Origin of the sequence: Frigoribacterium sp. ACAM 257, assembly GCF_007954365.1 — a bacterium.
In the GTDB taxonomy this organism is placed as follows: domain Bacteria; phylum Actinomycetota; class Actinomycetes; order Actinomycetales; family Microbacteriaceae; genus Frigoribacterium.
Map to the genome: position 1 here is coordinate 170297 of NZ_VOLO01000002.1, position 114239 is coordinate 284535.

The window sequence follows — 114239 nt, forward strand, 5'->3', positions numbered from 1 at the left end:
TGAGCGACTCCGACATGGACGCCCTCGAGAATGCTGACGGAACCGACGCGGCGCGGCTGTTCCTGGAACAGATGACGACACACCACGAGGGGGCTGTCGAGATGGCGCAGACCGAGATCGAGGGTGGGCAGAACCCGGACGCGGTCCAGCTGGCGACAGCGATCGTCTCCTCTCAGACTGACCAGATCGACACGATGGAAGACCTCCTCGCGGTAATCAAGTAGCCGTCCTCGTCGCAGGCCAGCGTGCCCCAAGACGGTCACCAGAATCTCGGTCTTGGTAATGCAGTCCCGGGATGGCTCGGGGAGCCACAAGCAGCGGAATTTTGGTCGCCACCTGGGGTGGCAGCGATACCGGTCGCCGGCCTCGTGGTCGACGTCGCTCCCGCAGTCCTGCTGGTGAGGATGTGACCCGTGCTGAAAACGTCCGCCTAGCAATCGGTCACCGGTTGAGGCAGCCCCAGGCATCATGAGGGGCATGAGAGCGGGGACAGCGACCTACGGGAAGACCCTCGCTGGTGTCTTGGCTGTTCTCAGCGATGTCGATCCGTATGGTCTCGAGCCTGGTCAGCCGGACGGTGCTCCGTCAGATGAGTGCGAGATGGAGGCGGTCGACCTGGTTCGCATTCTCCTCAGGGCCGATGCCGTCACGATCCTTGATGTCGAGGCGGTGTGGATGCGCTGGTTCTCGGAGTCGCTCGTCCTTCGACTCGGACCGCCCCGAATGGCGCAACTGGTTGATCGCTTGAACGCACTCGTGGACGGTGCCCGATAGAGGATCGCCCACTGGATCACTTGCTGTGGGGCGAGTGCACTCGGAGCGGACGCCGTCTTGGTCGTTCCGCGTCGTCGGTGAGCGTGGGCGGAAATGGTCCTCGACGTCGTAGCGTCTAGGGATGCAGCAGCCGAGGGGCCTCGATCAGCTCGTGTCGGAATGGCGGAGCTCCGGACCAGACCGTGCGCGCTTCGTGCCGGGCTTCGACCCATCAGGTGGAGGAGCAGCGGCGAAAGTCCTCGTGCTGATGGAATCACCCGGTCCTGCCACGATCAAGCAGGGCGAGGACGCGATCAGCAGTGAGGACAACCCGGGGCCGACGGCGTCTGCGTTCAAGCGAGCACGAATCGAGTCGGGTCTGGGCAGGAACGTCTACCTGCGATGGAACATCGTCCCGTGGGCCCTGGGCCGGGCGCCGACCGTCACCGATCTCGACGACGCACGCCCCGCCCTCGCTCAGCTGCTCGATTCTCTGCCGCAGCTGCGGGCGATCGTGACCTTCGGCACTCCGGCCCTGACGGGCGTGATGAGGTACTTCACCCTGGAACCGCGTGCCAGGGTCGTGCCCGTGCTCGCAGCACCCCATCTGTCGCCGGCGAACGCCACCCGCGCCGGCGAGAAGCACCTGCGGGCCGTCACGGCCCTACGGCACGCTTCGCTCCTCTGATCATCTCGGCGCCGAGTCGGGGCTGTGCTGCAACGCGGCGATCACGGCCAGGAGATCCTGCGCCCCGGCGCTCAGACCGGCCGACCACACAGCGCGAAACGGGCGCCTCAGGTCGACGGCTGCCGGGACGGTGACGAGGCGCCCGGCACGGAGGTCGTCCTCGACCAGCAACGAGCTGATGACTCCCGGACCCACACCGCCGGCGATGGCCGCCCGGATGGCCCCCGTCGACGACAACTGCGCAGCGGGTTCTGCCATCAGGGCAGGGTCGATCCCCAGGGCGAGCTCGAGGGTCCGGCGGGTGCCCGAGCCCGACTCCCGAGACACGAGCGGTGTGGATGCGAGATCCGCTGCCGTCACGGGTTCGGACTTCGATGCCCATGCGTGCCTCGGCGAGACGACGACGAGCAGTTCGTCGACACCCAGGACGGTCGTGGCGAGCCCGTCGGTCTCATCAGGGGTCTCCGTGAACCCGAGGTGCGCGCGCCCCGAACGGACCTCGTCGACGACCCAGTCGCTGTTGCCCGATTCCAGGCGCACCCGGACACGATCCGCTGCCGCTGTCATCCAGCGGGGCATCAGCGCCTCTGACACCGTCTGGCTCGCCGCGACGAGGAGAGCGTCGGAGGCGCCGGCCATCAGGGTGTGCAGCGATCGTTCGAAGGTGGTCGCCGCCTCGAGCACAGGTCGGCCCCACTCGCACACCAGGAGTCCGTGCTCGGTCAGCGCCGAGCCCGCCCGAGAGCGGACGAGCAACGTGCGACCCAGCCGCCGCTCGGCGCCCGTGATGCGAGACGACGCCGCCTGCTGGCTGATGCCCACCGATGTCGCGGCACGGCCCAGACTGCCCGATCTCGAGATCGCCTCCAGCAGTCGGAGCGTCTCGAGATCAACAGGGAGTCCGGTCACAAGGATCGATTGTGACACCACAAGCATCCGCCCGTATCGGCAGCCGGACGCACGTACGAAGATCGAGGCATGCCTGCCGCGATCACACCGACTGTCGCCCCTCCCCGCACGCGCGGTCTGTTCCGCCAGCTCGAGCACCGCGGGCAGATCGTGTCGAACCTGACCCCGAACTGGTTCGCGTCGATCATGGGGACCGGCATCGTCGCCAACGCCGCGGCGACCCTGCCGTTGCAGTTCCCGGGGCTGCGCCCGGCCGCGACCATCGTCTGGGCACTGGCCAGCGTGTTGTTGGTCGCTCTCAGCACAGCGACCGTCATGCACTGGGTGCGTTACCGAGCCACCGCGCGGGGGCATCATCTCAATCCGGTGATGGCGCACTTCTACGGGGCACCGCCCATGGCGCTGCTGACCGTCGGCGCGGGCACCCTCCTCTTGGGCAAAGACGTCCTCGGTACGCCCCTGGCGGTCGGCATCGACTGGGTGTTGTGGACCATCGGCACGGTGCTCGGCCTCGTCAGCGCGATCGCGGTCCCGTACCTGACGTTCACCCGGCACGACACGGCCCCCGACAGTGCGTTCGGCGGCTGGCTCATGCCCGTGGTTCCCCCGATGGTGTCTGCCTCGACCGGTGCGCTGCTGCTGCCCTTCCTGCCCGCGGGGCAGGCCAGGCAGAACATGCTCTGGGGGTGCTACGCGATGTTCGGCTTGTCGTTGCTGGCGTCGATCGTGATCATCACGCTGATCTGGTCACGCCTGGCCCAGCACAAGATCGGCCCGGCCGGCATGGTCCCGACCCTCTGGATCGTCCTCGGCCCCCTGGGGCAGTCGATCACCGCAGCCAACCTGCTCGGTGGCAACGCCCACCTCGCCGTCGACCAGGGAACCTCGCACGCCCTGTTCGTCTTCGGGCTCGTCTACGGTGTGCCCACTCTGGGATTCGCCCTGATGTGGGCGGCACTGGCATCGGCCATCACCCTCCGCACCATCCGCCAGGGGCTCCCTTTCTCACTCACCTGGTGGTCGTTCACCTTCCCCGTCGGCACCTGCGTGACAGGCCTGAACGGTCTGGCCCTGCACACGGGACTCGTCGCGCTGCAGGTACTGGCGGTCGTGTTCTACGTCGGGCTCGTCGGGGCCTGGATCACGGTCGCCGTGCGCACCTCCCACGGCAGCGTCATCCGCGGAACGCTCCTCGCGCCTCCCCGTCCTCTGCCCTGACCGCGGACGACGAGGGGGGCGTGGGGGAGCGGCTCAGATCGAACAGGCGTCGTTCCAGTCACGATGGGGGGCCTCGGGGTCACTGACGTCGACTATGGCCGAGGCGGCGCCCTTGGGCTCGTCACGCGACCGGTAGCTCTCGAACGCCACCGCACTGCGGTCGTTGCTCGCCGGATCACGCACCCCGGAGGCCTCCACCCACAGAGTCCAGTTCCACCGCGTCCGGACGCCAGGCTGCAACGCGCCTTCGCCGACGACCAACACCACGTCCGTGTCGGCGGGCAAGGACTCGAAGTCCTTGCCCGTGAATGCTCGGACGGACGACGTGAGGCCTCTCGCGCTGATCTCTAGAGCCAACTGACTGCCCATGTCCGAGACTTGCTCGCCAGCATCGCCATCCACAGCCACGACGCCTCCACCGGACGGAAGCCGACTCAGCATCTCGGAAACCAAGTCATGGATGACGGTGTTGCTCATGATGCTCTCTCCTGCTCACTCGTTCGTCGAAACGGAAAAGGGAGTCGGCGGCCGCCGACTGAGGTGGTGATCGTCTCACGGACGGAGAAGGAAGGCTCCGGCTGTGACCAGGTCGTCCTGGGCGGTTCCGGGGTGACGCCTGGTCAGTCGTCGCCCCGGAAGTCAGAAGGGTGTCATGACCTGCCGATGATGAGGCCGACGAGCCCGGCAGCGACGGCGAGCAGCAGCATGCCCGCGCCGCTGGCGATCCCAGCGACCCGTTTCTTCTCGGCTACGAGGCGCACGGTCTCGACGCTCGCGGTGCTGAACGTGGTGTAGCCGCCCATGAGCCCGCCGCCCGCGACGAGCAGCCACTCTCGGGGCAGCCCCGCGTGGTCGGCAAGACCGGTGAGCAAGCCGAGCACCAACGACCCGCTGACGTTGATGACCAGGGTCGCCAGCGGAATGGGGGCCGACCACGTGCTGCGTACGGCGCCGTCGACGACGAGGCGCAGGGCCGCGCCCACACCACCGGCGACCGCGGTCGCGACGAAGAGCCATGGGGCGATCACGACGCCGCCTCAGAACGGCGGTGGAGGGCGGCACCGACGGTGATGCCGGCCCAGGAAGCCACGGCGCCGAGCACGACCGATCCCACACCGTAGGCGATGGCGATCGGCAGCGCGTCACCGAGCAGGGTCGCGGTGTCGACCGCAAGAGCGCTGTAGGTGGTGAATCCGCCGAGAACGCCTGTTCCGATGAGCAGCCGCAGGTCGCGTCGGCGACCCGCGTCCGGCCCTCGTCGCACCAACGACTCGAGGAGCAGCCCGAGCGCGAACGCACCGACGACATTGATCAGCAGGATCGTCAGCGGGATGCTGCCCGGGGCTGCGGGGAAGTTCAACGCCAGGCCTTCGCGCAGGCCCGTGCCGATCGTGCCGCCGAGGGTGACGAGTCCGATGAACCGCCACCGCAGGTGCACGGGCCGTTCGGTGCCCGTGGAGTCGTCGACATCGAGGTCGGGGTTCTGGCCCAGCCCGTCGAACTCGTCGCCTCTGCTCGAGGGCAGCGGCGGAAACGGTGTGTCAGGTGAAGGTGAGGTCATGCATCGTCCTTCGTGCTGAGGCCGTAGGAAAGTCCGGGCTGATCGGCTTCGATGTCGGTCAGGCGGTTGTACTTGCAGACCCGTTCCCCGCGTGCGGGGGCACCGGATTTGATCTGGCCGACCCCGGTGCCGACGACGAGGTCGGCGATGAACGTGTCGGTGGTCTCCCCGGAGCGGTGCGACACCATGCAGGCCATGCCGTGGGACCGGGCCGTCGCGATCGCGTCGAGGGTCTGGCTGACAGAACCGATCTGGTTCGGCTTGATGAGAACGGCGTCCGACCAGCCCTGCTCCGCGCCTTCGGCGATCCTTCTGGGGTCAGTCACGTAGAGGTCATCGCCGACGAGCTGAACCCGTCCGCCGAACCGCGACGCCATCAGCGCCCACCCGTCGTGGTCGTCCTCGTGGAACGCGTCTTCGATGCTCCTGATCGGGTACGCCTCGAGCAGGGCCCCGTACCGGTCCGCGAGACTTCCACGATCGAGGTCTTGCCCGGCGACTCGGTATCGGCCGTCTCCGTCGCCGAATCCGTTCGCGGCAGGGTCGAGGGCGATGGCGACGTCGTCCAGCGCTGCCCGGTGGCCAGCGTCGGTGATCGCCTGGACGATGAGGTCGAGGGCCTCCTCGGGGTTGCTGATCGCCGGGGCGAAGCCGCCCTCGTCGCCGAGGCCTGCGGTGCCGTAGCGGGTCTGTACGAGCGTCTTCAGGGCGTGGTAGACCTCGGCGCCGGTCTGTACCGCCTCCTCCTCGCTGGTCGCTCCGACGGGAGCGATCATGAATTCCTGGAAGTCGAGGTCGTTAGCTGCGTGGGCGCCTCCGTTCAGGACGTTGAAGTGCGGGACGGGGAGCGTTTCGTTCGTCCCCGACAGCAGGGCGATCCACCGGTGCAGGGGCAGGCCGGCTTCGCGGGCCAGCGCCCGGGACGCCGCGATCGAGGTCGCGACGACGGCGTTGGCGCCTAGCCTCGACCAGTTCGAAGTGCCGTCGAGGTCGGCGAGGGCACGATCGATCTCGCTGATCCCGGCCCAGGGGCGTGAGGTGAGGAGGTCGCCGATCTCGGTGGTGACCATCTGCGCGGCCTGTCGAACACCTTTGCCGCCGAACGCTGCGCCACCGTCTCGGAGTTCTACAGCTTCATGGGCACCGGTTGACGCTCCGGCAGGGGCGGAGCCTGACACGACGGACCCATCGGCGAGTTCGAGGTCGACTTGGACGGTGGGGAAGCCGCGGGAGTCCAAGATCGACCGCCCGAGAGCGGACACGATCTGGACGGGGTGTGCACCTCCGTGGGTGACGTAGGTGCCGACGTCGTGGGTGTGGATGGTGCGGTTGCTGATGTAGTCGTTCATGTCAGGTTCCTCCTTCGTGGGTGATGACCGTGGCGGCGAGGGCCGCTGCGGCCGGGTCGAGATACGTGCCGCCCCGCGTCAGCGGATGCCCATCGGAGGCGAGGTCGTACATCAGGGGGTGTCCGGTCGGGATGTTGAGCGCGGCGACCTCGAGCGGGGTCAACGCGTCGAGCAGCAGGCAGAGTGCGCGGAGGCTGTTGCCATGGCCCACCACGAGCACGGTGCCGCCGGCGGTCCCGGCCTGGACCGCCTCGGTGACGGGGCGGACCCGGGCGATGACGTCGAGCAGGCTCTCGGCCCTGGTCCGGTTCTCGGGTTCCACATGACGGAGGGCATCCTGAGCCCACAGCTTCGCGAACAGCGCGTCAGAGGACGGCGGGGGCGGGGTTTCCAGGGAGCGCCGCCACAGGGTGAAGTCCTCCTCGCCGTCTGAGCGGCGAACATCCGCCTTGGTCCGTCCGGTCAGGTCGCCGTAATCGCGTTCCCGGAGTCGCACGTCGACGGTGACGGGCACGGGCCACTTGTTCTCGGCCACCATGACGCGGGCAGTCTCAGTTGCACGGGCCAGCGGTGAGCACAGGATCGATGCCGGGCGGAAACCCGCCTCGTCGAGCAGGTGTGCAGCACGGCGGGCCTCTTCCCGGCCTCCGGTCGTGAGGGGTGAGTCGGTGATACCGGTGAACAGCCCGTCGGCATTGGCCTGGCTTTCGCCATGTCGCACGAGGACGATCCGGGTCGTCACGGCCATGCCTTCGAGACCGGCACCACGAGTACCGGCACGGGTTGATGGTGCATGAGGAACGATGCCGTGGACCCGTGCAGTGCAGCCTTCAGGCCCGCGGCCGGACCGTTCGAGGATCCGACGACGATCATCACGGCGTGCGTGTCGGCGGCGACGCGGGCCAACGCCTTTGCGGGGTCACCGGCGAGGACACGGACGTCGACCGTGATCTGCACGTCGGTGCGGAGCCGGGCTGCCGTCGCCTCGAGGGCAGATCTGTCGACGGCGTCGTCGTCGTACTCGTCTGGGTCGAGGGGAACGGTCGCCCCTCGGCCGCTGGCGTCGTCGGGGTCGGCGGGGACGCGGGAGTCGTCGACCTGCACGACGACGAGTTGTGCCGACAACCGGGCCGCGAACCGGGCGGCGGTCGAGAGAACGGTGTTGGCCGTCCGGGTATGGGCTCCGACGACGATGGTGTCGGTGGTCATCTGGTCTCCTATCTCGGTATCTGGGCACGCCAGTGGATGAGATAGGGACTGTTGTCGACCTGAGTCGAGGTTGGTGACGGCGAGCCCCACCGCCGTGGCGTCTCCGCCACGCTCAGTAAAGCACTGATCCGACCAAGCTGCACCTGCTGATACAACATTCGTTCCGACCAAGAAAAGGGTGTGTTGGCCAGTCCCGATAGGGGATCGTTCACCGAGATCAGTTTCGGACTGATCTATCGAGACAGCCTGCGCCCCGTAGCTGCGGGGGAGTGGCTAGCGTCCGCCGCTGGTCGGTGACCGATCGTTCACCGAGATCAGTTTCGGACTGATCTATCGAGACAGCCTGCGCCCCGTAGCTGCGGGGGAGTGGCTAGCGTCCGCCGCTGGTCGGTGACCGATCGTCTAATGAGACGAACGGGGAGGGGTGGCGCATGCTCCTCGGTCTCAGATCGCGGGTGTTCCTCAGCTCGCCAAAAATCGGCTGGAATTGATATCATCGGCGCGTGCCGATTATTAAAGAGTTAAGTGCAGCGGTTTCGCTGTTCCATTCGCTGGCAGACCCGAGCCGTCTGCTCATCCTGCGCCGACTCAGCCAAAGCGAAGCGCGTGTACGGGATCTCACTGACGAACTTGGTTTAGCCCAGTCCACTGTTTCTGAGCATGTCGCCTGCCTTCGAGACTGCGGCCTTGTCACCGCTCGCGCCGAGGGGCGGCAGAACTTTTACTCAGTGGCCACACCGGAAGTCCTTGACGTCCTCGAATCCGCCGAGCAGCTGCTTGCCTCTACCGGGCACAAGGTCGACTTGTGCACGACTTACGGAAGCCAGACCCGATGATCGGCACCATCGTCGCCGCGGTCGGTCTTTTCGCGGCCACCAACATCGACGACCTCGTCGTCCTGACCGTTCTTTTCGTTGCGTCAGCACGAGGCGCTCTGCCCGGGTGGAAGGTTGTTGCCGGTCAGTACGCCGGGTTCGTGACCCTCGTCGCCATCAGCGTCGTGGCCGCTGCGGGGCTCACAATCGTGCCGGATAAGTGGGTTGGATTCCTCGGCCTCATTCCGCTTGCCATCGGCATCTACGGTCTCGTTCGCACCCTTCGGCGCCGAGGCGATGACGACGACGATGACGATGACGACGCAATTTCCGCAGTTGGTCTCCTAGGAGTTGCCGGCATCACAATCGCCAACGGTGCCGACAACATCTCGCTCTACACGCCCGTGTTCCGGACAAACCCCGTGCAGGACACCGTCGTCACAATCATCGTGTTCCTTGTCCTGGTGGCGGTGTGGTGCCTCACCGCTCGCTTCATCGGAACGAGCAAAACCGTCAGTGAGCTGCTCGAAAGAGTCGAGCACTGGCTCGTGCCCGCAGTGTTTATCGGCCTCGGGCTCTACATCCTGATCGAGTCCGGTGTCCTCATTCGGCTCGTCGAGGCCCTCTCATGACGGCCGGAGGGCGGGTCGCCGGTGCAGTCGTGATCACTGCGGCTGCGTTCGTTCTTGATCAGGTGTCGAAGGCATGGGCGCTGTCATTTCTCGGCGCAGAGCGTCAAATCGATTTAGGACTCGGCGCAAGTCTCCGGCTCGTGTTCAACCCCGGTGTCGCGTTTGGTCTCGGGGCCGAGTTCGGCCCAGCCCTGACCGTCGGCATCATAGCGATCGTTGCGGCCCTCGCCGCCTGGGTCCTTGTTCGGGCACTGAAGGAAAGGAGGACGTTTGCGACATTCCTTCTCGCGGTCGTTCTCGGCGGAGCCACGGGCAACGTTTGGGACCGCATCTCGCGAGCGGACAAAGGCCCCCTGTCTGGTGAGGTCGTCGACTTCATCGCGATCGACTGGTTTGCCATCTTCAATGTCGCCGACATCTTCACCACAGTCGGTCTCATCAGCTTCGCGGTTGTATCCGTGGCGTGCGATTCGAAGCCCACCCGACGTCACCCGGCTGACACTCCACCGACAACGTAGAAAATCGGCGACTTACCGCTCAGTCCCGCTTCCGGTCGAGCAGGCCCCAGAAGATTTGTCTCCATCCGCAAGCTCTTCCTGCTACCCCCTAGTCGAGGGTCTTTATTGGTGTGCGGGCCGGGGGGTGTTCATCGACGGTTTACCGAGTCGGGGTCTGCTGGTTCCTGCGCTGTAGCGGCTTCCGCATGGCGCTCACGGATCACGATCACCTGGAGCAGACACGTGTCACTGATGACTTCCGGCCGCGCAGCGGCCACGACGTTCGGAGCGGTGGCGCTTGCTGCCTCCGTCGCCCTCGTCCCGACCGCAGCCGTCGCCGCAACTCCCGCAGACGTTGCCCAGAACGGTGGTGCCGCCCGTAGCATCGACGACAGCACCCAGGCGATCCTCGACTCCGTCCAGGGCGGCCCGGCGAAGAACGTCATCCTGCTAATCGGTGACGGCATGGGCGACTCCGAAATCACCTCGGCCCGCAACTACGAGTACGGCGCGGGCGGTGTCCTGCCTGGCATCGACGCCCTGCCCCTGACGGGTCAGTACACGACGTACTCGCTCACGAGAGACGGCAAGGCCGACTACGTACCCGACTCCGCCGCGACCGGCTCCGCGTGGGCCACCGGCACGAAGACGTACGATAACGCCGTCTCGGTCGACATCGCCGGCACCCCGCAGGACACCCTGCTCGAGATCGCCAAGGCCAACGGCCTGAAGACCGGCAACGTCACCACCTCCGAGGTCCAGGACGCGACCCCCGCAGTCCAGGCCGCGCACGTCGCCGCGCGCAGCTGCTACGGCCCCGACAGCGTCACCCAGTGCGGTGCCGACGCTCTCGACCAGGGTGGTCGCGGCTCGATCAGCGAGCAGATCATCGGCACGCGCGCCGACCTCACCCTCGGTGGCGGCTCGGCCTCGTTCCGCCAGGCGGCCCGTGCCGGCCAGTACCAGGGCGACACGCTCTTCGACCAGGCCGGCGACCGCGGCTACCAGGTCATCGGTGACGCGGCGGGCCTGAGCGGCCTTGCCGCGGCCGACCAGACCGCGCCCGTGCTGGGCACGTTCACGGACGGCAACTTCCCCACGCGCTTCGCGCCCTCGACGGCCACCGTTGGTGGCGGCGACCTCGCCCCGCAGCGCTGCACGCCGAACCCTGCCCGCCTCTCGACGGACCTCTCGCTTCAGGCGATGACTGAGAAGTCGATCGACCTGCTCGACAACGAGGACGGCTTCTTCCTCCAGGTCGAGGGCGCCTCGATCGACAAGCGCGACCACAGCGCGGACGCTTGTGGCCAGATCGGTGAGGTCCTCGACCTTGACGAGGCCGTCCAGGCCGCGCTCGACTTCGCCAAGGCTGACGGAAACACGATGGTCATCGTCACCGCCGACCACGCCCACACCAGCCAGATCGTCGACGGAACCCCTCCTACCTCGCTCAGCACGTCGCTGCTGACCAACGAGGGCAGCACCATGAAGATCGCCTACGGCACCGCCGCGGCTGGTGGCTCGCAGCAGCACACCGGCAGCCAACTCCGCGTTGCCGGCTACGGTCCCGGCGCTGCCAACGTCGTCGGCCTGATCGACCAGACCGATAACTTCTTCACCATCGTCAACGCGCTCGAGCTCGACCGGAACCTCGACGGACTCAGCAATGACGCCACGATCTCCGCCCCGGCCGAGGTCGCTCCCGGAACAGACTTCACCGTGACCGCCTCCGGGATCGAGGGCGACCGTCAGGTCTCGGGCGTGTTCACCCCTGCCACCGGTGACCCCGTCGACCTTGGCTACGTCGACGTCATCGACGGAATCGCGACCTTCACGGTCACGGCTCCGACCGCACTGGGCGCTGGAACGGTCACCCTGACCGGGGTTCAGTCGGGTGTGGAGCTCACCGCCGCGGTGAACGTCATCGCCGGCGCCGTCACCCCGGCCCCGTCCGCCACCCCGACCCCTGGTGCTGTGCCCGCTGACGGCGGCAACACCGCCGGTGGTGTCGGGACCGCCGGGTCCGGCAACGGTCCTCTCGCCTTCACTGGCTCCGAGGTCCTGCCGGCGTTGCTGCTCGCCCTCATGCTGACTGGTGCCGGTGCGGTGCTCGTCGTGCGCCGCCGCCGCCGCGCAGGCATGATCGATCACTCTGGTGTGCAGATGTAACGCACGGACAGAGTTCGTGTGAATCAGGAGGAGGCGTGGCGCCGGTTGGTGCCACGCCTCCTCTGTGCGTCGTCCGCCGTCTACCGCTCCGCGCCTCTTCTCCGGGAGAGGACGCCGGCACCGAGCAGGACACTCAGACCAGTGATGCTGATGATCTTTTCGATCTGGCCGCCCCACATCGCCGCCGGCGTCAGATTCGTGGACAACGGAACGTCTTCCACCAACACCCCAGGACTGAACCAGGGCAGCTCAGCTGTCACGGAGCCGTCTGGCGCGATTACGGCGCTGCGGCCGACGGTCGAGATGTTGACGACACTCCGCCCCAGCTCGATCGCCCGAATCTGGGTGATCGCGAGCTGTTGGGCGCTCTGGTCGGAGCGTCCGAAATCGGCGTTGTTGGACGACGAGAACAGCACCTGGGCGCCTTCGGTGACGGACTGACGGAGTACGTCATCGTCGACGATGTCGAAGCAAATGCTGATGCCGACCGAAACCCCGGAGATGTCGAAGATGGGGTCGGTTGTCCCTGGGGTGTAGTCGCGAGCGACCATGTCGACCAGGTCAGGCGCGAGGGATCGCCAGAACGCCCGGTCGGGGACATACTCCCCGAACGGGACGGGGTGCTTCTTGTCGTAGAAATCGACAGGGCCACGGCCTGGCTCCCACTGGATTTCCGTGTTGTAGGTCCGTCCGTCCCGTTCCGTGATGGCCCACCCGATCAGCGGCGCCGCCGTCGCCTGGGCGATCGCATCGAACGTTGCAGCCGTGTCGTCGTCATCGAGGGCGCTTCGGTCCGTGGCGCCTTCGGGCCAGAGAACAGCATCAAGACGTTCATCGAGAAGGGGTGTGGTGGCGTCTACTTGGGCCTGGGTGAGGTCCCCGGGGTTCCTTTCGTCGAAGTAGCCCGCTGGACCATTCCCCTGCACAGCGCCCACCCGCATCGTCCCCGTCTGCGCGATGGGCCACGCCGGCAGACCCACGAGTATGGCCGCCGCGGCCACCGGTGCAATCCACCGGCCGGAGTGTCGAAGTGTTCTGGTGCTGACGATCTGCAGAATCATCGCGACAACGAGGACCATGACGAACCCCACACCCGATATTCCTAGCCACGCGAAGGCTTCTCGGAGAGGGCTGGTGGATTGTGACATCGCGGCTCGGCCCCAGGAGAACCCGCCATACGGCCAGGTGCTCGACACCGCCTCACGGGCACACCACACTGCCGCCACCACGGCCGGGACCCCAAGGCAGGCTCCACACGGGCCTGGCCACAGCTGGGGGAGCCACCGATACGCCAGGGTGATCGCCACGCATCCCGCCGCGAACAGCAACGCCTGCAAGAGAACTAGCGCTGCGATCGGGACGGGCCCGAGGAAGAGCGCTACCCACTGAATGTGGAAACCGTAGAACGAAACGCCCGCGACAAGCCCGACAGCGAACGCTGCCCCTGCGCGTCGTCCGGGGAGGGCCGCCAAGATCAACCCGATCCCCAGGAAGGCTAGAGGCCACCAGTTCTTGTCGGGAAAGGCGCCATCGAGAATGGCTCCACCTGCTGCCGCGGCCGCGAAAGCAGCAGGCAGCGGCATGACCGCGGGAGCCTTCGATATCTCGGCTGGCGGCCTCATGTGCCGTCGAGATTTTCTGGCGTGTCGCCAAGTTGGTGGGCGGCCCGCTCGCGCTCTTCCTTGTCGATCGCAGCGTAGGCCTGCCGTTCGTTGCGGTCGGCGCGCACGAGTGCCCGGACGACGAACCAGAAGATGAGCCCCACAACCAGGCTCGGGACGACGGAGAAGATGGCTGAGCCCCAGAACGATTCAGGCATGGGTGGCGTCCTTCGTTGTGACGGGTGGCTGAGGGAGACCTGTGGCCCGTGCCGGTGGCCGACGTGTCCTAGTCATTTCGGCCGCCATGGTTGATGTTCCTGAGGTAGGCGTTGTAGTCGTCGAGTTCGGTGTCGCCTTCGACGTCGGCACGCCTCGCCGCTCTTGCGGCTTTTCGGGTGTCCTGTCGCTGCCAGCGGGCGAGGCTGACGAGGAGGATCACCACGACGGGGAGTTCCCCGTACGTCCACACCAGGGCACCGGCGAGCTGCTGATCGCGGAGGGCATCGATGCCAAGGCGGGGTGAAGGGGAGCTGAAGGCTGCTACGAGGGGGGCGCTGCTGAAGATCAGGGTGAGGCCGAAGGCGGCGTGGATCTGCATCTCGAGGAACGCGTCGAAGACTCGAATGACGTAGGACGTCTGTCGAGGCAGCGGGTCTGTGGACACCAGGGGCACCATGACCACCACCCCGACAGCGACGAAGCCGATTTGCAGGGCCGCTCGTCCTGTTTCGGTGGCGAGGAGCGCGTCGATGGCGCCGGTCAGGTAGAGCCCGAACAGCGGAACCAGCAGCAGAGGGAACACGGCGATCGGGTTCACGACTGCACGGGCGAAGCTCGATCTGAGCGCCCCGACAGCTGCCCGAAGTGCGATAAGTCCTACGCCGTGCCGGGGCAGACCCCGCAGCAGCACCGTTCCTGGTCGTCCGAGGATGAGCAGCGGCGGCACGATCATCAGCAGCGTCAGCTGCTGGAACATGAACGCCGAGAACAGCTCCCGGCTGTACGTCTGCACCCCCGTTGCCGTGACCAGGACGATGAGTACGCAACCCAGAACGAACACCGCTGCCTGTCCGACACCAGGGCCACGCCGGCCAGGAGTAAGGGCCCGGTCCCGGCGTCGCGCCCGGCGAAACAGGAGCACGTAGCCGGCTGCCAACAGGGCGGCGCCGATCGCGACAGGGGACACCGGTCCCTGGGCCCAGCCCAGCAGAACGGCGAGGTCAAGTGCCGGCATCTCAGGCGCCCTCGTTCGAGCGGGTCACCGTGGCCAGGGCCGCCGCGAGTTCGTCGGGGTGCCGGGTGGACACGAGCCAGTACGGTGCCGGGTCTGTCTCGTCGAGAAGCTCGATCTTCACCACGGGATGCACCCACCCCCGGAACAGCGTCCACGCCCGGGCGTCCAAGCGGGGCCCGCGTTGCTGTGTGGCGTCTCCGCCGGTGTAGGTGGTGACTGTCCCGATCTCGTCAGGTGTGAGCCGGGCGGCACCGGCGAAGAACCCATCTGGGGTGACCTGGACGACGGGCGAGGTGCCGATGAAGGCTGCGACAGAGCCGAGGTAGAGCACGGCCGCGACGATGATCCCGGCGGTGACGTTGATGGGCAGGAACACCAAGAAGGTGGCGGGGATCACGAGCACGATCGCGAGGTAGAACGCCGGCGAGGGGGTGAGTCGTTCGCGGTGCAGAGGGAGGGAAGTCATGGGTTCCTGGTCGGTCAGAGGGGGAGGACGAAGCCGTTGATGAGGCCTTGAAGTTGGTAGATCAGGGCCGTCCAGATGCCGGTGGCCATGGCGATGCCGACGGCGATGAGGACGGCGCCGCCGGCGAGGTTGATGGCGCGGATGTGGCGTTTGACGAACGCCACAGATCCGGTCACCCAGGACAGGCCCAGGGCGACCAGCACGAAGGGCAGCCCGAGACCTATGCAGTACGCCAACCCGAGGAGGGCCCCGCGTCCTGCGGAGCCGCTGCTGAGGCTGAGAGCTGAGATCGCGGCAAGGGTCGGCCCGAAGCAGGGGGTCCATCCCAGGCCGAAGACGACTCCGAGAAGCGGTGCGCCGGCAAGGCCGGTGACTGGCCGCCACCGCGGTGTCAAGGAGCGTTGCAGGAAGCTGACCTGCCCGATGAATACCAGCCCCATCAGGATCACGACGATTCCGAGGATGCGGGTGACGAGGCCCTGCCACTGGATCAGCCACACGCTCAGCGCCCCGAAGAGGGCCCCGTAAGCGATGAACACCGCAGCGAACCCCGCCACGAACAAGCCCACTCCGATCAGGAGACGTCTTTTGCCTGTCTTCGCGGTGGGGTCGGCAAGACCCCCGACGTAACCGAGGTAGCCGGGGACGAGGGGCAGAACGCAGGGGCTCACGAAAGAGACCAGCCCGGCGAGGAGGGCGATCGGGACGGCAAGGAGGAGCTGGCCGTCGAAGACGGTGTCGGCGAGGTTCATGGGGTCTCGGCGAGAACGGTGGTGATGAGGGAGTTGAGGATGGATTTCTCGGCTCGGCCGGTGATCCGGGCTGCTGCTCGGCCCTCTCGGTCGACGACGATCGTGGTGGGAACGGCGTTCGGGGACACCTGGCCGGCGAAGGCCAGCTGTACGGCGCTGTCGGTGATGTCGATGACGGAGGGGTAGGTGACGTTGAACCGTTCAGCGAAGGCGACCGCGGTGCTCGCCTGGTCGCGGACGTTCACTCCGATGAAGGACACGCCCTGGTCTTGGTACTGCTGGTGGAGGGCTTCGAGGTCAGGAGCTTCGGCTCGGCACGGGGGGCAGGCGGCGTACCAGAAGTTGACCACCATCACGTCGCCGTCGTAGTCGGCTGAGTCCAGCGGTTCGCCGAGGTCTGTGGTGCTGGTGAAGGAGATCGGTTCACCCCTGTTGGCCGGAGGAATCTCGACCACGGTGCCGTCGCCGCCGATGTAGTTCTTCGTGGACCCGTCCGCGTACTGTTCCGCGACAGAACTGCTCGAGCCGCAACCCGACGTGACGATGGCCATCGCGGCGACCAGGGCAGCGGCGACAAGGGTTCGGATGGTGGGGCGTGTCATGAACGTGAGTCCTCCGAGGTAAGGGACGGGGTGGCGGTGCGGGGCCCGGTGAGCGCACGGAGGGCCAGGACTGTTGCGGTGAGAGCTGTGGCGGCGGCGCTGATGAGGAGGATGACGCTCCCGAGGCGCTGATCGGCGTCGGCGGCGGGGTGTCCGCCGGGGTTCATCGTCTTGAACCAGTCGAGCATCACGGTCGGCCCCAAAAGGGTTACTGCGGTACCCGCGAGAGCACAGGCGGCGAGGCCGCCGATCAGGGCGATGTCGCCAGCTTTGTGGCCGGTCAGTGCCCGTCGGAGAGCGGACCCCAGCACGGCGCCGGCGACAACGACAGCGGTGAGGACGACGACACGTCCGAGGGGCTCGGTCACTGCCCAGCGCATGCCCGCCGGGATCATGGCCAGCACCACGGTCACCAGCACGATCAAGCCGACGCCGAGCGGGCTGTCGTCGAACAGGCCCAGGGGCCGGCGAAGGAGAGACGTCGCCCACTCCCGGGGGCCTCTCGTCCCGTCTTCTCTGAGTCTGAGGGTCGCTCGAGCAAGGGCGCCCGGGCGTCCCTGAGCGATGCAGGCCCCCGCGAGCAGAAGCGTCACGATCGTCAGCACGTAGGAGCTGAGGAGGTACGTGGCGTAGATCGCCAGTGGACCACACGTCACCCACAGGACGACGAGCAGGCCTGCCAAGAAGGCCGCACTGCGATGCCACGGCCAGGGCGTCCCGGGCCGGTGCTGCGCACGGGTGGCGAGGAGGTAGGTCGCTGCGGAGAAGAGGATGAGGAGGAGCCAGAAGGGATCTGGTTGACCTTGGAACACGGTGGCCCAGCTCGGTGGTGCAGGGAAGACCGACCCGGTGAGGGATTCAGCCGCGGTCACTGGACCCGTTTCGTAGATCTCTTGCTCAGCGCCAGGAGGCGCGGTGCGGGCGAGCACGCCGGCAAGACCGGACGCGACACCCATGAACGTGACCTCCACGGCAGCTAAAGCCCAGAAGAGACGCGTTCGGCCGGTGTGGATGTGCGGCAGCAGCCACGTGCGGAAGACGGCAGCGAGGACGCCGACGAGGACCAACACAACGACCTTGCCGAGGACGATGAGGCCGTAGGAGGTGGTGGTGAGCGTTGCGGGGTCGGTGATGCGGATGGTGGCACTGACGAGGCCCGAGAGTGCCACGGCGACGAAGGCCGCGAACGCGATTGCCGAGTAGCGGCGGAGGACGACGGGGAACAGGTGCCCGGGGAGGGTTCGTCTGAGCCAGACGAGGGCGACGAGGCCGCCGACCCAGATCGAGGCGAACAGGACGTGCATCAGGATCGACACAACCGCGAGGTTGTGGGACGCCGAACCCGCCGCATGCCCTTGCTGAGCCAGGGGTATCAGGGCCAAGGCGCTCACCCCCGCGAGGGCTGCTGCGTGTCCGGGGGAGTGGGTGAGTGACGCCCACACGGTGACGAGGACTGCTGCGGCAATGGTGGTCGTCCACGCCTGGCCGAGCTCAATGCCGGTGCTGTAGAAGGCGAACTGCGACCAGAAAGCGGCAGTCCCTGCCTCGTCGAGGGGAACGCCGCTGATGTTGGCGAACGTGAACACGCTGGCAACGAAGCCCGCGATGGCCCAGACAGCAGCTGAGCTGCGCAGCAGGTGGAACAGGCTTCGCTGTGAGGGCTGGTGAACGGGGACGGCGGCGGCCAGGAGGAAAGAGGTACCGAGGGTGATCGCGGCTGCACTGTTGCTGATGGTCTTGCTGACCGTGTACCCAGACCTCACGATTTCTCCGGGGTCCACGATCAGCACAATTTCGCTTGATTTCACCGCCACCAGCAGAACCGCGACGGTCGCCAGGGCCGCGATCGCGGCCACAACCAGGGTGATTCGTGGTCGGGGATTGCTCGTGATGCGGCGAGCATGAAGTGGCGTGCTCACTCCTCAGTGCCACCTGTCTCCGGGGCCGCCATCTCGGCCTTCTTCCGGCGGCGGGCTCGAAGGAGGCGGACCACGATCAAGGGAATCAACATCAACGCAGCGAATGTCGTCACCCCAATGATGAGTGGAATGCTGTTGGTCGAGGCGGGCCCAGCGGCCGTCTGAGTCGGATCTGGTGCCGTCGGTTCTGCCGTGGCGGAGGGCGAAGCGGCGGGTGTGCTCGCGGCGGGGGCCGGTGTCGTAGGGGCAGCTGCGGCGACGGGGCCGGCGTAGGTAAAGGTGTAGGTGCCGGAGATGGTGTGTCCGTCACTCGACACGCTCTGCCACGTCACGGTGTGCAGACCTGCCTCGCTGACCTCGACGGGAACAGAGAGGGTTGTTCCTTCCGCCACGGGGGCGCCTGTGGTGACGGAGGCCCCGGTGGGGTCGGTGACGTTCAACGCGATGGCGTTGGCGAACTCCGCCAACGGTGTCTCCGAGAACGTCAGGGTCACCGAGGACAGTTCGGTCGTCACGGTCTCATCAGCCGCGGGAACTGCTCGGGCGAGGGCGTCATGGGCGGCGGCAGGGCGAGCGTCCAGGACAGCGAGGCCAGCAGCGAGGGCGAGCATGACGAACAGTGCCGTCACGAGGTTTCGAAGAGGGGGGAAGGTCATGGGCTTTCTCAGTTCTCGGGGCAGGTGAAGGTGCCGAAGGCGCCGTCGTGGTCGCCGGGGCCGAGCTCGGCGCAGACACCGGTCTGGCCGGCGAAGACGGCTTGGAAGTAGATGACCCCGGCGACGAACGCCGCAGTCGTGGCGAGGCCGACGATCATCCCGACCAAAGCGACCGTGTTCTTTTCACCTGCTCGACGTGAGCGGATGAACGCGAGAAGGCTGACGACGAAACCGACCGGGCCGGCCATGCAGGCCAGCAGCAGCCCGAGGACGGCCAGTGTGCGGAGGTTCGGCGGGGGAGCAGCGACGGGTTGCGCTTTCCGGGCGCGCCCGCGGTTCCTAGCCACCGGCGACTGCGCTTTCCACGGCCTTGTCGAGGTCGTCGACGGCGGTGAGTTCGATCATCTGACCGTCGACGAAGAACGTCGGGGTGCCGGTGACGCCGAGGGCGGTGCCCTCCGCCCGGTCGGCGACCACGCGCTCGAGGGTCGCCGGGTCGGCCACCGCCTCGTCGAACGCTGTCATGTCGAGCCCGAGGTCTTCAGCGAACGTGCGGAACAGGGCTGCTTCGGACTCCTGCTTCTCGCCCCACTCGGCCTGGGTCTCGTACATGCGCGCGTACATCGCCTCGAGCTGGCCCTGCTGGGCAGCCGCCTCGACGGCGACGGCCGCGTTCTCGGAGTTCCGGTGCGACGGGATCGGGAAGTAGCGGACCGCGAGGTTGATCTGCCCGGCGTACTTCTCCCGGACCTGCTCGACGTACGGGTACATGGCCGCGCACGACTCGCACTCGAAGTCGAGGAACTCCACGACGGTGACGGCGTCGCCCTCGACCTGGTCGAGGTAGCGGGTGTCGTCACGAACGACTTCCGCACTGGCCGGTGCGACGGTGGGGTCGGCGGCGAGGGGCTGGGCGGTGTCGGTGCGCGTGCCGTTGTAGATGATGACCGCGACGACGACGGCAGCGGTGACGATGAGTGCGATGACGGCGACGATGAATTGGTTCTTGACCATGGTCAGACTCCTTTGGTTCTGAGGTAGGCGATGGGGTCGGTGGCAGCTCCGCCCTGGCGGAGCTCGAAGTGGAGGTGGCAGCCCGTCGAGAGGCCGGCGTTGCCGACCTGGGCGATCTGCTGACCGGCGGTGACCTGCTGGCCGACACGGACTTGAACGCCAGAGGAATACATGTGGCCATAGTTGGTGGAAACCCCGCCGGCAGACGTAACCGTAATGAGGTTCCCGAATCCGCCGTAGGCGCCGGCATAGGTGACGGTGCCGGCGGTGGCGGCGTAGATCGCGTTTCCGCAGGAGGCCCCGAAGTCCGCCCCAGCATGCAGTTTCGGGTAGCCCAGGACTGGGTGGATGCGCATGCCGTAGGCCTGGTAGCTCGAGTACGCCGTGATCGGCATCGTCCATCCCGAAGGCGACACGGCGGAGGATGTGGGGGCTGCAGGAGCCGAGGTCGCCGCGGCTGCTGCGCGGGCGGCTGCGGCGCGAGCTGCCGCCTCGGCGGCCGCCTTGGCTCGCGCGGCTTCGGCCGCTGCGTACCCTTGTTCGGCGGTGGCAGTCTCTTGCTTCAACACGGCCAACTGAGCCTCGAGCTCGATGCTCCGTGTCTCTTGTTCCGCGACGGCGGCTTGCGCGGTGGTCGCCGCGGCAAGCGCGTCGTCGCGGGCTGTCTGCGCGAGACCCTGGAGTCGGTCCCGTTCGGTCGTTGCGACTTGAGCTTGATCGCGAAGGCTGCTGACGGTGTTCGCTTTCGCGGTCGCGTTTTCTAGCATCCGGTTCGAGGTTTTCGTCAGCTGCGAGGCCGTTCCGAGCCGGGAAAGCAGGTCATCGGCGTCGCCGCCGGCGACGGCGATGTTCATCGACACATCGGTCCCGCCGGCACGGCTCAGCGACGCAGCCCACTGGCTGATCTGCCGTTCTGCATTGTCGGCGTCCTGCTCGGCGCGGGCGACGTCGTCAGAAAGGGAACGAAGGGCTTCCGTTGCAGCGTCAGCGGCATCCTGAGCCTCTTGAAGCTCAAGGCCACGCTGATCGGCTGCAGTGGTCAGCGTCTCGGCTTGTTGCCGGAGGCCATCCAGTAGGCCGGTCAATTCGGTGATCTTGTCGGCGGTCGCCGCCTCGTTTGAGCGGGCGGCGATGACGTCATCCCAGGTTGGATAGGCCGCAGCGCGAGAAGGGGTGGCGGTAAGAAAGGTGGCGGCGAGAACGGCTACAAGGGCCGGCGCAGTCACCCTGACGATGCGAAGCATGTAAGGGGTGTCCTCGGTCTCGAAGGAGCACGCCGAACGCCTGATGACTGATCGTCATCGTCCGCCGACGCGCAGGTCGCGATCGGGGAGTGTCTAGATTCGGGAGATGCCCAGCACGGTAAGGCTCACGATCGCCGGGCGTCGCGCATCCGGGACGGAGGGCACTGTTGAGTCGGGGCCGGCGAGTGGATCGAGCGTTCGGGCGGCTGCGCCCCGCATCCGCACCAGGGCAACAGCGAGAGTCACCACGCAGAGGAGGGCCAGGAGGGTACAGGCCAGAACTCCACCGCTGTCAGTGAGCCCGGTCATGGCCTCGTCGCCGACTGACAGTGGAGGGAGGGAAGAGTCTCGAGGGGCCGGGTCGTCGACCGACACGGCCTGCGTCACGCTCGACGCGGCTTGCACCCCGCCGGAGAAGGCGTTGTCGCCGAGGGTGTGGATGCCCAGAACTGCTGCGAGGGTCGCGGCTGTGATGGACAGCAACAGTGCCCAGACCCCGACGGACCACCGTGAACGGGAGGCGCCGGACGTAGTTCTGAACATCACGCCTCCTTCCAGGTCCAGGTCTGACCAAAGGCTAATCAACAACAGGGGTACGTCGCTGCAGAACTGCCCCAAGACTCTAGACATCGAGGCAACGTCGTGTGACCATCTTCGCATGCACGAAGATACGCATCAAGAGGAACTCCACCCGGATGACGCGTTCGTGGAACTCGCCGTCGAAGTGTTCTCCATGCTTGCCGACGCAACCCGTGTCCGGATGATCCTTGCTCTCCGCGACGAAGAGCTATCGGTAAATCATCTGGCCGACATCGTTGACAAATCTCCCACTGCGGTCTCGCAACACCTCGCCAAGCTCCGTATGGCCCGGATGGTCTCGACGCGCCAGGCCGGCAACCGTGTCTTCTACAGGCTCGTCAACGATCACGCCAGCAAGCTCGTGCAAGACGCCATCTTCCAAGCCGAGCACTCCGTCGGCGCCGCTTACCGTCACCACCACGAAGGACACTGACATGGGCGCAGGCCACGATCACGCGGCACCCGGCGGCACCGACCACCGCCGCCGCCTCGCCATCGCCTTCGGGATCACCACCTCGATCCTGATCGTCGAAGTCATCGGCTCGGTCATCACGGGAAGCCTGTCGCTCCTGGTCGACGCAGCCCACATGCTCACCGACGCCGGCGGCCTCTTCATGGCGCTTCTCGCAGCCACCCTCATGAAGCGAGCCGCAACCTCAAAACGAACGTGGGGCTTCCAGCGAGCGGAAGTGCTCGCCGCCACAGCCCAAGCGACGGTGCTTCTTGCGGTTGGCCTCTTCGCTCTCGTCGAAGGCATCCGGCGCCTGTTCGAGCCTCCTGCTGTGCCCTCTTCTGAGCTGCTCATCTTCGGCATCATCGGACTCGTGGGCAACATCGTGTCCATCACTGTTCTCGCTGCCGGCCGCTCGGCCAACATGAACATGCGGGCAGCGTTCCTCGAAGTCGTCAACGACGCCCTCGGCTCAGTGGCCGTTATCGCCAGCGCCCTGATCATCATGACCACCGGATGGGGCCAAGCCGACGCACTCGCCGGAATGCTCATCGCCGTGCTCATCATCCCCCGCACCATCAAGCTGCTCCGCGAGACAACAGGGGTGCTGATGGAATCGACCCCCACCGGCCTTGACCTCGACGACGTTCGGGCTCACATGCTCGAGCTGCCACACGTCACCGAGGTCCACGACCTGCACGCTTCGCTCGTGGCCACGGGGCTGCCGATCCTGAGTGCGCACGTCACCGTCGAGGATTCCTGTTTCCAAGACGGGCACGCACCTCAGATCCTCGACGACCTCCAGAAGTGCGTCGCTGAACACTTCTCGATCAAGGTCGAGCACTCGACCTTCCAGATCGAGCCCGCCCAGCACGCTCAGCACGAGCACCACACCCACGTCTGAGCTTCCCCGGGGTCAGCAGCAATCGCAGGCCTCGACCTGGCGCTCGCCCGTCAGGGCCGACACGGGCGTCTTGCAGGCGTCGCCGCGCCAGGCCTCGAGGCCCTCCCTAACGGCGAAGACGACGATGACGAGCCCGGCCACGGGGTCGGCCCATGCCCACCCGAACGCGAGGTTGAGCACGAGTCCGACGAGGACCGCGGCCGAGAGGTATGAGCAGATCAGCGTTTGCTTCGAGTCGGCCACCGCGGACGCCGAGCCCAGCTCGATGCCGGTGCGGCGCTCGACCAGGCTGAGGAACGGCATGATCGCGAGACTGACCGCGGCGAGAACGATGCCGACGGGGGAGTGGTCGGGCTCGCGGATGCCGGTCAGGGCGAGTACTGCATCCACGGACACGTAGGCGGCTAGGCCGAAGAACGACACGGCGATGACGCGCAGCGCGAGCCGTTCGCGCTTCTCCGGGTCGGGGGCGGCGAACTGCCACGCGATCGCGGCGGCCGAGAGAACCTCCACGATCGAGTCCAGGCCGAAGCCGACCAGGGCCGTCGAGGAGGCGACGGTGCCGGCGGCGATCGCAACGATCGCCTCGATCACGTTGTAAGTGATCGTGATCGCGACGATGATCCGGATCCGACGCTGCAGGAGTAGCCGGCGTGCGGGCTTGAGCAGGGCAGGCAGCGTGGTCGTGCTCATGCGCCGGTTCCGCAGCAAAGGGGGACGTCGCATGCGTCGTCGGTGCAGGGCTCTCCGTCGTCGACGGCGAGCACGACGTCGACAAGGGCAGTGAGTGCCTTCGTGAGGTGAGCGTCAGCGATCTCGTAGCGGGTCGACCGACCCTCGGGAACGGCAACGACGATGCCGCAGCCGCGGAGGCACGAGAGGTGGTTCGACACGTTGGACCGCGTGAGATCGAGCTGCTCTGCCAGAGCGCCGGGGTAGCCGGGCTGGTTCAGGAGGTGCAGCAGGATGCGCGATCGTGTCGGATCGGCCATGGCGCGCCCGAGGCGGTTCATGACGTCGACGCGCGATGAAAGAGTCAGCATGCACTGACTCTACAGTCGACGCTGACTTGACGCGACTGGCTAATTGGGCTCGGGTCTAGATGCCGCCGGTTCGATTCGCCCGGCCGAGCTCGGGACAAGACGAGGGACGAGTCGGACGAAGATCACCATGCCGATGAGCTCGACGAGCGTCTGGGTCACGACGACGACTGGAGTGAGCGACAGGGACGCCGGCAGGGCCAGCGCCAGCGGGAGGACCACGAGGGAGTTCCTGGTCGCGCCGCTGAACACCAGAGCACGGGTCGCTGGCACGTCAAGGCGGAAGATGCGGCCGGCGCCGATGCCGAGCGCTGCCATGGCGACGAGGAACGCGGCGTAGATCGGCACCAGCACCAGCAGCTGGCCCAGGGCGTCTCCGATGGCGCCGGCTTGTGAGGCCACGACGGTGAACAGGGTCGCCATCATCAGCAGGACCATCAGGCCCAGCATCGTCCGCTCGATCCCGACACCGGAGCGGTGTCGCCGGGCGAGGGCCTGCGCGAGGGCGGCCGCGGTGAGCGGGACGACGATCAGGAGGAGGAAGGCCCGGGCAAAGGGACCGACCTCGACCACGGCGACGCCCTTGAGGCCGATGAACAACAGCAGGTACAGCGGCAGGAGCAGGATCTGCGCCAGCATCAGCAGCGGTGCCGCAGCGAGGAGCCGTTCTGACGCGCCGCCGGCCAGGCCGGCGAACACGATCACGTAGTCGATGCACGGGGTCAGCAGCACCAGCAGCACCCCGAACAGCAGCGCCGGCTCGACCGCGACGAACCGGGACAGCCCGTACGCGACGAGCGGGACGACGACGAAGTTCAGCACCCCGACCGCGGCGAGGAACCGCCCGTCTCGGAGGGACTTCCCGATCGCGGCGAACGGCACCCCGAGGAACGTCGCGAACAGCAGCAGCGCGAGCACAGGCTCGATCGCTCCCTCCAGGTGGTGCGCCCCCGGCACGGTGATACCGACGACGCCGGCAGCCAGGATCGCCGCCAGGTAGAGGCCGATCTGCCGGTGTTCGAGCCAGGAGACGACCGCGTTCACGGCAGGACTGGTGTGGAGGAGGAGGGCACGTCAGTGACCGTAGAGGTTCGAGCCACTTGAAGGTCAAGCGGCGCCGGCGGCTCTAGGGTCGCGGTATGCGAATCTCCGAGGTCAGCAAGCGCAGCGGCGTCCCCGCCACGGCGCTCCGCTATTACGAGTCCATCGGGCTCTTGACTGCTGCCAGGACCTCGAACGGGTACCGGGATTACAGCCCGGACGTTCTCAGTCGGCTCGACCTGATCGAGGCCAGCAAAGAACTCGGGCTGCCTCTTGATCAGATAGGCGCGCACCTCAGCACCATGGAGTCGACGTCCTGCACCGATGTACGCGAAGCCCTGCGGCCGCTCCTGGGCGAGCAGGTGCGGCAGATCGAGGAGAAGCAGGCCCGCCTCGACCGGCTCCGGTCGCGTCTCTCGCGCGCCGAGCACGACCTAGCCGAGTGCCCTGACCGGTCTGAGCGATGCTCCACCGAATGCGTTCTCCGCGGTAGCAGGTGATCGGGGGCTCCCGCAGTGGTGTGTGGGCGCAAGACGAATGCGGAGGTGGCCCCTTGGCGACAGGCAGATGTCAGTCGCGCAAGGAGGTCGAGCTTAGGAGCCCTGCAAGGGAGTCGAGCGCGCCAGGAATCAAAGAGAAGTACGCCCAGGTGCCGCGCTTCTCACGATGGAGCATGCCCGCGTCGACAAGAACCTTGAGATGGTGCGAGACGGTGGGTTGGGAAAGGCCGAGTGGCTCCGTCAAGTCGCACACGCACGCTTCCGCGCCGGGTTGAGATGCCACCATCGAGAGCAGTCTGAGCCGCGCCGGGTCAGCGACAGCTTTCAGGGCCTTCGCCAGTACTGCCGCGCTTTCTGTATCCATGGCGCCGCCCGTCACGGGAGTGCAGCAGGCAGTCATGTCCGTGAGGGTCGAGGGCTCGGCGATGGTCATGTGAACAGTCTGCCACGCGCATTGACATGCGTCGATGTCTCAGACCACAGTGGCGACATGACTCATCTCCTCGCGATCGGCGGGAGCGACGCCGGCATCGCCGCAGCGCTCCGCGCCCGCGAACTGGACCCCTCGGCCGATGTGACGGTCATGCTCGCCGACTCCTACCCGAACTACTCCATCTGCGGCATCCCCTACTGGATCTCCGGAGACGTCGCTGCCGAGAGCGACCTGGCCCATCGCACCGGGAGTGATCTCGAGGCCGCGGGGATCCGACTCCTTACCGACACTCGAGCCGTTGCCATCGACGTCGACGGACGCCGGGTGGAGACCGTTCACGCGGCATCTGGCGCAAGCAGTCACGTCAGCTACGACGAGGTGCTCATCGGAACAGGGGCGCATCCGGTCCGGCCCGACGGCATCCCAGTCGGCGAGCCCGGCGTCTTGCCCCTCCACACGATGGCCGACGCCGAAGCCGTCCACGAGGCTGTTGCAGCACTGGCTGCTGGGGCACGGGTCGCCGTCATCGGGGCCGGGTACATCGGCCTGGAGATGTGCGAGGCACTCATCGCCCGAGGCCTCGACGTCACACTCGTCCAGCGTGGACCCGAGGTGCTCAGCACCCTCGACCCCGAGCTCGGCGCCCTCATCACTGGTGAGGCCCGCGCCCACGGGGTGGCGGTCGCAACGGGAACGACCGTCACCAGCCTCACGCCCGACCGAGGAGGCACCTGGCTCGTCCACGCGTCCGGCCCTGACTCATCCACGAACCTCCTGGACGCGCCCTTCTCGCTCGTCATCGTGTGCCTCGGCGTCGCACCGAGCACCGAGCTGGCGGTGAGCGCGGGGGCCGAGCTCGGCAGCCACGGTGCGGTCGCGGTCGATGACCGGATGCGCACCGGCGTGCCGCATGTCTGGGCTGCGGGCGACTGCGTCGTCACGCACCATCGTCTCCTGGGTCTCACGTGGCTGCCCCTTGGTACGACCGCCCACAAACAGGGCCGAGTCGCCGGCGAGAACATGCTCGGAGGTGACCGCCGCTACGCCGGCTCCGTCGGTACGCAAGTCGTCAAGGTCTTCGACCTCGTCGCCGCCCGGACAGGCCTTCGCGACCGCGACGCCGCCGACCTGCCCGGCACCACGCCCCTGTCGAGCATCACCATCGCTGACGACCACAAGGCCTACTACCCCGGTGCGGTGCCGCTCAGCATCGGCGTCACGGGCGACACCGCGACCGGACGTCTGCTCGGAGCCCAGATCGTCGGGCACCGGAGCGCAGAAGTCGCGAAACGCATCGACGTCTTCGCCGCCGCGCTGCACGCCGGTTCCACCCTCGACGAGGTCAGCGACCTCGACCTCAGCTACACGCCACCGCTCGGATCGCCGTGGGACGCCGTCCAGGTCGCTGCCCAGGCATGGGAGCGAGAGCGACGAGAGCGCGCGTGACCGACCCCGACGTGGTGATCGTCGGGGCAGGGCAGTCCGGCCTCGCGCTCGGCCACTTCCTCGCGCGCCTGCGAGGCGACGTCGATCGGGGTCGGCGCCAGAGCGCCCCGACGTTCGCCCTGCTCGATGAGCGGGACGAGCCAGGAGGCGCATGGCCCGACGGCTGGGACAGCCTCCGCCTGTTCTCACCAGCCTCGATGAGCTCCTTGCCCGGATGGCCCATGCCGCCCTCGACGGACCAGGGAACCCCCTCCGCTTCACACGTCGCCGCATACCTGGCTGCCTACGAGGCACGCTACGACCTGCCCGTCCACCGACCTGAGCACGTGCTGACCGTCGCGCGGAGCGGAGAGGGGTTCCTCGTCACCACTGACCTCCGCCAGCTGACGTCTCGCATCGTCGTGATGGCGGGCGGGACGTGGGGGCGCCCCTTCGTGCCCGTGCTGCCTGGGATCGAGGCGTTTGCAGGGCGTCAGCTGCACGCGTCCGGCTACCGCAACCCGGATGATCTCGTCGGGCAGAAGGTCCTGGTCGTCGGAGCCGGCAACAGCGCAGCCCAGATCGCGGCCGATCTCGCCCCCACGACTGACACGACCTGGGTGACCAGAGAGCCGCCTCGGTACCTGCCCGACGACGTCGACGGTCGGGCGCTCTTCCAGCTCGCCACCCAGCACGTCGCCGGCGCCGGCCGCGGAGTCGGAGCTCTCGGAGACATCGTCGTCACCCCACCGGTGCACGCCACCCGCGCCGCAGGACTACTCAAGGCCCGACGCCTCTTCGAGCAGTTCACGGAAGACGGCGTCATCTGGTCTGGCGGAGACGCCGAGCACTTCGATGCCGTCATCTGGTGCACCGGCTTCCACCCGGACCTCCGACCCGTCCTCGGCCTGACAGCAGGCCACGAAGCAGAAGCCCCAGCGACGACCGACGAGCTGCCCACCGAGTCGGCCGACGTCCCGGGACTGTTCTTCCTCGGCTACGGGGACTGGTGCGGCACAGCATCGGCGACCCTTGTCGGAGTCGGTGCACCAGCACGGGCGACTGCTCGTCGCATCGACGAATTGCTACATCGACACGCATCAATGTAGCGTCGATCATTGACGCTGATCTATCTGATGCGTCTTCCCGCACCCCGCCTGCCCGAGGAGCCCCCCCTGCCATGACCGTGGTCGCCATCTTGATCTTCCTCGCCACACTCACCTTGGTGATCTGGCAACCGAAGGGGCTCGGCATCGGCTGGTCCGCCCTCGGCGGCGCGGTCCTCGCGCTCGTGACCACCGTCGTCAGCATCTCGGACATCCCGACGGTGTGGAGCATCGTCTGGAACGCCACCTTCGCCTTCGTGGCGATCGTGATCATCTCCCTGATCCTCGACGAGTCCGGCTTCTTCGAATGGGCAGCGCTCCACGTAGCCCGATGGGGCCGAGGCAACGGACGTCTGCTCTTCACCCTGATCGTCTTGCTCGGCGCCGTCATCGCTGCGGTCTTCGCCAACGACGGAGCCGCCCTCATCCTGACGCCGATCGTCATCCAGATGCTGCTGGCCTTGAAGTTCCCCGCCAAGGCCTCACTGGCGTTCGTCATCGCCTGCGGGTTCATCGCTGACGCGGGGAGCCTTCCCTTGGTGGTGTCGAACCTCGTCAACATCGTCACGGCCGACTTCTTCGACATCGGCTTCGCGCGGTACGCCGCCGTCATGGTGCCGGTCGGCATCGTCTCCGTCGCCGCGAGCCTCGGCGTCCTGCTGCTGTTCTTCCGCAAAGCCATCCCGCGCCGCTACGACGTCTCCGTCCTCGCCGCACCGCGCTCGGCCGTGCGCGACCGAGTCACGTTCAAGACCGGTTGGATCGTCCTCGCAGTCCTCCTCGTCGGCTACTTCGCAGCCGAGCCCCTCCACATCCCCCTCTCCGCCGTGGCAGGGCTCGGCGCGGTCGTGCTCATGCTCGTCGCCTCACGACAGCCCGCGTTCCTGTTCCGCTCCACGCGCGAAGTCGCCGTGCCGGTCGGTGCTCGCGTCGGCGGTAGCGGGATGGACGTCGCGGCAGCTGGCGACGAAGGCTCGCCCCGTGACACCAGCTCCGCGGGAGATGCGCGTCCGCAGCGCATCTCCGTGCCGAAGATCCTCAAGGAAGCCCCCTGGCAGATCGTATTGTTCTCGATCGGCATGTACCTCGTCGTCTACGGCCTGCGAAACCAGGGGCTCACAGACCAGCTCGCCGGCGTCTTCTCCGGCATCAGCGACAACGGAGTCCTCGTCACGGCCCTCGGCGTCGGAGTCATCGTTGCGGTCCTCGCATCCCTGATGAACAACATGCCCACGGTGCTCATCGCCGCCCTCGCGATCGGCTCCGCCGGAGCGACCGGCCTCACCCAGGAGGCCATGATCTACGCCAACGTCATCGGCTCTGACCTCGGCCCGAAGATCACCCCCATCGGCTCCCTCGCGACCTTGCTCTGGCTGCACGTCCTCGACCGCAAGGGCATCCACATCGGTTGGGGCCAGTACTTCCGCACCGGCATCGTCCTGACGATCCCCGTCCTCCTCATCACGCTGGTGGCGCTGGCCGGCTGGCTCATGGTCATCGGCTGACCGCCAGGGACATTGACAGGCGTCGATACGCCTGCCACCATCAAGACATCGACAAGCATCGATAGAGGAGACACATGACTGCGACCCCGTCCACCGCCGGGATGCCAGGTCTGGCTTACCCGGAAGAGTCCCTGCGTCGAGATGCTCGGGTCCTCACGACCCGATTTGACGGCATCTTCGCGGCCGAGACGGTCGAACGGTACGTCCTCGAGTCGTACACGGCGCTCCTGCGGACAGCGACCGTTAAGGCGCACCTGACGCAGAACGCAGTCCGCTTCGCCACCTCCCGGTTGACGGCCCTCGCCGAGGCGAAGGGCGCCCTCCCGGCGACCCGCCCCTCCGTGCTGTTCGTCTGTGAGCAGAACGCCGGCCGGTCCCAGATGGCCGCCGTCTTCGCCGAGATGCTCTCGGACGGCGCCGTGACCGTCCGCTCCGCAGGTTCTGCTCCGTCGAAGGAGCTCCACCCGATCGTTTTCGAAGCGATGGCAGAAACTGGCCTCGACCTCTCCGGCGCGTTCCCGAAGCCCCTCACCGATGACGTCGTGCAGGCCGCCGACGTCGTCGTCACGATGGGCTGCGGCGACGCATGCCCCGTCTACCCCGGCAAGCGCTACCAGGACTGGTCCCTGGCCGACCCCGCAGACCTCCCGCTCGAAGGCGTCCGACAGGTCCGCGACGACATCCGCAACCGGGTCGAGGCGCTCCTGTCCGACCTCGGCGTCACCACGAAGGACATCAACTCATGACCACCGCAGTCGAAAACGTCGTCGTCGTCGGTTCAGGGCCGGCCGGGTACACAGCGGCCATCTACCTCGCCCGTGCGGGACTGTCGCCTGTCGTGCTGACCAGCTCCGTCGAGGCAGGAGGCGCCCTGGTGAACACCACCGAGGTCGAGAACTTCCCCGGCTTCCCCGACGGGATCATGGGCCCCGACCTCATGGAGAACATGCGGGCCCAGGCGGAGCGCTTCGGGGCACGAATCGTCTACGACGACGCCACGGCCCTCGAGCTCACCACCGACGTCAAGACCATCGAGACCGGCTCCGGAACGACATACCGGGCCCACGCTGTCGTGCTCGCGATGGGTTCCGCCTACCGCCAGCTCGACGTCGACGGGGAACAGCGCCTCACCGGGCACGGCGTCAGCTGGTGCGCGACCTGCGACGGCTTCTTCTTCCGAGGCAAGGACGTGGTCGTGGTCGGCGGAGGTGACAGCGCCCTCGAGGAGGCCATGTTCCTGACGCGCTTCGCCTCCTCCGTCACCCTCGTCCACCGACGCGACGCCCTCCGGGCATCGAAGATCATGCAAGACCGCGCCCTGGCCAACGGGAAAATCACCGTGCGCTGGAGCAGCGACATCGCCGAAGTGCTCGGCGACACGACGATGACCGGAGTCACGCTCCGCGACACCCGCACCGGTGAGACGTCCACCCTCGAAGCGCAGGGTCTCTTCATCGCTATCGGACACGATCCCCGAAGCCAGCTCGTGACGGGCCAGGTCGGGGTCGACCCGAACGGCTACGTCCTCGTCGAGCACCCCACCACTCACACCGGCGTCGCCGGTGTCTTCGCCGCCGGCGACCTCGTCGACGACCGGTACCGGCAGGCCATCACTGCCGCGGGCCGTGGCTGCTCCGCCGCCGAAGACGCCGAGCACTACCTCGCCTCACACGGCCTCGCGACCTACGCGCAGGCCGAGACGGCGGCCCTCGACGCCGAGGCCGCCACCGCACTGGAAGGAGCGCACGCATGAGCATCGCCACCTTGACCGTCCCCCCGCGCCGCAACGAGGCACGCCTCGACGGACTCCCCGTCGCCGTCATCGGCGCCGGTCCCGTGGGCCTGGCCGCTGCCGCCGAGCTCCTCGAACGGGGCCTCGACGTCGTCGTCCTCGAAGCCGGTGCCAGCGCCGCGACCTCCGTGCGCGCCTGGGGACACACACGACTGTTCTCCCCGTGGGAGTGGATCACCGACCCCGCAGCGGAGCGCCTCCTGACGAAGACCGGATGGGCCGCCCCTGACGCTGACATCCTCCCCACGGGCCACGACCTCGTCGAGCAGTACCTTGCACCCCTCGCCGCCACCCCCGAGCTGTCTGCTCTGATCCGGTACGGCCACCGCGTGGAAGCCGTGAGCCGCCAGGGCATGGACCGCACCCGCTCCACCGGCCGTGCCGCGACTCCCTTCGTGCTGCGCCTCTCGACGGGGGACGAACTCCTCGCCCGCGCCGTCATCGACACGTCCGGCACGTACGACTCGCCCAACGGACTCATCGCCAGCGGCCTGAAGCCTCGTGACGCCGACGCTGTCGCGCCGTTCCTCAGCCACGCGTTGCCCGACGTCCTCGGCGCAGAGCGCGAACGATTCGCTGGCAGGCACACCCTCGTCGTCGGTGCGGGCCACTCGGCTGCGAACACCCTCCTGCGCCTGGCGGACCTCGCTCGTGACGAGCCCGGGACGACGATTAGCTGGGCGATCCGCTCCGACAGCCCCGTCCGGGTCTTCGGCTCCGACGCCGACGAACTCGAAGGACGCGCCGAGCTCGGCTCCGGCGTCCACGACCTCGTTCGCCAGGGCACGATCGCGCTCATCGACACCTTCGAGATCGACGATGTCGCTCTCGCCCCGGGCGGTGCCGGTGTGCGCGTCTCCGGACGGCGAGCAGGCACGCCCAGCATCGTCGACGCGGACATCGTCGTGCAGGCGACCGGGTTCCGGCCCGACCTCGATCCCCTTCGAGAGATCCGCCTCTCCCTGGACGAGATCGTCGAGGCGCCCCGCCTGCTCGCCCCGCTGATCGACCCGAATGTGCACAGCTGCGGCACTGTCGAGCCGCACGGCATCGCCGAGCTGACCCACCCGGAGCCTGCGTTCTACGTCGCCGGGATGAAGAGCTACGGGCGGGCGCCGACGTTCCTGCTCCGCACCGGCTACGAACAGGTCCGCTCCATCGCCGCAGAACTTGCCGGCGACCACGAAGCGGCCCGCCGCATCGAGCTCGTCCTGCCCGCCACCGGCGTGTGCTCCACGAGCGACCTCGGAACCGGCGGCAGCTGCTGCAGCTGAACCGAGAACTGCTCCGGGTGGTACCTCCCAGGGCCATCCCGGGGCCGGGCAGCAACGCCCACCGCTGTGGGCGCTTCCTTCGCCCGCAGCCGGGGTCGTGACCGGACACTGACCGGCCACGACCCCGACCGCCACGTCCCGATACGATCAGGTCCATGACTGCCGACGCCGAGGCGCACCCCGACGCACAGCGCGTGTCGCTGGCTCGCGCCGACGCCGAGACGCTCGCCAAGACCTTGCGTGCCGTCGCGGACCCGACTCGGCTGCAGCTGCTCAGCATGATCGTCGGCAGCACGGCAGGCGAAGCGTCGGTCGGGGACATGGCGGCCCAGCTGGGCCTGACCCAACCGACGGTCAGTCATCACCTGAAGATCATGCTCGACGACGAACTGCTCGTGAAGGACCAGAGGGGACGGCACGCGTGGTACTCGGTGACCGAAGCCCGCAAGACGGCGATCGTCGACCTGCTGCGCTGACGACCGCACCTCGCGCTGTGGGTGTTCCTCTGGATGATGCCCACGCTCGATCGAGGACACAGCAGATCGCTGTCCTCACCGACCCTGACCGGCTACGGCTGCTCAGCGAGCTCGCCGTCGATGCGACCCAGCCCCTCGATGATCTCGCCGCCACGTCGGGCCTTGACATCGACATCGTGCACGAACACCTCGACGTCCTCTCCCGCAGCGGCCTGATCGAACCGGTCCCGTCGACTGCCGGGCCGCGGTGGAGACTCACCCCTGAGGCGATCGTGCGGTTCGGTCGCCTCCTCGTCGACACCGGGCCGAGGAACGAGCCGGTCCGGGCCCGGTCGGACCATGAGCCTCGGGAGGAGACGTCGCCCGCGGTCCTCCCTGCGGCGATCCTCCGGGTCGTCGACCAGCTCGCGTACCGTCACGACGGGTCGTTCTCCCGTGAGACCGTCGCCGCGTACGTCGCCGAGAGCTACGCCCTGCTCGCCGAGCAGGCACACATCACCCGGCACCTGCCTTCCCTCACGTCTCGCTTCGCTCAGCAACGCCTCGAGGCTCTGGCCACGACGACCGGTCTGGTGCTGCGGGGCACGCCGGAGGTGCTGTTCGTCTGCGTGCAGAACGCCGGCCGGTCACAGATGGCCGCGGCGTTGCTCCGATCGCTCGCAGGGGGCGCGGTACATGTACGGACGGCCGGGTCGAGTCCCGCCTCGTCCATCGACCCGGACGTCGTCGATGCCCTCGATGAGATCGGGGTCCCCGTTGCGGCGGAGTTCCCGAAGCCCCTGACGGACGAGGTCGTCCAGGCGGCCGACGTCGTGATCACGATGGGCTGCGGTGATGCGTGCCCCATCTACCCGGGAAGGCGGTACCTGGACTGGCCGGTCGAGGACCCGGTGGGTCTCGGTGTCGAGGGCGTGCGTGCCGTGCGGGACGACATCGCCGGCCGCGTCACCGCTCTCGTCGAGGAGCTGGGCGTGCTCAGCCGCTGACTCGGTAGCCGACCCCTCGGACGGTCTCGACGGTGGCGTGAGCGGCACCGGACACCGCGTCAAGCTTGTGGCGCACCTTCCCGACCATGACCCGCATCCGGCTGGCGTACTGCTGCTCGCCGGACTCGAAGACGGACAGCAACTCCTCGAGGGGCACGACGCGCGGGGATTGCGCGACCAGGTGGTGCAGGATCGCGAACTCTTTCGGGCTCAGCGCGACGGGGGTGTCCCCGACGGCAGCGACGTGGGCTGCGGCGTCGATGCAGAGGGCACCGCAGCACACCGATCCGAGGGTGGCGTCGACCTTCCACGGCATCGACGAGACAGCTCGAGCGAGGGGCTGTGGTGCTGCGGGGAGGGCCATGATCGAGCGGGCGCCGAGGTCGAGAGGGCTGACGGCTTCCCCGGTGTCCGGGGAGGCGGTGGGCAGCCCGACGATGACCGGCGCAGACGTCAGCGCGGAGGCGAGTTCGACGAGACGTGCCAGGGTCATGCCGTGCAGATCGACGGGTGCGAGGATCACCGCTCCGGGGGAGCGGCTGGCGACGAGGAGCGCGTCGAGCGGATCGATGCAGCTGATCGCGTCGACTCCGCTGGTGCGGTGTTCCTCGGGTGTGCCCGAGAGGACCGGGCCTGATGCGGAGTCGATGACGACGACTGTCCGGGCGGACGTCGCCGGCGCCAGGGGAGGAGCCATGCGGTGGCGCCAGTCGGTGGTCACCCGAACCTGCCGGAGATGTAGCCCTCGGTCCGGTCGTCTCTCGGGTCTCCGAAGATCTGAGCGGTCTTGCCGTACTCCACGAGCACCCCGGTCCGGTCACCCGACCCCTCGGCTGCCTGCGCGGTGAAGAACGCCGTCCTGTCAGCGACACGGGCCGCTTGCTGCATGTTGTGGGTCACGATCACGATCGTGTAGTCGTTCTTGAGGTCCTGCATGAGGTCCTCGATGCGGACTGTCGCGATCGGGTCGAGGGCCGAGCAGGGTTCGTCCATCAGGATCACGTCGGGGCGGACCGCAATGGTGCGTGCGATGCAGAGCCTCTGCTGCTGCCCGCCGGAGAGCCCGTTTGCGGACTGCTTCAGCTTGTCCTTGACCTCGTCCCAGAGCGCCGCTTTGGTCAGGGCCTCCTCGACGAGGTCGTCCATCGACGCGACCTTCATGCCCGTGACTCTCGGACCGTAGGCGATGTTGTCGTAGATGGACTTGGGGAACGGGTTCGGTTTCTGGAACACCATGCCGATGCGCCGGCGGACCTCGATCGGGTCGACGCCGCGGCTGTAGATGTCCTCGCCGTCGAAGGTGACCGCGCCGGAGACGCGGGCGCCGTCGACGAGGTCGTTCATGCGGTTGATCGAGCGCAGCAGGGTCGACTTGCCGCAGCCTGAGGGGCCGATGAGTGCTGTGATCTCGTTCTTGCCGAAGTCGAGGGAGACGTCGGTGACGGCGCGGAAGTCGCCGTAGAAGACGCTGACGTCGTCGAGTCGGATGAGGGTGTCGGGCACGTCGGGGACCGTCGAGGGGGAGTGCGTGGCGTGCAGTTCCATCGGTGCGGCCGTGCGGCGCTGCGAGGAGGAGGACGGGTTCATCGTGGTCTGGGCCATTTCGTCGGGCTACCAGCGGCTCTGGAAGCGGTTGCGGATGAAGATCGCGAGGGCGTTCATGGTCACCAGCAGTACGAGCAGCACGATCGATGTCGCAGCTGCCAGGTCGTGGAACTCGGCCTGGGGCCTGCCGGTCCAGTTGAAGATCTGGATGGGGAGGGTCGTGAACCCGCTGAGGAGGCCGTTGGGGTCGAAGCTGACGAACACGAGGGCACCGAGCAGCAGCAGTGGGGCTGCCTCGCCGAGAGCGCGTGAGAGGGCGAGGATCGATCCGGTGGCGATGCCGGGAACGGCGGAGGGCAGTACCTGACGCCAGGTCGTCTGCCACTGGCTGGCACCAAGGGCGAGGGAACCCTGGCGGATCTCTTGCGGGACAGCTCTGAGAGCTTCCCGGGTGGAGATGATGATGACGGGCAGGATCAGCAGGCTCAGGGCCAGGGCGCCACCGATGACGATGTTCTTGTCCTGGACGCCGAGGAGGCTGAGGAAGCTGAGCGCCAGGAGGCCGTAGACGATGGAGGGCACCGAGGCGAGGTTCTGCACGTTGACCTCGACGAGTCTGTTGAACCAGTTCGAGCGGTCCGCGAACTCCTCGAGGTGCACCGCGGCGGCGACGCCGAGGGGAATTGTGAACACGGCGGTGGTGGCGATGACCCAGATGGACCCGAGGATCGCGGGCCGGGCTCCTGCTCGTTCCGGAGATGATGACGGGTACTCCGTCAGCAGTGTTGCAGTGAGGCGCGGGGCGCCTTGGATGGCGACCGTGGCCACCAGGGTGATGAGGAACACCACCGCGACCGCGAGGCACAGCCACAACGCGACCAGGAAGATCATGGGGCGAAGTCCCCGCTCGCCGTTGCGTGACGATGACGCCAGGGGCGCCGGCCGGGTCGAGGGAGCGACGCTCTCGGACAGGGTCTTCATCAGTAGATCTCCCGGAAGCGGCGGACGATTCGGATGCTGATCGCGTTGACCAGCAAGGTGACGGCGAACAGGAGCAGTCCGACGGCGAAGAGCGTGTCGTACTCGAGGGAGCCGACCCGGGAGTCTCCGAGGGCTGCGTTGGCGATGAAGCCGGTCATCGTCTGACCCTGCTCGAGGGGGCCGCCGACGAGACGCGCCTGGTTGCCGGCGGCGATGGCGACGATCATGGTCTCTCCGACGGCGCGACTGATGCCGAGGACGACGGCGGCCACGATGCCTGACGTCGCGGCGGGGAAGACGACGCGGAGAGTCGTCTGCATGCGGTTGGCGCCGAGAGCTGCTGACCCCTGGCGAAGCGCGAGCGGCACCGCCGACAGGGAGTCCTCGGAGATGGACGCGATGGTGGGGACGATCATCACGCCCATCACGAGCCCTGCGGCGAGGACGCTGAAGGCCCCGGTCTGGAGCGCGAGGACGTCGCGGAGCACGACCGTCTGGACGAACTGGAGGGCGAAGAGGCCGTAGACGACGGTGGGGATGCCCGCCAAGATCTCGAGGATCGGCTTGAGGACGCGGCGTACTCGGGGTCGGGCGTACTCGGCGAGGTACACGGCTGCGCCCAGGCCGAGCGGGACGGCGACGACGAGGGCGATGACCGTCGTCCACAGAGTCGCGGTGACCAGGGGGAGCACGCCGAAGGAGGCGTCAGCGAAGCGAGGTGCCCAGCGGGTCCCGAAGAGGAACTCGAGCACGGGGACCTCGCGGAAGAACCCCCACGCAGGGACGACGAGGGCGATGAGGATGCCGAGGGCAGTGATGACAGTCACCGACGCGGCGATGCGCAGAACGACGCGGATGACTGCCTCCACGGGCCGGGCGCGACCGGTGAAGTGCGATGTGCCTGCTCGTGCCGGTGCGCCGGAGCGGGCGGGCTCGGTCATGGTGGTCATGTGCGCGGGGTGCTCCTCGGGTGGGGATCGGTGCGCAGGAGGCGCGCCCTGGGCCGGCGCGCCTCCTGCGTCATGGTCAGGAAGCGAGGCTTGCGAGCTCGTCCTGTGCGGTGGTCAGCTGCTCGTCGGTGAGGCCGATGAACAGGGCGTCCTCCGCGACCTGGGAGGCGTTCTCGACGTAGTAGTCCACGAACGACTTCACCTGGGGCTTGTCGGTGTACGAGGCGTTGGCGACGTAGACGTAGAGTCCGCGCCCGAGCGGGGCGTAGGTGCCGTCCTGGACGGTCTCGGCGGTCGGCGAGACGCAGCCGGAACCGTTGTCGACTGCGACGGCCTTGACGGAGTCGCTGTTCTGCTCGACGTAGGAGAGGCCGAAGAACCCGACGGCACCGGTGTCGCCGGAGACTCCCTGCACGGTGATGTTGTCGTCTTCGCTGGGCGAGTAGTCCGTGCGGATCGCGCCCTCTTCGCCGTTGATGGCGTCGGTGAAGTAGTCGAAGGTGCCCGAGTCGGTGCCTGCTCCGAAGAGCGACAGCTCCTGGTCGGGGAAGGACGGGTCGATCTGGTTCCAGTTGGTGATGGTGCCTTCGGCGTCCGGCCCCCACATCGTCGCGAGCTGCTCGGTGGTGAGGCACTCGGCCCAGTCGTTCTCGGGGTTCACCACGACCGAGAGGCCGTCGTTGGCGATGATGATCTCGGTGTAGTCGATGCCCGCTGCCTCGCACGCAGCGATCTCGTCGTCCTCGATGGGACGGGAAGCGTCCTGCAGGTCGGTCTCGCCGGCGCAGAACTTCGCGAAGCCACCTCCGGTGCCAGAGGTGGCGACGGTGACGTTGACGTCGGACTGCTCGGAGCGGAAGAGGTCGGCTGCGGCCTCGCTGAGGGGGGCCACCGTCGAGGACCCGTCGACGGTGACGGTTCCTGACGTCCCGTCCTCAGAGCCCTCGGACGACTGGCCACCGCAGCCGGTCAGGAGGAGGCCGGCAGATGCGACTACGGCCAAGAGGCTGATGATCTTCGGAGAACGTGTGCGCACGATTGTCCTTCTTCTCCCCGGTGCGGGGCGTGGGGCTGTGAGGTGCGGCGGACGCCGCACAACCGATAGAAGATCGTCTATGTGAACGTAGGGTGAACTGGGTCGGAACGCAAAGAAAAGATAGACGGCCCTCTATCGATGTCGGGCAGAATGGTCATGCCCGCCGTCCCGCCTCGGACGGCCGAACACCGAGAACGGAACAACCCCATGTCTGACAAGCCCACTGTCCTGTTCGTCTGCGTGCACAACGCTGGCCGCTCCCAGATGGCTGCCGGTTACCTGCAGGCCATGGCTGGAGACCGAGTAGAAGTTGTGTCCGCGGGTAGCGAGCCGAAGGACCAGATCAACCCGGTCGCGATCCAGGCCATGGCCGAAGAGGGCATCGACATCGCCGGGAACCAGCCGAAGGTCCTCACGACCGAGGCTGTCCGCGGCAGCGACGTCGTCATCACCATGGGTTGCGGCGACGCGTGCCCGATCTTCCCCGGCAAGCGCTACGAGGACTGGGAGCTCGCCGACCCGGCCGGCCAGGGCATCGACGCCGTCCGGCCGATCCGCGACGACATCAAGGCGCGGATCACGGCCCTGCTGGCCGAGATCGCGCCGGCCGCCGCATGACCGACAAGACCGTCGTGCTGTTCATCTGCCAGCACAACGCCGGCCGATCTCAGCTCGGTGCAGCTCTGCTCGAGATCGCCGCATCCGATCGCTTCGTCGCCACGTCAGCGGGCCTCGCGCCGGCTGGTGAGGTGAACCCCGCGATCGCCGCGACCGTTGCTGAGCTCGGGCTCGACATCTCTGCGCGTCGTCCGCGCGCCGTGTCGCCGGAACTCCTCGAGGAGGCCGACGTCGTCGTGCTGATGAAGCCGGGGCTCGAGTTGCCTGCGGTGCCGCGGGGTGACGTCCTTGAGTGGTCGTTCCCCAACCCGGAGGACTGGACGACTGATGCGGTCCGTCCGCTCCGTGACGCTGTGGATGCTCGAATCGCCTCGGAGATCCTCACTCGCTAGGAGTTGCTCTCGTGCAGCTGTCAGCATCCGAGGAATGTTCAGGCTGCGTGATAAGTTGGATCACACGAACGGTCAAGAGGCCACGGGGACAACGCCAGGTTTGCTGTCAAACCCTTCTGGACATCCAGTTGAGGTGCCCCGGGCTCCTTGGCCGTTCGTTGTCTCACAGGCCTCCGGCGGGCCACCAGGGGTAGCTCTGCAGGGTCACCTGCTGTGTCATCGTCTTGAAGCCGTAGCCAGCGCTCGAGCCCGACGATGATCGACGGATCTGCGGTCTGACGGACAGCAAGTGCTGCGCCTCGTAGCCACCGAATCGGTCCACGTTCATGGCGGCACTGAGCATGCCGGCGTACTGGTCGGCCGCTTGCATCCCGGAGTTCGTCGACATCGCCAGGAACCTCGGGGTCCCCTCCAAGAGCGACCACCGAGCTGGGCCCTGGCCTTGCTCCTTCTTGATGCGGAAGTAGTCGAGTGTCTTGTCGTGATCGAAACCTCTGACATGACCGAACGAGACGCGAACATCCCGAGTCTGGCCGGGCCAGTACTGGGCAGTGAGTAGCAGCCGCTCCATCATCAACCCTGCCGTGTAGTTGTAGAACGTCGACTGATCCGAGCGCATGCCGGCCGTGTGGGGGATGGCGGCCTTCTCGAAGATGACGTAGTTGATGATGAGGCCCGGGATGTTGCTCAGCTCACGCGCGACGAACTGGCGGCGATCGAAGGTCTTGACGTGATCTTTCCAGTGGAGGGGCTTGGCCTTCTCGACGCCGAAGCGGGCTTTGATCCCGATGATGGCCGCTGACAGGGCTGCGTAGTCCTCCTCGGCTACGACCACGCCCGCCATGCTGAAGAACCGTGATGCTTTCGGTCCGGTGCCACGGTCACCCGTCTCGTCGACGAACGCGAGCACCTTCTTGCGCGGTGTCGCCGGCGCTGTCCTAGGCGTGAATGAGTGCGGCATCGATCTCCCCGGTCGGTCGTAGAACCAACCCCCGGGGCAGCTCCAAGCAGATCGATTTTACTTGAAGGGTTGTCACTTGCGTGGCGGACGTCCCTCGTGTCGGCGTCTCAGTCAAGGTGCGCCACGACTTCGCGCAGGTCTCCGCAGTCGAGCCGCGCATGGCATGGCCATGAACAGGAGCAAGCACGAGGCGGGAGTTGCGCTGACACACGGCGTGACCTGCAGCGCGGGCAGGCCCGAACTCGACGCCAACACGGTCGGCCGCGGGCGACGCGTTCAGCAGGCCTCAGAGCGACGTAGTCCCTGGCCGGGGGAAAATGGCGAGGTGCTCGGGGGAAACTCAGCCTGCCGCTTCGGGAGCGGGCCCGAGTTCAGAGGGGTCGCGAGGTTGTGCAAACAACCCGCCAACGAGAACGCCCCGCGAACCCAGTCTCACTGGGTTCCGGGGCTTTTCTCGTCTCGCGTGCTCCGGGAGGGCCCGAGACGCAGTCTTGGGTCAGCTCACCGCGTCCGTGAGTGCGTCGAACTCGGCGTCGGTGAGCTCGATGGTCGCGCCAGCGAGGTTGTCCTCGAGGTGGGCGATGCTCGACGTTCCGGGGATGGGCAGCATCGCGGGCGAGCGCTTGAGGAGCCAGGCGAGGGCCAGCTGCGCCGGGGTGGCCTCGTGCTGCTCTGCGAGCTTCGTGAGCGGGCTGTCCGAACCGGTGAGGCCGCCGGTGGCGAGCGGGAACCAGGGGATGAACGCCAGGCCGTTCTCGGTCGCCCAGTCGAGCAGCGGCTCGGCGGAGCGGTCGGTGAGGTTGAAGAGGTTCTGCACGGAGACGATCGGGGCGACCTCCTGTGCCGCCTCCACCTCGTCGATGCTGACCTCGCTGAGGCCGATGTGGCGGATCTTGCCCTCGTCGCGCAGCGCGCCCAGCTCGCCGACCTGGTCCTCGAGGGGGACGTTCGGGTCGATGCGGTGCAGCTGCAGGAGGTCGATGCGCTCCACGTCGAGGTGACGGAGGTTCATCTCGACCTGCTGACGGAGGTAGGCCGGGACGCCGAGCGGGGTCCACTGACCCGGGCCCTGGCGGGTGTTGCCGACCTTGGTGGCGATGACGATGTCGTCGGCGTAGGGGTGGAGGGCCTCGCGGAGGAGGCCGTCGGTGACGGCGGGCCCGTAGGCGTCGGCGCTGTCGAAGAACGTCACGCCGAGCTCGACGGCGCGGCGGATGACGCGGACGGCTTCGTCACGGTCGCTCGGCTCGCCCCAGACCCCGGGGCCGGTGAGCTGCATGGTGCCGTAGCCGAGGCGGGTGGTGGGCAGGTCCCCACCGATGCTGAAGGTGCCGGAGGCGGCTGCGGGACGGTTCGTGGTGGTGTCGGTCATGGACGCAGCCTGCTCCTCGCTCGGCGTCGTCCGTACAGCAGCTGAGTCGGTGCTGTCACTTGTTCGAGCTGAGTGACAACAACGACAGAGGTGTTGTCACTTGTTCGTCCTGAGTGACAACAACGACGGAGCTGTTGTCACTTGTTCGTCCGATGTGACGACAACGGTGGAGGCGCCGCCACGGTGAGACAGCCAGCGGCCGCGGGGTCAGGCGGGCGGGAAGCCCGTGCCGATCGCAGCCGCGACGGCAGCGACGTCGACCTGCCCGTCGAGCGAAGCGAGCCGCTTCGCGAGCCTCCTCGGCCAGCAGACCTCGACACCGCGGACGCTGAACGAACCGCCGAGCAGCGGCCAGTCGGCGTCGACGAAGCAGAGCGTGCCGGCGACGGGCACCGGGTCGATGAGCTCGTGCACGAGCTGCACCTGACGGAGCACGCCGTCCACGAGCTTCGTGCGGTCGCCGCCGACGATGAGTTTCTCCACGCGCGGCCGCACGACACCGCCCTCGACGCGGAGGGTCGGTCGCTTGTCGCGGTAGCGCTTGGCGTCGACGACCCAGGCTCCTGCACGGGTGACGACGAGGTGGTCGATGTTGGCTCTCGTGCCACGGACGCGACGATCGTGGAGCACCACGAGGTGCTCGGAGGCGATCTCGTCGAGGGCGCGGCCGACGGCGGCTTCTCCGACAGCACCGGACTTCCACGCGACGGTGCTCTGCCGTTCCGCTGCGAGGGCGACGGCGATCGTGCCGAGCCTGCCGTCGCCCCACGTCCCGCGGATCCTCGCCTCGTCGCGCGCCCGCCGGCGCTCGTACTCGCGCCGAGCGGAGGCGCCTGCGCCGGTGATGTCGTTCGTCCCCATGACCCCCATCAAGCCAGGTCGGTCGGGCAGGGCGACAGCCCCAGTGTGCGGCGCAGGGGCGCCCGTGCGGCTCCGGCGTCGAGCCGAGGCAGGCCCAGGTCGGTGCCTACAGCGGCCCCTCACGCGGCCGCGCTCACCGATACGAGTAGAAGCCCTCGCCCGACTCGACCCCGAGCTTGCCCTGGTCGAGGTAGTTCGTCTTGAGGTGGTCCGCCCAGAGCTGGGCCCCCTCCTCGTCGCTCGCCGCCGAGATCGCCCAGGCGGTCCGCAGGCCGACGACGTCGAAGATCTGGAACGGGCCCATCGGCGCTCCGGTGCCGATGCGCCAGGTGGCGTCGATCGTCTCGGGGTCGGCGACGCCGCGGAGGACGAGCTCGGACGCCGCGCCGAGGAACGGCACGAGCAGCGAGTTCAGCACGTAGCCGGGCTGCTCCTTGTGGAGCGGGATCGGCACCATCCCGATCTCGCCCGCGAAGGCCACGACCTGGTCGAAGACGGCAGGGTCTGTGCGGGGGCTGCCCATGACCTCGGCCGTGTTCTGCCGCCAGATGTGGTTGGCGAAGTGCAGCGCGAGGAACTTCTCGGGGCGGCCCGTCGCGTCGGCCAGCTGGCTCGGCAGCAGGGTCGACGAGTTCGTCGCGAACACCGTGCGCTCGGGCGCGGCGGCGGCGAGCCGGGCGTACACGCCCTGCTTGAGCTCGAGCGTCTCCGGCACGGCCTCGACCACGAGGTCGGCGTCGGCGACCGCCTCGGCGAGGTCGGTGGTGAACACGATCCCGGCCACCGCCTCCTCGGCTGCCTGCCGGTGCTCGTCGCCGAGGTCGGCGACGTACTGCTCGACGATCGACCGGAGGCGCCCCTCGGCGGCTGCGACGGCGTCGGCGTCGACGTCCCAGGCCCGGACAGCGACGCCGTGGCTCGCGATCTGGAAGGCGATCTGGGCGCCGAGGACGCCGGCGCCGACGACGGTGACGTTGCTGAACGTGGTCATGGGGTTCCTGTCTCTCGAGGGGGCGCGCGTCGTGGCGCCCTGCCTCATCGAGGTGTACTCCTCCACGCCCGGACGGCAGCTGTCGGTGGACAGCCGCCGACGATCAGCTGTCGAGGTCCCAGATCTGCTCGACGTAGTCCTGCGACCAGCCGGCGCGGAGGCGCGTCACGGCCCGGTCGTACGAGGCCGGCAGGTCCATCTCGGGTCGCACCATCGACTGCATCTGGAGCCCCTCGTACAGAGCGATGAGCTGCTCCGCCCCGCGGACCGGGTCCATCGTCTCCGGTTCGCGTCCGAGCTCGACGTCGGCGGTGAGGCCCCCCAGGATCAGCGCGTGGAACTTGCGCCACTCGTGCTGCAGGGTCGGCGCCATCGGGTGTCCCGGCGTCGCCGCCACGTTCAGCAGCGAGGTGAGGAGGCGCATCAACGAGGGGTCGAGGACGTTGCGCTCCACGATCCCCCGGAGGAACCGGACGGTGCCGTGCGCGTGCATGAGCGGGATGACGGGGCGCATGCGCTCGGCGTTCCACCGGTCGACGGCGGCCATGACGAGGCCGTTCCAGCTCGGGAAGAGCCCGCGCACCGTCTCGACGGGCACGCCGGCCAGCTCGGAGACCACGTCGACGTCGGTCTCGTGGAACGCGCGGCTGCGGAACGCGACGATCACCGCCTCGACGACGCGGACCCGCAGCTCGGTGTCCTCGTCGAGGGGGGAGGCAGGGCGGGGGAGCGAGGGCACGTCGGTCACTGATCCACCTCACCAGGTGGCGGCGGTCGCGGCCAGACCCCGTTCTGGTGGCGGGCTCGACGAGGAGCCCTGCCGGGAGGGCCATCGCGAGCACCAGCGCATCACCGAGCCGGTGTCGGTCCCTGGTCGTAGGGTGCGGCCATGCAGACGAACACGCAGAGCGCAGCCCCGGCACGCGTCTCCGAGGAGGCGGTGGCCGACCTCCGAGATCGCCTCGCCCGACGACGACGCGTCGACCTGCCCGCAGGGCTCGAGCCGCGCCACGGCGTCGACGCCTCGTGGCTGGAGCGCCTGCTCGCCCGCTGGGCCGACGGGTACGACTGGCGGGTGCACGAGCAGCGGATCCTCGACCTGCCGTGGGAGCTCGTCGACGGGCCGACCCCGCTCCGCGTCGTGCACCGCCGTGGTGCGCCCGGCGCCCCGGTGGTCGTGCTGCTGCACGGCTGGCCCGACTCGGTGCTGCGCTTCGAGAAGGTCCTGCCGCTGCTGGGCGACGCGACGGTCGTGGTGCCGGCCCTGCCCGGGTACCCGTTCAGCGCCTCCTCGGCTGCCCGGGGGATGTCGGGGGTCGACATGGCCGACGTCGTCGCGGCGGCTCTCGCGGCCATGGGGCACGAGCGGTACGTGGTCAGTGGCGGCGACATCGGGGCCGGCGTCGCCGAGGCGCTGCTGCGCCGGCACGGCCACGCGGTCTCGGCCGTGCACCTGACCGACGTGCCGCAGGGGCACCTCGCCGCCGAGCTGCCCGACGACCTCACCGACGCCGAGCGCGCCTACGCCGACCGCCGCGAGCAGTGGCAGGCGGCCGAGGGCGGCTACGCCCACGAGCACGCGACGAAGCCCGGCACGCTCGCCGTCGGGCTCGGCGACTCCCCGGCGGGGCTCCTCGCCTGGATCGGCGAGAAGCTCTGGTCGTGGAGCGACCGCTCGATCGAGGGCGGCATGGAGGCGGTCTTCGGTGACGACGACGTGCTCACCTGGGTCTCCGCCTACTGGTTCACGGAGACGATCGGCACGTCGTTCGCCCCCTACGCGCTCCGCGAGCCGGCGAGCAACGAGCGCGTCGAGGCGGCGGCGCCGGCCGTGCTGTCGATCTTCCCTGGCGACCTGGCCAACGCCCCGCGGTCGTTCGCCGAGCGGCTGTTCGACGTCCGCGCGTTCCACGAGCACCCGTCGGGCGGGCACTTCGCCGCGTGGGAGCAGTCCGAGGCGTTCACCGCCGATCTGCGCGAGGCGATCACGCTGGGCTCGGCCCGGGCCTAGGCCGTTCCGGCCGAGTCTGGCCTGCGCCCGGCACGCGGCGACCCGCCCTCGATCGCCGAACGGGGTACACGGCGGTCGGCCTGACGGGCGACAGCCGTGGCCGAAGTGCCCCGAACGGGGGACGCGGGAGGCGGCATCCGCTCTTCCCCTGGCCCACTGGTCCTTCATAGAATCAGCTCGCACGTGTCGTCTCGACCTCCTCCTCGACGGGGTACAGATGCGGTGCGGACCGGTTCTGCCTCACCAGCCGGCCACCAACGAGGCCGACAGGGGCAGCAGTGCAGGAGCCAGGCCGCAGGGCACGCCGGGACGGACGTCGCCGTCGGCCGTTCGTGCGCGCGCTCGCGGGCGTGCTCGCCGTCGCCGTGGCCGTCGTCGGGCTGAGCCTCACGCCGGTCGAGCAGGCCGAGGCCGCCGTCGTTCAGTGGGGCACGAACAGCGGCACCGCGCCCAACTACCAGGCCACGGTCAACGGCGACTTCGTCATGGCCGGCAACGGGGTGCTCGCGTGCCAGACGCTGAACATCTCGGGCGCGGGCACCTGCGCCGACCTCCACTCGACCTCGACCAACACGCAGAACGTCAACGACAACTTCGCGATGGTCGCCACGAACACGGTCTCCGGCTTCACGACGAACTCCTCGAGCGCCCAGGTCACCATCCCGGCCGGGGCGTCCGTCGCGAAGGCTTTCCTCAGCTGGAGCGCCAACACCGGGTCGTACAACGTCTCGCAGACCGCCTGCACCGCGCCCAGCACCGCACGCGGCACGACGACGCTCCCCGGAGGTGCGGCGAACGGCTACCTGACGCGCGCGGCCCAGCTGCGGGTCGGCAGCGGCACCGCGGCCCCCACGTCCGTCGCCCCCGCCAGCGTCCTCGTCGACCAGCCGGTCGCGTCGCAGCCGCAGTACTACAGCGCGAGCGCGGACGTCACGTCGGCCTTCGCCGGCGCCGCGACCGGCAGCCCCCTCACGGTGTCGGCGGGCAACATCTGGGCCCCCACCGGCGCCGGCTGCTACGCCGGCTGGTCGCTGACGGTCGTCTACGACTACGGCAGCTACGTCGCGGGCAACTCGGCGTCGGTGCCCAAGCGCGTCATCTTCTACGAGGGGCACGTGCGCCAGGCCTCGACCGACACGCCCCTGACCGTCGCCTTCGCGGGGTTCACGGCCGTCGGCGCCGGCACGCGGGCCGGCTTCACGCTGTTCGAGGGCGACCGCAACATCACGGGCGACACGGTCGAGTACAGCAGGGCGAGCTCGTCGACCTACACGCAGCTGCCGAACGCCAACGGCGCCACGGGCAACTACGGGGTCGGCCAGGCGCTCGGCTCGACCCGGTACACGCAGACCGGCACGCCCTTCACCAACCAGAGCGTCGACGTCACCACGAACTCGCTCACCGCCGTGCAGAGCGGCGACACCCGCATCGACCTGCGGGTCAGCACCTCGGGCGACTCCTACCTGCTCCGCAACGCCGTGCTCTCGGTGCCGACCGCCGGCCTGCAGGTCGACAAGTCGGCCGACGGCACCGCCGACGTCCAGTCCCGGCTGGCGGGGGAGCCGGCCAGCTTCACGATCCGGCTCACCAACTCCGGCGCCGGCACGCTGCAGTCCATCTCGGTCAGCGACGACCAGGCCGACTGCTCGAGGACGCTGACCGGCCTCACGTTGGCTCCGCAGGAGTCGTACACCTACACCTGCACGGCGAACGGCGGGTCGAGCCAGCAGTACGTCTCGACGGCGACCGCCACGGCCAGGACGGTCAACGGGGCGTTCCTCGCCGAGGACAGCGACAGCACGACGGTCCAGGTGACGGCGCTCGCCCTCGCCAAGACGAGCGCGCTGGCCGCCGGTGCCACGGGCCGCGCGGGCGACACGCTCACCTACACGTTCACGGCCACGAACACGGGCCAGTCGACGCTGACCGGGGTCGCCGTCACGGACCCGCTGCCCGGTCTCTCGGCCGTCTCGTACGCCTGGCCCGGCACCGCGGGGACGCTGACCGGCGGACAGGCCGTCGTGGCCACCGCGACCTACGTCCTGCGGCAGGCCGACGTCGACGCCGGATCGGTCGTCAACACCGCGACCCTCGTCGGCACCGACCCCGACGGCGGCCAGCAGCCCCGGGCGAGCGCGGCGCGGACGACCCCGCTGGCTCCTGCGCCCGGCCTCGCCGTCACGAAGACCGGGGCGCTCGCCGCCGGTGCCGCCGGCGTCGTCGGCGACCGCGTCACCTGGTCGATCTCGTTCACGAACAGCGGCAACGTCACCCTCACCGGCGTCGCGCTGACCGACTCGCTCGCCGGCCTCTCGACGCCGGTCGTCACCTGGCCCGGCACGGCGGGCACGCTCGCTCCCGGGCAGACCGCCACCGCCACCGCCACCTCCGCCCTGACGCAGGCTCAGGTCGACGCCGGCTCTGTGCGGAACACGGCGTCGGTCACCGGGCGCACGCCGACCGGCGCCACGACCACCGCCACCAGCGCGGAGGCGGTGGTCGCGACGGTCGCGGCGGCCCCGTCGCTCGTCACGACCAAGAGCGCGGTCGTCGGCGGGACGGGCGGCGTCGGCAGCACCGTCACGTACTCGTTCGCGGCCCGCAACAGCGGCAACGTCACCCTCAGCGGCGTCTCGATCGCCGACCCGCTGCCGCGGCTCTCCGCCCTCGCCCCGACCTGGCCCGGCACGCCCGGCGCCCTCGCACCGGGCCAGACCGTCACGGCGACCGCGACGTACACGCTGACGCAGGCCGACGTCGACGCCGGCTCCGTGCGCAACACGGCGACCGCGACCGGCACGGCCCCGTCGGGCGCCGCCGTCTCGGCGGCCTCCGCGCAGGTCGTCACGCCGACCGCCGCGGCCGCGCCGGCCGTCACGCTGGCCAAGTCGGGGGCCCTCGCGACGGGCGCGACGGGCGTCGCGGGCGACACGGTCACCTACTCGTTCACGCTGCGCAACACCGGCAACGTCACCCTGACCGGCGCCTCCGTCGCCGATCCGCTGCCGGGGCTCTCGGCGCTCACCTACGGCACCTGGCCGAGCGGCACCGTGGGCACGCTCGCGCCGTCGCAGCAGGTGACCGCCACCGCGACCTACACGCTCCGCCAGTCCGACGTCGACGCCGGCGCGGTCGCCAACGCCGCGACGGGCACCGCCGCCCCGCCCACGGGCGCCGCGGTCTCCCAGACCCGCAGCGCCACCGTGCCGATCACGCCGACGGGCGCGCTCGTCGTCACCAAGACGGGGACCGCGAGCGGCGGCGCCGGCGTCGGCAGCACCGTCACCTACGACTTCACGGTGCGGAACTCCGGGAACGTCACCCTCACGCAGGTCTCCCTCGCCGACGCGCGCGCCGGGGTCTCCGCCCCCACGGTCACGTGGCCGGGCACGGCGGGCACCCTCGCGCCGGGGCAGACGGCCACCGCCCGGGCCACGTACACGATCACGCAGGCCGACGTCGACGCCGGCCGGGTGCCCAACACCGCGACGGCCACCGGCCGCACGCCGCAGGGCGCCACCGTCACGGGCACCTCGCCGCAGTCGGTCGTGACGACGGCGCCGGCGGCGCCCGCCGTCACGCTCGGCAAGGCCGGGGCCGTCCAGGGCGGCGCGGCAGGCGGGGCCGGCGACGTCGTCCGGTACACCTTCACCCTCCGCAACAGCGGCAACGTCACCGTCACCGGCCTCGGAGTGTCCGACCCGCTGCCCGGCCTGTCCGCCCTGCAGTACGCGTGGCCCGCGACCGCCGGCACGCTCGCGCCCGGGCAGACCGCGACCGCGACCGCGAGCTACACGCTGACGCAGGCCGACGTGAACGCGGGCAGCGTGCGCAACACGGCCACCGCCTCCGGCAGGTACGGCACCGCGCCGGTCACGGCGACCTCCGGCGAGGTGACGACCCCGACGGCGGCGGCCCAGCCGTCGGTGGCCGTCACCAAGAGCGGAGCGCTGACGAACGGGCAGGCCGCCGCGGCGGGCAGCACGATCACGTGGTCGTTCACGCTCCGCAACACCGGCACCGTGACGCTCACGAGCGCCGGCGTCGCCGACTCGCTGCCCGGCATCTCCGCAGTGAGCTGGGGCACGTGGCCGAGCGGCACGGCGGGCACGCTGCAGCCGGGCCAGACCGTGACGGGCACCGCCACGTCCCCCGTCTCGCAGCAGGACGTCGACGCGGGGTCCGTCGCCAACACGGCGACCGGCAGCGGCACCGCGCCCTCCGGCGCCGTGGTCCGCTCCGTGGCGCCCGCGACGGTGGCGCTCGCCGCCGTCCCCGGGATCTCGCTCGGCAAGTCGGGCGCCGTGACGTCCGGCACCGGCGCGGTCGGCGACACGATCACCTACACGTTCTCCGCCCGGAACACCGGCGGCACCACCCTGACCGGCGTCGCCGTGGCCGACCCTGCGCCCGGGCTCTCCGCCCTCGCATACGGGACGTGGCCCGGCGGCACGGCCGGGACGCTCGCGCCCGGGCAGGCCGTCGCGGCGACGGCGACGCACGTCGTCACGCAGGCCGACCTCGACGCCGGCGTCGTCCGCAACACCGCCACCGTGAGCGCGCGGACTCCGACCGGCGACGCCGTGGCCGCGACCTCGCCGCAGGCAGTCGTCGCGACGGCGGCCGCCGCGCCGGCGCTCGTCACGACGAAGACCGCGTCGAACGGGGGAGGCGGCGTCGGGTCGGTCGTCAGCTACGCGTTCTCGGCACGCAACTCGGGCAACGTGACGCTCACCGGCGTCGTCGTCACCGACCCCCTCGCCGGCCTCTCGGCGCTGACGTACTCGTGGCCGGGCACGGCGGGCACGCTCCGCCCGGGCCAGACGGTCACGGCGACCGCGACCTACACGGTGACGCAGGCCGACGTCGACCGGGGCGCCGTGCCCAACCGGTCGACCGCCTCCGGCACCTCGCCCTCGGGCGCGCCCGTCTCGGTGCAGTCGGCGACCGTCACCACCGCGACCGTCGCCTCCTCGCCCGCGCTCGCCCTGACGAAGTCGGGCGTGCTCAGCGGCCCGCCCGCTGCCGGCAGCACGATCACGTACTCGTTCGGCCTGCGGAACACCGGCAACGTCACGCTCACCGGGGCGACCGTCGCCGACCCGATGCCGGGCCTGTCGCCGCTCGTCGTGACCTGGCCGGGCACCCCCGGGGTCCTCGGCCCCGACCAGCGGGCCACCGCGACGGCGACGCGCACCGTGACGCAGGCGGACGTCGACGCAGGCGCCGTCGCGAACACGGCCTCCGCCTCCGCGGCCCCGCCCACCGGCGGCCGGGTCTCGTCCTCGGCGTCGGCGACCGTCCCGCTGCCCGCGTCGGGCGCGCTCGCCGTCGAGAAGACCGGCGTGGTGACGAGCGGCTCGGGCGTCGCCGGCGACGTCGTCCGCTTCGACTTCGTGGTGCGGAACACGGGCGCGGTCACCGTGTCCGGCATCGTGCTCGCCGACGCGCTGCCGGGCGTCAGCACCCCCACGATCACCTGGCCGGGCGCCGCTCGCACGCTGGCCCCCGGCCAGCAGGCGACGGCGACGGCCAGCTACGTCGTCCGCCAGTCGGACGTCGACTCGGGCAGCGTCCGCAACACGGCGTCCGTCCAGGGCACGACGCCCGCGGGCACGACCGTCTCTGCCGCGTCCCTGCCGGCCGTCGTCCCGACCGCCGCGGCCGCGCCGGCCCTCGACGTGCAGAAGTCGGCGACCTCGCCGGGCGACCGCAAGGTCGGCGACGTGGTCACCTACGCCGTGTCGGTGCGCAACAGCGGCAACCAGACGGTGACCGGCGTCACGATCGTCGACTCGCTGCCCGGTCTCTCCGCTCCGTCCGTCACCTGGCCCGGCCAGGCGGGCGTGCTCGCGCCCGGCCAGCAGGCGCTCGCCACCGCGACGTACGTCGTCCGCCAGGCCGACGTCGACGCGGGCCAGGTCGTCAACGAGGCCAGCGCCTCCGGCCAGGCCCCCGGCGGCGTGGCCGTCGTCGACTCGTCCGGCCAGGTCGTCACCAGCACCCAGGCCGCGGCCCCCTCGCTCGCGGTGACCAAGGCCGGCGCCTTCGCCTCGGGGTCGAGCGGGCGGGCCGGCGACGTCGTCGACTTCACGGTCACCCTGCGCAACACCGGCAACCAGACCCTCACCGGCGTCACGGCGACCGACAGCCTGCCCGGCCTCGGGTCCCTCACCTACGGCACGTGGCCGAGCGGCACCGCGGGCACCCTCGCGCCGGGCCAGGCCGTCACGGCCATGGCGAGCTACACGTCGCGCCAGTCGGACCTCGACGCGGGCGCGATCGCCAACACCGCGGAGGGCCGCGGCACGGCGCCGGGCGGCGTCGGCGTCACGGCGAGCGGCAGCGCGTCCGTCCCGACCGCGCAGACGCCGTCGCTGAGCCTCGTCGAGGTGGCCACCGCCTCCGGCCGGGCCGCGGTCGGCGACACGGCCACCTTCACCTACACCGCCCGCAACACGGGCAACCAGACCCTCGCCGGCGTCGTCGTCGCCCCCGGGCCGGGCCTGTCGACGCCGACCGTGACCTGGCCCGGCACGCCCGGCACCCTCGCGCCGGGGCAGACCGTCACCCTCGTGGCGTCGCGCACGATCACGCAGGCGGACGTCGACGCCGGCTCGGTCCGCGACGCCGGCACCGCGACGGGCACGGCCGGTGCGCGCACCGTCACGGCGACGGCCTCCTCGTCGGTCGCGACCGTGGCCTCCGCCCCGCGGGTCACGACCACCAAGACCGCGAGCACAGGAGGAGCGGGTGCGGTCGGCGACGTCGTCACGTACTCGTTCCGCGCGACCAACGCCGGGAACGTGACCCTCACGGGCGTGACGATCGCCGACCCGCTCGCCGGGCTGTCGCCGGTCGCCGCGACGTGGCCGGGCACGACCGGCGTGCTCGCCCCCGGGCAGTCCGTCACCGCCGTGGCGACGTACACGCTCGGCCAGGCCGACGTGGACCGAGGCTCGGTCGTCAACACGGCGACCACGACCGCCACGGCGCCGGGCGGGACGGCCGTCTCGTCGAGCTCGCCCGTCGTGACGACCCCGACGGTCGCGTCGGCGCCCGAGCTCGAGCTGGAGAAGACCGGCGTCCTCGCGTCGGGCTCGACGCCGCGGGCCGGCGACGGCGTCGACTACGCGTTCCGCCTGGTGAACAGCGGCAACGTCACGCTCACCGGCGTGGGCGTGGCCGACGCCCTCCCGGGCCTCGGGGCGATCACGGTCACGACGTGGCCGAGCGGCACCGCGGGCACGCTGCGACCGGGCGACGCCGTCGTGGGCACCGCCTCCTACGCGCTGCGGCAGGCCGACGTCGACGCCGGGGCGCTCGCCAACACCGCCGTGGCCACGGCGACGCCGCCCGTCGGCGCGGCCGTGACGACCCGCGACTCCTCGACCCTGCCCCTCGCGTCCGCGGGCGCCGTCTCCCTGACGAAGACCGCGACGGTGTCCGGCGCGGGCGGGGTCGGCGACACGGTCACCCTCGACTACGTCGTCACCAACACGAGCGCCGTCACGCTGGCGGGCGTCGGCGTGGCCGACCCGCTGCCCGGTCTCGGGACCGTGACCTACGGGCCGTTCCCCGGCGGCACCCCGGGCGTGCTGGCGCCCGACGCGACCGTCACGGCCCGCGCGACCTACACGATCCGGCAGTCGGACGTCGACGCCGGCGTGGTCGCGAGCACGGCGACGGCGACCGGGCGCACGCCGCAGGGCGTCGTCGTCTCGGCGGAGGCCGGCACCAGGACCCTCACGATCGCCGCGGCCCCGGGCCTGTCGACGACGAAGAGCGTCACGCCCGCGGCGGGCGCGCGCCTCGGCGACACCGTCCGCTACTCCGTCACGGCGTCGAACACGGGCAACGTCACGCTCACGGGCGTCGTCCTGGCCGACCCCCTGCCCGGCCTCTCGACCCTGACCCCGGGGGCCTGGCCCGACGGCGTCGCCGGTCGCCTGCTGCCCGGCCAGTCCGTCTCGGCCACCGCGAACTACACGATCCGCCAGGCGGACGTCGACCGAGGGTCGGTCACCAACACCGCGACGGCGACGGGCACCACGCCCGCCGGGGCCCTGGTGTCGGCGCCGAGCGCCGCCCTCACCTCGCCGACCGCCGTCGCGGCTCCGTCGCTCGCGATCACGCAGACGGGCAGCCTCGCCGCCGGCGCCGCGGGCCGCGCCGGCGACGTCGTCACGTGGTCGTCGACCGTCCGCAACTCGGGCGACCAGACCGTGACCGGCATCACGGTCGCCCTCGACCAGCCGGGGACGTCCGCGCCCGTCGTGCGCTGGCCCGGCGCGGTCGGCGTCCTGGCTCCAGGGCAGACCGTGACGGCGACGGCCACCTACACGCTCACGCAGGCCGACGTCGACGCCGGCAGCGTCTCCGACCTGGCGACGACGCGGGGGACCTCGCCCGCCGGCACGGCCGTCGAGGCCTCCGCCCCCGCCACCGTGCCGATCGGCAGCGACGCGCGGATCACCCTGGAGAAGATCGGCCGCTTCGTCGCCGGCGAGCCGGGCGACCTGGGGGACCTGCAGTACGTCTTCACCGTGCGGAACACCGGGAACGTCACGCTGCGCGGCGTCGCCCTCGTCGACGCGCTGGCCGGGGTGTCGGTCAGCGGATGGGTCTGGCCGGAGTCGGCGCCCCCGGGCGTCCTCGCCCCGGGTGCCGTCGCGACCGCAGTCGGCGACTACGCCGTGACCCAGGCCGACGTGAACCGCGGATCCGTGACCAACACCGCCACGGTGCGGGCGACGTCGCCGACGGGGCGACTCGTCGAGGGCGACGCGTCGGTCACGGTGTCGACGGGGCCCCAGCGCGCCGACCTGATCACGACCAAGTCCGCCTCGATCCTCGGCGGCGGCGGCGGAGCCGTCGGTCAGAGGATCGTCTACACGTTCACGGCCGAGAACGCCGGCAACGTCACGCTGACCGGGGTCGAGGTCGTCGACCCGATGCCCGGCCTCGGTGCGATCGAGCACGAGTGGGGAGGCACGCCGGGCGTGCTGGATCCGGGCGACGTCGTCGAGGCGACAGCGACCTACACGATCACCCAGGCCGACATCGACCGCGGTTCCGTCGTCAACACCGCGACCGCCCAGGGCTCGCCGCCCACCGGGGACGCGATCGCCAGCGCCCCCGTCACGGTCGAGACGCCCACTGCGCGCCGTGCCGCCGCCGTCTCCGTCGACAAGACCGCCGCCCTGGCCGGCGAGCCCGCCGCCGGCTCCGTCGTCACCTACTCGTTCACGGTGACGAACTCCGGCAACACCACCCTGTACGCGCCGACCGTCGCGGACGCCCTCCCGGGCCTGTCGCCGATCGACGTCGGCGCCCTGCCCGCCGTCCTGCGACCCGCCCTGCTCGACCCGGCGACCGGCGACGTCGTCCGCCCGGCCGACAGCGCCCCCGTGACCGCGACCTACGCGCTCACGCAGGACGACGTCGACGCCGGGGCAGTGGCGAACTCCGCCTCCGCGACGGCCGCCTCCCGGCCGACGCCCGACGCGCCCGTCGACCAGTCCGTCGTCGTCACCTCGAGCGACGCCGCCACGGTGCCGCTCGCGGCGGCCCCCGGCCTCACGCTCGACAAGCGCGCCGCGCTGCCGAGCGGAGTGGCCGCGGCCCGGGTCGGCGACGTGGTCACCTACTCGTTCACGGCCGTCAACACGGGCACCGTGACGCTCGACGGGGTCGCGATCACCGACCCGCTCGCCGGTCTCTCCGCGCTCACGACGACCTGGCCGGGAGACCCCGGGGTGCTCGCGCCCCGCGGCACGGCCACCGCGACCGCGACCTACACGGTCACCCAGGCCGACGTCGACGCCGGCGCCGTGCGCAACCAGGCATCGGTCGTCGGGGCCACCCCCGCCGGCGACGACCTCCTCGTCCTGTCTCCGCAGACGACCGTCCCGACCGTCGCCGCCGCTCCGCAGCTCACGACGTCCGTGGCGTCGACGGTCGGCGGGCCGGGGCAGGTCGGCGACGTCGTCGAGTACGTCGTCACCGTCACGAACGCCGGCAACGTCACCGTCGAGGGCGTCGCCCTCGACGCCGAGATCACCGGGGGAGGCGCGCTCACTCCGCCGGCGTACGGCACCTTCCCGAGCGGCACCGTCGGCACCCTCGCCCCCGGGCAGTCCGTCACCGTGCGCACGAGCCACGTCCTGACGCAGGCCGACCTCGACGCGGGGCGCGTCGAGCTCGCCGCCGTCTCGACGGGCACCGCCGCCGTCAGCGGCGCCGCCGTGACGAGCGCCCCGGCCGTGCGGACCGACGACACGGTCGTCGCGGCGCCGTCCGTCGCGGTCACCGACGAGGGGGCGCTCGCGAGCGGCGCCACCGGGGTCGCCGGCGACGTCGTCACATGGCGCTACTCGGTGACGAACACCGGCAACGTCACCCTCACGGACCTGCGGCTGGCGGACGAGCTCCCCGTCGACGGCCTCGACGTGACGTGGCCCGGCGCGACGGGGCAGCTCGCCCCCGGCCAGAGCGCGACCGCCACGTCGACGCACCGCCTGACGCAGGACGAGGTCGACGGCGGCGGCGTGACCAGCCGCGCGACGGCGAGCGGCCGCTCGCCGGCGGGCGCGACCGTGACCGCGACGGCGACGGACTCCGTCGAGGTGCTCGCCCGCGGGGCGCTGGCCATCGTCAAGACGGGCGCCCTCGCCGACGGCGCCGAGGGCGGCGTGGGCGACACGGTGGTCTACCGCCTCGAGATCACCAACACCGGCAACGTCACGCTCGACCGGGGCGTCCTGGTCGACCCGCTGCCCGGCCTCGGCACGCCGACCATCACCTGGCCCGTGCCCGAGCGCCCCGGGTACGTGCCGGTCGGCGCGACCGTCGTCGGCGTCGCCGAGTACCCGCTCACGCAGGCCGACGTCGATCGCGGCTACATCGACAACACGGCCGCCGTCCGCGCGACGACGCCCGCGGGCACGGCCGTCGACGCCCCCTCGAACACGGTGCGGGTCGCGACGGCGCTGCCCGCGCCCGAGCTGACGACGACCAAGACCGCCAGCACCGCCGACGGCGACGCGCCCGGCGTGGGCGACGTCGTGACGTACCGCATCACGACCCGCAACACCGGCACGGTCACGCTCACCGACGTCGCGCTGAGCGACTCGCTGCCGGGTCTCTCGCCCGTCGTCACCGACGCGTGGCCGGGCAGCACGGGCGTGCTCGCCCCCGGCGACGAGATCAGCGGCACGGCGACCTACACGGTCGGCCTCCCCGACGTCGACGCCGGCTCGGTCGTGAACACCGCCGGCGCGACCGGCGTCGCACCCGGCGGCGCAGGCGTCGAGTCCGCACCCGTCGTGGTCACCACTCCGACCGAGGAGGCGTCCCCGAAGGTCGCCGTCCGCAACGGCGCGACCCCCCTGCCGGGCTACCGCGGCGTCGCCGGCGACCAGGTGCAGCTGACCTACACGCTGGTGAACGACGGCAACGTGACCCTCTCGTCCGTCGCCTTCGTCGACGCCCTGGCCGCCGCCTCCTCGCCCGCCTACCTGTTCCCGAACGCGGACGGCACGACCGTCCGTCCCGGGCAGGCCGTGACCGCGACCGCCGTCTACGTCCTGACGCAGGCCGACGTCGACGCCGGCTCCGTGACCAGCCTCGTCACGGGCTCGGCCACCTCGCCTCGGGGCGTCGTCCTCTCGGGGACCGCACCGGCGACGCTCTCGATCGCGCCCTCTCCCGGCCTCTTCATCGACAAGCTCACCGTCGAGCGAGGCAAGGCGTTCGCGCTCGGCGAGAGCATCGACTACACGATCACCGTGACGAACACCGGCACGGTCACGCTGTCGGGCGTGCTGATCTACGACGCGCTCGACGGGCTGTCGCGGCCGGTCGTCACCTGGCCCGGCCAGGAGCGCGTGCTCGCACCCGGAGAGTCGGCGAGGGCCACCGCGTCGTACGTCGTGCGGCAGTCGGACGTCGACCGCGGCACCGTGACGAACCTCGCGAGCGCGTCGGCCCAGACCCCCACGGGCGCGTCGGTGCCCACGGTCTCGGACGAGGTCGTCAACCGCACCGTCGCCGCGGCTCCGGAGGTCACGACGACGTCGACGGCGACGGTCGGCGGCACGGGCGCCGGCATGGTCGGCGACACCGTCACCTTCTCCGTGCTGGTGCGCAACACGGGCAACGTCACCCTCGCCGGCGTCACGACGTCGACGCCGCTGCCGGGTCTCTCGGCCCCCGCGACCACGTGGCCGGGCGACGAGGGCGTGCTCGCCCCCGGCCAGGCGGTCGAGACGCGCGCGACCTACGTCCTCACCCAGGCCGACGTCGACCGGGGCTCGGTCGCGCTCGCCGCGACGGGATCCGGCACGGCGCCCGGCGGCCGTGTGGTCGAGGCCCCCGCGCCGCTCCTCACCGTGCCCACCGAGGCAGCGGCCCCCGCGGCCCTGGTCACCGACAGCGGGTCGCTCGCCCCCGGCGCGACCGGCCTCGCAGGCGACGACCTCGTCTTCACCTACACGCTGGCGAACACCGGCAACACGACCCTGACCGCCGTCGGCTTCACGGACCGCACCCCGGGCGTCGGCGCACCGGCCTACGCCTGGCCCGGCGCCGAGGGCGTGCTGGCTCCCGGCCAGACCGTCACCGCGACCGCCCGCTACACGCTGACGCAGGCCGACGTCGACGCAGGATCGGTCACGAGCCTCGTCGTGGGCCGGAGCACCGACCCGGCGGGCGTCGAGCGCACCGCGTCCGCTCCGGCGACCGTCACCGTCGCGCCGGCCCCTGCGCTCACCGTCCTCAAGTCGGCCACGATCGTCTCGGGCACCGGAGGCGCGGGCGACGTCGTCCGGTACCGGCTCGACATCACGAACACCGGCTCGGTCACCCTGACCGACGGCCGCCTCCTCGACCCGCTGCCCGGACTCGGCACTCCGCGGATCACCTGGCCCGACCCGGAGCGCCCCGGTCGCGTCGGCGTCGGCGAGACCGTCGTCGGCGTCGCGGACTACGCGCTGACCCAGGCCGACGTCGACCTCGGCCACATCGACAACCAGGCCTCCGTCTCGGCCGTGACGCCGCAGGGCGTCGAGGTGCGCGCCGAGTCGAACACGGTCCGGGTGACCACGGTCGAGCCCTCGCCGTCGCTCACGGTCACGCAGACGGGCGCAGTCCGGGCCGACGGCGGCGCCGGCGACACGGTCGACTGGGTCGTCGTGCTGCGGAACACCGGCAACGTGACCCTCGAGGGCGTCGTCCCGGCGGGCACGCTCGGCGATCTCTCCGCCTACGTCGTCGACTGGCCGGGGACGCCGGGCGTGCTCGCGCCGGGAGCCGTCGCGACGGCACGTGCGTCGTCGCCCGTCGAGCAGTCGGACGTGGACGCGGGGTCGGTGACCAACGTGGCCGCCGCCTCCGGCACCTCCGCCCGTGACGGTGCCGCCGTGGTCAGCGCGGACGCGCCGACGACCGTGGCGACGCTCGCCGCCGCCCCCGGCCTGTCGGTCACCAAGACGGCGGCCCTGGCCGACGGCGCCCGCGGCGTGGCCGGCGACACGGTCTCGTTCTCGTACACGGCGACCAACACGGGCACCGTGACGCTCTCCGGCGTCCAGCTGGCCGACGCGCAGCCGGGCAGCACGCCCCCGGTCGTCGCGTGGCCCGGCACGCCAGGGGTCCTCGCGCCCGGGCAGAGCGCCACGGCCACTGCCGCGTACACGCTGACGCAGTCGGACGTCGACTCGGGCGAGCAGTCGTCCACCGTGACGGCGACCGGTCGCACCCCCGCGGCGGCGACGGTCGAGGCGACCGCGACGGACGGCGTCGTGCTGGCGGACGGTGCCTCGATGGTGGTGGCCAAGTCCGGAGCGGCCCGGGGTGCCGGAGGGGTCGGCGACGTCGTCGACTACTCGTTCTCGATCACGAACACCGGAGACGTCACCCTCTCGCTCGTCGACCTGGTCGACCAGCTCGGCGGGGTGTCCGACCCGCAGATCACCTGGCCCGGGCGGCCCGGCACGCTCGCCCCCGGGCAGGTGGCCACCGCCACCGCGACCTACGGGGTCACCCAGGCCGACGTCGACCGCGGCAGCGTCGGCAACACGGCCGTCGCGACGGGCAAGCCGCCCGTGGGCGACACGATCAGCGTGAGCTCGCCGCTCACGACCACCACGGTCCAGCCCGCCGCGCCCGGGCTCAGCGTCTCCAAGACCGGCGCCTACCGGGCCGACGGCGCCCTGCGCGACACGGTCGACTGGTCGTTCGTCGTCACCAACACGGGCAACGTCACGGTGACGGGCATCGCCCTCGTCGACGACGTGCCCGGCGTCTCGACGCCCGCCGTCCGCTGGCCGGGTGCCGACGGCGTGCTCGCTCCGGGCCAGCAGGCCACCGCGACCGCCACCTCCGAGATCGGCCAGGCCGACCTCGACCGCGGCAGCGTCCTCAACGTCGCGACCGCGACCGGCTCGTTCGCCGGCGACGCGGTGTCCGCGACGACGGGCGAGGTGTCCGCGCCGACCGCCGCCGCGGCCCCCGCGATCGCCGTGACGGACTCCGGCGCGCTCGCCGCGGGCTCGACCGGCGTCGCCGGCGACACCGTGACCTGGTCCTACCGCGTCACGAACACGGGCACGGTGACCCTGACCGGGGTCGCCGTCGACGAGCGCGTCCCCGGCACGACGACCCCGGTCGTCGCCTGGCCGGGCGAGCCGGGCGTGCTCGCGCCGGGCGCGTCGGCGACCGCCACGACGACCGCCGTCCTGACGCAGGCCGACGTCGACGCCGGCGCCGTCTCGAGCGCCGTCGACACGACGGGCGCCGACCGGGCGGGCACCGTCGTGGCCGCCCGCGCCTCCGCCACCGTGCCGATCGCGCCCCTCGGCGTGCTCGTCGCGACCCAGGTCGGCGGCGTCGTCGCCCCCGGCATCGGCCAGGTCGGCGACACCGTCGAGTACGTCGTGACGGTCCGCAACGACGGCAACGTCACCCTCGCCGACGTGGACGTCGCACTCAGCCTCGCCGGGCTGACCGCCGACGCGATCGACTGGCCGGCCGCCCCCGGCGTGCTCGAGCCCGGCCGGTCCGTCCAGGTGCGCGGGACGCTGACGCTGACCCAGGCCGACGTCGACCGCGGCTTCGTCGAGAACACGGCCTCGACCAGGGGCACGGCGCCCGGCGGCGCCGAGGTCACGGCCGACGCCGGCGTGGTCCGCGTCGCCACCGTCTCCGCCGTGCCCGGCATCACGACGACGAAGAGCGGCTCGGTCGCCGGCGCCGGCGCGGTCGGCGACCTCGCGACCTTTGAGATCGTCGTCCGCAACACGGGCAACGTGACCCTCACGGGCGTCTCGGTCGCCGACGACCTCGAGGGGCTCTCCCCGCTGGCCTACGGCACCTGGCCCGGCGCCGAGGGCGTCCTCGCCCCCGGCCAGGCCGTCACCGCGACGACGACGATCGTCCTCGACCAGGGCGACGTCGACGCCGGCGGGCTCGTCAACACGGCCACGGCCACGGGAACGCCCCCGGGCGGGGCCGCGCCCGTGAGCGACGCCTCCGACCCGGCGCCGGTCGCCGCCGAGGCCGCACGCCCCGCCGTCGCCGTGACCGACTCCGGCGCCCTCGCGCAGGGGTCCACGGGAGTCGCGGGCGACACCGTCGTCTGGACCCGGACCATCCGCAACACCGGCACCGTGACGCTCACCGGCGCCGCGCTCACGGACACGCTGCCCGGCATCGGCGAGCCCGTCTGGGTGTGGCCCGGCGAGCCCGGCGTGCTGCTGCCGGGCCAGGTCGCGACGGCGACGTCCACCTCCGCGCTGCTCCAGGCCGACGTCGACGCCGGCAGCGTCACGAGCCAGGTGACCGGCAGCGCGCTGCCGCCGACGGGAGCCGCCGCGACCGCGACCGACGTCGCGACCGTGCCGATCGCCTCCGCCCCCGGGCTCACCCTCGTGAAGGAGGCGGCCCTCGCGTCCGCAGGGCAGAACGGCCTGGGCGACATGGTCGACTACACCTTCACGATCGGCAACACCGGCAACGTGACGCTCACGGGAGTCGTGCTGGCCGACGCGCTGCCCGGCCTGGGCCCGGTCGTCGTGACCTGGCCGGGCGAGCAGGAGGGCGTGCTGCCGCCGGGCACGCAGGCCACCGCGACGGCCCGCTACGCCGTCCAGCAGGAGGACGTCGACCGCGGCGCCGTCCAGAACTCGGCGACCGCCACGGCGACGGCGCCGGACGGCCGCTCGTCGATCGCGGCGTCGACCCTCGTCGTCGTCCCGACCGAGACGTCGGCCCCGTCGATCGCGACCGAGAAGTCGGCGGTCGTCGCCGGCCCCGGAGCCGTGGGCGACGTCGTCACCTACACGTTCGAGATCCTCAACACGGGCAACGTGACGCTGAACCTCATCGCGCTCCGCGACCGCCTGCCGGGGCTCTCACGACCCGACATCGACTTCCCGACCGCGACGGGCATCCTCGCCCCGGGCGAGAGCGCCCTCGGCGAGGCCACGTACGCGATCTCGCAGGCCGACGTCGACCGCGGACACGTCGACAACCAGGCCACCTCGGTCGGCTCGGCGCCCGACGGCACCGTCGTGACCGGCGTCTCGAACACCGTCCGCACCTCCACGGATCCCCGGGCTGCCTCGGTGACGACGACGCAGGCGGCGCGCCTGGCGTCGGGCGACGTCGGTCGGGTGGGCGACGTCGTCGAGTACACGTTCACGGTGGTCGCTGACGGGGCGCGCACGCTGACCGGCGTCCGCGTCGACTCCACCGTCGTCGGGCTCACCGACGTCGTGGCGGTCTGGCCCGGCCAGCCGGGGACCCTCGCCCCCGGTCAGCAGCTGACCGTCACCGCGCGGCACGTCGTGACGCAGGCCGACGTGGACGCGGGACGGGTCGTGAACGTCGTCACGGGCTCGGGCCGCGACCCCGCAGGGGCGCTCGTGGCCGACGACTCCGACGAGGCCGTCGTCGAGCTCGTGGCGGCTTCGCGGGCCCTCGACCTGCAGAAGACCGGGACGCGCTCGGGCTCCGGCGCCGTCGGCGACTCGGTCGAGTACCTCTTCGTCGTCGAGAACACCGGCGAGACCACCGTGCGCGGCGTCGTCGTCGCCGACCCGCTGCCCGGGCTGTCCGCCGTCACCTGGGGCGCGTGGCCGGCGGAGGCCGGCGTGCTCGCCCCGGGCGAGTCCGCCACGGCGACGGCGACGTACGTCCTGACCCAGGCCGACGTCGACCGCGGCTCCGTCCGCAACACGGCGACCGTCTCGGGGACGACCCCCCGCGGCGACGACGTGGCCGACGCCTCCGGGGAGTCGGTCGTGCCGACCGCCCCGCGCGCCGCCTCGCTCGAGGTGTCGAAGCAGCAGGCGCTCGCCGCCGGCGCCGAGGGGCGGCCGGGCGACGTCGTCGAGTACTCCTACTCGGTCACCAACACGGGCAACGTCACCCTCGACGGCGTCGTCCTCCGCGACCCGCAGGCTCGCCTCTCCCGGCTCTCGTACCGGTGGCCGGGCGAGCCGGGCGTGCTCCTGCCGGGCCAGACCGCGACGGCCACGGCGACCTACGTCCTGACGCAGGCCGACGTCGAGGCCGGCGTCGTGGCCTCCGCCGTGACCGCCTCCGCGTCGACTCCTGCCGACGCGGTCGTCGTCGACCGTGCGGCGGACTCGGTGGCGATCGTGGCCATCTCCGAGCTCGCCCTGTCGAAGACCGCACAGCCGCGGACGGCCGCCCAGCTCGGCGCCGTCGTCGACTACCGCTTCGAGGTCACGAACACGGGGACGGCGACACTCACCGGCGTCGTCGTCGAGGACGACCTCGTCGGCCTGACCTCGCCCGTCTACCGGTGGCCGGGCGCCCCCGGCGTCCTCGCACCGGGCGAGGCCGTCGTCGCCACCGCCTCCTACGTCGTCGGCGAGGCCGACGCCGAGGCCGGGGCCGTCGCGAACACGGCGACGGCGAGGGCGTCCGGCGCAGAGGGCGCGAGCGTCCAGGCGACCGACGCGGCGACCGTGGCCGTGGCCCCGGTCACGGACCCGCAGCCGCCGGTGGACCCGCAGCCGCCTGTGGACCCGCAGCCCCCCGTCGACCCGCAGCCGCCGGTCGGGCCGGTGTCGCCGGCCGACCCGGCGCAGCCCGTCGTGCCCGGCGGCCCCTCGGTGCTCGTGCCCGTCTTCTCGCCCGTGGCCACGGGCGTCCTGGCCTGGACCGGCAGCGGTCTCGCCGGTCTCGTCGGCCTCCCCCTCGGCGGCCTGTTGCTGCTGCTCGGCGCACTCGTGATGAGATGGGGACAGCGCCGCCCACCTCGAAAGGAACGCCCATGACCTCCACCCGGTGGACGACGACCCTCGCGGTCGGTGCCCTGGCACTGGCCCTGACCGGCTGCACCTCGCAGGACGCGGAGCCGACGCCGACGCCGACGCCCACGGCCGAGGCGACCGAGCAGGCCTCGGCGGGCATCACCGACGTCCAGGACGTCCCCGGCTCCGGTGAGGGCTTCGCGGGAGCCCTCAGCGACCTCACGATCGCCACCTGCGAGCGGGGCGACGGCGGCTGGACCGTCGACGGCACCGTGCAGAACCCCACCGACGGCGCCGCCTCGTACCGGCTCTACATGTCGCTGCTCACCGGAGGGTCGGACACCCGCGCCCTGCAGCAGGTCGACGTCGGCCCCGTCGCGGCCGGCGAGGGCGCCGACTGGTCGATGACGATCCCCGTCGAGGAGGACGGCCTCACCTGCGTGCCGCGCGTGGAGCGGTACGCCGCGTAGGGCACAGCGGGCCACCTCGTCAACGAAGATCCCGAGTGCGATTCGGGACCGATGGTCACGGCCGGGACGAGACGGAGTACCCGGCTGAAGCAGTTCGGGAGTTGCTGGCCAATGCGCTGGTGCACAGGGACCTCGCGCCGCATGCTCAGAACCAGGCCATCACGCTCAAGGTCGACGGCGACAGGTCGGTGATCAGCAACCCGGGTGGTCTGTGGGGATTGTCCGTCGACCAACTGGGAAAGAGGGACGTCACGTCGTCCCGGAACGACTACGTGTCGAGGGCCTTGCGGGCGACTCGGCCTCCGGCCCGAGCAGGTCGGGGATGGACGACTCGGAGGACGATGGCCGGGCTCCGGTCCGGCGAACGAGACGCGACGCCAACGCCGCGCGCATCGTCGCGACGCCAACGCCGCGCGCATCGTCGCGACGCTGGACGACGGCGGGAACACGGTCGCGGAGATCATGACCGACCTCGATCTGACCCGACGGTAGGTCGAGTACGCCTTGGGGCTCCTCCGGACTCGAGAGCAGGTACCCCAGATCGGCGGACGGGGAGCGCGTCAGGCTCGGCACGAACGGTCCTGACGTTCTCGGGCTCAGCCCCAGCCTTGCTCGGCTCCATCTCGCTTGCAGCCGGGCGATGTGCAGGGCCGGGGCTCACGTCTCGGAACTCCCCGTCTCGGGGCTCAGGCGTCGGAGCGGCCCAGGCGAGCAGCGGCAGCGGCAGCGGCGAGTGCCATCCAGACGCAGACGGTGGCCACCTGCACCCACGCGCCGGCGCCGAACGACGTCTGGAGGACCAGCCCCGGCCCGGCCTCGGACAGGAGGTAGTCGGACAGGAACACGTCGCCGACGCGCACGCCGCCGGTCATCGCGGGGAGCAGCAGGACGAGCGCCATGACGGAGGCCGTCGTGAGGGCGACCCCGCGCAGGACGGTGCCGAGCAGCAGGCAGAAGACGGCGACGACTGCGACGTAGATCGCGGCGGCGCCCACGGCGCGCACGACGGTGCCGACCTCGATCCAGCCGCCGGGGTGCATCGCCGAGGTGGCGGACAGGCCGGCCACCGAGCCGACGACCGACAGGACGGCGCCCAGCAGTGCCGACACGGCCGCCTTGGCCAGCAGCGCGAGACCGCGACGGGGGGCGACGGTCAGGGTGGTGCGGATGCTGCCGGTGGCGTACTCCGACGTCATCCCCAGGGCCGTCAGGAGGCCGATCACGAGGGCGGACAGGGTGGCGGAGCCGAGGACCGCCGTGGTGGTCGAGGCCTCGGCGCTCGAGGCGAACGCCCCGGCGCCGACGGCCCCGGCGCCGACGGTGGCGAGCGCGAGCCACCGCATCGAGGTCAGGGACGCGATCTTCAGCCACTCCGACCGCGCGAGGCTCGTGAAGTCCTGGCGAGGCGCGGTCGACGTGCGGGCGTCGCGGGCCGCGACGGGCGCCGAGGACGGGGTGGGCAGGTGCTCGTTCATCGTGTGGCCTCCGGGGAGTCGGTGTCGGTGACCGCATCAGCTCGGTACTCGACCGAGCCGCTGGTGAGGTCGAAGAAGGCGTCCTCGAGGGATGCCTGTACCGGGGCGATCTCGTAGAGCAGCACACCGGCGGGGCCGGCCGCGTGGGCGATCTGCTCCGCGGTGAGGCCGGTCACCTCGACGGTGTCGGCCGAGGTGCGGACGAGGCTCGCGCCCAGCTGGGCCACCAGGGTGCCGAGGCGGTCGGGCGAGTCGGTGCGGACGCGGATCACGCCGCCGCCGGCTCGCGCCAGCAGCTCGGCCGTCGAGGCGTCGGCGATCACTCGCCCTCGTCCGAGCACGACGAGGCGGTCGGCCGTCTGGGCCATCTCGCTCATCAGGTGACTCGAGAGGAGCACGGCCCGGCCCTCGGCGGCCAGCTGACGACACAGCTGTCGCACCCAGATGACCCCCTCCGGGTCGAGGCCGTTGACCGGCTCGTCGAGCACGAGCGTCCCGGGGTCGCCGAGCAGGGCCGTGGCGATGCCGAGCCGCTGCTTCATGCCGAGCGAGAACGTGCCGACCTTCTTGCGGGCGACGCTCTCGAGCCCGGTCAGGCTCAGCACCTCGTCGACACGACGGTCGCCGATCGCGTTGGTGCTGGCGACGACCCGGAGGTGATCGCGGGCACGCCGGCCGGGATGGACCGCTCCGGCGTCGAGGAGCACGCCGACCTCGGCCATCGGGGCGGGGCTGTCGACGTAGCGGCGACCGTTCACGGTGACGGTTCCCGACGTGGGGCGGTCGAGGCCGACGATCATCCGCATCGTGGTCGACTTGCCGGCGCCGTTCGGCCCGAGGAACCCGGTCACCGTGCCCGGCTGCACGGAGAAGCACACGCCGTCGACGACGGTCTTCGCGCCGTAGCGCTTGCTGAGGTCCTTCGCTTCGATCATGGTGTCGACGCTAGGGAAGACGACTCGTCACGCCATCCGCCGTCGGTATCCGTCCTGTGGTACTCCAGTACCGTGTTCTTCCGCCCGCCCGCCCTCTCGGCCGCCCGTCCGTCCGTCTGCCCACCCGCACGACCGGCCGCCGTCCGTCAGCGCCAGCTGCCGAGCAGCGCCAGCACCAGCCCGCCCGCGGCCGCGACGAGCACGACGGCCCACGGCGGCGTCCGCCATGCGGTCAGCAGCACGAAGCAGACCAGCGCCAGGCAGAAGGCCCCGGTCGACGTGATCGCCGTCGTCGCGACCGGGTCCCAGAGGGCCGCCGCGAGCAGCCCGACGACGGCTGCGCCCGCACCGCGCACCACGCCGTGCAGCCACGCTCGCTCGTGCAGCGCCGCCCAGAACGGCAGCACGCCGACGAGGAGGAGCAGGCCGGGAGCGAAGATCGCCAGCGTCGCGAGCAGTGCGCCGAGCGGGCCCCCGGGGCCGAGCGTCGTGACGGCGCCGAGGTACGTGGCGAAGGTGAAGAGGGGTCCGGGCACCGCCTGGGCAGCTGCGTACCCCGTGAGGAACGCCTCCTCGGTGACCCAGCCGGGGTCGACGAGACCCGCCTGCAGCAAGGGCAGCACCACGTGGCCGCCGCCGAGCACGAGGGCGCCCGAGCGGTAGAGGACGTCGACGAGGGCGAGCGCCTCCGAGCCGGTCGCCCCGGCGAGCAGCGGCAGGCCGACGAGCAGCGCCGCGAAGAGGACGAGGCAGGCGACGGCAGCGCGGCGGGGGACGGCGGCTGCCCACGCGGTGGAGGCAGTCGACGCAGGTGCCGTCGCCCCGGCCCCGTGTCGGCACAGCCACAGCCCGGCGAGCACCCCGAGGGCGACGGCCGCGAGCTGCCCTGGCCACCCCGGCAGCGCGAGGGCGAGCACGGCGGCGACCACCGCGACGGAGGCGCGGGTCCGGTCGGGCGCGAGCGTCCGGGCCATCCCCGTCACGGCGTGCGCCACGATCGCCACGGCCCCGATCGTCAGGCCCGAGAGGACCGCTCCGCCCACCGGCCCGTCGACCAGGCTCACGCCCGAGGCGACCGCGAGCATCAGCAGCGCCGACGGCAGCGTGAACGCGACGAAGGCGGCGAGGGCCCCGAGCGCGCCGCCGCGCAGCAGCCCCAGGCCGAGGCCGACCTGGCTCGAGGCCGGGCCGGGCAGGAACTGCCCCAGCACGACGAGGTCGCCGTAGTCGGCGTCGTCGAGCCACCGACGTCGCTCGACGAGCTCGGCCCTGAAGTACCCGAGGTGCGCGACGGGGCCGCCGAACGACGTGACGCCGAGCACGGCGAACGCGCGCAGCACCTCGGCCGGGGTGCCGGGCCGAGGGGGCGCCTCCTGCGGGCCGTCGTCGGTGGTGTCCATCGCCTCCATCGTGGCGGCTGGCGACCGGCCACGTCACGGGAGGAGGTGGACGTGCGGTGACGAGGAGGTGGCGGGGCCGGGGGTCGGCCGGGTCGAGCGTGAAGAGGCGCGCCGGGGTCGCAAGGGGACGCCCGGCACTCGAGGTGCCGGACGTCCGCGCGAGGTTCGGCCCTTCGGGAGGGGCCGCCCGCGCCCCCGATCACGACTCTGTGGGCACGAGGGCGCAAGTCCGGCGAGCGTGTTCCGTCGGGGCAGGCTCCCCGACACGCTGAAGGTAGCTCACCTTCGTCCCGGCCCCTAGGAGATCCGCGACATCCGCGTCGTGGAAGACTCGGGGACGTGCGCATCCTCCTCGTCAGACACGGCCAGAGCACCGCCAACGCCGCAGGTGCCGTCTCCAGCGCGGCTCCCGGGCCCGACCTCACCGACCTCGGCCGCGAGCAGGCCGAGGCGCTCGCCGAGCAGCTCGGCATCGGCCGCGTCGACGCCGTCTACGCGTCCACGCTGGTGCGGGCCCAGCAGACCGCGGCCCCGTTGGCCGCTCGTCTCGGCCTCGACATCATCGTGCGCGACGGCCTGCACGAGATCGAGGCCGGCGACCTCGAGGACCGTACCGACGAGGAGGCGCTCCGCGGCTACGTCCTGCCGTTGGTCGCCTGGGCAGGGGGAGACCTCACGGCCTCGGCCCCGGGCGCCCCGGACGGCCACGCGTTCTTCGAGCGGTTCGACGCCGCGATCGGCGCGATCGTCGACCTGCACGACGCCGCCGACGACGCCTCCGTGGTCGTCGTCGGCCACGGCGCGGCCACGCGCGTCTGGCTCGGCGGGCGGGCCCTGAACGTCGACCCCGAGTTCACGACGAGCACCGAGATGGAGAACACGGGCGTCATCGAGATCTCGGGCTCGCCCGCGACCGGCTGGACGGTCGAGAGCTGGCAGGGTGCACCGGTCGGGGTGGCCGCCCCGAACGACCCCACGGGCGAGGCGCTCGACGAGGTCTGACGGTCTAGGGCCGCCGGTACTCGCCGTCGGAGACGTGCTCCAGCCAGGTGGTCGTCGTCGACGGATCGTCGGCCGACTCGATCATGGCGAGGTGCTCCATGTAGTCGTCGGGGCCGGCCCCGTGCCAGTGCTCCTCGCCGGGAGGCGTGTAGATCGTCTGCCCGGGCAGCGCCTCGATCACCGTGCCGTCGCGCGAGCCGAGCAGCGCGACTCCCTCGGTGACGTGCAGGGTCTGCCCCCGGGCGTGGGAGTGCCAGGCGGTGCGGGCACCCGGCAGGAACCGCACCTTCACGACCGTCATCCGGTCGCCTTCCTGCTGCGGCGACGCGATCGCGTCGAGCCAGACGTCGCCGGTGAACTGCTCGGGCGGGTTCTTGACGGTGGGCGCCTTCGGGACGATCTGCACGGTTCCTCCTCGGTCGTGGTGAGCGGCGGCCGGGCGGCGGCCCCTCGCGCCGCCGCGGGGCTGACCGCGAGGCGCACCTCGACGCTACGACGGCGACCCGGCGCCCGGGGTGCCCTGCTGGTGCCCCTGTGGAGCCGGGGCAGGCACGTGGTTCACGGGGCGGGGTGACGGGAGGCGCGGAGGCGACCGGAGGGACGGAAGGAGGCGCCGCGCCCGACGGGCACCGCGCCTCCTTCGCCCCAGGGCCAGGGCCCTCGTCAGTCGGGCAGCGGTGCCGCGTAGACGCGGAAGTCGCCCTTGTCGGCGTGCATCGACCAGAGGGTGTCGGCGAGCACCTCGGGCTCGTGGGCCGGGTCGCCGCCGCCGATGCCGAGCGGGATGATCAGCTGCCCGACGTGGATCCCCTCAGGTGCCAGGGCGCCGTGCAGCAGCTCGGCGTAGGCGCTCTCGCCCGCGAAGGCCACGGCGGTGCCGGTGACGCCGTCGCGCGGACGCACGGCGCTCGCGCCGTTGACGAACAGGAGGGTCCCTCCACCGAGGCTGCGCATCCCGGGGATCACCTGGTGCGCAGCCGCCGCGGCTCCGTAGATCGAGAACTCGACCGGGCCGACGAGGTCGTCGGCGACCGTCTCGAGCACGGGGCGCATGAACTCCTTGGCGGGCAGCGGGCTGTACTGCAGCACCTCGATCGGGCCGAGGCGGGAGGCGGCCTGCTCGAGCGCGGAGACGAGGGACGGGCGGTCGCGCACGTCGGCGACGAAGCCGGCGGCCGTGTGGCCCTCGGCGACGAGGGTCGCGGCGAGCTCGTCGACCCTGGCCTGGTCGCGGGCGATCAGCGCGATGCTGAGGCCCTCGCGGGCGAAGCGGCGGGCGACGGCCAGGCCGAGGCCCTGGCCGGCACCGATGATGGCGAGAGTGGTCATGGCCCGACCCTACGGACGGCCGAGGAGGCGTGACGTGCCCTGCCAGGGAACGCTCGGGCGCCGCCGCTGACGTGCGCAGACCCCTCGAACCCGCGCAGACCCCTCTGCGCGCTCGAGGGTGTGCGCGGGTCCGAGGGGTGCAGGCGCGAGCTGCGGGGGCAGGCTGGGTCAGCGGACGAGCTCGCGCAGCAGCGCCGCCTCCTCGTCGGGGGCGAGGCCGGAACGGCGCGGGCGGTCGACGCCGCGCGCCAGCTCGTCGTCGCGCACGCGCCGCATCGTCTCGGCGAGGGGGCGTGCCGTGCCGCCCGCGGCGCGGAACGCCGCCGTGCCGCGCCGCGCGAAGCCCGACGCCTCGAGCGGCAGCCACATCGGCAGGGACCGGGGGCCCGCCCACCACCGCACGTCGTGCTCGAGCAGCCAGGCGTCGTCGACCGGCACGAGCTCGGGGTCGGTGCCGGCCGCGAGCCGCGCCTCCTCGAGCACCTCGGCCAGCGGCAGCGGCTCGCCGGCCGCCGTGACGGGTCCGAGGAGGCGGTCGCGGCCCGCCAGCACGACCCACGCCGCGAGGTCGGCCACGTCGATCACCTGCACCCAGCGCGCCTCGGTCGTCGGCACGAGCACGCGGCCGCCGCGCAGCATCCGCGCGGGCCACGTGCCGAACCGGTCGCTGGGATCACCCGGACCCACGACCAGCGACGGGCGCACGACGAGGAGGCGGTCGCCCAGCCGGGCGGCGGAGGTGCGCTCCGCCCAGGCTTTCTGCTGTGCGTAGTCGTCCGGCGCGGGGCGCTCGCCGACGGCCACGAGCTCGGCGGACTCGTCCGCGCCCGGCTCGTCGTCACGGGCGTGGACGGAGACGGAGGAGATCAGGGTCCAGTGTCGGGCGCGCGTCGCCAAGGCGGCCAGCGCGCCCCCGACGAGGTCGGGAGCGGTCGCGAGCTCGACGACCTCGTCCCACTCGTGGTCTGCCCGGGCCACGGCGTCGTAGGCGCCGGGGCGGGTGCGGTCGGACCGGACCAGCGCGGCTCCGTCGGGGGCGCCTCCTGCGCTGCCTCGGGCGAGGCAGGTGACCTCGGCTCCGTCGGCCACCGCCTGCCGAGCGATCTCGTGGCCGAGCCACCCCGTCCCGCCGAGCACCAGCACCTTGCGCATGCGGACCAGTGTGCCCGTCGTCTACCCTCGCCGCATGGACGCCGAGCCCCCGGAGACCGACACCGAGTCCGACACCCACACCGACACCGAGTCCGCCGTTGTGCGGCTGTTCGTCGGGCACGCACCGTCGCCCGTCTGGTTCCGAGGCGTGCGCGACTGGGACGAGATGGGGTTCGACTCCGACCTCACGGCCGATCTGCGCCGGTGGGACGCCGACTGGTACGCCTCCCGCGACCGCGGCGACCCCCGCCGGAGCGCCGACGAGCCCGAGATCGAGCACCGCCGCCGGGGGCTCGCGCTGGCGCGGCGAATCGCCGACGCCCTCGGCTGGCCGTTCGTGGTGCAGGTCGACGCCGTGGAGTCGCCGGTCGGGGCAGACGGGGCGTCCCGCCGTGAGGTCGTCCGGGCGGAGCAGGGGCCGACCCAGCCCGGGGCGTCGGCACGGTTCCGTGCGTGGGCGAAGGACGGCGAGGCCGAGGACGCGAGGGTGCGAGCGGCGCTCGCCGAGGGCGGCGGCCGCTGGGTCGCCTACGCGCCGCTGTCGGGGCGCACGTTCCGGCCGGGCCGGCGCTAGGCCCGAGGCCCGAGGCGCGAGGCGCAAGGCCCGAGTCGGAAGGCCCGAGGCGCAAGGGGGATCGGGCACGAAGTGGGCACGACCACCACGCGGGTGGCCGTGCCCAGGTCGATGTTGTCCGCATCTGAGCTTCACGGGCAGGGGAGCGGAGCAACACCGGCCGGTGAAGACGCATGGTGACGCCTTCGACTCCGTGGACGGTACGCCCGCCGTGCCGGGCCTGTCCGCGTGCGCCCGAAGATCGCGGACGCCGCCCAGGCGTCGTGCACGACGCCCCCAGGTGCCCACGGTCTAGCGTTCAGGGCATGTCCGTCACCCTCCCTGCCCCTGGCCGCCTCGACGACCGCGCCGTCGTCGTCACCGGAGCGAGCTCCGGCATCGGCCGCGAGGCCGCCCGTGCGCTCTCGGAGCTCGGCGCGACCGTCGCCGTCGTCGGCCGGAACGCCGACCGCACGCGCGCCGTCGCGGACGAGGTGGGCGGCACCGCCTACCTCGCCGACTTCGCCGATCTCTCGTCGGTGCGCTCGCTCGCCGACCAGCTGCTGGCCGACCTGCCCCGCATCCACGTGCTCGCCAACAACGCCGGTGCCACGATCTCGGAGCGCCAGCGCACCTCCGACGGCTTCGAGCTGACGTTCCAGGGCAACCACCTGGCGCCCTTCCTGCTCACCTCGCTGCTGCTGCCCCGCATGGTGGAGACCGCGGCCGACCACGCGCCCGGCACGGTGCGCGTGGTCCAGACCTCGAGCGCCGGCAACCTGTTCGGCCGGGTGGACCTCGCCGACCTCGACGGCGACGACGAGCGCTGGTACGGCGGGTTCCGCGCCTACGGCACCTCGAAGCTGCTGAACATCCTCTTCACGCGGGAACTGGCCCGTCGCCTGGGCAGCACGGGAGTCGACGCGTTCGCGTTCCACCCCGGCTTCGTCGCGTCGGGCTTCGGCGGCGACGGACCGGTCGCGACCTTCGCGAAGCGCGCGGCCGTGTCGACCGAGCAGGGCGCCGAGCCGCTCGTGCGCCTGGCTGCGGCGCCGACGGTGCCTGCCCCGAGCGGCAACTACTTCGACCGGCTCAGGGCGCCCGGCCGCGTCGCGGCGCAGGCCGGCGACCGCGACCTCATGCGCGGCCTGTGGGAGCGGAGCGCCGACCTGCTCGGCATCCCCTCCGACCCCCTGGCCTGACCTGCCCGTGCTCTCTCCTCATTCAGGAACATGAGTCCTGAGTTTCGCAGCGGGGGGAGTCTGCGGCCTGAGTTGTGCACGCTTCAGGAACTCCCGCCCGCGAGTTCCTGAACCGCGCGCAGGAGACCGGGAGTCCGTCCGCGAGAGTCCCTGAACTGCGCCGGGCGGTCCGGGTGAGCGAGGGGCGACATGGTGAAGGAGGCGAGGGTCAGGTGATCCTGACCCTCGCCTCCTTCGCCGATCGCGTTCGTGACGCGACGCCGGGTGCTCCGGCACATGACTGACTCCGGCACATGACGGACTCCGGCACGTGCCGGCTCTCGGCGCCCGGCGGGCCTCAGTACGCGACGGAGATGTGCTCGCGGCGGTGCGCCGGCGTCTCGATCTCGTCGACGATCGCGAGGGCGAAGTCCGCGCCGCTGACGGCGGAGACGCCGTCGTCGTCGGTGAACGCGACCTCGCCGCCGACGCGGTAGCGGCCCAGCGCCTCGCCGGGTGCGTACGCGCCGAACTGCATCGCCGGCGACACGAAGAGGAAGTCCAGGGACTCGGCGTCCAGGGAGTCGCGGCTGGCGAGCAGCTCGCCGAGCACCTCGTTCATCTGCAGGGCCTCACCGGCGTACTCGGGCGGGATCTGGCCGGTCTCGGCCTGGCGCGGCCCGCCCTCCTCGAGGCGGAGCGAGCTGTAGCCGCCGACGACGACGAAGCGGGCGCCGTGCTGCGCGGCGAGGGCCGCCAGCTCGCGGTCGACCTCGACTATGCGTCCGTCGAGCTCACCGCGGGGCGAGAGGCTCGACACGACGACCTCGGCGTCGGCCACGGCACGCGCGCGCACGTCGGCGTCGACCAGCGAGCCGGTCTCGTAGCGGACGCCCTCGACGCGGGCCTCCTCGGCAGGCACGCTGCGGCTGACCGAGACGACTTCGTGTCCGCGGCGCGCGGCCTCGGCGACGATCGCGCTGCCGGCGTAGCCGGTCCCTCCGACGACGGTGATGCGGGTCATGGCGTTCTCCTCTGGTTCTTGGTGTTCTTCTGTTCGTGGGGCTTCGCGGCTACGCTAGATCCAATGGTCACTGATGGGAAGTAGGCACTTTTTGGTAACCGTCACCGCTCCGGCCCTCGACGCCGCGCCTCCTGCGCTCGATCCGTACGCCGCGGGCTGCCCGTCGCGCCGCCTCCTCGACCGCATCGGCGATCGCTGGACGGTGTTGATCGTCGGCTCGCTCGGCGCGGGTCCGCTGCGCTTCTCCGACATCCGCCGCCGCGTCGAGGGCATCTCGCAGAAGATGCTGACGCAGACGCTCCGCGGGCTCGAGCGCGACGGGCTCGTCACCCGCACCGTCTTCGCCGAGGTCCCGCCGCGCGTCGTCTACGAGCTGACGGAGGCGGGCGAGACGCTCCGGACGCCGCTGCGCGCCCTCGAGGAGTGGTCCATCGCGCACTTCGGGCAGGTCTCGGGCGCCTGGGCCGAGTACGACGAGCGGGCCGGCGGAGGCGCGGAGGACTGACGCAGGAGGCCGGTGATCCGGCAGGCCGGCGACGCGGCGGCCCGGCAGGCCCGGCCGTGGGCATCGGGGTGGACGCAGCCCGGTACGAGACGTATCGTCGACCCGTGATCATCACCGCAGTCGCGCAGCCCTCGGGGCGTCAGGAGGTCGTCGGCGGGCTCTCCGCCGGCGGCAGGTAGTCGCGCAGTCGACACCCTTTCCTCCCTCCTCCCCTGATCACTGCTCATGTGCGCCGTCGTGCGCGCGCCTCCCCGTCCCCCTGTGGTCGTCCCGCCGTCGAGTGGTCACTTCTCGTCCTTCCCCCTCGCGGGAACGACCGGAGCTGACCACTCGTCGTGCGGGCACGCCCCGACAGGGCCGGGACAGGTGGGCGCGGCCCGGTGCCCGAGCGCCCCGAACGACTGGTGAACCCTGATGCTGCCCCTGACCGTCTCCGCCCTCCGCGCCTCCTTCGCGAACGCCTCGCGCAAGGAGCTCGCCGATCTCACGCTCCCGGCCGACCTCGCCGACGCCGACTGGGACTCGCTCGAGTTCGTCGGCTGGCGCGACCCGAAGCTGCCCCGCCGCGCCTACGTCGTCGTGCCCGTCGGCGGCGAGCCGGTCGGCCTCGTGCTGCGCCAGGCCGAGGCCACGACCCGGTCCCGAGCCCAGTGCAGCTGGTGCCAGGACGTGACCCTGCCCGCGCCCGTCGCGTTCTTCAGTGCGAAGCGGGGCGGTGCCGCCGGACGCAACGGCGACACCGTCGGCACGCTCGTCTGCGCCGGGTTCGAGTGCAGCGCGAACGCCCACCGACCGCCGCCGCCCGCCTACCTCGGCTTCGACGTCGCCGCCGCCGTCGAGCAGCGGGTGCTGAGCCTGCGCGAGCGGGCCGCCGGCTTCGTGCGGACCGTGGTCGACGGGCGCTGAGCCGGCCGGGCCCCGCTCCTCAGACCTCGGTCCTCGGTCCTCGATCCCCGGTCCTCGATCCCCGGTCCCCGGTCCCCGGTCCCCGGTCCCCGGTCCCCGGTCCCCGGTCCCCGGTCCCCGGTCCCCGGTCCCCGGTCCCCGGTCCCCGGTCGTCAGGCGTCGAGAGGTCCGAACTGGTCGTCCCCTGCCCTGTGGGGAACCAATTCGGACCACTCGGCGGCGCCGGCCGGTCAGCTCGGTCGGCCCGCCGGGTCGGGCAGTCGGCCGGGAGGACCAGCGAGCTCAGTCCAGGAGGCGCCCCACGGCCACGCGCACGATCGCGCGCTGGGCGTCGACGTCGGGTGTCCGCGGCTCGTCGTCGGGCAGGCCCGGCAGCTGCACCCACGCCGACGCGATCGCCAGCACGAGGGCGAACAGGTCGTCGGGCGTCCAAGGCTGCTGCTGCGCCGTCGTCGTCCTCGTCCTCGTCGTCGTCGAGCCGGCGGCACCGGCACCGGCACCGGCACCGGGACGGGCGCCAGCACCGGCGCCGGGCTGGCCGACCAGGCGCTCGAGGTGCCCGACGGAGGTGGCACGCACGCTCTCGAGGACGGCGAACGACGCCGCCCAGTCGTGCCGCTGCTCGAGCCGGGCCCAGGCGAGGAGGCGCTGGTTGTCGGGGTTGTCGACGAGATGGTCGAAGACGGCGACCGCGAAGTCCTCGACGGAGGCGAAATCGGCCGACGCGGCCTCGCCGAGGTGGGCGAAGGAGGCGTTCAGCACCGCCGTGAACAGCGATTCCTTGTCTCCGTAGTGCGCGTACAGCCGCTCCTTGCTGCAGCCGGCCGCCGCGGCGATCCGGTCGACGCGGGCGCCGGCGAGGCCGTGCTCGGCGAACTCGGCCGTGGCCGCCGCGAGGATGCGGCGTCGCGTCTCGTCAGCGTCATAGGCCATGCGCCGACAGTAGCCCCTTACGAAGCCAACCAACCAGTAGGTAGTATCGACAGGTCCACGACGGCCACCCGTCGTGCGGCACCCCGCGACACGGGGCCCAGAACCAGGAGAACAGTGATCACCTCAGAAACACGGCCCGCCACCGGGTCGATCCCCGCTGCGTCCTCGCCCGCCGCACCTCCGTCCGCCCGCCGCTGGTGGGTGCTCGTCATCGTCGGGCTCGCGCAGCTCGTCGTCGTCCTCGACGGCACCATCGTCAACATCGCCCTGCCGCAGGCCCAGGCTGAGCTCGGCCTCTCGGACGAGAACCGCCAGTGGGTCGTCACGGCCTACGCCCTCGCCTTCGGCGCGCTGCTGCTGCTCGGCGGCCGCATCGCCGACTTCTGGGGCCGCAAGCGCACCTTCATCGTCGGCATGGTCGGCTTCGGGGCCGCGTCGGCCTTCGGCGGGCTCGTCTCGACCGGCGAGCTGCTCGTCACCGCCCGCGCGCTGCAGGGCGTCTTCGCCGCGCTGCTCGCCCCGGCCGCCCTCGCCGTGCTCACGACGACCTTCTCGCGCGGTCGCGAGCGCAACACGGCCTTCGCCGTCTTCGGTGCCATCTCGGGTGCGGGCGCGGCCGTCGGCCTCGTGCTCGGCGGCGTCCTCACGGAGTTCGTCAGCTGGCGCTGGTGCCTCCTCGTCAACGTGCCGATCGTGATCGTCGCGATCGTCGCCGCCGCGCTCGTCGTGCGCGAGAGCAAGGCCGAGGGCGACAACCGGCTCGACGTGGTCGGCACGGTCGTCGTGGCCCTCGGCCTCGCGTCGCTGGTCTACGGCTTCACCCAGGCGGAGGACGGCTGGGGCAGCCCCGTCGTCATCGGCTTCATCGCCCTCGGCGCGGGCCTGCTCGCCCTGTTCGTCCTCGTCCAGAAGCGCAGCGACCACCCCCTCCTGCCCCTCGGCGTGCTCACGAACCGCGTGCGCGGCGGAGCGTTCCTGGTGCAGCTGATCGTCGGCAGCGTCATGATCGGCGCCCTGCTCTACCTGACGTTCCACCTGCAGATCGTGCTCGGCTTCGGCCCGCTCGAGGCCGGTCTCGCGACGCTGCCCATGACGCTGGTCATCATGGTGATGGCCCCGATCCTGACGAAGCTGCTGCCGGTGATCGGGCCGCGCCTCCTCATGATCGTCGGGCCGATCGTGGCCGCTGCCGGCCTCTTCTGGCTGTCGTTCATCACGGCCGACGGCGGCTACGCGACGCACGTGCTGCCCCCGTTGATCGTCATGGGCGTCGGCCTGGCCGGCATCTTCGTGCCGATGCAGAACCTCGCGCTCGCCGGGGTCGCGCCGCACGAGGCCGGCGCGGCCAGCGCCACCTCGAACGCGATGATGCAGATCGGCGGCTCGATCGGGCTCGCGGTCTACACGAACCTGTACGCGTCGGCCGTGGCCGGCAGTGCGGCAGGCGGGCTCGGAGCCCTCGTCGACGGCTACTCGGCGGCGTTCGTCGCGGCCGCGGTGGCCGCGTTCATCGCGGCGCCGATCTCGTTCTTCATGATCCGCGGCACGAAGGAGGAGCTGCTCCCGAGCGGCCCCGTGGTGCACCTGGGCTGACGCCCGGGGCTGCTGCGCCCCGCGCCCCGCACCCTGCGCCCCGCGCCCCGCGCCCCGCACCCTGCACCCTGCACCCCGGTGTGGACCATGCACCCCGTCGTTTCGCGGTGCATGGTCCACTCCGGGGTGTTTCGTGCTCGGTGCCCAGAAGGAGGTGCGGTGTGCGCCCGGCGGGCACCGCACCTCCTCGGGGGGGCTACTCGGCCTTCTCGGTCTGCCACTTCTCGGGGGCGCGGTCGCCGTTCGGGCGGACCGGGCGCACGTCGCCGACGATCGGGATGGCGCGCTTGCGCAGCGCCCACATGTAGCGGACGAAGAAGTGGGTCAGCGTCGACAGGCGGTTGCCGTTGCCGAGCAGGCTCGTGATGTGCACGAAGACCCAGAGCAGCCAGGCGACCGGCCCGGTCATCGTGAAGCCGTTCGGCAGCTGCACCACGGCCGCGTTCGTGCCGACCGTCGCCATCGTGCCCTTGTCGTGGTACTTGAACGGCGTGCTCCGCTTGCCCGCGAGGAGGCGCTGGATCTGCTCGCCGATGTGCTCGCCGCCCTGGATGGCCGGCTGGGCGAGCTGCGCGAGGGCGTCGTCGGCGGCGGCGATGTCGCCGGCGGCCCAGATGCGGTCGAGGCCCTTGACGGTGAGGTCGTCGTTGACCTGGATGCGACCGCCGTGGGTCTGCGGCACGCCCCACGAGGCGACCTCGGCGTGCGCGGCGACGCCGGTCGCCCAGACGACGAGCTCGGCGGGGATGAACTCGCCCGACGTGGTGTGCACGCCGTCGGGCGTGACCTCGTCGACGCCGGTGTCGAGCCGCAGGTCGACGCCGCGCTTGCGCAGCACCTTGGCGGCGTAGCGACGGAGGCGCGGCGCGAACGGCTTGAGCAGCTCGCCGCTGCGGTGCACCAGCGTGATCGTGATGCTCGAGGCGTCGATCTCGGGGTAGGCGTCCTTCAGGGCCTGGTCGCGCAGCTCGGCCAGGGCGCCCGCCATCTCGACGCCGGTCGAGCCGCCGCCGACGATGACCACCCGCACCTCGCCGCTGCCCTGCGACGCCGCCGCGTTCTCGAGCTGCGTGAACAGCTCGTCGCGGATGCGGAGGGCCTGCGAGCGGGAGTACATCGAGTAGGCGAACTCGTAGGCGCCTTTCGTGCCGAAGTAGCTCGTGTTGACGCCGTTCGCGAGCACGAGGGCGTCGTACGAGATCTCCTCGCCGTCGCGGAGGGTGATGACGCGCTCGTCGGCCCGCACGGTCGTGAGGAGCCCGTGCCGGAAGTCGGCGTTCGACTGCTTCGAGCGGAGGCTGCGGAGGAAGTACGTGACGTCGCCCGCGTTGAGCCCGCCGGTCGCGACCTGGTACATCAGCGGCTGGAACATGTTGTAGACGTGCCGGTCGATCAGCGTGATGTCGACGTCGGCGTCCTTGAGGGCGCGCATCGTCGCGATGCCGGCGAAGCCGCCGCCGACCACGACGACGTGGGGCCGGGTGACGTGCTCGTCGGGGGTGCGGTCGTCGGACATGAGAGTGCTCCTGCGGGGTGCTCGGTTCGTGGCGGAGGTCGCCGGTGACCCCGAATCTGCAGGCGGCTGGTTCCTCCGCCCGTGTCAGGCTACTCGCCCGTGAGGGGCCGTCGGGCACCGTTCTGCAGGCTGCGCAACGGGTGTCGTCGAGCTTCCGCACGCGGCCGGAGCGCCGCCGGGACCCGGTCGCAGCGCGGCCGAGCGGCGTAGGGTCGTCGTCACCGGATCAGAGGGCCCCGCGTGAGCGGACGGCCGAGGGGGTACATCGTCGTGACAGGACACCGCCGTCGAGGCCGCAGCGAGCCGGGCGAGCGCCCGTGAAGGGCTACGTCCTCTGGCGTCGGGACGCGTCGCCCGTCGTCCGCCGTGACCGCGAGGGCGACGACCGCCTCCGGCTGGTGGCGTCCCTCGAGGACCTCGTCCCCGTCGGCGCCGAGATCGCCGGGCTCGTGATCGACGACGACACGGACGCGCAGACGGGCCACGTGACGGAGGAGGCGTCGCCCTCGGCCGCACCCGACCCCGACGACCGGCCGCTCGCGCCCGTCGTCCCGCTCTTCTCCGCCGATCGTCCCGCTCGTCGCCGTCGCCGCCTCCACCGCTGACAGGGGGGTCCCCGGCTCGGGCTAGGGTCGTGACGACCGTCGTGCACCGAGCCGACGCGAGTCGAGGAGGCGCGCAGCCGTGACCGAGGTCGTCCTGTTCCACCACGCCCAGGGTCTCACCCCCGGGGTCGTCGCCTTCGCCGAGGCTCTCCGTGCCGCGGGCCACGTCGTGCACACCCCCGACCTGTACGAGGGGCGCACCTTCGACTCGATCGACGAGGGCCTCGAGTTCGTCCACGGACTGGGCGTCGGCGAGGTCGCGGCGCGGGGCGTCCGCTCGGCCGCCGACTTCGACGCCGACGTCGTCTACGCCGGGTTCTCGCTCGGCGTGCTGCCCGCGCAGCACCTTGCACAGTCGCGCCCCGGTGCCCGCGGCGCGCTCTTCTTCCACGCCTGCGTGCCCGCCGCCGAGTTCGGCACCTGGCCGACCGGCCTCGCCCTGCAGGTGCACGGCATGGAGCACGACCCCTTCTTCGCCGACGAGGGCGACCTCGACGCCGCCCGCGAGCTCGTGGCGCAGCTGAGAGCCGACGACCCGGCGGCGGACGCCGAGGTCTTCACCTACCCCGGCAGCGAGCACCTCTTCGCCGACTCGTCGCTGGCGGCGTACCGGCCGGAGGCGGCCGCGCTGCTCACGGAGCGCACGCTGGAGTTCCTCGCGCGGCACTAGCCCGCGCGGCACGAGCTCGTCGCGTCTCGGGCGGGTCGGGGCAGCAGGTGCTGCGGCCGGCGCTGCTGCGCGGGCGAGGCCTCCCTGGGCCCCGGCCCGCGCCTCCGGGGCAGAGTGGGGTGACCGCGGCCCCTCGACACCGAGGGCGACCCTGCGGGACGACACGATCGAGAGGCCAGACATGAGCGACAGCACGCACGCGCACGACGACGACGCGACGACCGGCGAGGGCGTCGGCGCGCAGACGGACCTCGACGCAGGCTCGGGAGTCGAGGCCGACGGCCGGTCGCCCCTCGGCCAGCAGGGCGCCTTCCGCGACGCGGAGGGCGTGGACGCCGACGCGGACTCGTCCGAGCAGGACGGCACGGAGAGCGTCCCGCGCGCGGGCGGCGGGCCCGCGCCCACCGACGGCACCGGCACGAGCGGCACCGGCGTGACGGGCTCGGACGCCGTCCGCTAGCCGCGAACGCGGCACCGCGACGAACGACCCCGTCCCGACGACCTCCCCCGCGCGAGCGGGGAGGCGGCGTCCGGGACGGGGTCGTGCGGTGCTTAGCCGTGCGGTGCTTAGCCGTGCGGTGCTTAGCCGTGCGGCGTCGGACCTAGCGACCGAGGACGATCGATCCCGTGTGCGTCCGGATCGTGGAGGTGCGGGTGCTGAACGCGTTCAGCTGGGCGCGCACGTAGCGGCCGAGCGAGGTGCGCTGCACCGACGGCGACACGTAGGCGCCGATGGTGACGGCGTCGCGGTGCGTGGTCGAGACGTACGAGCCGATCGGCTCGTCGCGACGGGTGGTGCTGACGTAGCGGCCGCCGAGCGGGAAGGGCTGGGCGGGGGTGGTCGATGCGGTGCGGTCCATGGGGGCCTCCTCGTTCAGGGAGACGAGGGCCGCCGGTCGGGTGAGGGCGAGGTGCTCGTCTCCGTCGGCGTGCTCACCACTCTAGCCCGTTTTCTTGAACAACTCAAAACAAGGGCGGAGCCAGGGAGGCGTGGGTCACGCCCCCAGCAGCAGTCGGAGCCCCAGCGCCGTCATCACCACGGCGATCAGCCCGTCCAGCACGCGCCACGACGACGGCTTCGCGAAGAACGGCTTGAGGAGGCGCGAGCCGAGGCCCAGCAGCGCGAACCACAGGAAGCTGCCCGCGATCGCCCCGCCCGCCCACCACCAGCGCAGGTCGCCCGGCTGCTGGTTCGCCACCGAGCCGAGGAACACGATCGTGTCGAGGTAGGTGTGGGGGTTCAGCCAGGTGAGGGCGAGCACGGTGACGACGGCGGTCTTCCTGCTCGGCTGCACCGCGCCTCCCTCGGCCTGCAGTGCACCGGACGGCCGGATCGCCCGCTTCGCGGCGAACCCCGCGTAGACGAGCAGGAACGCGGCCCCCACGATCCTCACGACCACGAGGGCCTGGGGAGCGGCCGCGATCAGGGCTCCGACGCCGGCCACCCCGGCGATGATCAGGACGGCGTCGCTGGCCGCGCAGACGGCGATGACGGGGAGGATCACCCGGTTGACGCCCTGCAGGCCGACCTTGAGCACGTACGCGTTCTGGGCGCCGATCGCGACGATGAGGGCGAGACCGGTGCCCATGCCGAACAGCGCGGGCAGCAGGAGGGAGGAGAAGGTCACGCCCCGACGCTAGGGAGGCTGCCCTGCATCTCTCTAGCTCATGTTCGTGATGCTGCATAAGCTCTGCTGATGATCACCTTCGCCTCGGAGCACCTCGTGACCCTCCGCGCCCTCGTCGACGAGGGCACTTTCGAGGCGGCGGCCCAGCGGCTGCACATGACGCAGTCGGCCGTCTCGCAGCGCATCAAGCAGCTCGAGCGCACGGCGGGGCAGGTGCTCGTGCAGCGCACCACGCCGGTCGTGACGACCGCCGCCGGCGACGTCGTGCTGCGCTACGCCCGGCAGGTGCAGCTGCTCGCCGACGACGCGGCGGTCGAGCTCGGGGTCGGCGGCACGGCGGGGACCGGCTGGCCGGGCGGTGCAGGCGGGCTCGGCGGGCTCGGGACGTCGATCGCCGTCGCCGTGAACGCGGACTCGCTGGCGACGTGGTTCCTGGAGGCGCTCGCCGCACTGCCGCCGGAGGTGGGGGCCGTCTTCGACCTGCACCGCGAGGACCAGGAGAACACGACCTCGCTGCTGCGCTCGGGCACGGTGCTCGCCGCGGTCACGTCGACGCGGGAGCCGCTGCAGGGCTGCTCGTCCGAGCCGCTCGGGCTGATGCGCTACCGCGCCGTCGCCAGCCCCGGCTTCGTCGACCGCTGGCTCGGGGGAGTGCCGACGATGGGCCGCGTCGACGCCGCGCCGATGCTCGACTTCGACCGGTCGGACCAGCTGCAGCGCGGGTTCCTCCGGGCCTCGCTCGGCTACGACCCGCGGCCGCCGCGCACGTTCGTCCCGTCGTCGGCGGACTTCGCCCGCGCCGCCCGGCTCGGCCTCGGCTGGGGGCTGCTGCCCGAGGCGCAGTGCCTCGACCTGCTCGCCGACGGCTCGCTCGTCGAGCTCGCGCCCGGCGAGCACGTCGACCTCGCGCTGTACTGGCAGCGCTGGGCCCTGTCGTCGCGGCTGCTCGACACGCTGACGGAGTCGGTGCGGCGCTCGGCGGCGGAGGTGCTGCTGCCGGCGTGAGGGGCGCCTCCTCGGCTCGCCGCTCGCGGTCGGCGGCTCGTGCTCGGCGGTCTGCACGCGAACCTCCGCGAAAGCGACGAACCTCCGCGAAAGATCGCGGAGGTTCGTCGCTTCCGCGTCGCCTCGGCCCGCCTGCCGGCGCTGAGCCGCCCCAGCTCCAGCCCGAGCCTGCGTGGATCTGCCGAGGGCGGGTGTTCCGGGTCGAGGGCGGGTCGGCGCGGACCCGCCCTCGCCCCGGAAGACCCGCCCCCGAGCACAGGAGGCGCGCGTAGCGTGAGCCGGTGAGCAGCGCACCCGAGACCCGCACGTCCGAGACACCTGCGGACGCGTCCGCGTCCGGCGCGGCCGGCGCGGCCGAGACCCGCACCTTCGAGACGCGGGTCGGCACGGTCGTCGGTCGCGTCGACGGCGACGTGGTGCGAGTGCTCGGCGTGCCGTACGCGGTGGCCGAGCGGTTCGAGGCTCCCCGGCCTGCGCCTCCTGCGGTCGACGACGACGGGCGGCCCGTGCCGCTGCTCGCGTTCGACCGCGCGCCCGCCTCGCCCCAGCTGTCGTCGCCCTCGATGCAGGTGCTCTTCGACGACGCGGCGCGCGGCATGGTCGACTCCGAGCACTGCCAGGCGCTGTCGATCACGCTGCCCGCCGACCTCGCGCCGGGGGAGCGGCTGCCGGTGATGGTGTGGATCCACGGCGGCTCCTACGTCAACGGCGCCGGCGACCTGGCGGTCTACGACCCGCGCTCGCTCGTGGTCGAGCAGCGCGTCGTCGTCGTCACGGTGACCTACCGGCTCGGGGTGTTCGGGTTCCTCGGCGACGGCGAGCGGGTCCCGTCCAACCTCGGGCTGCTCGACCAGCTCGAGGCCGTGCGCTGGGTGCACGACACGATCGACGCGTTCGGCGGCGACCCCGACACGGTCACGCTCTTCGGGCAGTCGTCGGGCGGCGACTCGATCGCCCACCTCATGATCAGCGAGGGCGCGCGCGGGCTGTTCCGCCGGGCGATCGTGCAGAGTGCTCCGCTCGGGCTCGACCGCGGACGAGCCGCGATGTCTCGGGCGATGCTCCGCGTCACGGGCGCGCCCGACCCCGACGCCACCGTCGAGGAGCTGCTCGCCGGCCAGCCCCTCGCCGAGCGCGTCGCCCTCCGGTTCGGGCTGCGCGGCGGGATGCCCTTCGGTCCGCAGTACGGCCGGGCGCCGCTGCCCGCCGAGCAGGACCGCGACGCCGCCTGGCGCGACGTCGCCCCGCACGTCGACCTGCTGATGGGCGCGACGTCGGAGGAGACCGGGCTTTACGTTCCGCTCGTCCGGCCGCTCGACGTGCTGACGAGCCTGCCGGTCGTGGGCGGGCTCGTGCGGCGCGTGCTGGTCCGGGCGACGACCGGGGCCGTGTACGGACGGGACGCGCGCCGCTTCGTCGCCCGGCACCGCGCCTCCGGCGGTCGGGCCGTGCGGTACGAGCTGAGCTGGGCGCCGCGCGACAGCCGCTACGGCGCCGCGCACATCACCGATCTGCCGCTGCTGCTGGGGACGAAGGAGGCGTGGGGCAGCTCGGCCCTGCTGGGCACGTCCGACTGGGCGGAGGTCGACCGCCTCGGGCGCCGGGTGCGGCAGATCTGGGCCGACTTCGCGCGGACCGGGACGGTGGCGGCCGACGCCGCCGCCGGGCTGTCGCAGACGCTGGTGCTCGACCGCGGCTGATCGCGGCCTGCGCACGGACGCGACAGCGGGAGCGCCGGGTCGATGCCCCTCGTGCTCGACCCGACGCTCCCCCGTCTTCCCCCCTCTGCCGGTCGTCCCTCCCCCGACGACCGGCCCGGCCCGGCGCCCCCGCGCCCGGCCGAGTCCGGTGACCTACCCCCGGCCCGCCGAGGCGGCCTGGGCGGCGATGATCGCCTCCGTCACCGCGATCAGCAGGTCCTGGTGCTCTGGCGATGGCCCGCCGACGACCTGGATCCACGTGTCGTCGACGAGCGCGTCGATCCAGCAGGAGGAGCCCTCGCCGGAGTAGCACACGGCTGTGGCGGACTCGGCTCCGGCCACGTCGACAGGTGAGCCGGCGTAGGTGCGGTTCCCGTAGGCCCAACCGCCTCCGGGGACGACCTCGAGCGTGATGTACGGCACGGCCAGCTCCACCGTCGGGTCGTCGACCGGCGGCACCGACCAGTTGCAGGACACCGCCGTGCTCTGCGTCAGGTGGATGCCCGTCTGTTCCAGGGCGCCCACTTCCTCCGGCCCCGCGAGTCCGGGAGCGCCGACGAGCCGGTCGATGTCCCCCGCGGACGGCATGGCCGAGCAGTCGGTCATCGACGACCACATCGTCGTCGGGGCCGTCCAGGCCGACGCCGGCGGGGCGGCCCCGACGACGTCCGCGACGTCCTGGGCTGCGGCACGGAGGAGAGCGGGCGTGATCGTGTCGGGGAGCTCGCTGCTGGCCGACACCTCGAACCACCAGGGTCCCGAGACGATCGACGAGTTGCAGGAGTAGCTCCCGTCTCGACAAGCGACGGCCGAGACGTCGCCGACGTCGAGCGAGGGGAGACCCGACTGCGTCAGGCCCGAGAGCCACTCCGTCCCCCGCGCCGCGTCGGGCGAGACCCGCACGATGGCCCACTCCGTCGCGTACTCGTCGCCGCCAGCCGTCCAGCGGCACTCCAGCACCCCCTCCTGGAGGAGCGACGCATCGACCGCGGAGAAGTGCGGGGCGATCCGTTCCGTCACCGCCGCCTCCGGCACCAGGGCGGCCACGCCGATGCGCTCGCCCAGGGTCGTGCAGTCGATCCCGAGGGCCGGTGTCGGGATCACGGGCTGACTCGGCGCGACAGGTGCTGGCGAGACCGTGGCGGTCGCGCCGGGGACAGGCTCGCGCGTCGGCTCGGAGGTCGGCGACGGCGTGGCGGCCGGCGCTGCCCGGAACGGCGACGGCAGGACCAGCGCGAGCGCGCCTCCTGCGCCCCCGATGCCGAGCAGGGCGACGAGGCCGAGCGTCAGTCCGAGGTGGCGGCGGGCCCAGGGGCGTCGCCTGGCGGGGGGCTCGGCGGCGGCTCGGCGCAGCACGTCCTGCTTCATCGAGACGAGCATGCGGTTCAGGTCGTCTCCGGTGGGGGGCTCAACGTCCATCGCGGATCACCGCCTTCCTCAGTCGTGTCCGGGTGCGGGAGACCCGTTGTGTCAGGGCGCCGACGCTGAGCCCGAGCTGGGCTGCGGCCTCGGCGTAGCTGCGGCCCTCGATCAGGCACAGCTCGCAGATCTGCTGGTCGACCGGGCTGAGCGCCTCGATCTCGGCGCGGACCCAGCGCAGCCGTTCGCGCGCCTCCTGGGCGTCGTCGTCGGTGGGGGCGATCAGCTCGGCGGGCAGCTCGTCCGCCTCGGCGCGCTGCCGCTTGCGCCTCAGGTTCAGCGCGTGGTTGCGGCAGGCCACGAGGAGCCACGGCAGCAGCGAGCCGTCGTGCAGCGTGATCTCGGCCGAGCGGCGCCAGAGGGTGACGAGCGTGTCCTGCACGATCTCCTCCACGTCCATCTTGCTGTCGGCGAGCGCCCAGGCGTAGCGCGTCAGCGTCGGCGCCCAGCGGTCGAAGATCTCCGACAACGCCCGCTTGTCCCCGCCCGACGTGCGTCGGACGAGGTCGGAGTCGTTCTCCGTCGTCATGTCCATGTCTGCCCCCCTCACTACAGGAATGTCGCAGATCGCTCAGGTCTGACAGAAATCGTCGAGAAAGTTCGGCGCGTGCCGGCGAGGGCGGGTCTTCCGGGGCGAGGGCGGGTCGGCAGGTACCCGCCCTCGGCGGAGATGACCCGCCCGCGAGCACAGGCAGCGGGAGGCGCGGCGACCGCAGGCAGCAGGAGGGGCGTCGCTAGCGGGCGAGCGCCGTGAGCTCTGCCCGCGTCGCGGCCCCGGCCTTGCGGAGCAGGTTCGAGACGTGGAACTTCACCGTGTTCTCGCTGATGCCGAGCGACTCGGCGACGGCGCGGTTGCGGGCCCCGGAGGCGACGAGCCGGAGCACGTCGCGCTCGCGCGGGCTCAGCGACACCGCCTCGTCGAGCGACCCCGGCTCGGGCGGCGGGTCGAGCGGCAGGCTCACCGTCAGGTCAGATCCCCAGCCGGGCGTCGACGACACGGAAAGCGTCCCGTCGAGGGCCGAGACGCGCTCGGCGACCGGGCGCAGCGAGTCGTCGTGCGCGGTCAGCTCCCCGGCTCCGTCGTCACGGACGGCCATGAGCAGGTTCAGGCCGTCGCAGTCCCACTGGATCCGCACCCGGCGGGCGCGGCCGTCGTCGACGAGGGCGAGCACGGTGCTGCGGACGATCGTGCGGGCGGCGTGCGCGACCTCGCCCGGCAGGGCGCGACCGGTCGCCGGCGGCTCGACGAACTGGACGTCGAGCTCGCCGAAACGGACGAGGGGGCGCAGGTCGTCCCGGAGGCGCGCGAAGGCCCCGACGACCGGCTCGAGCAGCAGGGATCGCTGCTCGTCCGTCTCGGACCGGAGCTCGACGACGGCCGCCGCGGCGACCTCGATGGCGACGGTGCGGGCGGCGCGGTCGTCCAGGCGGGCGGAGCGGAGCGTCGCGAGCAGCGACTCCAGGGTCAGTGCGTGTCGGTCGAGCAGCTCCGACACGGTGCGCGCGTGCCGGGCGACGACGGCGCGGGTCGCGGCCGACGGCAGGTCGGGCACGGGCAGGGCGGGCGCAGGCACGTCGGGCACGGGCAGGGCGGGCGCAGACAGGTCGGGCACGGCGCCACCCTACCCGGCCCCTACCCGAGCGCCTCCACCTACCCGTTCGGGCAGGTGGCCCCGGTCCGACGGACAGCGCACGAGGAGGTGGGCCGGAGCAAGATGGGACACATGCCCGATGCAGCCAGCAGCCCCACCGCCTCCTCGGCCACCGCCTCCTCGCCTGCCGACGCGCTCGAGCTCGTCCGCTCCGAGGTGGACCGTGCCGTGCGCGCGGTCGTCGAGAGCGACCCCGACGGCCTCGCCGCCGTGGCCGACCTCGTCTCCGGCGCCGAGCGCGTGTTCGTGCACGGCGCGGGCCGCTCCGGCCTCGCGCTGCGGATGACCGCGATGCGTCTGATGCACCTCGGCCTGGCCGTGCACGTGGTCGGCGAGGTGACGGCGCCCGCGATCGGCGAGGGCGACGTGCTGCTGACCGCGAGCGGATCCGGCACGACCAGCGGCATCGTCGGTGCAGCGGAGTCGGCCGTCGAGGCCGGTGCGCAGGTCGCCGCGGTGACCACCGCCGCGGACTCGCCCCTGGCCGGGATCGCCACCGCCGTCGTGGTCGTGCCCGCCGCCGAGAAGCTCGACCGCTCGGGCTCCGCCTCGGCGCAGTACGCCGGAGGCCTCTTCGAGCAGGTCGTCGTGCTCGTCGGGGACGCGCTGTTCCACGCCCTGTGGCAGCGCTCCGGCCAGAGCGCCGACGACATGTGGCCCCGCCACGCGAACCTCGAGTAGTCGCACCGCGCCTCCTCGTCGCCCGACCCCACCACAGAAGGAGCACCACATGAAGCTGCAGTTCGCCATGGACACCCTGACCACCGAGGCCGCCCTCGAGCTCGCCGCCGCCGCCGCGCCCAGCGTCGACATCATCGAGCTCGGCACGCCGCTGATCAAGGCGGAGGGCTTCCGCGCCATCACCGCGATCAAGGAGGCGCACCCCGACAAGATCGTGTTTGCCGACCTCAAGACGATGGACGCCGGCGAGCTCGAGGCGGGCGAGGCGTTCAAGGCCGGCGCCGACCTCGTGACCGTGCTGGGCGTCGCCGGGGACAGCACCATCGCCGGTGCGGTCAAGGCCGCGAAGGAGCACGGCAAGGGCATCGTCGTCGACCTGATCGGCGTGCACGACAAGGCCGCCCGAGCCAAGGAGGTCGTCGCCCTCGGCGCCGAGTTCGTCGAGATGCACGCAGGACTCGACGAGCAGGCCGAGGACGGCTTCACGTTCGAGGCGCTGCTCGAGGCCGGCAAGGCGTCGGGCGTGCCGTTCTCGGTCGCCGGCGGCGTCAAGGCCGCCACGGTCGGCTCGGTGCAGGACGCCGGCGCCCAGGTCGCCGTCGCCGGCGCCGCGATCTACGGTGCCGACGACGTCGCGGACGCCGCCCGCGAGATCCGCGCCGCGATCAAGTAGCGCGCCGCCAGAACGCCGAGGAGGCGCGGTGCAGGGAAGGCCTGCACCGCGCCTCCTGCGCGTGTTCGGGCACATGACTCGATGTGTTCGGGCACATGACTCGATTCAGGAAGGGCGCCCTGACGCATCCTGATTCGTGCACGATTCAGGCTTCTTGGTCCCCCTGTGCGCGACGCAGGAGCGATCTTCCTGAATGAGGAGGATGGTCAGTGGACCAGCACGACGGCGAGCGTCGTCGGGGCGTCGTGGCCCGGCCACGTCGCGGACAGGACCTGCGTCGTGTCGTCGTGCGCCCCTCCTGCGGCCTCGGCGAGGGCGGCAGGCGACCCGCCGCCGTCGGGAGTCCGAGCGACCACGAGCGTGCACGAGCCGGCGTCGACCACGGTCGCACCGTCGACCGGGCGCGTGCCCCGCACCGAGGTCGACGGCACCTCGGCGCCGGCCGTGCCGCTGCCGACGACGACCATGGTCTGCTCGTGCGGCACGCGCTCGCCGTCGGCCGTCTGCAGCACCTGATCGGCCTGGCCGTCGCCGGTGAGCGCGGCCGAGATGGTCGCGGCGACGAACACGGGGTCGCCGCAGCCGTCGTAGACCCAGCGCTCGCCGAGCACCGAGTGCTGCATCGTGCCGACCAGGAGGTCGTCGGCGCCCTCGAGCGGAGCGCCCCGGTAGGTGAGCGGCACCTGCAGCACGGGACCGTCGCCGGCACGGACGAGCAGCACCTCGACGCCGACCTCGCCGGCCGGGTCGTCGAGGCGGAACGCCGCGAGCTTCTCGAGCCGCGCGGGGTCGCCCTCGAACCACGGCTGGCTCGGCGCCCAGGCCGCGAGGGCCTCGAGCTTCGACGGGACGAGTTCTGCCTGGTGGATCAGTGCCATGCCGCGATCGTAGGGGGCGCCGCCGACACGGGGCCAGCGCGGGCCTACCCTGGTGCGGTGACCGCGACCCCCTCCGCCGCCGGACCTGGCCGCCCCGCCGAGCCCACTCCTCCTGCACCCGGCACCTACCGCCACTTCAAGGGCGGCCGCTACGAGGTGATCGGCACGGGGCGGCACGTCGACACCGGGGAGGCGCTGGTCTTCTACCGCACGCTCTACGGCGACCGCTCGCACTGGGTGCGCCCCGTGGGGCAGTTCGTCGAGCACGTGACGCGCGACGGGTGGGACGGGCCGCGGTTCGTCCGCGAGGACCCGCAGCCGCAGCCGTCGGCGTCGCCGCAGCCGTAGCTGTAGCCGCGCTGCCGACGAGGCTGACCCTGACCCTCGACGCGCTGCTCCGCGGGCCTCCGAACCGCGAGGGACCCCGGCGACTGCGGCTCCCGAGGGCCCGGGCTGAGCGGGTCACCCCGGATTCTGCGGGGACACTCAGGCTCGTGGTGCATGCTCGTCGCTTCGCCCGCGCCCGCCCGTACCCCTCGGGAGCGCTGGGCGGACGCGCCGGGCCCCCAGGCCCCGCTGGAACCGACACCGACCCGTCACCTCGACAGCACCTGCCGGTCGTCCGGTCCGCCCGTGGGCGGAGCGACGGGCCGCCTCCGGGACCGACTCCCCGGTCGTGCCGTCGTGCACCGCGCCTCCTGCGGTGCTGCGCACCCGAGGCGCAGAGGTGGGCCGACGTGCCCCTGACCGGGGCGCGCCGAGCAGGCCGGCCGAGCAATGGGACGACATGACCTCCGAGAACACCCCCGCCCCCGAGGGCAGCACCACCAGCAGCACCAGCACCGGCTCCACCAGCATCGCCAGCGCCACCGGCTCCAGCAGCACCGCCGCCGCGCCCCTGACGCGCCGGGCCATCGCCGCGAGCCGTCGCCGCGCGAGCCGCCGCCGCCTCGTCGGCGTGACCGCGGTCGCGGCCGTCGCCATCGTCGCGGGCACCGGCTTCGCCTTCGTGAACCGCGCCCCGTCGGCCGAGGCCGTCGCGGCGGCCCACGCGCAGAGCGTGCAGCAGAACGAGGAGGCGATCGCCGACTCGCTCGCCGAGGCCCAGGCGAAGACCACGATCGACATCGCGTCGCAGGTCGTGACCTCGACCAAGGACAAGGTCGACGCCAGCGCGCTCGAGACCTCTGTCGCGTCGCTCGCCGACTACGAGAACCTCGACTCGGACACGCTCGCCGCCCGCGTGGCCGAGACGGCCACGACGGCGCAGACGGTCCAGGCCGCCGCGTCCGAGGCCGACCGCCAGGCCGCCGCCGCAGCCGCAGCCGCCCAGGCCGCCGCCGAGGCCCAGGCCGCCGCCGAGGCGCAGGCCGCCGCCGAGGCAGCCGCCGCCGCAGCTGCCGCCGCCCAGGCCGCCGCGAACACGCCCGCCGCGGCCAAGGCCGCCGCCCAGCAGCTCGCCTCGTCGAAGTACGGCTGGGGCAGCGACCAGTACGGCTGCCTCGTGAACCTGTGGCAGAAGGAGTCGGGCTGGAACTACCAGGCCTACAACCCGAGCGGCGCGACCGGCATCCCGCAGGCTCTGCCCGGCAGCAAGATGGCGACCGCCGGCTCCGACTGGGCGACGAACGCCACCACGCAGGTCACGTGGGGCCTCGACTACATCAAGCGCGCCTACGGCACCCCGTGCAGCGCCTGGGGCCACAGCCAGTCGGTCAACTGGTACTGAGCCCGCGCCTCGGCCGCGTCCCGTCACGGGGGTGACGATCGCGTCTGAGCCGACAGAGAAGGTCCTCCCCGAGCCCGGGGAGGACCTTCTCCGTCGTCTCGCCGCTCCTCAGGGAGGGGAGAGGGAGAGGGCGAGAGGGCGAGAGGGGGAGGGGGAGCGGGGCCCGGGCTCGTCAGTTCTGGGGCGGGATCGTCTCGCGGTCGGTGGGCTTGTCGGTGGTGACCGGCACCTCCAGCGTGGGCTCCGGGGTCGCGGGCTCCGGCGTCGCCGTCGGGCTCACCGGGGTCGGGCTCGGCGTCACCACGGGGTCGTCACGCTCGCCGCAGCCGGTGAGCACCCCCGCTGCCAGCACGGCCGTCGTCACCGCGGTCGCCGCACGTGCGCCCCTGCTCGCCCTGCCTGTCCGGCTGCCGGCACCGTTCGTCGTCATCCCCCGAGCCTACGCACGACCCGAGCCCGTCGAGTGGTCACGAACTGTCGTCCCGGCGACGGGGAAGGACCACACCTGACCACTCGCCGACCTACGCCCGACCCACGACCGAGCCCACGCCGGTCAGACGGCGCCGACCAGGGTCCACGCCCCGCCGTCCCGGCGAGTCACCCGCGCGCTGCGCACGTCGGCCAGCCCCCCGACCGTCGACTCGACCGCGGCGCCGACCCCGAGCGCGAAGGGGTCGTCGGCGCCCGTGAAGCGCACCACGAGCTGGGGCTCGCCCCGCACCATCATGATGTCGTTCGCCTCGACGGTGGTGTGCTCGGCGGCGGCCGCGGCGGCCCGGGGCAGCAGGGCGTCGGGCCGCACCCCCGGGTGCAGCGAGCCGACGGCGAGCAGGACGCGGTACGAGGGCATGCCTCGATCCTGCCCGACCGGCGAGGCGGGCCGAGTTCACACGCGCGACCCACGCCCGACTCCGGTCCGACCCGGGGGCCTGCCAGGCTCGGGGCATGAAGCGCACCGCCTCCGCCCGACTCGAGTTCGACGTCGCCGGCCCCGCCGAGTTCGTCCTGTCGATCGCCGCCTCGGCCCTGTACGAGCAGCGAGCCGAGGAGGCGCTGGTCGTCACCCAGCACGGGGCGCCCGTCCCGGTCCGCGAGCTCGTCGACCAGCACGGCACCCGCCTGCACGTGTGCGACGTCGGCGCCGGGAGGGTGCTCGTCGACTACCGCGTCGTCGTCGACGGGCAGCTAGGCACGCCGCCGGTCGACGAGCTCGACCTCGTGCGGTCCCGTCGCCCCAGCCGCTACTGCGAGTCGGACACCCTGGCCCCGACGGCGCGGGCCGAGTTCTCCGGCCTCACGGGCCGCGACCTGCTCGCTGCCGTCAGCTCGTGGGTGGGGTCGCACCTCGCCTACGTCCCCGGAGCGAGCGCGCCCACCGACGGCGCCGTGCAGACGCTGCTCGACCGGCAGGGCGTCTGTCGCGACTACGCGCACCTCGTCATCGCGCTGCTGCGGGCGCTCGACGTGCCTGCCCGGCTGGTGTCGGTCTACGCTCCGGGGCTGTCGCCGATGGACTTCCACGCCGTGGCCGAGGCCTTCGTCGACGACGAGTGGCACGTCGTCGACGCCACCGCTCTCGCGCCGCGGAGCACCCTCCTGCGCATCGCGACCGGACGGGACGCGAGCGACACCGCGTTCCTCACCAGCCACGGAGCGGCCGTCACGGTCGCGTCGATGCAGGTCGGCGCCGTCGCCGACGAGCTGCCCCGCGACGACGTGACCGCCTTCGTCAGCCTCGGCTGAGCGTCAGGCCAGGAGCCTCGGCTGAGCGTCAGGCCAGGAGCCTCGGCTGAGCGACCGACGTCCGCCCTCGGTGCCTCGTTCCGGACAAGATGTCGCGGCGTGCCGGGGCATCCTGTCCGGAACGAGGCACCGAGACGTGCCGGGCTGAGCGTCGGGCCAGGGGACTCAGTCGTCCTCGACCGCGGGCCACGACGACGGCCCCGCCGTGCCTGCCGGGTACTCGTCGATCGGCACGTCGCCCGCGCGCCACGCGTCGAGCACGGGGGCGACGATGCGCCACCCCTCGACCGCCGAGTCGCCGCGCACCGACAGGGTGGGGTCGCCGTCGAGGATCCCGGCGAGGACCTCGCCGTAGGCCGTGAGGTCGCCGAGGCCGAACTCGGCGTGCAGGGTCGCCCGCGACAGGTCGTACGAGTCGCCGGGTCCGTTGACGTTGAGCTCGAGCGACATCTCGTCGGGGGCGATCGCGATGCGGAGGCGGTCGGGGGTGCCGCCGCCGACGAACTCGCGCGGGACGTGCGTCGGAGGGCGGAAGGTGATGACGATCTCGCGCCTCCTCGAGGCCAGCGCCTTGCCCGAGCGCAGCCGGATCGGCACGCCGGCCCAGCGCCAGTTCTGCACCTCGACGACCATCTCGGCGAGCGTCTCCGTCTCGATCGACGCGTCCACCCCCTCCTCGGCGGTGTAGGCGGGCAGGTCGCGGCCCTCGATCGTGCCGGCGGCGTAGCGGGCGCGGCGGCTGTTCGCGACGGGGTCCCCGTCGAGGAGGCGCGTGGCGCGCAGCACGAGCTGCTTCTCGTCGCGCAGGTCGACGGCAGTGAGCGTCGAGGGGGCGTTCATCGTGAGCACGGCCATCACCTGCAGCAGGTGGCTCTGGATCATGTCGACGAGGGCGCCGGCGTGGTCGTAGTAGCGGGCCCGGCCCTCGAGGCCGAGCGTCTCGTCGTAGACGATGTCGATGCTCTCGACGTGCTGGTTGTTGAGCATCGGCTCGATCAGGCGGTTCGCGAAGCGCAGGCCGAGCAGGTTGAGCACGGTCGCGCGCCCGAGGAAGTGGTCGACGCGGTGCACGCGCTCCTCGGGGACGAGCTGCAGGACGAGCTTGTTGAGGTGCTCGGCCGACGCCACGTCGGTGCCGAACGGCTTCTCCAGGGCGAGCGAGGTGCCCTCGGGCAGCTGCACCTGCTTCAGTGCCTCGCAGGCCTTCTCGGTGATCGCGGGCGGCAGCGCGAAGTAGATCGCGGGAGGCGCCTCGCACGCGTCGAGCAGCGTGGTGAGGGCGTCCGCCGACGTCACGTCCGCGGTGATGTAGCGGGTCGAGGCGAGCAGGGCGTCGACCGCGGGCCCGGCGGCCTCGACGCTCGCGAACGAGTCCACGACCCGCTGGTGCCACTGTTCGTCCGAGTACTCCTCGACGCCGGCGCCGATCAGCTGCACGCGTCGCACCGGCTCGTGGGCGAGCAGCCCGCCGAGGCCGGGCATGAGGAGGCGGGCGGCCAGGTCGCCGGACGCGCCCAGGATCAGGAGCGTCACCGGCTCGCTGCTCGGCCCTCCCTCGTCGCCGATGGTCGCCTCCGTCGCGGGGTCGCTGGCCGTCTGTCGCGTCGCGGTCGTCATGGGACCGACGCTAGACCGGAGACGGCCTCAGCAGTCCAGCTCGGGCAGACTGGCGCGCTCGTCCCACTGGCTGAACGAGAAGACCGCGCGCCCCGCCGTGTCGGCCGCCGTGAACGACACGGGCCGCGGCTCGCCCTCGGCGGAGACGACGAGGGTGCCCACGACCGAGGTGTCGTCCCCGACGACGAGCTCGACCGTGTCGGGCTCGCCCGGGCCTCCCTCGACGACGGCGCCCGTCGAGACGGTGACCGCGGCGTCGCCGCTCCGCAGCAGGGTCGAGAGCAGGGTGGGCGGCGAGAGCAGGGGGGCGAACCGGGTCACGGCGTCGTCGGCGGCGGACACGCAGGAGGCGCCGTCCGTCGTGATCTCGGCGTCGGCACCCGAGGTGCGGACGTAGGTCGTCTGCACGCCCGAGTCGTCCTCGACCTCGACCCGTGCGGAGTAGTCGGAGGCGGTCCCGACGAAGGACACGCCGAGGACGCGGCCCTCCGGCTGCACGTCCGACCCCTGCGGTGCCGGGAGGAGCTCGGTGAAGGTGCCGGCCATCGTGACGGACGTGGCGGTGCGGACCGAGCGCAGCACGGAGTCGAGCGCCGTCGGGCCGTCGAGGTACTCGAGGCCGTTCCGGTCGGGGTCGGCCAGCTCGACGTCGGGGAGGGCGATGCCGGTGGGCGTCGGCACGGCGAGCGGCTCCGACGCGCAGCCCGCGAGCAGCGCCGCGGCGAGCGGGAGGGCCGCGACCGCGAGCAGGCGTCGCCGCGAGCAGCCGTCAGCCGGCATCGGCGTCGGCCACGCAGACGCTCTGGGCCGACTGGTCGCCCAGGTCGGCCGGCTCGAGCGAGACGGGGTCGCCCGCGGTCGCCTCGGCGGCGCGCACCACGAAGCAGGAGTCGTCGGTGACCAGGCCGCCGACCCGGGGGATCCACGCCTCGGTGCCGCGCACCAGCTGCGTGAGGTCGGTCGCCGCGCCGTCGGAGGCGACGGCGTAGAGGTCGTAGGGAACGTCGGGGCCGTCCCAGGTGAGGCGCACGTTGCCCTCGCCGACGGCGACGGTCAGCGCGGTGACCTGCGGCGGGCCGGCCGAGGTGAGCGACAGGATCATCAGCGTCGCCCCGACCCCGACCGCGAGCACGGCGAGCACGCCCGACACGATGAACGCGGGGTGGCGCCAGAGCGGCCGCTTCTTCTCCTCGCGGTGCTCGAGCTCGGGCAGCACGCCGATCTCGCTGCCGAGCGGCCTCTTCGGGGCGGCCTCGACCGCCTCGCCGCCCTCGCCGAGCCGCGGTGCTCCCGGCTCCCAGCCGAGCCGGGACGCCGTGAGCGCGCCGGGCGCCGTCGTCCAGGACGGGGCGAGCGGCCGCGAGGAGGCGGGAGCCGGGGGGAGCGAGGAGGTCGGGGCCGGCTGCTTCGAGGAGGCGGGAGCCGGGGGGAGCGAGGAGGTGGGGGCCGGGGGCGGCGAGGATGCCGGAACGACCTCGGACACGACCACCGGGACCTCAGCAGCACGCCGGGCCCGGCGCCCTCGCGTCACGGTCAGCTCGAGGTCGTCGTCGGCCTCGGTCGGTCGCACGCCCTCGGACTCGTCCTCGGAGCCGCCCCCACGGTGCTGTCCGTCGCTCATGGTCCCCCTGGGCCGTCACCGCCCGGTCTGTCGACGGTGGCCCTTAGTATATGGATCACTCGACGAGAGGGGAGCCGGGGAGTGGGACGTTCTCTGCGTGCCGCCGTGCTCGCCGTGGTCGTCGTGACCGCCGCCTCCTCGGCGCTGCTCACCGGCGTGGCCGGGCCCGCACTCGCGGCCGGGCCCGGGGCGACCACCGCACCCGACTCCGCCGGCGCCGCCGCAGCCGCCGACTCCGCCGAGACCGAGGCACCCGCCGACCCGGGCCTCGTGAGCATCCCCTTCGGCGACGAGGCCGAGGTGCCGATGGCCGACGGCTGGTCCGTCGCCGACTGCGACGCCGTCGTCCCGCCGGAGGGCGTCCGGCTCGACTGCGAGCCGACCCGGCTGACCCTCTCCGCCGACGAGTACGACCCCGACGCCGGCACCGTCGTGATGCCGGTCGAGCTGCGCAGCGGCCCCACCCGGGTGACCGTCTCGTACCGCGTCGAGCAGGCGCCGCCGACCCCGCCGGCCGCGCCGGAGCTCGTCTACGACCACCCGTTCGACTCCGGTGCGGTCGCGCTCGTCCCGCTCTCCGACCTCCTCGTCCGCTGCGACGGCTGCGAGGGCGTCGGGGCGCGTCTGCAGGTGCGCGGCGTCTCGCCCGACGGCGCGGCCGTGGCCAGGGCGACCCCGTCGCACCTGGCCGTGCAGTCGGCGCCCGGGTTCGTCGGCGACGCCGTCGTGTCGTACCGGCTGCGGGACGCCCACGGCCAGTGGTCCGAGACGACCACCCTCACGGTGGCCTTCACCGCTCCTCCCGCGGGCGCGACCGGCGCGGCGCCCCTGCAGGCGCTCGCCGTGACGGTGCCGCTCGCCGAGCGCGGCGACACGGTCGTCGACCTCGGCGCCCTCGTCCTCGACGGCGCGACGAGCGGCGGCGGCGCGGCGGACGCGGCGGACGCCGCCGACGCCCCGCGCCTGCTCGGCTGCGGCGTCCCCGCCGCCGGCACCGTGCGCTGCTCCGGCGACGAGGCCGTCTACACGCCGCCCGCCGATGCTGACGACGACCCGGCGCCCGACGTCGACCAGTTCGCGTTCCACGTCGCGACGCCCGACGGACGCCAGGCCACGGGCAGCGTGACCGTGGTGCGCGCCGAGTCGGACGCGGCCGAGGCGCTGCCGGCCGGCCCGTCCCGCGTCGCGCCGGTGCCCCGCACCGGCGAGGGCGACGACGGCGGCGACCGCGACGACGGCGGCGACCGTGGTGCCGCCGCAGCCGTCCGCACCCTCGTGCCCGCCCTGCCCGCCGACGACGGTGACGACGGCGCCCCCGACGCGCCCGTCCTGCTCGCGCCCCTCGTCTCGATCCTCGACCGCCTCGGAGGCACCCCGTGACCCTGCGACTCAGCCTGCGAGACACCGACGCCGCCACCGGGGCACCGGCAGGGCCCGCGCGCTCGGTCCTGCTCGACGTCACGGACGACACCTCCGTCGCCGAGCTGGCCGAGAGCCTCGGGGTGGACCCGGCCCTCGTGGCCCCGACGGTGCACCCCGACACCGCGCTCGTCGACGCGCCCGTGCTGAACGGGCAGGCCCTGCCCCCGCAGGAGGCGCCCGCCCTGCACCCGGGACAGCCCCGCCTCGAGGTGGTCGGCGGCCCCTTCGCCGGCGAGGTCGTCCCCCTGGCCGCGGGCACCCCGCTCCGCATCGGCAGCGGCGCCGGCGTCGAGCTCCGCATCGCCGACCCGTGGCTCGCCGAGCACCACGTCACGCTCACGCTCGACGCCGCCGACGACGCGGGCGGCGGAGCGGCGGGCGGCGCTCGCCGCGGCCCGCTGGCGGCCCGTCTCTCGGTCGTCGAGGGCACCGCGGGCATCGCGGTGAACGGCGAGCCGCTCACGGGCGACGGGCGGATCGTCCCCGCCGACGTCGTGCAGCTGGGCAGCTCGGTCGTGCGCATCGGCCTCGCCCCGTGGAGCGACGCCGACACCGCGCCCGACGAGGTCGGCATGAGGGGCTTCAACCGCACCTCCCGCATCTCGCCCGCGACGGCGCCGCCGGTGGTCGTGCTGCCGGGCGACCGGCCCGACGACGCCGACAAGACGCCGCTGCCGTGGCTCTCGGCGGTGATCCCGGTCATCCTGGGCGTGACGATGGCGATCGTCTTCAACCGGCCGGTGATGCTGATGATGGCCGCCGCCTCGCCCGTGATGGTGATCGGCACCTTCCTCACCTCGCGCTCGCGCGCGAAGAAGAAGGGAGTGCGCACCTTCGACGAGTGGCAGCAGGACATCGTCGACAGCCGCGGTCGCATCGCGCGGCTCGTCCGCGAGCAGCGACTCGAGAGCTGGTACGCCCACCCCGACCCGGTGGTCGTGCGCGACGTCGCGACCCTGCCGCTCTCGCGCCTCTGGGAGCGCCGCAAGCGCGACGCCGACGCCGTGCACGTGCGTGTCGGCGTCACCGAGGTGCCGCTCGACGTGAGGTTCGAAGGAGGCGGCGGCCGCGACCGCGCGACCCCTCGCCACGTCGGGGTGGCCCCGTCGCCCGTCGCGGTCGACCTCTCGGCGGGCGTCGTCGGCCTGGCCGGCGCCCCCGACGCGACCCGCAGCGCCGTGCGCGCGATGCTCGCCTCGTTCGCGACGCTCCGCTCGCCGCGCGACGCGCAGGTCGTCGTGCTCTGCGACGACGACGACGCCGCCCTCTGGGAGTGGGTGCAGTGGCTGCCCCACGCCCAGGCGGGGCCGTCGGTCGTGGCCCTCGTCGGCAACACCGACGACACCCGGCGGGACCGGCTGCGCGAGCTGAGCGCGCTGACGACCGCGCGCCTCCGTGCCTCCACCGAGCGCGGCTCGGCCGCCTTCGACTCGACCGTCGTCGTCGTGGTCGACGGCGCCCGACGGTTCCGCATGCTGCCCGGCATGGTCTCGCTGCTCGAGTCGGGCGGGCAGGCCGACGTCCACGTCATCGCGATCGACACCGACCGCACTCGCCTGCCCGAGGAGTCGCGCACGGTCGTCGTCGTCGACGGCGAGGACCACTCGCTGGCGCGCCTCGAGTCCGACGCCGCCTACTACCCCGACGTGCTGCTCGACGGGCTCTCGCTGCCCGCGGCCGAGCAGATCGCCCGCAGCCTCTGCTCGATCAAGCACGTCAGCGGCGTGGGCGACGAGGGCATGCTGCCGACGTCCGTGCGGTACACCGAGCTGCTCGGCGTCGACCTCGACGACCCGCAGGCGATCGTCGAGCGCTGGCAGCTGTCGCCGCGGCGCACCGCGGTCGTGGTCGGCGCGGGCCCCGACTCGCAGTTCGCCGTCGACATCGCGGCCGACGGGCCGCACGCGCTCGTGGCCGGGACGACCGGCTCGGGCAAGTCGGAGTTCCTGCAGACCTGGGTGGTCTCGCTGGCCCTCGCGAACCGGCCCGACGCCCTCAACTTCGTCCTCGTCGACTACAAGGGCGCCTCCGCCTTCGAGGACTGCTCGCGCCTGCCGCACACCGTCGGCATGGTCACCAACCTCGACGCCCGCGAGACCGAGCGCGCCCTGCAGTCGCTCGACGCCGAGCTCAAGCGCCGCGAGACCGTGCTCCGCCGGCCCGAGCTGGGCGTCAAGGACGTCGACGCGGCCTGGTCGAAAGACGCGGCGGCGGCGGCGCGTCTCGGCCTGGCCCGGCTGATGATCGTCATCGACGAGTTCGCCGAGCTCAAGACCGAGCACCCCGACTTCATCAACGGGCTCGTGCGGATCGCGCGCGTCGGCCGGTCGCTCGGCGTGCACCTCGTGCTCGCGACGCAGCGTCCGAGCGGCGTCATCACCCCTGAGATGCAGTCGAACATCAACCTCCGCGTCGCGTTGCGCGTCACCGACCGCGCCGACTCGACCGACGTGCTCGGCTCGCCCGAGGCGTCGCTGATCGGGGTCTCGACGCCCGGCCGCGGCTTCGTGCGCGCAGGCGTCGGGGTCGCCCCGGCCGCGTTCCAGACGGCCCGCGTCGCCGGGGTGCGCCCCGGCGCGCACCGGACGCGCAAGGTGCTGCCCGCCGTCGCCGAGCTCGACTGGCGGGCCGTCGGCTACCAGCCGCGGTTCCCCTCGCAGGGCGCGGCGTCGGCGGGCGTCGACCAGGACGACACCGACCTGCGCGCCCTCGTCGACCTCGTCACCGAGGCGACGCGCCTGCTCGGCGTGCCCGCCAACCCGTCGCCCTGGCTGCTGCCGCTGCCGACGATGCTCCCGCTGGAGGCGGTGGTCTCGTCCGCCGCGGACGCCCCTGCCCCCGACGGCACCGGCACCGCCGCGCACCCGCACGAGCTCGTCATCGGCCTCGAGGACGTCCCTGCGCAGCAGACCCAGCGCCCGCTCGTCTGGGACGTCGCCTCCGGCTCCCACCTGCTCTTCATCGGCTCGGCGCTCTCGGGCCGGACGACCGCGCTGCGCACGCTGCTCGCCCAGGCCGTCCGGGCGCACGACCCGGCCGACCTGCACCTCTTCGTCGTCGACTACGGCAACGGCGGGCTGCTGCCGTTGGCCAGGGCGCCGCACACGGGCGCCGTGGTGACCGCGCTGGAGCCGACGCGGCTGCCGCGGCTGATGACGCGCCTCCTCGACGAGCTGTCGCGACGCCAGACGGTGCTGTCGCGCGCCTCCGTCGGCAGCGTGGTCGAGCAACGCCGCCGCGCCGAGCCTGCCGACCGCCTGCCGTTCGTCGTCGTGGCCGTCGACGGCTGGGAGCGGGTCACCTCGACCCTGCAGTCGGACGAGCTCGTGCTGTTCCGCGACCAGATGACGCGCGTGCTCCGTGAGGGGCCCGGCGTCGGCATCCGCGTCGTGATGGCGGCCGACCGCACCGTCTCGGGCGACCGGGTCTCGGGCTTCATCGGCGACCAGTACGTGTTGCCGCTGCGCGACGTCAACGACTACCGCGGCGCCGGCGTGATGATCCGCGAGCTGCCCGAGACCGTGCCCGCCGGCCGGCTGATGTTCGGCGCGAGCGCCCGCGAGGCGCAGGTCGCCGTGATCGGCCGCGACGCCTCGGCCGAGGCGCAGACGGCCGTGCTGCGCGAGATCGTCGAGGAGGCGCGGGCCGCGTTCGAGGCAGCCCCGCGCGACCCTGCCCTGCCGGTCCCCTTCCGCGTGGACGCCCTGCCGGGGGCGCTCTCGCTGAGCGACGCCGCGGAGCTGCCGCGCGCCTCCTGGTCGCCTGCCGAGTCGCCGACCGTCGGCGTCGGGGGCGACGTGCTGTCGCGCTACACGATCGACTGGCCGGCCGTCGGCGGCTTCGCGGTGGTCGGCGACCGCGGCACCGGGCGCTCGACCGCGCTCGCGTCGATCGCCCACCAGCTCATGTGGGACGCCCGGCCCGTGCTCGTCGTCGCGACCCGGGAGTCGCCGCTGTCGCGCTGGGCGCGCACCGCCGAGGTGCCGCTCGCCGTCTCGGCGTCGTCGCCGACGTCCGCCGACGACCTCGCGGCCGAGGTGGCCCGGGTGGGCGACGGCGTCGTGCTCACCGTCGTCGTCGACGACGCCGAGACGCTCCGCGACAGCCCGCTCGAGCAGGCGCTGATGACGCACCGCGACCGGCTGGCCTTCGTCGTGGCGCTGTCGCCCGACGCGGCCGGCAAGACGTTCTCGGGGCCCTACGGCGAGGTGCGGAAGACGCAGGAGGGGCTGGTGCTGTCCCCGACGTCGGCCCTCGTGGGCACCCAGCTCTTCGGGCAGAAGATCCCGAAGTTCATGGTCGGGCGCACCGGTGCCGGGGGCGGGGCGCTGCACAGCGGCGGGCGCTGGGCGCAGGTGCAGGTGCCCGACGTCACCCGCTGACGCCGCCTCCTGCCCTACCCTGCCCTGCCGCCCCGCCGCCGCAGGGAGGCGTGGGCCCGGCACGCCGGGAGGGATCGGCGGGTCGCGTATCGTGGGGGACGGCTTCGAGGGGACGACGTGACGGGGACTGACGGCTGATGGCATCGCGCTGCGAGTACTGCGGGGCCGAGCTGCGCCCGAACAGCATGTTCTGCCTCTCCTGCGGGCAGCTCGTGACGTCGGGGCGGGCGCCGGTCGCGGCGCCGCTGCCGGCACCGGTGGCGAGCACGCGGCCGCCGCTCGAGCGCACGGCTCCGCCGGTCGCGCGGCCTGCCGCAGCCCCGGCGGCCGCGCCCGCACCTCCTTCGCCCGTCGTCGCGAACGCGACCTTCGTCGTCACGTTCTCGACCGGTCAGCGGCTCGTCGTCGACGGGCCGGTCGTCGTCGGTCGTCGTCCCGAGCAGGCCGCGGCCGAGGTCGGGTCCGCGGCGTTCGCGGTGACCGACCCCGAGCGGTCGACCTCGCGCGCGCACGCCGTCTTCGACGTCGTCGACGGGCAGCTCGTGGTGACCGACCGCGGCTCCGGCAACGGCACCGTGGCGCACCGTGCCGGCGTCGAGATCGCGTGCGTCGAGGGGCAGCCCGTGGCGCTCCGACCCGGCGACGAGCTCGAGCTCGGCAGCGTCGCGGCGACGGTCGCAGCCGGCTGACTGCCTCCCTGGAGGTCGGCGAGGAACGTTCCGCGACGAGCGACGACGCGGCCTCCTGGCGGGGCGGCGGGTCCTGGCCTGGCTCCGCCCGGGCTGATCTGGCCAGCCAGGGTCCGCGCCTCTCCTCTGCCCCTCGCTACCATCGGAGCAGTCCGATCGACGACGGGGGAGAGACGTGACCGACGACCTGGAGACCACGTGTGCGGCGCTGAAGGCGCCCACCATCGAGCTGATGAGCGCCACGATGCTGGCGCAGGGGAACCCTGGGGCGCTCGTGCGCGTACAGGCCGCGGTCGAGGGCGTCCGCGCCGTGCTGGCCTCGGCGCCGTCGACGACGTCGTCTCCGGCGTTCGACGCGTGGGCCGCCTCCGCCCCCGCCGTGCTCGCCGAGATGGAGGCGGGCGTCGAGTCCCGTGACCCGCGTCGCGCCTGGCAGGCCTTCACCGACCCGGTGCGCGGCTTCGACCAGCTCGGGCAGGCGTGCGCGGGGATGCCGGGGTGGTGAGCCCTGCGGCCTCGCCCGAGGACGAGCGCAGGCGCCGGACCTGGCGCGACTCCTTCGATCGGGGCGAGCGCCCTGACGTGACTCACCGCTCGGCGGCGTGCTCGCGCCGGCCGTGGTCGTCTCCGCCCCGATGGCCGTGGACATCTAGGCTCGTGCCGTGATCTCGCCTCCCCGTCGCCGTTCCCTGCTCGTCTTCGCCGCCGTCGCCTCCGTGACGGCTCTCGGCCTGAGCGGATGCGTGAACGTCGTCGAGCAGAAGGATCTCGAGCTCGGGGCATCGGTCACCATCGAGCCTTCGACGAGCCAGGCCAGTGACGACACCCGGGTCACGGTCGGGGTGACCGAGTTCGAGCGGGTGACCGCCGACGAGGTGGCGACCTGGAACGCCTTCGACTCCTCGGGCAAGGACGTCTACCGCGCCACGGCCGACCTGCAGGTCGAGGAAGGGACGTATCCCGAGGAGGGGGCGAACGGGTTCGAGAACCGGAACTGGGGCCTGATGGTCGACGGCGAGGTCGTCAAGCCCGACCGGCTCAACGGGGCCCTTCTGCTCGACGAGGGCTTCCGCGCGTCGTGCCCGCTCTACGACTACGAGCTCACGCCTGCCCTTGCCGAGGACGGCACGGCGAGCGCGTGCCTGATCTTGACCGCACCGGCGGGTTCCGAGCCGACCCATGTCGTGTTCGACGGTTTCCGCGTCACCGGGCGCTACACGAGCGGGGCGGGCGAGGCATCCTGGCTCGTCGACGCGTCATGAACGCGCCTGGTCGGACCGTGCCGGCCGCAGTGAAGTCGACGGCATGAGCCGGGCGAAGACGCCTGAGGAAGAGCGTCGCCATCAATCCTGGAGGGACTTCTTCGCCCGCGGTGAGCGCTACGACGTGCACTATCTGCCCGAGCGCTGGAACGCGATCGTCCGTCGCAACGTCGTCACCGCCGTGGTCACGATCGACGCGGCCGTCGTGCTCGTCGCCGTGCTCGTGTGGTGGGGGCGCCTCGGGCCGTTGGTGCTCGGTGGGGTGCTCGCCGTCGTCATGGCGATCTATGCCCTCATGGCCCTGCGCACGCGTGCCATGCTCATGGCCCAGTCGGGCGGCGTGCCGGGCTTCACCCTCGGCGTCTCCGACGAGGGACTGCACACGCCCGTGCAGGGCATCGGCACCATCGCCTGGTCGGAGGTGCTCGGGGTGTTCCTCGTGGACGACCACAAGAAGGTCGACGCGCTCCGCGCCTCCCGCGGTCTGCAAGGCGCTGCGGCGCGCTTCGCGGCGAAGAACGGCTCGAACAGCGTGTCCGCCAACGTGGTGCTGCCCGACGGGAAGGCACTCCGGAGGCGCATCGCGCGACGGTCGCACCGCGGGGTCGTGCAGACGTGGGCCCATCACGACGGGCCTCAGTTCGGGGTGATCTCGTTCGCGCTCGAGAGTGCGACGGACACGAGCGATCCGTCGGCGATGCCGAGGCTCGGCCTCGCCCTGACCGTGCAATGTGAGGGACGCGGCATCCCCACCCGGTTGGACGACGACGCGACCCGGTTCGCGGAGCACATGATGCGCATCTCGAACGTGTTCGACTACTCGGGCGTCGACGCCACGGCCGCGGGCACGGGTGCCGACTCGACCGGGGGACAGTCGCGGACCTGATCTGGACGGATCGTTCTGCCCCGCCCTAAGCTCGCCCTGACAGCATGACGGATCGTCGCTATGCTGCCGGAGTTGTGTGCCTCGTCCAAGGGGGGACACGGGGGCGACACCACCGGTGCGTCCCGTGTACACGAGCGTTCAGGAGGAAGAACCATGGCCGACATCCGCGTCACGTCCGATTCACTGTCAGGCGTCTCGAACCAGCTGTCCTCGGGATCACAGTCGATCGAGTCGCAGCTGCAGAACCTCAAGTCCCTCGTCGACGGCCTCGTCGGCGGCGACTGGTCGGGTGCGGCGTCGCAGTCGTTCCAGGAGCTCTACTCGCAGTGGGACCAGTCGGCGATCCAGCTCAAGGAGAGCCTGCAGGGCATCAGCGAGCTGCTGAGCCAGGCCGCCCTCTCGTACGAGGAATCCGAGAACTCGATCTCGGGCACGTTCCGCGGCTAGCAGTCATCCGCCGTCGACGCCGCCTGCTCACCAGCCGGCGGCGGTGACGGCGTAGGGGGAGTCACATGGTCCAGTACCGGGTCAGGACAGAATCGCTGGGCGAGGTCGCGAACCTCCTCCAGTCGGTCGTGAGCACGTTCGACGCGCACGTCGCCGAGACAGGGTCCGTCGTGCGCAGCGTCGTCGACTCGTCGTGGGAGGGCGAGGACGCCACCCTCTTCGAGAAGAACTGGCAGGAGTTCCAGGCCGGCGCGACCGCGTTGCGCACCGTGCTCTCGAGCCTCGCGGGGCGCCTGCAGGCTGCCGAGGGCGGCTACGGCAGCACCGAGTCCGGCCTGAGCGGCGGGTTCTCCGAGAGCGCCGGGGCGATGGCCGTCCGCCCCGCCGCCGCGTCGGCCGGGCTCAGCGAGGCCGTCCCCGCCGACCAGCAGTCGCCCCCCGCCGGGGAGGACCCCCGATGAGCGAGCAGCAGGCCGACACGACGACGCTGCAGCAGCTCGTCGACCAGATGCAGTCGCTCACCGAGTACTGCGACGCCCTCAAGCAGGGCGCGAGCACCTTCGCCTACATGCTGCCGAACGACTGGCAGGGCCCCGCGATGGCGGCGTTCCTCGGCAGCTTCGAGCAGTGGGCCGCCGGCGCCGAGGCGCTGACGCAGTCCGCCGAGGCCCTGCACCAGCAGGCCACGACCGCGCACACCGCCTACGAGTCGGCCGTCGAGCAGCTCGACACGCAGTGGAACGAATTCAGGGGGCAGCTGCCGTGACCACCGTCAGGCTGAACGCGTTCGGGCTCGTCACCGACGGCAGCGAGATGTCGACCATCGCGTCCGACGTCACCGCCGCCTGGACGAGCCTCTCCAGCTCCCTGAGCGGGTCGGCAGGCATGGCCGGCGACGACGAGCTCGCCGAGGACTGGAGCCCGGACTACGACGACTCGGCCAAGGCGTGCGCCAACGGCACCGCCGCCATCACGTCGTTCCTCCGCAGCTTCGACGGGCTGCTGGCGGGCACCGGCGCGGCCTACAAGGAGGCGGAGCTCACGGGGGCAGGCAAGCCCGGCACCAGCGGCATCGAGATCCCGAGCGGCACGACTCCGTCCGCCGAGGTGCCTCCATCCGCTCTCGGAGCGAATCCCCTCCCCGGCGGACTCGGAGAACTCGGAGAGTTGATCGAGGGTGCCCTCTACGCGGTCGGCGTGGTCTTCCCTCGGGGTGATACGGACAAGCTGGAAGCAGCAGCTGTGGCCTGGGGCTCGTTCGCCAGTGATCTCGATCAGGCGAGCATGCGCCTGGGCAGCAGCCTCGTCGAGCTCGCCGCGGCCGACGTGCCGCAGAGCGGCGTCGCCCTCGACGTGCGCACCGCGCTCCAGGAGATGATGGGCGATGTCTCCGAGGCCGCAGCGGGCAACGAGACGGCACTGAACGACCTGGCCCAGAACATCGACGACACCTGGGCCGAGATCCGGAGCATGCTCGAGAGCCTCGCCATCGAGCTGGCCATCGACATCGGCATCTCGGTCGCTCTCTCGTTCGTCACGTTCGGCGTCGGCGCCCTCGCGGGCGCCGCGAAGGCCACCACGACCATCGCGAGATGGGTCGTCAAGATCGCCGACCTGATCCGCAAGCTCAAGATCATCAACCGCATCCCGGCCGACAAGTTCCTGAGGGCGTCGAGCGTGCTGCGCAAGCTCGAGCACGGGCCGATGCACTGGCGTTTCGGGGCCGAGGTCGTCAAGGGGACCATCAGCGGCAGCGCGTCGTCCGTCATCGTCTCGACGCGGAACGGCGAAGCGATCACGCCCGATTCGCTGCTCGCCACCCTTGCGGGCGGTGTAGTCGGCGGCGTCGCCGGCGGCGGCGTGGGTGCGGGGTTCGCGGCAGCCTTCGGTCGACGTGCCGGCCGCCACGCCGTGCAGCCCACGTTCTTCCGCGCCACGACCACCGAGGCTGCGAAGGGCGCCGTCGAGGGGGCGGCCGGTGGTGTCGCCGGCGGCGGGACTGAGGCGGCGATGAGAGGCGAGGAGTTCAACGTCGGCCTCGCGGCCCTCTTCGGCATGGGTGCGGGCACGGCCATGGGAGGCGGTGGTCACGCGGTCGGAGCGGCCATCGACGCCCGCGGAGGCACCGGCCTCGGCTTCGACGCCGACGCGGCTCTCGCCGGGCGCGACGGCGAGAACGTCTCCCCCGAGTTCCTGGCCGACCGCCGGGCCGACGCGGAAGACGGAGGGGGCCTGTTCGATCGCGGGGGCGAGGCGGACGTCGCCTCACCGACCACCGCCTCGGAGACGAACGGTTCTCCTTCGCCCGCGCCTGCGGGTCCCGCGGCCGCAGGCGGGCCCGCGGTCGGCGCGGGCGCCTCCGTGTCCACCGGCGTCGACGCCCCCGCAGCGGTGGCGGGCTCTGGTGCGGGCGGAGGCACGAGCAGCGCAGGAGGCGCCGGTCCCGTCCGCACGGACGTCGCCGACGTCGACACCACGTCGCTCCCCGAGGCCGCTTCGTCCGGCGACGGCACGAGCCAGGCGGCATCGACCGACAGCACCACCCCGGAGGCGACCACCGTGTCGGCCTCGCCCGAGTCGTCGGCGTCCGACAGCTCGCCGTCGGACTCGACCTCGACGTCCGAGTCGTCGACCACTCCGGATACATCGACCGCTCCTGATCTCACGGCCACTCCCGAGTCGTCGGCGACACCGGACTCGACCGTCACGCCCGATGCCGCCACCACGCCGGACTCCTCCACGCCCGAGGGAGCCGTCACGGAGACGTCGTCCGGCGAGGCGACCACCTCGGAGGCCGTCTCGTCCGATGCGGACGCGACCAGCGCCTCCTCGATCGACACGGACCTCGTGACCGCCGACGAGCTGGGCATCAGCCCGGAGTCGACCGGCGACGCCTCGGCCATCCCGACGGACTCGCAGCTCGCGGACGTGCGCTCGGCGATCGACGCCGACGTCGCGGCGCACGCGGAGGCCGTGGCCGCCCACGCACCGCCCCAGGGCGACACCGTGGCGGCCTCTCCCGAGGCCACGGCGTCGCCGGACGCCTCGGCGTCGGCGACGTCGGCGACTCCCGAGTCGACGACCGACGGCACCCCCGTCGACGTCCCCTCGAGCACACGGGACGACGCGACCCTCGGCGAGCACGCGACGACGGCCGACGCCGCTGCGTCCTCGGGCGCCGACGGCAGCCCGAGCTCGCACGGGGACAGCATCGCCGATGCGCCGCCGGCCGCAGTCGGTGCGGCCTCGGCTGCGGGCGCGACCCTCCTCATGGCCAGGCCGACACCCCTGGGAACGTCCGGGGTCCCGATCTCGGACCGAGCCGGCCACGCTGCTGTGGACGTCGCGCGTCCCCGCCGAGCGGGAGGTGATGCCGCGGCCGTCGGGGATGCCTCGTCGCGGGGCGGGCACGACTCGGACGCAGGCCCGGCGACGCCCACCGGCAGCGCCCCGGGCTCGTCGTCCGGTCGCCTGCCTCACTACCCCGAGTCCCTCGTCGAGAGCGAGGCTCGCGCCTACCGACAGGCGCTGGACGCCGAGCTCTCGAGACACGGCCTCGATCGTCGGTCCTTCCGTCGCCTGGTCAGCAAGCCGATCCTGAAGCTCTCGTCTCACGAGATGACGACGCTGATCGAGATCCGCGAGTCGCTGCCCGACATCGGACCCGGTTCAGTCCTCCAGAAGGTCCTCCCTGACGCGTCGGTCCTGTCCCAGCTGGCCGGTGCGCAGCCCGTCCAGGACGGCGTGACCGGGTTCATAGCCAGATTCGCCCACATGACGGGAGCGTCGAACCGGCACTTCATGACTCCTCGTCTGGTCTTCCAGAAGCTCGGCCTCGGCTACGTTCCGCGCGAAGGGCAGGTGTCGTCCTTCGACATCTCGTCGGACGAGCGCTACGCGGTGCGCTTCGAGCTCGGCCCCGACCCGGACTGGGACACGAGGACCGTGGACACGATGCAGCCGCTCCGCATCCTGAGCACCATGAGCAGGCTCGCCCCCGACAGTGGCTGGGACAGCATGTCGATGAAGGAACGCCGCGTCCTCGTGGAGAACAACCGCGGGGTCATACAGACTCCGTCCGACGCGTACTACTTCGACAAGGCGCTCAAGTCGGAGAAGCAGGATCCTTTCCGGGGGAACGGGTGGGCCGGGCAACGTGGCCACTACACGCCAGAGACGACCCTTGCCTACGGTGAGCGGTCAGGACCGCTTCGGGAGGGCGCGGAGATCTGGAGATACAGCGCCGACGGCACGCAGCACGTGTTCGCAGTCCTGGAAGCCGGTCGATGGACAGTCCTCTGAGGCCGGTGCCCACCGGAGTTGCTGTCCGCCTGGACGGTGCGGTGGTCGCGCGAGGGGGTCACGTCAATCCGGGACTGATCCGGGACGGGGTCGTCTCCGTCGTCGATCCCGACAGTCGCGAGGTCGTCTCCGTCCCCGCTGCAGGCGCCGAGGTCGTCTCGACCGTGACGAACGGGTGGTTGTTCGGCCACGAGGTGTCGATAGCGGCCGGGTCATCCACCCGGTACGTCCTGCGCGGCTATGTCTGGGACGGAACTGCCCCGCCGCGGGGCGTGGAGCACGTCGCCGACGACGGTTCCTTCAGCCTGGCGACGGATGAGCTCGGCGATGTGGTGGCCATCGACTCGGTCTCGGACACGCTGCTCCACGACGGGTCGACTGCCCGAGCCAGAGCGGGGGCCCTGGTCGCGACGCCTGGCCGTGGAGCAGACCAGTTCGGACCGGCGGCCTCGCTCGAGTGCGTCCCGCTCCCGGATGCTGGATCGGGTCCTGCCGTTCAGCACCCGGACGGATCGGTCACGGCACTCGCCCCAGGGCTGACGAGGCGATGGATCCACGGGCTCGGGACGGCGGCGGGGCGAGAGGTCGAGATCTTGGCCGAGCGAGAGGGGCGCCTGTGGGTGGCGTCACGTCGATCTCGAACAGGCGCCGACGGTCTCGCCTACGTGCGACTTCTCGGTGGGATCGCGAGCCGCTACCTGGGCTGGGTTCCGACGGGCGAGGTCGACGGTCCGCTGCTCTTCTCCCGTGCCTGGACGACGACCGACGAACTTCCGCTGCTGCAAGGGCACTACGGGCGGGTCGAAGGGCTCTTGCGTTCGCTCGCGGGGTCCGACGGCGGCCACGGCCCCCGGCCGTCGCGGGCGTCGGGGTGGACGACCGTTCACGGGGCATCGCCTGTGCCCGTCGATGATGAGGACTACGCATGGTCGCTGAGCGGCGGGGCGAGGAGCGTGCCCGACGGCGACGTGCTCGACCGGGTCTCCGTCCGGACGACCGCGTGGCTGGCCGGCACGGAGGTCGAACTCGTTCGGCCGTGGGACCCCATGACAGACGGACGCGTGCTCCTGGTGAGGGGAGCCGGTGATCCTGGTCCGCAGGTGCTCCTCTCCGACGGCTTCACGGTCGTCCCGCGTCCCGCTGCGGGTGGAGGGTGGACGGCTCAAGTGCGGCGTGACCACCTCGACGGTGTCGAGTCCACAGTCGTCGACGAGGGATGACTGGTGGCGGAGCGCGCGGGACGGCATCGACCGTCGATCTCCGGGCGGAGACGCCTGTGCCGATCGACACCGCGGACCACCGGTGGTCGCTGGACTGCGGAGTCCGCTCGGTCCCTGCCTCACTCGTCACCGCCTCCACGGAGGTGCCTCCGCGGCCCGCGCCTCCTGTGCCATCCTTGTCCTGGCACGCGGCGAACCAGCGCCGTCGCCGCACGACCTCGGAGGGGCGCAGATGATCCTGCAGAAAGCCGTGACACCGCAGACCAGCGCGGCGTACCACGACCACGACCACGACCGGGTAGCCGGGTTCGTGGTGCCGTGGGGAGCCGTGGGCCACGCGCGGACGCCGCGTGAGCTGATCACGGCGCACGGCCTCGACTTCCCCGCCACTCCGTTCTCGGCCGACATGCCGCACATCGACGTGCTGCGCTTCGAGGGCACGGCGAACCTGCTCCTCGAGAAGGCCACGGGCGGGCCCGACCGCGCCACGCAGAACGTGACCGGCGGGCCGTTCCTCGACCGGGCGCCGTTCCGCGGCGACGGGTTCGTCGACGACCCCGACCACGTCATCCCGCTCTCGTGGCTCCCGCACCGCCGTGTGCCTGCCGGTGCCGAGCTGCACCGCATCGCCGCCGACGGCACGAGCACCCACCTCGCGTACTTCCACTCTGCCGCCTGGGGCTGGATCTACGCGGACGGCATCGAGGAGCTGCGAGAGCGCCAGCCGCGCCTCGTCAGCCGCTTCGTCGGCGGCCTCGCCCGCTGGGACGACGGCGAGGTCTACATCGCCGACCTCATCGACGGGGGCACGCGGGCGATCGCGGTCCGTCAGGACGACCAGGCCGAGGCCGACGGCTGGACGCCGACCACCCCGATGGTCTGGTCGCGCACCATCGACGTCGCCGACGTGCAGGAGTACTTCGAGCTGGACGTCCGCACGCGCTGGAACGGCCTCGGCTACCGGATCACCGACCAGTACCCGACCGCCACCGGCCTGCAGCTCAGCGGCTCGTACACCGACCACGACGCCGACCTCGCCGAGGGGCTGCAGCTGGTCACGACCGACGCCGGGGTCTACGAGGCCGAGCTGCCGGGACACCTCCTCGAGGAGGCGACGGTCCGGCAGACGCAGCTGCCCGAGTGGCCTGCGCTCCCGGAGGACTGACCGGCACCCTGACCGGCGCCCTGACCGGCGCCCTGGGCGACCAGGCGCGCAGCGCGGTCAGGCCCGA

At 71.8% G+C, this 114239-nt stretch carries 104 protein-coding genes (2 of these 104 running past the window's edge); 51 read left to right on the forward strand and 53 right to left on the reverse strand.

Going from position 1 to position 114239, the window contains the following annotated elements:
* On the forward strand, positions 1–224 hold the 3' end of the coding sequence (locus ES689_RS07150) for a DUF305 domain-containing protein (RefSeq protein WP_055801328.1). It extends 358 nt beyond the left edge of the window; only the last 224 of its 582 coding nucleotides appear in the window; its start codon lies beyond the left edge, outside the window; the stop codon is at positions 222–224.
* Positions 225–1021: 797 nt separating this feature from the next.
* Positions 1022–1441: a uracil-DNA glycosylase gene (locus tag ES689_RS07155; RefSeq protein ID WP_191330275.1), complete on the forward strand. Its 420-nt coding sequence runs from the start codon at positions 1022–1024 to the stop codon at positions 1439–1441.
* Here the strand turns inward: ES689_RS07155 and ES689_RS07160 are convergent, their stop codons facing one another.
* Positions 1442–2488 carry a LysR family transcriptional regulator gene (locus tag ES689_RS07160; protein ID WP_146902337.1) on the reverse strand — a complete coding sequence of 349 codons (1047 nt, stop codon included), beginning with the start codon at positions 2486–2488 and terminating at the stop codon, positions 1442–1444.
* A 12-nt stretch (positions 2489–2500) separates the two neighbouring features.
* On the opposite strand from ES689_RS07160, the gene ES689_RS07165 reads away from it, so the two are divergent.
* A complete protein-coding gene (locus ES689_RS07165) occupies positions 2501–3568 on the forward strand; it encodes a TDT family transporter (protein ID WP_223269466.1) in 1068 nt (355 codons plus the stop codon).
* Between the two features lie 33 nt (positions 3569–3601).
* Here ES689_RS07165 and ES689_RS07170 read toward each other — a convergent pair whose 3' ends face one another.
* From ES689_RS07170 to ES689_RS07195, 6 genes are all read right to left on the reverse strand, one after another.
* Positions 3602–4045, reverse strand: a complete 444-nt coding sequence (locus ES689_RS07170) for a hypothetical protein (RefSeq protein ID WP_146902344.1) — start codon at positions 4043–4045, stop codon at positions 3602–3604.
* Positions 4046–4218: 173 nt separating this feature from the next.
* On the reverse strand, positions 4219–4596 hold the full coding sequence (locus ES689_RS07175) for a CrcB family protein (protein WP_326937862.1): 378 nt from the start codon (positions 4594–4596) through the stop codon (positions 4219–4221).
* Positions 4593–5129, reverse strand: a complete 537-nt coding sequence (locus ES689_RS07180) for a CrcB family protein (protein ID WP_082454848.1) — start codon at positions 5127–5129, stop codon at positions 4593–4595. The genes ES689_RS07175 and ES689_RS07180 overlap by 4 nt, the downstream gene beginning before the upstream one ends.
* Positions 5126–6478: a phosphopyruvate hydratase gene (gene eno, locus ES689_RS07185; protein ID WP_123547494.1), complete on the reverse strand. Its 1353-nt coding sequence runs from the start codon at positions 6476–6478 to the stop codon at positions 5126–5128. Before eno ends, ES689_RS07180 begins: the two co-directional genes overlap by 4 nt.
* A 1-nt stretch (position 6479) precedes the next feature.
* A complete protein-coding gene (locus ES689_RS07190) occupies positions 6480–7220 on the reverse strand; it encodes a 2,3-bisphosphoglycerate-dependent phosphoglycerate mutase (protein ID WP_158614655.1) in 741 nt (246 codons plus the stop codon).
* A complete protein-coding gene (locus ES689_RS07195; protein ID WP_055976344.1) occupies positions 7217–7687 on the reverse strand; it encodes a universal stress protein in 471 nt (156 codons plus the stop codon). Before ES689_RS07195 ends, ES689_RS07190 begins: the two co-directional genes overlap by 4 nt.
* Before the next feature lie 503 nt (positions 7688–8190).
* Here ES689_RS07195 and ES689_RS07200 point away from each other — a divergent pair.
* From ES689_RS07200 to phoA, 4 genes are all read left to right on the forward strand, one after another.
* Positions 8191–8523: a helix-turn-helix transcriptional regulator gene (locus tag ES689_RS07200; RefSeq protein ID WP_146902347.1), complete on the forward strand. Its 333-nt coding sequence runs from the start codon at positions 8191–8193 to the stop codon at positions 8521–8523.
* The gene (locus tag ES689_RS07205) at positions 8520–9134 is read left to right on the forward strand and encodes a cadmium resistance transporter (protein WP_123547495.1); all 615 of its coding nucleotides are present in this window, start codon (positions 8520–8522) and stop codon (positions 9132–9134) included. Before ES689_RS07200 ends, ES689_RS07205 begins: the two co-directional genes overlap by 4 nt.
* Positions 9135–9163: 29 nt before the next feature.
* Positions 9164–9652, forward strand: coding sequence for a signal peptidase II (locus tag ES689_RS07210; RefSeq protein WP_158612593.1), 489 nt, complete (start codon positions 9164–9166; stop codon positions 9650–9652).
* A gap of 231 nt (positions 9653–9883) precedes the next feature.
* Positions 9884–11800 (forward strand): alkaline phosphatase, encoded by a 1917-nt coding sequence (gene phoA, locus ES689_RS07215; RefSeq protein ID WP_123547496.1) that lies wholly within the window; start codon positions 9884–9886, stop codon positions 11798–11800.
* Positions 11801–11880: 80 nt separating this feature from the next.
* Here the strand turns inward: phoA and lnt are convergent, their stop codons facing one another.
* From lnt to ES689_RS07270, 11 genes are all read right to left on the reverse strand, one after another.
* Entirely contained in the window at positions 11881–13422 is a 1542-nt protein-coding gene (lnt, locus tag ES689_RS07220; protein ID WP_123547497.1) for an apolipoprotein N-acyltransferase, read from the reverse strand.
* Positions 13419–13619 (reverse strand): hypothetical protein, encoded by a 201-nt coding sequence (locus ES689_RS07225; protein WP_123547498.1) that lies wholly within the window; start codon positions 13617–13619, stop codon positions 13419–13421. Before ES689_RS07225 ends, lnt begins: the two co-directional genes overlap by 4 nt.
* A gap of 68 nt (positions 13620–13687) precedes the next feature.
* Positions 13688–14635 (reverse strand): cytochrome c oxidase assembly protein, encoded by a 948-nt coding sequence (locus tag ES689_RS07230; RefSeq protein ID WP_146902350.1) that lies wholly within the window; start codon positions 14633–14635, stop codon positions 13688–13690.
* Position 14636: 1 nt separating this feature from the next.
* Entirely contained in the window at positions 14637–15101 is a 465-nt protein-coding gene (locus ES689_RS07235; RefSeq protein ID WP_146902352.1) for a DUF3093 domain-containing protein, read from the reverse strand.
* A gap of 14 nt (positions 15102–15115) precedes the next feature.
* Entirely contained in the window at positions 15116–15853 is a 738-nt protein-coding gene (locus tag ES689_RS07240) for a cytochrome c biogenesis CcdA family protein (protein WP_056260046.1), read from the reverse strand.
* Entirely contained in the window at positions 15850–16455 is a 606-nt protein-coding gene (locus ES689_RS07245; protein WP_123547500.1) for a TlpA disulfide reductase family protein, read from the reverse strand. Before ES689_RS07245 ends, ES689_RS07240 begins: the two co-directional genes overlap by 4 nt.
* Entirely contained in the window at positions 16452–18374 is a 1923-nt protein-coding gene (locus ES689_RS07250; RefSeq protein ID WP_146902355.1) for a cytochrome c oxidase assembly protein, read from the reverse strand. Before ES689_RS07250 ends, ES689_RS07245 begins: the two co-directional genes overlap by 4 nt.
* Entirely contained in the window at positions 18371–19030 is a 660-nt protein-coding gene (locus ES689_RS07255; RefSeq protein ID WP_146902358.1) for a copper resistance CopC family protein, read from the reverse strand. Before ES689_RS07255 ends, ES689_RS07250 begins: the two co-directional genes overlap by 4 nt.
* Before the next feature lie 8 nt (positions 19031–19038).
* Positions 19039–19278: a hypothetical protein gene (locus tag ES689_RS07260; protein WP_146902361.1), complete on the reverse strand. Its 240-nt coding sequence runs from the start codon at positions 19276–19278 to the stop codon at positions 19039–19041.
* Positions 19279–19369: 91 nt separating this feature from the next.
* Entirely contained in the window at positions 19370–20044 is a 675-nt protein-coding gene (locus ES689_RS07265) for a thioredoxin domain-containing protein (protein WP_123547503.1), read from the reverse strand.
* Between the two features lie 2 nt (positions 20045–20046).
* A complete protein-coding gene (locus ES689_RS07270) occupies positions 20047–21288 on the reverse strand; it encodes a M23 family metallopeptidase (RefSeq protein ID WP_123517305.1) in 1242 nt (413 codons plus the stop codon).
* A gap of 658 nt (positions 21289–21946) precedes the next feature.
* Between ES689_RS07270 and ES689_RS07275 the strand changes: the two genes are divergently transcribed.
* Positions 21947–22300, forward strand: coding sequence for a metalloregulator ArsR/SmtB family transcription factor (locus tag ES689_RS07275; protein ID WP_191330333.1), 354 nt, complete (start codon positions 21947–21949; stop codon positions 22298–22300).
* 1 nt (position 22301) lies between these two features.
* Positions 22302–23222, forward strand: coding sequence for a cation diffusion facilitator family transporter (locus ES689_RS07280; protein WP_146902364.1), 921 nt, complete (start codon positions 22302–22304; stop codon positions 23220–23222).
* 12 nt (positions 23223–23234) lie between these two features.
* On the opposite strand, the gene ES689_RS07285 is transcribed toward ES689_RS07280, so the two are convergent.
* The 3 genes from ES689_RS07285 to ES689_RS07295 are packed head-to-tail and all read right to left on the reverse strand — an operon-like array spanning position 23235 to position 25306.
* Entirely contained in the window at positions 23235–23915 is a 681-nt protein-coding gene (locus tag ES689_RS07285; RefSeq protein ID WP_123547506.1) for a cation transporter, read from the reverse strand.
* Entirely contained in the window at positions 23912–24265 is a 354-nt protein-coding gene (locus ES689_RS07290; RefSeq protein WP_123517313.1) for a helix-turn-helix transcriptional regulator, read from the reverse strand. Before ES689_RS07290 ends, ES689_RS07285 begins: the two co-directional genes overlap by 4 nt.
* 39 nt (positions 24266–24304) lie before the next feature.
* Entirely contained in the window at positions 24305–25306 is a 1002-nt protein-coding gene (locus ES689_RS07295; protein ID WP_146902367.1) for a bile acid:sodium symporter, read from the reverse strand.
* A gap of 95 nt (positions 25307–25401) precedes the next feature.
* Between ES689_RS07295 and ES689_RS07300 the strand changes: the two genes are divergently transcribed.
* Positions 25402–25803 carry a MerR family transcriptional regulator gene (locus ES689_RS07300; protein WP_146902370.1) on the forward strand — a complete coding sequence of 134 codons (402 nt, stop codon included), beginning with the start codon at positions 25402–25404 and terminating at the stop codon, positions 25801–25803.
* 70 nt (positions 25804–25873) lie between these two features.
* Here the strand turns inward: ES689_RS07300 and ES689_RS07305 are convergent, their stop codons facing one another.
* A complete protein-coding gene (locus tag ES689_RS07305) occupies positions 25874–26236 on the reverse strand; it encodes a metalloregulator ArsR/SmtB family transcription factor (protein ID WP_137846783.1) in 363 nt (120 codons plus the stop codon).
* Between the two features lie 57 nt (positions 26237–26293).
* Here ES689_RS07305 and ES689_RS07310 point away from each other — a divergent pair, with 57 nt between their 5' ends.
* The 8 genes from ES689_RS07310 to ES689_RS16000 all read left to right on the forward strand — a co-directional run bounded on the left by ES689_RS07310 (position 26294) and on the right by ES689_RS16000 (position 34800).
* Positions 26294–27682 carry an FAD-dependent oxidoreductase gene (locus ES689_RS07310; protein ID WP_137846784.1) on the forward strand — a complete coding sequence of 463 codons (1389 nt, stop codon included), beginning with the start codon at positions 26294–26296 and terminating at the stop codon, positions 27680–27682.
* The gene (locus ES689_RS07315) at positions 27679–28770 is read left to right on the forward strand and encodes an ArsO family NAD(P)H-dependent flavin-containing monooxygenase (protein ID WP_223269468.1); all 1092 of its coding nucleotides are present in this window, start codon (positions 27679–27681) and stop codon (positions 28768–28770) included. Before ES689_RS07310 ends, ES689_RS07315 begins: the two co-directional genes overlap by 4 nt.
* A gap of 71 nt (positions 28771–28841) precedes the next feature.
* Positions 28842–30272 carry an arsenic transporter gene (locus ES689_RS07320; protein ID WP_137846786.1) on the forward strand — a complete coding sequence of 477 codons (1431 nt, stop codon included), beginning with the start codon at positions 28842–28844 and terminating at the stop codon, positions 30270–30272.
* Between the two features lie 74 nt (positions 30273–30346).
* Positions 30347–31018, forward strand: coding sequence for an arsenate reductase ArsC (locus ES689_RS07325; protein ID WP_137846787.1), 672 nt, complete (start codon positions 30347–30349; stop codon positions 31016–31018).
* On the forward strand, positions 31015–32025 hold the full coding sequence (gene trxB, locus ES689_RS07330; protein ID WP_137846788.1) for a thioredoxin-disulfide reductase: 1011 nt from the start codon (positions 31015–31017) through the stop codon (positions 32023–32025). The genes ES689_RS07325 and trxB overlap by 4 nt, the downstream gene beginning before the upstream one ends.
* Positions 32022–33338, forward strand: coding sequence for an FAD-dependent oxidoreductase (locus ES689_RS07335; RefSeq protein ID WP_137846789.1), 1317 nt, complete (start codon positions 32022–32024; stop codon positions 33336–33338). Before trxB ends, ES689_RS07335 begins: the two co-directional genes overlap by 4 nt.
* A 155-nt stretch (positions 33339–33493) precedes the next feature.
* Entirely contained in the window at positions 33494–33814 is a 321-nt protein-coding gene (locus tag ES689_RS07340) for a helix-turn-helix transcriptional regulator (RefSeq protein ID WP_146902373.1), read from the forward strand.
* Positions 33815–33990: 176 nt separating this feature from the next.
* Entirely contained in the window at positions 33991–34800 is an 810-nt protein-coding gene (locus ES689_RS16000; RefSeq protein ID WP_370512345.1) for a low molecular weight phosphatase family protein, read from the forward strand.
* On the opposite strand, the gene ES689_RS07350 is transcribed toward ES689_RS16000, so the two are convergent.
* From ES689_RS07350 to ES689_RS07370, 5 genes are all read right to left on the reverse strand, one after another.
* On the reverse strand, positions 34790–35521 hold the full coding sequence (locus ES689_RS07350) for a winged helix-turn-helix domain-containing protein (protein WP_146902379.1): 732 nt from the start codon (positions 35519–35521) through the stop codon (positions 34790–34792). The two genes, ES689_RS16000 and ES689_RS07350, sit on opposite strands and share 11 nt — an antisense overlap.
* Positions 35518–36345 carry a phosphate ABC transporter ATP-binding protein PstB gene (gene pstB / locus ES689_RS07355; protein ID WP_223269511.1) on the reverse strand — a complete coding sequence of 276 codons (828 nt, stop codon included), beginning with the start codon at positions 36343–36345 and terminating at the stop codon, positions 35518–35520. Before pstB ends, ES689_RS07350 begins: the two co-directional genes overlap by 4 nt.
* Positions 36346–36411: 66 nt before the next feature.
* Positions 36412–37326: a phosphate ABC transporter permease PstA gene (pstA, locus tag ES689_RS07360; RefSeq protein ID WP_146902382.1), complete on the reverse strand. Its 915-nt coding sequence runs from the start codon at positions 37324–37326 to the stop codon at positions 36412–36414.
* A complete protein-coding gene (pstC, locus tag ES689_RS07365; RefSeq protein ID WP_137846794.1) occupies positions 37326–38276 on the reverse strand; it encodes a phosphate ABC transporter permease subunit PstC in 951 nt (316 codons plus the stop codon). The genes pstA and pstC overlap by 1 nt, the downstream gene beginning before the upstream one ends.
* A 76-nt stretch (positions 38277–38352) precedes the next feature.
* Positions 38353–39312, reverse strand: a complete 960-nt coding sequence (locus ES689_RS07370) for a PstS family phosphate ABC transporter substrate-binding protein (protein ID WP_223269469.1) — start codon at positions 39310–39312, stop codon at positions 38353–38355.
* A gap of 207 nt (positions 39313–39519) precedes the next feature.
* Between ES689_RS07370 and ES689_RS07375 the strand changes: the two genes are divergently transcribed.
* Positions 39520–39930, forward strand: a complete 411-nt coding sequence (locus tag ES689_RS07375) for an arsenate reductase ArsC (RefSeq protein ID WP_137846795.1) — start codon at positions 39520–39522, stop codon at positions 39928–39930.
* Positions 39927–40322 (forward strand): low molecular weight phosphatase family protein, encoded by a 396-nt coding sequence (locus tag ES689_RS07380; RefSeq protein WP_137846796.1) that lies wholly within the window; start codon positions 39927–39929, stop codon positions 40320–40322. The genes ES689_RS07375 and ES689_RS07380 overlap by 4 nt, the downstream gene beginning before the upstream one ends.
* A gap of 163 nt (positions 40323–40485) precedes the next feature.
* On the opposite strand, the gene ES689_RS07385 is transcribed toward ES689_RS07380, so the two are convergent.
* The 5 genes from ES689_RS07385 to ES689_RS07405 all read right to left on the reverse strand — a co-directional run bounded on the left by ES689_RS07385 (position 40486) and on the right by ES689_RS07405 (position 45255).
* Positions 40486–41232, reverse strand: coding sequence for a DUF3800 domain-containing protein (locus ES689_RS07385; RefSeq protein ID WP_191330280.1), 747 nt, complete (start codon positions 41230–41232; stop codon positions 40486–40488).
* Positions 41233–41779: 547 nt separating this feature from the next.
* The gene (locus tag ES689_RS07390) at positions 41780–42655 is read right to left on the reverse strand and encodes an aldo/keto reductase (protein WP_146902388.1); all 876 of its coding nucleotides are present in this window, start codon (positions 42653–42655) and stop codon (positions 41780–41782) included.
* Positions 42656–42862: 207 nt separating this feature from the next.
* Entirely contained in the window at positions 42863–43516 is a 654-nt protein-coding gene (locus tag ES689_RS07395; RefSeq protein ID WP_223269470.1) for a nuclease-related domain-containing protein, read from the reverse strand.
* Between the two features lie 133 nt (positions 43517–43649).
* On the reverse strand, positions 43650–44507 hold the full coding sequence (locus ES689_RS07400; RefSeq protein WP_146902391.1) for a 3-hydroxyacyl-CoA dehydrogenase: 858 nt from the start codon (positions 44505–44507) through the stop codon (positions 43650–43652).
* A gap of 103 nt (positions 44508–44610) precedes the next feature.
* The gene (locus ES689_RS07405; protein WP_146902395.1) at positions 44611–45255 is read right to left on the reverse strand and encodes a TetR/AcrR family transcriptional regulator; all 645 of its coding nucleotides are present in this window, start codon (positions 45253–45255) and stop codon (positions 44611–44613) included.
* Positions 45256–45396: 141 nt separating this feature from the next.
* On the opposite strand from ES689_RS07405, the gene ES689_RS07410 reads away from it, so the two are divergent.
* The 3 genes from ES689_RS07410 to ES689_RS07490 all read left to right on the forward strand — a co-directional run bounded on the left by ES689_RS07410 (position 45397) and on the right by ES689_RS07490 (position 65272).
* Complete coding sequence (locus tag ES689_RS07410) at positions 45397–46518, forward strand: alpha/beta fold hydrolase (protein WP_146902398.1); 1122 nt, start codon at positions 45397–45399, stop codon at positions 46516–46518.
* A 332-nt stretch (positions 46519–46850) separates the two neighbouring features.
* Positions 46851–64826: a DUF11 domain-containing protein gene (locus ES689_RS15580; protein ID WP_191330282.1), complete on the forward strand. Its 17976-nt coding sequence runs from the start codon at positions 46851–46853 to the stop codon at positions 64824–64826.
* Complete coding sequence (locus tag ES689_RS07490; protein ID WP_146902401.1) at positions 64823–65272, forward strand: hypothetical protein; 450 nt, start codon at positions 64823–64825, stop codon at positions 65270–65272. Before ES689_RS15580 ends, ES689_RS07490 begins: the two co-directional genes overlap by 4 nt.
* Positions 65273–65958: 686 nt before the next feature.
* On the opposite strand, the gene ES689_RS07495 is transcribed toward ES689_RS07490, so the two are convergent.
* The 3 genes from ES689_RS07495 to chrA all read right to left on the reverse strand — a co-directional run bounded on the left by ES689_RS07495 (position 65959) and on the right by chrA (position 69082).
* The gene (locus tag ES689_RS07495; RefSeq protein ID WP_146902404.1) at positions 65959–66747 is read right to left on the reverse strand and encodes a hypothetical protein; all 789 of its coding nucleotides are present in this window, start codon (positions 66745–66747) and stop codon (positions 65959–65961) included.
* Positions 66744–67682: an ABC transporter ATP-binding protein gene (locus tag ES689_RS07500; RefSeq protein WP_146902407.1), complete on the reverse strand. Its 939-nt coding sequence runs from the start codon at positions 67680–67682 to the stop codon at positions 66744–66746. The genes ES689_RS07495 and ES689_RS07500 overlap by 4 nt, the downstream gene beginning before the upstream one ends.
* Before the next feature lie 146 nt (positions 67683–67828).
* Complete coding sequence (gene chrA, locus ES689_RS07505) at positions 67829–69082, reverse strand: chromate efflux transporter (RefSeq protein WP_223269471.1); 1254 nt, start codon at positions 69080–69082, stop codon at positions 67829–67831.
* 339 nt (positions 69083–69421) lie between these two features.
* On the opposite strand from chrA, the gene ES689_RS07510 reads away from it, so the two are divergent.
* Entirely contained in the window at positions 69422–70084 is a 663-nt protein-coding gene (locus ES689_RS07510) for a histidine phosphatase family protein (protein WP_146902413.1), read from the forward strand.
* Between the two features lie 4 nt (positions 70085–70088).
* Here the strand turns inward: ES689_RS07510 and ES689_RS07515 are convergent, their stop codons facing one another.
* The 3 genes from ES689_RS07515 to ES689_RS07525 form a co-directional block, all read right to left on the reverse strand.
* Positions 70089–70490: a cupin domain-containing protein gene (locus ES689_RS07515; RefSeq protein WP_146902416.1), complete on the reverse strand. Its 402-nt coding sequence runs from the start codon at positions 70488–70490 to the stop codon at positions 70089–70091.
* A 257-nt stretch (positions 70491–70747) separates the two neighbouring features.
* Entirely contained in the window at positions 70748–71413 is a 666-nt protein-coding gene (locus ES689_RS07520; RefSeq protein WP_146902419.1) for an SDR family NAD(P)-dependent oxidoreductase, read from the reverse strand.
* Positions 71414–71581: 168 nt separating this feature from the next.
* Positions 71582–72565, reverse strand: a complete 984-nt coding sequence (locus ES689_RS07525) for an NAD-dependent epimerase/dehydratase family protein (RefSeq protein WP_146902422.1) — start codon at positions 72563–72565, stop codon at positions 71582–71584.
* A gap of 34 nt (positions 72566–72599) precedes the next feature.
* Between ES689_RS07525 and ES689_RS07530 the strand changes: the two genes are divergently transcribed.
* Complete coding sequence (locus tag ES689_RS07530) at positions 72600–73139, forward strand: hypothetical protein (protein ID WP_146902425.1); 540 nt, start codon at positions 72600–72602, stop codon at positions 73137–73139.
* A 305-nt stretch (positions 73140–73444) separates the two neighbouring features.
* Positions 73445–74320: an SDR family NAD(P)-dependent oxidoreductase gene (locus ES689_RS07535; protein ID WP_146902428.1), complete on the forward strand. Its 876-nt coding sequence runs from the start codon at positions 73445–73447 to the stop codon at positions 74318–74320.
* A 337-nt stretch (positions 74321–74657) separates the two neighbouring features.
* Here ES689_RS07535 and ES689_RS07540 read toward each other — a convergent pair whose 3' ends face one another.
* On the reverse strand, positions 74658–75323 hold the full coding sequence (locus ES689_RS07540) for an NAD(P)-dependent oxidoreductase (protein WP_146902431.1): 666 nt from the start codon (positions 75321–75323) through the stop codon (positions 74658–74660).
* Positions 75324–75414: 91 nt separating this feature from the next.
* Between ES689_RS07540 and ES689_RS07545 the strand changes: the two genes are divergently transcribed.
* Both ES689_RS07545 and ES689_RS07550 read left to right on the forward strand, forming a co-directional pair.
* On the forward strand, positions 75415–75828 hold the full coding sequence (locus ES689_RS07545) for a helix-turn-helix domain-containing protein (protein ID WP_223269472.1): 414 nt from the start codon (positions 75415–75417) through the stop codon (positions 75826–75828).
* Between the two features lie 414 nt (positions 75829–76242).
* Positions 76243–76734 (forward strand): FBP domain-containing protein, encoded by a 492-nt coding sequence (locus ES689_RS07550; RefSeq protein WP_146902438.1) that lies wholly within the window; start codon positions 76243–76245, stop codon positions 76732–76734.
* A 282-nt stretch (positions 76735–77016) separates the two neighbouring features.
* Here ES689_RS07550 and ES689_RS07555 read toward each other — a convergent pair whose 3' ends face one another.
* Positions 77017–77667, reverse strand: coding sequence for a TetR family transcriptional regulator (locus ES689_RS07555; RefSeq protein ID WP_146902441.1), 651 nt, complete (start codon positions 77665–77667; stop codon positions 77017–77019).
* Between the two features lie 114 nt (positions 77668–77781).
* On the opposite strand from ES689_RS07555, the gene ES689_RS07560 reads away from it, so the two are divergent.
* Positions 77782–79260: an MFS transporter gene (locus ES689_RS07560; RefSeq protein ID WP_223269473.1), complete on the forward strand. Its 1479-nt coding sequence runs from the start codon at positions 77782–77784 to the stop codon at positions 79258–79260.
* 196 nt (positions 79261–79456) lie between these two features.
* Here ES689_RS07560 and ES689_RS07565 read toward each other — a convergent pair whose 3' ends face one another.
* The gene (locus ES689_RS07565) at positions 79457–80776 is read right to left on the reverse strand and encodes an NAD(P)/FAD-dependent oxidoreductase (protein ID WP_146902444.1); all 1320 of its coding nucleotides are present in this window, start codon (positions 80774–80776) and stop codon (positions 79457–79459) included.
* 317 nt (positions 80777–81093) lie between these two features.
* Here ES689_RS07565 and ES689_RS07570 point away from each other — a divergent pair, with 317 nt between their 5' ends.
* From ES689_RS07570 to ES689_RS07580, 3 genes are all read left to right on the forward strand, one after another.
* Complete coding sequence (locus ES689_RS07570) at positions 81094–81381, forward strand: hypothetical protein (protein ID WP_146902446.1); 288 nt, start codon at positions 81094–81096, stop codon at positions 81379–81381.
* Between the two features lie 79 nt (positions 81382–81460).
* Positions 81461–82051: a dienelactone hydrolase family protein gene (locus ES689_RS07575; protein WP_146902449.1), complete on the forward strand. Its 591-nt coding sequence runs from the start codon at positions 81461–81463 to the stop codon at positions 82049–82051.
* A 181-nt stretch (positions 82052–82232) separates the two neighbouring features.
* Entirely contained in the window at positions 82233–82511 is a 279-nt protein-coding gene (locus ES689_RS07580) for a hypothetical protein (RefSeq protein ID WP_146902452.1), read from the forward strand.
* Positions 82512–82653: 142 nt separating this feature from the next.
* Here ES689_RS07580 and ES689_RS07585 read toward each other — a convergent pair whose 3' ends face one another.
* On the reverse strand, positions 82654–82911 hold the full coding sequence (locus ES689_RS07585; protein ID WP_146902455.1) for a hypothetical protein: 258 nt from the start codon (positions 82909–82911) through the stop codon (positions 82654–82656).
* A 135-nt stretch (positions 82912–83046) separates the two neighbouring features.
* On the reverse strand, positions 83047–83679 hold the full coding sequence (locus ES689_RS07590) for a LysE/ArgO family amino acid transporter (protein WP_370512346.1): 633 nt from the start codon (positions 83677–83679) through the stop codon (positions 83047–83049).
* Between the two features lie 69 nt (positions 83680–83748).
* Here ES689_RS07590 and ES689_RS07595 point away from each other — a divergent pair, with 69 nt between their 5' ends.
* Together ES689_RS07595 and ES689_RS07600 are read left to right on the forward strand one after the other, a co-directional pair.
* Positions 83749–84684, forward strand: coding sequence for a LysR family transcriptional regulator ArgP (locus ES689_RS07595; protein ID WP_223269474.1), 936 nt, complete (start codon positions 83749–83751; stop codon positions 84682–84684).
* Positions 84685–84965: 281 nt separating this feature from the next.
* Positions 84966–86384 carry a carboxylesterase family protein gene (locus tag ES689_RS07600; protein WP_146902457.1) on the forward strand — a complete coding sequence of 473 codons (1419 nt, stop codon included), beginning with the start codon at positions 84966–84968 and terminating at the stop codon, positions 86382–86384.
* A 153-nt stretch (positions 86385–86537) separates the two neighbouring features.
* Here the strand turns inward: ES689_RS07600 and ES689_RS07605 are convergent, their stop codons facing one another.
* The 3 genes from ES689_RS07605 to ES689_RS07615 form a co-directional block, all read right to left on the reverse strand.
* Positions 86538–87803: a hypothetical protein gene (locus ES689_RS07605; protein ID WP_146902460.1), complete on the reverse strand. Its 1266-nt coding sequence runs from the start codon at positions 87801–87803 to the stop codon at positions 86538–86540.
* The gene (locus ES689_RS07610) at positions 87793–88338 is read right to left on the reverse strand and encodes an RNA polymerase sigma factor (RefSeq protein WP_223269475.1); all 546 of its coding nucleotides are present in this window, start codon (positions 88336–88338) and stop codon (positions 87793–87795) included. Before ES689_RS07610 ends, ES689_RS07605 begins: the two co-directional genes overlap by 11 nt.
* 199 nt (positions 88339–88537) lie before the next feature.
* Positions 88538–89416, reverse strand: coding sequence for a helix-turn-helix transcriptional regulator (locus ES689_RS07615; RefSeq protein WP_223269476.1), 879 nt, complete (start codon positions 89414–89416; stop codon positions 88538–88540).
* Between the two features lie 111 nt (positions 89417–89527).
* Between ES689_RS07615 and hxlB the strand changes: the two genes are divergently transcribed.
* Positions 89528–90136, forward strand: a complete 609-nt coding sequence (gene hxlB, locus ES689_RS07620; protein WP_146902463.1) for a 6-phospho-3-hexuloisomerase — start codon at positions 89528–89530, stop codon at positions 90134–90136.
* A gap of 49 nt (positions 90137–90185) precedes the next feature.
* The gene (gene hxlA, locus ES689_RS07625; protein WP_146902466.1) at positions 90186–90809 is read left to right on the forward strand and encodes a 3-hexulose-6-phosphate synthase; all 624 of its coding nucleotides are present in this window, start codon (positions 90186–90188) and stop codon (positions 90807–90809) included.
* Between the two features lie 206 nt (positions 90810–91015).
* On the opposite strand, the gene ES689_RS07630 is transcribed toward hxlA, so the two are convergent.
* Positions 91016–91687 carry a hypothetical protein gene (locus tag ES689_RS07630; protein WP_146902469.1) on the reverse strand — a complete coding sequence of 224 codons (672 nt, stop codon included), beginning with the start codon at positions 91685–91687 and terminating at the stop codon, positions 91016–91018.
* Between the two features lie 57 nt (positions 91688–91744).
* Here ES689_RS07630 and ES689_RS07635 point away from each other — a divergent pair, with 57 nt between their 5' ends.
* Together ES689_RS07635 and ES689_RS07640 are read left to right on the forward strand one after the other, a co-directional pair.
* Positions 91745–92035, forward strand: coding sequence for a DUF1653 domain-containing protein (locus tag ES689_RS07635; RefSeq protein ID WP_146902472.1), 291 nt, complete (start codon positions 91745–91747; stop codon positions 92033–92035).
* Between the two features lie 439 nt (positions 92036–92474).
* Positions 92475–93416, forward strand: a complete 942-nt coding sequence (locus ES689_RS07640; RefSeq protein WP_223269477.1) for a phospholipase — start codon at positions 92475–92477, stop codon at positions 93414–93416.
* 172 nt (positions 93417–93588) lie between these two features.
* Here the strand turns inward: ES689_RS07640 and ES689_RS07645 are convergent, their stop codons facing one another.
* A complete protein-coding gene (locus ES689_RS07645; protein ID WP_146902476.1) occupies positions 93589–93846 on the reverse strand; it encodes a hypothetical protein in 258 nt (85 codons plus the stop codon).
* A gap of 123 nt (positions 93847–93969) precedes the next feature.
* Positions 93970–94266 carry a hypothetical protein gene (locus ES689_RS07650; RefSeq protein WP_146902479.1) on the reverse strand — a complete coding sequence of 99 codons (297 nt, stop codon included), beginning with the start codon at positions 94264–94266 and terminating at the stop codon, positions 93970–93972.
* Between the two features lie 95 nt (positions 94267–94361).
* Here ES689_RS07650 and ES689_RS07655 point away from each other — a divergent pair, with 95 nt between their 5' ends.
* Entirely contained in the window at positions 94362–95159 is a 798-nt protein-coding gene (locus ES689_RS07655) for a transglutaminase family protein (protein WP_146902483.1), read from the forward strand.
* Between the two features lie 165 nt (positions 95160–95324).
* On the opposite strand, the gene ES689_RS07660 is transcribed toward ES689_RS07655, so the two are convergent.
* Genes ES689_RS07660 through ES689_RS15585 form a run of 3 tightly spaced genes read right to left on the reverse strand, consistent with a single transcriptional unit; the run spans position 95325 to position 98397 of the window.
* Positions 95325–96776 (reverse strand): glucose-6-phosphate dehydrogenase, encoded by a 1452-nt coding sequence (locus ES689_RS07660; RefSeq protein WP_146902486.1) that lies wholly within the window; start codon positions 96774–96776, stop codon positions 95325–95327.
* A 27-nt stretch (positions 96777–96803) separates the two neighbouring features.
* Positions 96804–97556 (reverse strand): hypothetical protein, encoded by a 753-nt coding sequence (locus tag ES689_RS07665; protein ID WP_146902489.1) that lies wholly within the window; start codon positions 97554–97556, stop codon positions 96804–96806.
* A complete protein-coding gene (locus tag ES689_RS15585; protein ID WP_191330284.1) occupies positions 97546–98397 on the reverse strand; it encodes a hypothetical protein in 852 nt (283 codons plus the stop codon). The genes ES689_RS07665 and ES689_RS15585 overlap by 11 nt, the downstream gene beginning before the upstream one ends.
* A gap of 81 nt (positions 98398–98478) precedes the next feature.
* Here ES689_RS15585 and ES689_RS07675 point away from each other — a divergent pair, with 81 nt between their 5' ends.
* The 12 genes from ES689_RS07675 to ES689_RS07730 all read left to right on the forward strand — a co-directional run bounded on the left by ES689_RS07675 (position 98479) and on the right by ES689_RS07730 (position 114172).
* Positions 98479–99777 (forward strand): hypothetical protein, encoded by a 1299-nt coding sequence (locus ES689_RS07675; RefSeq protein ID WP_146902492.1) that lies wholly within the window; start codon positions 98479–98481, stop codon positions 99775–99777.
* On the forward strand, positions 99774–104201 hold the full coding sequence (locus tag ES689_RS07680) for an FtsK/SpoIIIE domain-containing protein (RefSeq protein WP_146902495.1): 4428 nt from the start codon (positions 99774–99776) through the stop codon (positions 104199–104201). Before ES689_RS07675 ends, ES689_RS07680 begins: the two co-directional genes overlap by 4 nt.
* A gap of 137 nt (positions 104202–104338) precedes the next feature.
* Positions 104339–104890: an FHA domain-containing protein gene (locus tag ES689_RS07685; RefSeq protein ID WP_146902498.1), complete on the forward strand. Its 552-nt coding sequence runs from the start codon at positions 104339–104341 to the stop codon at positions 104888–104890.
* A gap of 175 nt (positions 104891–105065) precedes the next feature.
* On the forward strand, positions 105066–105395 hold the full coding sequence (locus ES689_RS07690) for a hypothetical protein (protein WP_123547575.1): 330 nt from the start codon (positions 105066–105068) through the stop codon (positions 105393–105395).
* A gap of 157 nt (positions 105396–105552) precedes the next feature.
* A complete protein-coding gene (locus ES689_RS07695; protein ID WP_146902502.1) occupies positions 105553–106152 on the forward strand; it encodes a hypothetical protein in 600 nt (199 codons plus the stop codon).
* A 43-nt stretch (positions 106153–106195) separates the two neighbouring features.
* A complete protein-coding gene (locus ES689_RS07700) occupies positions 106196–107038 on the forward strand; it encodes a hypothetical protein (RefSeq protein WP_146902505.1) in 843 nt (280 codons plus the stop codon).
* A gap of 153 nt (positions 107039–107191) precedes the next feature.
* Positions 107192–107485, forward strand: a complete 294-nt coding sequence (locus tag ES689_RS07705) for a WXG100 family type VII secretion target (protein WP_158614657.1) — start codon at positions 107192–107194, stop codon at positions 107483–107485.
* Positions 107486–107550: 65 nt separating this feature from the next.
* Entirely contained in the window at positions 107551–107946 is a 396-nt protein-coding gene (locus tag ES689_RS07710; RefSeq protein WP_146902508.1) for a WXG100 family type VII secretion target, read from the forward strand.
* Complete coding sequence (locus tag ES689_RS07715) at positions 107943–108251, forward strand: WXG100 family type VII secretion target (protein ID WP_146902512.1); 309 nt, start codon at positions 107943–107945, stop codon at positions 108249–108251. The genes ES689_RS07710 and ES689_RS07715 overlap by 4 nt, the downstream gene beginning before the upstream one ends.
* Positions 108248–111787, forward strand: a complete 3540-nt coding sequence (locus ES689_RS07720) for a hypothetical protein (RefSeq protein ID WP_146902515.1) — start codon at positions 108248–108250, stop codon at positions 111785–111787. Before ES689_RS07715 ends, ES689_RS07720 begins: the two co-directional genes overlap by 4 nt.
* Positions 111788–111951: 164 nt before the next feature.
* Positions 111952–113007, forward strand: coding sequence for a hypothetical protein (locus tag ES689_RS07725; protein ID WP_146902518.1), 1056 nt, complete (start codon positions 111952–111954; stop codon positions 113005–113007).
* A 232-nt stretch (positions 113008–113239) separates the two neighbouring features.
* Positions 113240–114172 carry a hypothetical protein gene (locus ES689_RS07730; protein WP_146902521.1) on the forward strand — a complete coding sequence of 311 codons (933 nt, stop codon included), beginning with the start codon at positions 113240–113242 and terminating at the stop codon, positions 114170–114172.
* A gap of 57 nt (positions 114173–114229) precedes the next feature.
* Here ES689_RS07730 and ES689_RS07735 read toward each other — a convergent pair whose 3' ends face one another.
* Positions 114230–114239, reverse strand: partial view of an SDR family oxidoreductase gene (locus tag ES689_RS07735; RefSeq protein WP_146902524.1) — the final stretch only. The gene runs 704 nt beyond the window's last position; the window shows 10 of its 714 coding nt (coding positions 705–714); the start codon falls outside the window, past its right edge; its stop codon occupies positions 114230–114232.

What these genes read in the sequence shown, in the direction of transcription:
- eno (WP_123547494.1), bottom strand. Translation starts at nt 6,478, where the DNA reads ATGAACGACTACATCAGCAACCGCACCATCCACACCCACGACGTCGGC.
- ES689_RS07340 (WP_146902373.1), top strand. Translation starts at nt 33,494, where the DNA reads ATGACTGCCGACGCCGAGGCGCACCCCGACGCACAGCGCGTGTCGCTG.
- pstB (WP_223269511.1), bottom strand. Translation starts at nt 36,345, where the DNA reads ATGGAACTGCACGCCACGCACTCCCCCTCGACGGTCCCCGACGTGCCC.
- ES689_RS07305 (WP_137846783.1), bottom strand. Translation starts at nt 26,236, where the DNA reads ATGACCATCGCCGAGCCCTCGACCCTCACGGACATGACTGCCTGCTGC.
- ES689_RS07650 (WP_146902479.1), bottom strand. Translation starts at nt 94,266, where the DNA reads ATGCCCTCGTACCGCGTCCTGCTCGCCGTCGGCTCGCTGCACCCGGGG.
- lnt (WP_123547497.1), bottom strand. Translation starts at nt 13,422, where the DNA reads ATGAGGCCGCCAGCCGAGATATCGAAGGCTCCCGCGGTCATGCCGCTG.
- ES689_RS07520 (WP_146902419.1), bottom strand. Translation starts at nt 71,413, where the DNA reads ATGACCACTCTCGCCATCATCGGTGCCGGCCAGGGCCTCGGCCTGGCC.
- ES689_RS07310 (WP_137846784.1), top strand. Translation starts at nt 26,294, where the DNA reads ATGACTCATCTCCTCGCGATCGGCGGGAGCGACGCCGGCATCGCCGCA.
- ES689_RS07155 (WP_191330275.1), top strand. Translation starts at nt 1,022, where the DNA reads ATGGAATCACCCGGTCCTGCCACGATCAAGCAGGGCGAGGACGCGATC.
- ES689_RS07665 (WP_146902489.1), bottom strand. Translation starts at nt 97,556, where the DNA reads ATGCCGGCTGACGGCTGCTCGCGGCGACGCCTGCTCGCGGTCGCGGCC.
- ES689_RS07685 (WP_146902498.1), top strand. Translation starts at nt 104,339, where the DNA reads ATGGCATCGCGCTGCGAGTACTGCGGGGCCGAGCTGCGCCCGAACAGC.
- ES689_RS07715 (WP_146902512.1), top strand. Translation starts at nt 107,943, where the DNA reads ATGAGCGAGCAGCAGGCCGACACGACGACGCTGCAGCAGCTCGTCGAC.
- ES689_RS07640 (WP_223269477.1), top strand. Translation starts at nt 92,475, where the DNA reads ATGACCTCCGAGAACACCCCCGCCCCCGAGGGCAGCACCACCAGCAGC.
- ES689_RS07195 (WP_055976344.1), bottom strand. Translation starts at nt 7,687, where the DNA reads ATGACCACCGACACCATCGTCGTCGGAGCCCATACCCGGACGGCCAAC.
- ES689_RS07240 (WP_056260046.1), bottom strand. Translation starts at nt 15,853, where the DNA reads ATGAACCTCGCCGACACCGTCTTCGACGGCCAGCTCCTCCTTGCCGTC.
- ES689_RS07230 (WP_146902350.1), bottom strand. Translation starts at nt 14,635, where the DNA reads ATGCCGGCACTTGACCTCGCCGTTCTGCTGGGCTGGGCCCAGGGACCG.
- ES689_RS07285 (WP_123547506.1), bottom strand. Translation starts at nt 23,915, where the DNA reads ATGAGCACGACCACGCTGCCTGCCCTGCTCAAGCCCGCACGCCGGCTA.
- ES689_RS07180 (WP_082454848.1), bottom strand. Translation starts at nt 5,129, where the DNA reads ATGACCTCACCTTCACCTGACACACCGTTTCCGCCGCTGCCCTCGAGC.
- ES689_RS07525 (WP_146902422.1), bottom strand. Translation starts at nt 72,565, where the DNA reads ATGCGCAAGGTGCTGGTGCTCGGCGGGACGGGGTGGCTCGGCCACGAG.
- ES689_RS07580 (WP_146902452.1), top strand. Translation starts at nt 82,233, where the DNA reads ATGAGCGACAGCACGCACGCGCACGACGACGACGCGACGACCGGCGAG.
- pstC (WP_137846794.1), bottom strand. Translation starts at nt 38,276, where the DNA reads ATGACCACCATGACCGAGCCCGCCCGCTCCGGCGCACCGGCACGAGCA.
- chrA (WP_223269471.1), bottom strand. Translation starts at nt 69,082, where the DNA reads ATGGACACCACCGACGACGGCCCGCAGGAGGCGCCCCCTCGGCCCGGC.
- ES689_RS07535 (WP_146902428.1), top strand. Translation starts at nt 73,445, where the DNA reads ATGTCCGTCACCCTCCCTGCCCCTGGCCGCCTCGACGACCGCGCCGTC.
- ES689_RS07495 (WP_146902404.1), bottom strand. Translation starts at nt 66,747, where the DNA reads ATGAACGAGCACCTGCCCACCCCGTCCTCGGCGCCCGTCGCGGCCCGC.
- ES689_RS07730 (WP_146902521.1), top strand. Translation starts at nt 113,240, where the DNA reads ATGATCCTGCAGAAAGCCGTGACACCGCAGACCAGCGCGGCGTACCAC.
- ES689_RS07280 (WP_146902364.1), top strand. Translation starts at nt 22,302, where the DNA reads ATGGGCGCAGGCCACGATCACGCGGCACCCGGCGGCACCGACCACCGC.
- ES689_RS07170 (WP_146902344.1), bottom strand. Translation starts at nt 4,045, where the DNA reads ATGAGCAACACCGTCATCCATGACTTGGTTTCCGAGATGCTGAGTCGG.
- ES689_RS07410 (WP_146902398.1), top strand. Translation starts at nt 45,397, where the DNA reads ATGCAGACGAACACGCAGAGCGCAGCCCCGGCACGCGTCTCCGAGGAG.
- ES689_RS07205 (WP_123547495.1), top strand. Translation starts at nt 8,520, where the DNA reads ATGATCGGCACCATCGTCGCCGCGGTCGGTCTTTTCGCGGCCACCAAC.
- pstA (WP_146902382.1), bottom strand. Translation starts at nt 37,326, where the DNA reads ATGAAGACCCTGTCCGAGAGCGTCGCTCCCTCGACCCGGCCGGCGCCC.
- ES689_RS07245 (WP_123547500.1), bottom strand. Translation starts at nt 16,455, where the DNA reads ATGACACGCCCCACCATCCGAACCCTTGTCGCCGCTGCCCTGGTCGCC.
- ES689_RS07265 (WP_123547503.1), bottom strand. Translation starts at nt 20,044, where the DNA reads ATGGTCAAGAACCAATTCATCGTCGCCGTCATCGCACTCATCGTCACC.
- phoA (WP_123547496.1), top strand. Translation starts at nt 9,884, where the DNA reads ATGACTTCCGGCCGCGCAGCGGCCACGACGTTCGGAGCGGTGGCGCTT.
- ES689_RS07530 (WP_146902425.1), top strand. Translation starts at nt 72,600, where the DNA reads ATGGACGCCGAGCCCCCGGAGACCGACACCGAGTCCGACACCCACACC.
- ES689_RS07300 (WP_146902370.1), top strand. Translation starts at nt 25,402, where the DNA reads ATGCGAATCTCCGAGGTCAGCAAGCGCAGCGGCGTCCCCGCCACGGCG.
- ES689_RS07610 (WP_223269475.1), bottom strand. Translation starts at nt 88,338, where the DNA reads ATGGACATGACGACGGAGAACGACTCCGACCTCGTCCGACGCACGTCG.
- ES689_RS07225 (WP_123547498.1), bottom strand. Translation starts at nt 13,619, where the DNA reads ATGCCTGAATCGTTCTGGGGCTCAGCCATCTTCTCCGTCGTCCCGAGC.
- ES689_RS07585 (WP_146902455.1), bottom strand. Translation starts at nt 82,911, where the DNA reads ATGGACCGCACCGCATCGACCACCCCCGCCCAGCCCTTCCCGCTCGGC.
- hxlA (WP_146902466.1), top strand. Translation starts at nt 90,186, where the DNA reads ATGAAGCTGCAGTTCGCCATGGACACCCTGACCACCGAGGCCGCCCTC.
- ES689_RS07655 (WP_146902483.1), top strand. Translation starts at nt 94,362, where the DNA reads ATGAAGCGCACCGCCTCCGCCCGACTCGAGTTCGACGTCGCCGGCCCC.
- ES689_RS07500 (WP_146902407.1), bottom strand. Translation starts at nt 67,682, where the DNA reads ATGATCGAAGCGAAGGACCTCAGCAAGCGCTACGGCGCGAAGACCGTC.
- hxlB (WP_146902463.1), top strand. Translation starts at nt 89,528, where the DNA reads ATGCCCGATGCAGCCAGCAGCCCCACCGCCTCCTCGGCCACCGCCTCC.
- ES689_RS07540 (WP_146902431.1), bottom strand. Translation starts at nt 75,323, where the DNA reads ATGACCCGCATCACCGTCGTCGGAGGGACCGGCTACGCCGGCAGCGCG.
- ES689_RS07255 (WP_146902358.1), bottom strand. Translation starts at nt 19,030, where the DNA reads ATGACCTTCCCCCCTCTTCGAAACCTCGTGACGGCACTGTTCGTCATG.
- ES689_RS07380 (WP_137846796.1), top strand. Translation starts at nt 39,927, where the DNA reads ATGACCGACAAGACCGTCGTGCTGTTCATCTGCCAGCACAACGCCGGC.
- ES689_RS07375 (WP_137846795.1), top strand. Translation starts at nt 39,520, where the DNA reads ATGTCTGACAAGCCCACTGTCCTGTTCGTCTGCGTGCACAACGCTGGC.
- ES689_RS07660 (WP_146902486.1), bottom strand. Translation starts at nt 96,776, where the DNA reads ATGACGACCGCGACGCGACAGACGGCCAGCGACCCCGCGACGGAGGCG.
- ES689_RS07700 (WP_146902505.1), top strand. Translation starts at nt 106,196, where the DNA reads ATGAGCCGGGCGAAGACGCCTGAGGAAGAGCGTCGCCATCAATCCTGG.
- ES689_RS07390 (WP_146902388.1), bottom strand. Translation starts at nt 42,655, where the DNA reads ATGACCGACACCACCACGAACCGTCCCGCAGCCGCCTCCGGCACCTTC.
- ES689_RS07395 (WP_223269470.1), bottom strand. Translation starts at nt 43,516, where the DNA reads ATGGGGACGAACGACATCACCGGCGCAGGCGCCTCCGCTCGGCGCGAG.
- ES689_RS15585 (WP_191330284.1), bottom strand. Translation starts at nt 98,397, where the DNA reads ATGAGCGACGGACAGCACCGTGGGGGCGGCTCCGAGGACGAGTCCGAG.
- ES689_RS07645 (WP_146902476.1), bottom strand. Translation starts at nt 93,846, where the DNA reads ATGACGACGAACGGTGCCGGCAGCCGGACAGGCAGGGCGAGCAGGGGC.
- ES689_RS07260 (WP_146902361.1), bottom strand. Translation starts at nt 19,278, where the DNA reads ATGGCCGGCCCGGTCGGTTTCGTCGTCAGCCTTCTCGCGTTCATCCGC.
- ES689_RS07710 (WP_146902508.1), top strand. Translation starts at nt 107,551, where the DNA reads ATGGTCCAGTACCGGGTCAGGACAGAATCGCTGGGCGAGGTCGCGAAC.
- ES689_RS07335 (WP_137846789.1), top strand. Translation starts at nt 32,022, where the DNA reads ATGAGCATCGCCACCTTGACCGTCCCCCCGCGCCGCAACGAGGCACGC.
- ES689_RS07400 (WP_146902391.1), bottom strand. Translation starts at nt 44,507, where the DNA reads ATGACCACGTTCAGCAACGTCACCGTCGTCGGCGCCGGCGTCCTCGGC.
- trxB (WP_137846788.1), top strand. Translation starts at nt 31,015, where the DNA reads ATGACCACCGCAGTCGAAAACGTCGTCGTCGTCGGTTCAGGGCCGGCC.
- ES689_RS07605 (WP_146902460.1), bottom strand. Translation starts at nt 87,803, where the DNA reads ATGGACGTTGAGCCCCCCACCGGAGACGACCTGAACCGCATGCTCGTC.
- ES689_RS07490 (WP_146902401.1), top strand. Translation starts at nt 64,823, where the DNA reads ATGACCTCCACCCGGTGGACGACGACCCTCGCGGTCGGTGCCCTGGCA.
- ES689_RS07235 (WP_146902352.1), bottom strand. Translation starts at nt 15,101, where the DNA reads ATGACTTCCCTCCCTCTGCACCGCGAACGACTCACCCCCTCGCCGGCG.
- ES689_RS07595 (WP_223269474.1), top strand. Translation starts at nt 83,749, where the DNA reads ATGATCACCTTCGCCTCGGAGCACCTCGTGACCCTCCGCGCCCTCGTC.
- ES689_RS07320 (WP_137846786.1), top strand. Translation starts at nt 28,842, where the DNA reads ATGACCGTGGTCGCCATCTTGATCTTCCTCGCCACACTCACCTTGGTG.
- ES689_RS07290 (WP_123517313.1), bottom strand. Translation starts at nt 24,265, where the DNA reads ATGCTGACTCTTTCATCGCGCGTCGACGTCATGAACCGCCTCGGGCGC.
- ES689_RS07555 (WP_146902441.1), bottom strand. Translation starts at nt 77,667, where the DNA reads ATGGCCTATGACGCTGACGAGACGCGACGCCGCATCCTCGCGGCGGCC.
- ES689_RS07325 (WP_137846787.1), top strand. Translation starts at nt 30,347, where the DNA reads ATGACTGCGACCCCGTCCACCGCCGGGATGCCAGGTCTGGCTTACCCG.
- ES689_RS07550 (WP_146902438.1), top strand. Translation starts at nt 76,243, where the DNA reads ATGCTGCCCCTGACCGTCTCCGCCCTCCGCGCCTCCTTCGCGAACGCC.
- ES689_RS07270 (WP_123517305.1), bottom strand. Translation starts at nt 21,288, where the DNA reads ATGCTTCGCATCGTCAGGGTGACTGCGCCGGCCCTTGTAGCCGTTCTC.
- ES689_RS07630 (WP_146902469.1), bottom strand. Translation starts at nt 91,687, where the DNA reads ATGGCACTGATCCACCAGGCAGAACTCGTCCCGTCGAAGCTCGAGGCC.
- ES689_RS07565 (WP_146902444.1), bottom strand. Translation starts at nt 80,776, where the DNA reads ATGTCCGACGACCGCACCCCCGACGAGCACGTCACCCGGCCCCACGTC.
- ES689_RS07705 (WP_158614657.1), top strand. Translation starts at nt 107,192, where the DNA reads ATGGCCGACATCCGCGTCACGTCCGATTCACTGTCAGGCGTCTCGAAC.
- ES689_RS07275 (WP_191330333.1), top strand. Translation starts at nt 21,947, where the DNA reads ATGCACGAAGATACGCATCAAGAGGAACTCCACCCGGATGACGCGTTC.